Annotated in this window: 92 protein-coding genes, 3 tRNA genes, 1 other RNA gene and 3 pseudogenes (1 of these 99 running past the window's edge); 34 read left to right on the top strand and 65 right to left on the bottom strand. The window is 57.7% G+C overall.

Features of this window, described 5'->3' with window-relative positions; all coding sequences use genetic code 11:
- Positions 1 to 333 precede the first annotated feature (333 nt).
- Positions 334 to 1,497 (top strand): type III PLP-dependent enzyme, encoded by a 1,164-nt coding sequence (locus BMS17_RS10360; RefSeq protein WP_027924486.1) that lies wholly within the window; start codon positions 334 to 336, stop codon positions 1,495 to 1,497.
- A gap of 58 nt (positions 1,498 to 1,555) precedes the next feature.
- On the opposite strand, the gene BMS17_RS10365 is transcribed toward BMS17_RS10360, so the two are convergent.
- Both BMS17_RS10365 and BMS17_RS10370 read right to left on the bottom strand, forming a co-directional pair.
- Entirely contained in the window at positions 1,556 to 2,323 is a 768-nt protein-coding gene (locus BMS17_RS10365) for a tetratricopeptide repeat protein (RefSeq protein ID WP_077430886.1), read from the bottom strand.
- Entirely contained in the window at positions 2,320 to 3,000 is a 681-nt protein-coding gene (locus BMS17_RS10370; protein ID WP_046031946.1) for a Fe2+-dependent dioxygenase, read from the bottom strand. The genes BMS17_RS10365 and BMS17_RS10370 overlap by 4 nt, the downstream gene beginning before the upstream one ends.
- A gap of 207 nt (positions 3,001 to 3,207) precedes the next feature.
- Here BMS17_RS10370 and BMS17_RS10375 point away from each other — a divergent pair, with 207 nt between their 5' ends.
- The gene (locus BMS17_RS10375) at positions 3,208 to 5,526 is read left to right on the top strand and encodes a TonB-dependent siderophore receptor (protein ID WP_077430887.1); all 2,319 of its coding nucleotides are present in this window, start codon (positions 3,208 to 3,210) and stop codon (positions 5,524 to 5,526) included.
- 130 nt (positions 5,527 to 5,656) lie between these two features.
- A complete protein-coding gene (locus BMS17_RS10380; RefSeq protein ID WP_077430888.1) occupies positions 5,657 to 8,182 on the top strand; it encodes a sulfite reductase flavoprotein subunit alpha in 2,526 nt (841 codons plus the stop codon).
- A gap of 127 nt (positions 8,183 to 8,309) precedes the next feature.
- Here the strand turns inward: BMS17_RS10380 and BMS17_RS10385 are convergent, their stop codons facing one another.
- The 4 genes from BMS17_RS10385 to ptsP all read right to left on the bottom strand — a co-directional run bounded on the left by BMS17_RS10385 (position 8,310) and on the right by ptsP (position 15,556).
- Positions 8,310 to 9,851: an alkaline phosphatase gene (locus BMS17_RS10385; RefSeq protein WP_077430889.1), complete on the bottom strand. Its 1,542-nt coding sequence runs from the start codon at positions 9,849 to 9,851 to the stop codon at positions 8,310 to 8,312.
- A 151-nt stretch (positions 9,852 to 10,002) separates the two neighbouring features.
- Complete coding sequence (locus BMS17_RS10390) at positions 10,003 to 11,742, bottom strand: PTS fructose-like transporter subunit IIB (protein ID WP_077430890.1); 1,740 nt, start codon at positions 11,740 to 11,742, stop codon at positions 10,003 to 10,005.
- Between the two features lie 11 nt (positions 11,743 to 11,753).
- A complete protein-coding gene (pfkB, locus tag BMS17_RS10395) occupies positions 11,754 to 12,695 on the bottom strand; it encodes a 1-phosphofructokinase (RefSeq protein ID WP_077430891.1) in 942 nt (313 codons plus the stop codon).
- Positions 12,695 to 15,556, bottom strand: coding sequence for a phosphoenolpyruvate--protein phosphotransferase (gene ptsP, locus BMS17_RS10400; RefSeq protein ID WP_077430892.1), 2,862 nt, complete (start codon positions 15,554 to 15,556; stop codon positions 12,695 to 12,697). The genes pfkB and ptsP overlap by 1 nt, the downstream gene beginning before the upstream one ends.
- A 290-nt stretch (positions 15,557 to 15,846) precedes the next feature.
- Here ptsP and cra point away from each other — a divergent pair, with 290 nt between their 5' ends.
- Both cra and BMS17_RS10410 read left to right on the top strand, forming a co-directional pair.
- Positions 15,847 to 16,842 carry a catabolite repressor/activator gene (gene cra / locus BMS17_RS10405; protein WP_046031939.1) on the top strand — a complete coding sequence of 332 codons (996 nt, stop codon included), beginning with the start codon at positions 15,847 to 15,849 and terminating at the stop codon, positions 16,840 to 16,842.
- Between the two features lie 3 nt (positions 16,843 to 16,845).
- Complete coding sequence (locus BMS17_RS10410) at positions 16,846 to 17,622, top strand: TatD family hydrolase (RefSeq protein WP_046031938.1); 777 nt, start codon at positions 16,846 to 16,848, stop codon at positions 17,620 to 17,622.
- Here the strand turns inward: BMS17_RS10410 and BMS17_RS10415 are convergent, their stop codons facing one another.
- From BMS17_RS10415 to ampD, 4 genes are all read right to left on the bottom strand, one after another.
- Positions 17,623 to 18,012: a hypothetical protein gene (locus tag BMS17_RS10415; RefSeq protein WP_046031937.1), complete on the bottom strand. Its 390-nt coding sequence runs from the start codon at positions 18,010 to 18,012 to the stop codon at positions 17,623 to 17,625.
- 167 nt (positions 18,013 to 18,179) lie between these two features.
- Positions 18,180 to 20,210, bottom strand: a complete 2,031-nt coding sequence (locus BMS17_RS10420; RefSeq protein ID WP_046031936.1) for a methyl-accepting chemotaxis protein — start codon at positions 20,208 to 20,210, stop codon at positions 18,180 to 18,182.
- 264 nt (positions 20,211 to 20,474) lie between these two features.
- Complete coding sequence (ampE, locus tag BMS17_RS10425) at positions 20,475 to 21,311, bottom strand: regulatory signaling modulator protein AmpE (RefSeq protein ID WP_046031935.1); 837 nt, start codon at positions 21,309 to 21,311, stop codon at positions 20,475 to 20,477.
- Complete coding sequence (gene ampD / locus BMS17_RS10430; protein ID WP_046031934.1) at positions 21,308 to 21,868, bottom strand: 1,6-anhydro-N-acetylmuramyl-L-alanine amidase AmpD; 561 nt, start codon at positions 21,866 to 21,868, stop codon at positions 21,308 to 21,310. The genes ampE and ampD overlap by 4 nt, the downstream gene beginning before the upstream one ends.
- 239 nt (positions 21,869 to 22,107) lie before the next feature.
- On the opposite strand from ampD, the gene nadC reads away from it, so the two are divergent.
- Complete coding sequence (gene nadC, locus BMS17_RS10435; RefSeq protein ID WP_046031933.1) at positions 22,108 to 22,956, top strand: carboxylating nicotinate-nucleotide diphosphorylase; 849 nt, start codon at positions 22,108 to 22,110, stop codon at positions 22,954 to 22,956.
- Positions 22,957 to 23,007: 51 nt separating this feature from the next.
- Here nadC and BMS17_RS10440 read toward each other — a convergent pair whose 3' ends face one another.
- Positions 23,008 to 23,313, bottom strand: coding sequence for a DUF6388 family protein (locus tag BMS17_RS10440; protein WP_046031932.1), 306 nt, complete (start codon positions 23,311 to 23,313; stop codon positions 23,008 to 23,010).
- A gap of 316 nt (positions 23,314 to 23,629) precedes the next feature.
- Between BMS17_RS10440 and BMS17_RS10445 the strand changes: the two genes are divergently transcribed.
- A complete protein-coding gene (locus tag BMS17_RS10445) occupies positions 23,630 to 24,670 on the top strand; it encodes a hypothetical protein (RefSeq protein ID WP_077430893.1) in 1,041 nt (346 codons plus the stop codon).
- A gap of 9 nt (positions 24,671 to 24,679) precedes the next feature.
- Here BMS17_RS10445 and BMS17_RS10450 read toward each other — a convergent pair.
- The 16 genes from BMS17_RS10450 to rlmE all read right to left on the bottom strand — a co-directional run bounded on the left by BMS17_RS10450 (position 24,680) and on the right by rlmE (position 40,196).
- Positions 24,680 to 24,755 (bottom strand) — tRNA-Thr (locus BMS17_RS10450).
- Positions 24,756 to 24,886: 131 nt separating this feature from the next.
- Complete coding sequence (pnp, locus tag BMS17_RS10455) at positions 24,887 to 26,992, bottom strand: polyribonucleotide nucleotidyltransferase (RefSeq protein ID WP_007942868.1); 2,106 nt, start codon at positions 26,990 to 26,992, stop codon at positions 24,887 to 24,889.
- Between the two features lie 198 nt (positions 26,993 to 27,190).
- Positions 27,191 to 27,460 carry a 30S ribosomal protein S15 gene (gene rpsO / locus BMS17_RS10460; RefSeq protein WP_003177875.1) on the bottom strand — a complete coding sequence of 90 codons (270 nt, stop codon included), beginning with the start codon at positions 27,458 to 27,460 and terminating at the stop codon, positions 27,191 to 27,193.
- Positions 27,461 to 27,577: 117 nt separating this feature from the next.
- On the bottom strand, positions 27,578 to 28,495 hold the full coding sequence (truB, locus tag BMS17_RS10465; RefSeq protein WP_027924464.1) for a tRNA pseudouridine(55) synthase TruB: 918 nt from the start codon (positions 28,493 to 28,495) through the stop codon (positions 27,578 to 27,580).
- A gap of 3 nt (positions 28,496 to 28,498) precedes the next feature.
- Entirely contained in the window at positions 28,499 to 28,900 is a 402-nt protein-coding gene (gene rbfA / locus BMS17_RS10470) for a 30S ribosome-binding factor RbfA (protein ID WP_008149016.1), read from the bottom strand.
- Between the two features lie 159 nt (positions 28,901 to 29,059).
- A complete protein-coding gene (gene infB / locus BMS17_RS10475; RefSeq protein ID WP_046031930.1) occupies positions 29,060 to 31,594 on the bottom strand; it encodes a translation initiation factor IF-2 in 2,535 nt (844 codons plus the stop codon).
- 27 nt (positions 31,595 to 31,621) lie between these two features.
- A complete protein-coding gene (gene nusA / locus BMS17_RS10480; RefSeq protein WP_007900474.1) occupies positions 31,622 to 33,103 on the bottom strand; it encodes a transcription termination factor NusA in 1,482 nt (493 codons plus the stop codon).
- A 47-nt stretch (positions 33,104 to 33,150) separates the two neighbouring features.
- Positions 33,151 to 33,609, bottom strand: coding sequence for a ribosome maturation factor RimP (gene rimP, locus BMS17_RS10485; RefSeq protein ID WP_010463487.1), 459 nt, complete (start codon positions 33,607 to 33,609; stop codon positions 33,151 to 33,153).
- A 138-nt stretch (positions 33,610 to 33,747) separates the two neighbouring features.
- Positions 33,748 to 33,824: transfer RNA gene (locus BMS17_RS10490), tRNA-Met, on the bottom strand.
- 97 nt (positions 33,825 to 33,921) lie between these two features.
- Positions 33,922 to 34,007: transfer RNA gene (locus BMS17_RS10495), tRNA-Leu, on the bottom strand.
- Positions 34,008 to 34,029: 22 nt separating this feature from the next.
- The gene (secG, locus tag BMS17_RS10500) at positions 34,030 to 34,413 is read right to left on the bottom strand and encodes a preprotein translocase subunit SecG (RefSeq protein ID WP_017336473.1); all 384 of its coding nucleotides are present in this window, start codon (positions 34,411 to 34,413) and stop codon (positions 34,030 to 34,032) included.
- A 4-nt stretch (positions 34,414 to 34,417) separates the two neighbouring features.
- The gene (gene tpiA, locus BMS17_RS10505; RefSeq protein WP_046031929.1) at positions 34,418 to 35,173 is read right to left on the bottom strand and encodes a triose-phosphate isomerase; all 756 of its coding nucleotides are present in this window, start codon (positions 35,171 to 35,173) and stop codon (positions 34,418 to 34,420) included.
- 66 nt (positions 35,174 to 35,239) lie between these two features.
- The gene (gene glmM, locus BMS17_RS10510; RefSeq protein WP_046031928.1) at positions 35,240 to 36,577 is read right to left on the bottom strand and encodes a phosphoglucosamine mutase; all 1,338 of its coding nucleotides are present in this window, start codon (positions 36,575 to 36,577) and stop codon (positions 35,240 to 35,242) included.
- Between the two features lie 16 nt (positions 36,578 to 36,593).
- Positions 36,594 to 37,445, bottom strand: a complete 852-nt coding sequence (gene folP, locus BMS17_RS10515) for a dihydropteroate synthase (protein WP_046031927.1) — start codon at positions 37,443 to 37,445, stop codon at positions 36,594 to 36,596.
- 8 nt (positions 37,446 to 37,453) lie between these two features.
- Entirely contained in the window at positions 37,454 to 39,364 is a 1,911-nt protein-coding gene (gene ftsH, locus BMS17_RS10520; RefSeq protein ID WP_046031926.1) for an ATP-dependent zinc metalloprotease FtsH, read from the bottom strand.
- 202 nt (positions 39,365 to 39,566) lie between these two features.
- The gene (rlmE, locus tag BMS17_RS10525) at positions 39,567 to 40,196 is read right to left on the bottom strand and encodes a 23S rRNA (uridine(2552)-2'-O)-methyltransferase RlmE (RefSeq protein ID WP_046031925.1); all 630 of its coding nucleotides are present in this window, start codon (positions 40,194 to 40,196) and stop codon (positions 39,567 to 39,569) included.
- Positions 40,197 to 40,297: 101 nt separating this feature from the next.
- Between rlmE and BMS17_RS10530 the strand changes: the two genes are divergently transcribed.
- A complete protein-coding gene (locus BMS17_RS10530; RefSeq protein WP_046031924.1) occupies positions 40,298 to 40,606 on the top strand; it encodes a YhbY family RNA-binding protein in 309 nt (102 codons plus the stop codon).
- A 9-nt stretch (positions 40,607 to 40,615) separates the two neighbouring features.
- Here the strand turns inward: BMS17_RS10530 and BMS17_RS10535 are convergent, their stop codons facing one another.
- From BMS17_RS10535 to grpE, 8 genes are all read right to left on the bottom strand, one after another.
- A complete protein-coding gene (locus BMS17_RS10535; protein ID WP_046031923.1) occupies positions 40,616 to 41,020 on the bottom strand; it encodes a hypothetical protein in 405 nt (134 codons plus the stop codon).
- Between the two features lie 28 nt (positions 41,021 to 41,048).
- Complete coding sequence (gene greA, locus BMS17_RS10540) at positions 41,049 to 41,525, bottom strand: transcription elongation factor GreA (protein WP_046031963.1); 477 nt, start codon at positions 41,523 to 41,525, stop codon at positions 41,049 to 41,051.
- 2 nt (positions 41,526 to 41,527) lie between these two features.
- Positions 41,528 to 44,749 (bottom strand): carbamoyl-phosphate synthase large subunit, encoded by a 3,222-nt coding sequence (gene carB, locus BMS17_RS10545; protein ID WP_046031922.1) that lies wholly within the window; start codon positions 44,747 to 44,749, stop codon positions 41,528 to 41,530.
- A 119-nt stretch (positions 44,750 to 44,868) separates the two neighbouring features.
- Positions 44,869 to 46,005, bottom strand: coding sequence for a glutamine-hydrolyzing carbamoyl-phosphate synthase small subunit (gene carA / locus BMS17_RS10550; protein WP_046031921.1), 1,137 nt, complete (start codon positions 46,003 to 46,005; stop codon positions 44,869 to 44,871).
- A gap of 259 nt (positions 46,006 to 46,264) precedes the next feature.
- Positions 46,265 to 47,071 carry a 4-hydroxy-tetrahydrodipicolinate reductase gene (gene dapB / locus BMS17_RS10555; protein ID WP_046031920.1) on the bottom strand — a complete coding sequence of 269 codons (807 nt, stop codon included), beginning with the start codon at positions 47,069 to 47,071 and terminating at the stop codon, positions 46,265 to 46,267.
- A 9-nt stretch (positions 47,072 to 47,080) separates the two neighbouring features.
- Positions 47,081 to 48,205, bottom strand: a complete 1,125-nt coding sequence (dnaJ, locus tag BMS17_RS10560; protein WP_046031919.1) for a molecular chaperone DnaJ — start codon at positions 48,203 to 48,205, stop codon at positions 47,081 to 47,083.
- Positions 48,206 to 48,502: 297 nt separating this feature from the next.
- The gene (gene dnaK, locus BMS17_RS10565; RefSeq protein ID WP_007942898.1) at positions 48,503 to 50,419 is read right to left on the bottom strand and encodes a molecular chaperone DnaK; all 1,917 of its coding nucleotides are present in this window, start codon (positions 50,417 to 50,419) and stop codon (positions 48,503 to 48,505) included.
- 102 nt (positions 50,420 to 50,521) lie between these two features.
- A complete protein-coding gene (grpE, locus tag BMS17_RS10570; RefSeq protein ID WP_046031918.1) occupies positions 50,522 to 51,088 on the bottom strand; it encodes a nucleotide exchange factor GrpE in 567 nt (188 codons plus the stop codon).
- 240 nt (positions 51,089 to 51,328) lie between these two features.
- Here grpE and recN point away from each other — a divergent pair, with 240 nt between their 5' ends.
- The gene (gene recN / locus BMS17_RS10580; RefSeq protein ID WP_046031917.1) at positions 51,329 to 53,002 is read left to right on the top strand and encodes a DNA repair protein RecN; all 1,674 of its coding nucleotides are present in this window, start codon (positions 51,329 to 51,331) and stop codon (positions 53,000 to 53,002) included.
- A gap of 75 nt (positions 53,003 to 53,077) precedes the next feature.
- Here the strand turns inward: recN and fur are convergent, their stop codons facing one another.
- Positions 53,078 to 53,482, bottom strand: coding sequence for a ferric iron uptake transcriptional regulator (fur, locus tag BMS17_RS10585; RefSeq protein WP_003197684.1), 405 nt, complete (start codon positions 53,480 to 53,482; stop codon positions 53,078 to 53,080).
- A 97-nt stretch (positions 53,483 to 53,579) separates the two neighbouring features.
- On the opposite strand from fur, the gene BMS17_RS10590 reads away from it, so the two are divergent.
- Positions 53,580 to 54,107 carry an outer membrane protein assembly factor BamE gene (locus BMS17_RS10590; RefSeq protein WP_046031916.1) on the top strand — a complete coding sequence of 176 codons (528 nt, stop codon included), beginning with the start codon at positions 53,580 to 53,582 and terminating at the stop codon, positions 54,105 to 54,107.
- A 61-nt stretch (positions 54,108 to 54,168) separates the two neighbouring features.
- Here the strand turns inward: BMS17_RS10590 and BMS17_RS10595 are convergent, their stop codons facing one another.
- Genes BMS17_RS10595 through BMS17_RS10605 form a run of 3 tightly spaced genes read right to left on the bottom strand, consistent with a single transcriptional unit; the run spans position 54,169 to position 56,321 of the window.
- A complete protein-coding gene (locus tag BMS17_RS10595; protein WP_046031915.1) occupies positions 54,169 to 54,483 on the bottom strand; it encodes an RnfH family protein in 315 nt (104 codons plus the stop codon).
- Entirely contained in the window at positions 54,476 to 54,910 is a 435-nt protein-coding gene (locus BMS17_RS10600) for a type II toxin-antitoxin system RatA family toxin (RefSeq protein WP_046031914.1), read from the bottom strand. The genes BMS17_RS10595 and BMS17_RS10600 overlap by 8 nt, the downstream gene beginning before the upstream one ends.
- Positions 54,911 to 54,917: 7 nt before the next feature.
- Complete coding sequence (locus BMS17_RS10605; protein WP_046031913.1) at positions 54,918 to 56,321, bottom strand: sodium-dependent transporter; 1,404 nt, start codon at positions 56,319 to 56,321, stop codon at positions 54,918 to 54,920.
- A gap of 118 nt (positions 56,322 to 56,439) precedes the next feature.
- On the opposite strand from BMS17_RS10605, the gene smpB reads away from it, so the two are divergent.
- Positions 56,440 to 56,922, top strand: a complete 483-nt coding sequence (gene smpB / locus BMS17_RS10610) for an SsrA-binding protein SmpB (RefSeq protein ID WP_028623113.1) — start codon at positions 56,440 to 56,442, stop codon at positions 56,920 to 56,922.
- 131 nt (positions 56,923 to 57,053) lie between these two features.
- Here the strand turns inward: smpB and BMS17_RS10615 are convergent, their stop codons facing one another.
- Entirely contained in the window at positions 57,054 to 57,821 is a 768-nt protein-coding gene (locus BMS17_RS10615; protein WP_046031912.1) for a GntR family transcriptional regulator, read from the bottom strand.
- 263 nt (positions 57,822 to 58,084) lie between these two features.
- Here BMS17_RS10615 and BMS17_RS10620 point away from each other — a divergent pair, with 263 nt between their 5' ends.
- The 12 genes and pseudogenes from BMS17_RS10620 to BMS17_RS30650 all read left to right on the top strand — a co-directional run.
- Positions 58,085 to 59,779 (top strand): lactate permease LctP family transporter, encoded by a 1,695-nt coding sequence (locus BMS17_RS10620; protein ID WP_046031911.1) that lies wholly within the window; start codon positions 58,085 to 58,087, stop codon positions 59,777 to 59,779.
- Between the two features lie 151 nt (positions 59,780 to 59,930).
- Positions 59,931 to 60,755 (top strand): (Fe-S)-binding protein, encoded by an 825-nt coding sequence (locus tag BMS17_RS10625; protein ID WP_046031910.1) that lies wholly within the window; start codon positions 59,931 to 59,933, stop codon positions 60,753 to 60,755.
- Positions 60,752 to 62,206 (top strand): LutB/LldF family L-lactate oxidation iron-sulfur protein, encoded by a 1,455-nt coding sequence (locus BMS17_RS10630; RefSeq protein WP_046031909.1) that lies wholly within the window; start codon positions 60,752 to 60,754, stop codon positions 62,204 to 62,206. Before BMS17_RS10625 ends, BMS17_RS10630 begins: the two co-directional genes overlap by 4 nt.
- On the top strand, positions 62,206 to 62,877 hold the full coding sequence (locus BMS17_RS10635) for a lactate utilization protein (protein ID WP_077430895.1): 672 nt from the start codon (positions 62,206 to 62,208) through the stop codon (positions 62,875 to 62,877). The genes BMS17_RS10630 and BMS17_RS10635 overlap by 1 nt, the downstream gene beginning before the upstream one ends.
- The gene (locus tag BMS17_RS10640) at positions 62,874 to 65,684 is read left to right on the top strand and encodes an FAD-binding and (Fe-S)-binding domain-containing protein (RefSeq protein WP_077430896.1); all 2,811 of its coding nucleotides are present in this window, start codon (positions 62,874 to 62,876) and stop codon (positions 65,682 to 65,684) included. The genes BMS17_RS10635 and BMS17_RS10640 overlap by 4 nt, the downstream gene beginning before the upstream one ends.
- Before the next feature lie 200 nt (positions 65,685 to 65,884).
- Entirely contained in the window at positions 65,885 to 66,160 is a 276-nt protein-coding gene (locus BMS17_RS10645) for a hypothetical protein (RefSeq protein WP_046031906.1), read from the top strand.
- Between the two features lie 301 nt (positions 66,161 to 66,461).
- Positions 66,462 to 66,713 carry a hypothetical protein gene (locus BMS17_RS10650; RefSeq protein ID WP_077430897.1) on the top strand — a complete coding sequence of 84 codons (252 nt, stop codon included), beginning with the start codon at positions 66,462 to 66,464 and terminating at the stop codon, positions 66,711 to 66,713.
- 114 nt (positions 66,714 to 66,827) lie between these two features.
- Positions 66,828 to 67,225, top strand: a transfer-messenger RNA (tmRNA) gene (gene ssrA, locus BMS17_RS10655).
- A 187-nt stretch (positions 67,226 to 67,412) separates the two neighbouring features.
- A pseudogene (locus BMS17_RS10660) lies at positions 67,413 to 67,784 on the top strand (integrase arm-type DNA-binding domain-containing protein); the annotation flags it as partial.
- Between the two features lie 557 nt (positions 67,785 to 68,341).
- On the top strand, positions 68,342 to 71,587 hold the full coding sequence (locus BMS17_RS10665) for a DUF726 domain-containing protein (RefSeq protein WP_077430898.1): 3,246 nt from the start codon (positions 68,342 to 68,344) through the stop codon (positions 71,585 to 71,587).
- A complete protein-coding gene (locus BMS17_RS10670; RefSeq protein ID WP_077430899.1) occupies positions 71,587 to 73,290 on the top strand; it encodes a LeoA/HP0731 family dynamin-like GTPase in 1,704 nt (567 codons plus the stop codon). The genes BMS17_RS10665 and BMS17_RS10670 overlap by 1 nt, the downstream gene beginning before the upstream one ends.
- Positions 73,291 to 73,381: 91 nt before the next feature.
- Positions 73,382 to 73,516, top strand: a pseudogene (locus tag BMS17_RS30650) (integrase); the annotation flags it as partial.
- A gap of 50 nt (positions 73,517 to 73,566) precedes the next feature.
- Here the strand turns inward: BMS17_RS30650 and BMS17_RS10675 are convergent.
- Together BMS17_RS10675 and BMS17_RS10680 are read right to left on the bottom strand one after the other, a co-directional pair.
- Complete coding sequence (locus BMS17_RS10675) at positions 73,567 to 74,619, bottom strand: ADP-ribosylglycohydrolase family protein (protein WP_077432176.1); 1,053 nt, start codon at positions 74,617 to 74,619, stop codon at positions 73,567 to 73,569.
- A 10-nt stretch (positions 74,620 to 74,629) separates the two neighbouring features.
- On the bottom strand, positions 74,630 to 74,887 hold the full coding sequence (locus tag BMS17_RS10680; protein WP_077430900.1) for a hypothetical protein: 258 nt from the start codon (positions 74,885 to 74,887) through the stop codon (positions 74,630 to 74,632).
- A gap of 120 nt (positions 74,888 to 75,007) precedes the next feature.
- Between BMS17_RS10680 and BMS17_RS10685 the strand changes: the two genes are divergently transcribed.
- The gene (locus BMS17_RS10685) at positions 75,008 to 75,883 is read left to right on the top strand and encodes a WYL domain-containing protein (protein WP_019582650.1); all 876 of its coding nucleotides are present in this window, start codon (positions 75,008 to 75,010) and stop codon (positions 75,881 to 75,883) included.
- A gap of 140 nt (positions 75,884 to 76,023) precedes the next feature.
- Here BMS17_RS10685 and BMS17_RS30460 read toward each other — a convergent pair whose 3' ends face one another.
- The 10 genes from BMS17_RS30460 to BMS17_RS10735 form a co-directional block, all read right to left on the bottom strand.
- Positions 76,024 to 76,296 carry an AAA domain-containing protein gene (locus BMS17_RS30460; RefSeq protein WP_218191584.1) on the bottom strand — a complete coding sequence of 91 codons (273 nt, stop codon included), beginning with the start codon at positions 76,294 to 76,296 and terminating at the stop codon, positions 76,024 to 76,026.
- Positions 76,297 to 76,326: 30 nt separating this feature from the next.
- Entirely contained in the window at positions 76,327 to 76,461 is a 135-nt protein-coding gene (locus BMS17_RS30655) for a hypothetical protein (protein WP_256577166.1), read from the bottom strand.
- A gap of 616 nt (positions 76,462 to 77,077) precedes the next feature.
- Positions 77,078 to 79,051, bottom strand: coding sequence for a DUF262 domain-containing protein (locus BMS17_RS10700; RefSeq protein ID WP_077430902.1), 1,974 nt, complete (start codon positions 79,049 to 79,051; stop codon positions 77,078 to 77,080).
- Positions 79,044 to 80,453 carry a DUF262 domain-containing protein gene (locus BMS17_RS10705; protein ID WP_077430903.1) on the bottom strand — a complete coding sequence of 470 codons (1,410 nt, stop codon included), beginning with the start codon at positions 80,451 to 80,453 and terminating at the stop codon, positions 79,044 to 79,046. Before BMS17_RS10705 ends, BMS17_RS10700 begins: the two co-directional genes overlap by 8 nt.
- Before the next feature lie 270 nt (positions 80,454 to 80,723).
- A complete protein-coding gene (gene zorD, locus BMS17_RS10710; protein ID WP_077430904.1) occupies positions 80,724 to 83,972 on the bottom strand; it encodes a type I Zorya anti-phage system protein ZorD in 3,249 nt (1,082 codons plus the stop codon).
- On the bottom strand, positions 83,972 to 85,600 hold the full coding sequence (gene zorC, locus BMS17_RS10715) for a type I Zorya anti-phage system protein ZorC (RefSeq protein WP_077430905.1): 1,629 nt from the start codon (positions 85,598 to 85,600) through the stop codon (positions 83,972 to 83,974). The genes zorD and zorC overlap by 1 nt, the downstream gene beginning before the upstream one ends.
- A complete protein-coding gene (zorB1, locus tag BMS17_RS10720) occupies positions 85,597 to 86,340 on the bottom strand; it encodes a type I Zorya anti-phage system protein ZorB1 (protein ID WP_056741006.1) in 744 nt (247 codons plus the stop codon). The genes zorC and zorB1 overlap by 4 nt, the downstream gene beginning before the upstream one ends.
- Positions 86,341 to 86,353: 13 nt before the next feature.
- Positions 86,354 to 88,546, bottom strand: a complete 2,193-nt coding sequence (gene zorA1 / locus BMS17_RS10725; protein ID WP_077430906.1) for a type I Zorya anti-phage system protein ZorA1 — start codon at positions 88,544 to 88,546, stop codon at positions 86,354 to 86,356.
- A gap of 354 nt (positions 88,547 to 88,900) precedes the next feature.
- Positions 88,901 to 89,728, bottom strand: a complete 828-nt coding sequence (locus BMS17_RS10730; protein WP_077430907.1) for an NUDIX hydrolase — start codon at positions 89,726 to 89,728, stop codon at positions 88,901 to 88,903.
- 798 nt (positions 89,729 to 90,526) lie between these two features.
- Positions 90,527 to 90,790 (bottom strand): hypothetical protein, encoded by a 264-nt coding sequence (locus tag BMS17_RS10735; protein ID WP_046031887.1) that lies wholly within the window; start codon positions 90,788 to 90,790, stop codon positions 90,527 to 90,529.
- A gap of 216 nt (positions 90,791 to 91,006) precedes the next feature.
- Here BMS17_RS10735 and BMS17_RS29760 point away from each other — a divergent pair.
- From BMS17_RS29760 to BMS17_RS10745, 3 genes and pseudogenes are all read left to right on the top strand, one after another.
- Positions 91,007 to 91,081 (top strand): annotated as a pseudogene (locus BMS17_RS29760) (hydrolase); the annotation flags it as partial.
- Between the two features lie 51 nt (positions 91,082 to 91,132).
- The gene (locus BMS17_RS10740) at positions 91,133 to 91,336 is read left to right on the top strand and encodes a hypothetical protein (protein ID WP_046031886.1); all 204 of its coding nucleotides are present in this window, start codon (positions 91,133 to 91,135) and stop codon (positions 91,334 to 91,336) included.
- A 329-nt stretch (positions 91,337 to 91,665) separates the two neighbouring features.
- Positions 91,666 to 91,992: a DUF6124 family protein gene (locus BMS17_RS10745; protein ID WP_077432177.1), complete on the top strand. Its 327-nt coding sequence runs from the start codon at positions 91,666 to 91,668 to the stop codon at positions 91,990 to 91,992.
- A 130-nt stretch (positions 91,993 to 92,122) separates the two neighbouring features.
- Here the strand turns inward: BMS17_RS10745 and BMS17_RS10750 are convergent, their stop codons facing one another.
- From BMS17_RS10750 to BMS17_RS10790, 9 genes are all read right to left on the bottom strand, one after another.
- On the bottom strand, positions 92,123 to 92,545 hold the full coding sequence (locus tag BMS17_RS10750) for an organic hydroperoxide resistance protein (protein ID WP_046031885.1): 423 nt from the start codon (positions 92,543 to 92,545) through the stop codon (positions 92,123 to 92,125).
- 137 nt (positions 92,546 to 92,682) lie between these two features.
- A complete protein-coding gene (gene pelG / locus BMS17_RS10755) occupies positions 92,683 to 94,053 on the bottom strand; it encodes an exopolysaccharide Pel transporter PelG (RefSeq protein WP_077430908.1) in 1,371 nt (456 codons plus the stop codon).
- Entirely contained in the window at positions 94,054 to 95,568 is a 1,515-nt protein-coding gene (pelF, locus tag BMS17_RS10760; protein WP_077430909.1) for a GT4 family glycosyltransferase PelF, read from the bottom strand.
- Positions 95,565 to 96,554 (bottom strand): hypothetical protein, encoded by a 990-nt coding sequence (locus tag BMS17_RS10765; protein ID WP_046031882.1) that lies wholly within the window; start codon positions 96,552 to 96,554, stop codon positions 95,565 to 95,567. Before BMS17_RS10765 ends, pelF begins: the two co-directional genes overlap by 4 nt.
- Positions 96,532 to 97,899 (bottom strand): PelD GGDEF domain-containing protein, encoded by a 1,368-nt coding sequence (locus tag BMS17_RS10770; protein WP_077430910.1) that lies wholly within the window; start codon positions 97,897 to 97,899, stop codon positions 96,532 to 96,534. The genes BMS17_RS10765 and BMS17_RS10770 overlap by 23 nt, the downstream gene beginning before the upstream one ends.
- A 5-nt stretch (positions 97,900 to 97,904) precedes the next feature.
- Positions 97,905 to 98,423 carry a hypothetical protein gene (locus BMS17_RS10775; protein ID WP_046031880.1) on the bottom strand — a complete coding sequence of 173 codons (519 nt, stop codon included), beginning with the start codon at positions 98,421 to 98,423 and terminating at the stop codon, positions 97,905 to 97,907.
- 28 nt (positions 98,424 to 98,451) lie between these two features.
- The gene (locus tag BMS17_RS10780; RefSeq protein WP_077430911.1) at positions 98,452 to 102,045 is read right to left on the bottom strand and encodes a tetratricopeptide repeat protein; all 3,594 of its coding nucleotides are present in this window, start codon (positions 102,043 to 102,045) and stop codon (positions 98,452 to 98,454) included.
- On the bottom strand, positions 102,023 to 104,836 hold the full coding sequence (locus BMS17_RS10785; protein WP_077430912.1) for a bifunctional glycoside hydrolase 114/ polysaccharide deacetylase family protein: 2,814 nt from the start codon (positions 104,834 to 104,836) through the stop codon (positions 102,023 to 102,025). Before BMS17_RS10785 ends, BMS17_RS10780 begins: the two co-directional genes overlap by 23 nt.
- A gap of 63 nt (positions 104,837 to 104,899) precedes the next feature.
- Positions 104,900 to 105,832 carry an NAD-dependent epimerase/dehydratase family protein gene (locus BMS17_RS10790; protein ID WP_046031877.1) on the bottom strand — a complete coding sequence of 311 codons (933 nt, stop codon included), beginning with the start codon at positions 105,830 to 105,832 and terminating at the stop codon, positions 104,900 to 104,902.
- A gap of 448 nt (positions 105,833 to 106,280) precedes the next feature.
- On the opposite strand from BMS17_RS10790, the gene BMS17_RS10795 reads away from it, so the two are divergent.
- The 5 genes from BMS17_RS10795 to BMS17_RS10810 all read left to right on the top strand — a co-directional run bounded on the left by BMS17_RS10795 (position 106,281) and on the right by BMS17_RS10810 (position 109,434).
- Positions 106,281 to 107,198, top strand: a complete 918-nt coding sequence (locus BMS17_RS10795) for a hypothetical protein (protein WP_046031961.1) — start codon at positions 106,281 to 106,283, stop codon at positions 107,196 to 107,198.
- A gap of 178 nt (positions 107,199 to 107,376) precedes the next feature.
- Positions 107,377 to 108,102, top strand: coding sequence for a zeta toxin family protein (locus BMS17_RS10800; RefSeq protein WP_046031876.1), 726 nt, complete (start codon positions 107,377 to 107,379; stop codon positions 108,100 to 108,102).
- A complete protein-coding gene (locus tag BMS17_RS30355; RefSeq protein ID WP_175648960.1) occupies positions 108,099 to 108,266 on the top strand; it encodes a hypothetical protein in 168 nt (55 codons plus the stop codon). Before BMS17_RS10800 ends, BMS17_RS30355 begins: the two co-directional genes overlap by 4 nt.
- A 494-nt stretch (positions 108,267 to 108,760) precedes the next feature.
- Complete coding sequence (locus tag BMS17_RS10805) at positions 108,761 to 109,141, top strand: DUF6124 family protein (RefSeq protein ID WP_077430913.1); 381 nt, start codon at positions 108,761 to 108,763, stop codon at positions 109,139 to 109,141.
- A gap of 35 nt (positions 109,142 to 109,176) precedes the next feature.
- The gene (locus BMS17_RS10810) at positions 109,177 to 109,434 is read left to right on the top strand and encodes a hypothetical protein (RefSeq protein ID WP_046031874.1); all 258 of its coding nucleotides are present in this window, start codon (positions 109,177 to 109,179) and stop codon (positions 109,432 to 109,434) included.
- 188 nt (positions 109,435 to 109,622) lie between these two features.
- Here the strand turns inward: BMS17_RS10810 and BMS17_RS10815 are convergent, their stop codons facing one another.
- The 3 genes from BMS17_RS10815 to BMS17_RS10825 form a co-directional block, all read right to left on the bottom strand.
- Positions 109,623 to 110,822 (bottom strand): type II toxin-antitoxin system HipA family toxin, encoded by a 1,200-nt coding sequence (locus tag BMS17_RS10815; protein WP_077430914.1) that lies wholly within the window; start codon positions 110,820 to 110,822, stop codon positions 109,623 to 109,625.
- On the bottom strand, positions 110,819 to 111,070 hold the full coding sequence (locus BMS17_RS10820) for a helix-turn-helix domain-containing protein (protein WP_077430915.1): 252 nt from the start codon (positions 111,068 to 111,070) through the stop codon (positions 110,819 to 110,821). The genes BMS17_RS10815 and BMS17_RS10820 overlap by 4 nt, the downstream gene beginning before the upstream one ends.
- Before the next feature lie 74 nt (positions 111,071 to 111,144).
- Positions 111,145 to 112,059 (bottom strand): YeeE/YedE thiosulfate transporter family protein, encoded by a 915-nt coding sequence (locus BMS17_RS10825; RefSeq protein ID WP_077430916.1) that lies wholly within the window; start codon positions 112,057 to 112,059, stop codon positions 111,145 to 111,147.
- A 144-nt stretch (positions 112,060 to 112,203) separates the two neighbouring features.
- Here BMS17_RS10825 and BMS17_RS10830 point away from each other — a divergent pair, with 144 nt between their 5' ends.
- Complete coding sequence (locus BMS17_RS10830) at positions 112,204 to 113,610, top strand: DUF2252 domain-containing protein (protein ID WP_046031870.1); 1,407 nt, start codon at positions 112,204 to 112,206, stop codon at positions 113,608 to 113,610.
- A gap of 221 nt (positions 113,611 to 113,831) precedes the next feature.
- A complete protein-coding gene (locus BMS17_RS10835; protein WP_046031869.1) occupies positions 113,832 to 115,283 on the top strand; it encodes a glycosyltransferase family 39 protein in 1,452 nt (483 codons plus the stop codon).
- Here the strand turns inward: BMS17_RS10835 and BMS17_RS10840 are convergent.
- Positions 115,234 to 115,343: the 3' portion of a phosphatase PAP2 family protein gene (locus tag BMS17_RS10840; protein ID WP_077430917.1), read on the bottom strand. The gene runs 754 nt beyond the window's last position; only the last 110 of its 864 coding nucleotides appear in the window; the start codon falls outside the window, past its right edge; it ends in the stop codon at positions 115,234 to 115,236. The two genes, BMS17_RS10835 and BMS17_RS10840, sit on opposite strands and share 50 nt — an antisense overlap.

The following is a 115,343-nucleotide window of genomic DNA, read 5'->3' on the forward strand; positions in this document are numbered from 1 at the left end:
CTTCACAATTCCTCGGGAACATCCGACTGTCATCTGAGTCGGTTACAAAGAGTGATGCTCGTAACGCGCGTCAGAAGAGTGCAAAAACGCGACATTTTTTGTTGATCTCAAGCCCCTCACGCCCTAAAGTTCGCGCCGAACGTCCATGCTGGAAACGATCCATCCGGCTCAAGTACTGACGACGAGACAGCAAGGCCAAGGGAAAGCTGCACTTCCCATGGCCTTTTTGCTTTCGGCGACATGCCTTGGGAAGTAGGCGAACCAAAGTGGGGATACGGAGGACGTTCATTTGCACCCATTGATTACTAATGTTTGCCACTAGGAGTCCCAAGTATGTCGATCAATGTCGAAGACTATTTCGCGCGCGATACTTTCAACAAAATGAAGGCCTTCGCCGACAAACAGGAAACCCCGTTCGTGGTGATCGACACCGCGATGATCAGCCAGGCCTATGACGACCTGCGCGCCGGTTTCGAATTCGCCAAGGTCTACTACGCCGTCAAGGCCAACCCGGCCGTCGAAATCATCGACCTGCTCAAAGAGAAAGGTTCGAACTTCGACATCGCCTCGATCTACGAGCTCGATAAAGTGATGAACCAGGGCGTCGGCCCGGATCGCATCAGCTACGGCAACACCATCAAGAAATCCAAGGACATTCGCTACTTCTACGAGAAGGGCGTGCGTCTGTATGCCACCGACTCCGAAGCCGACCTGCGCAACATCGCCAAGGCAGCACCAGGTTCGAAAGTCTACGTGCGCATCCTCACCGAAGGCTCGACCACGGCTGACTGGCCTTTGTCGCGCAAATTCGGCTGCCAGACCGACATGGCCATGGACCTGCTGATCCTCGCTCGCGACCTGGGCCTGGTGCCGTACGGCATCTCGTTCCACGTCGGCTCGCAACAGCGCGACATCAGCGTCTGGGACGCGGCGATCGCCAAGGTCAAAGTGATCTTCGAACGCCTGAAAGAAGAAGACGGCATCCACCTGAAGCTGATCAACATGGGCGGTGGCTTCCCGGCCAACTACATCACCCGCACCAACAGCCTGGAAACCTACGCTGAAGAAATCATCCGTTTCCTCAAGGAAGACTTCGGTGACGACCTGCCGGAAATCATCCTCGAGCCGGGCCGTTCATTGATCGCCAACGCCGGCATCCTGGTCAGCGAAGTGGTGCTGGTGGCACGTAAATCCCGCACCGCCGTCGAGCGTTGGGTGTACACGGATGTGGGCAAGTTCTCCGGCCTGATCGAAACCATGGACGAAGCCATCAAGTTCCCGATCTGGACCGAGAAGAAAGGCGAGATGGAAGAAGTGGTCATCGCCGGCCCAACCTGCGACAGCGCCGACATCATGTACGAAAACTACAAGTACGGCCTGCCGCTGAACCTGGCCATTGGTGATCGTTTGTACTGGTTGTCGACCGGTGCCTACACCACCAGTTACAGCGCTGTTGAATTCAATGGCTTCCCGCCGCTGAAATCGTTTTACGTTTAAGCGCTACGCGTAGAAATGAAAAAGCCCATGACGAGTCATGGGCTTTTTTGTGCCTGCGCTACAGAGGCGCCAGCTGTCGTTCAAGCTCGTCAATGCGTCGGTTATACGCCGGTGCCAACTCGCGAAACTTTGGGTTCACGGCGCTCATCAATGCCTTGCTCGCCACTCGCAGGAAATTCAGATTGCCGCCGGCTAATGCCTTGTGCAACCAGGTCATTGCCTCTTCGACGCCCCCCTCCTCGGCCAGTACCGCGGCATAACTGAACTGCCCGCGAAAATCCCCGCCGACCGCCGAACGGCGATACCAGTCACGCGCCAATGCCGCGTCTGCCGGGCACACTTGTCCTTGCTCCAGATAACGCCCCAGCAGGTTCATCGATTTCGCGTGACCCAATTCAGCCGCTCGGCGATAGAAGCTGAACGCCTGTGCCTGGTCTTCGATCACACCTCGCCCGGTGGCCAGCAAATTGGCGTAGTTGTACATCGCCCAATCCAGCCCGCCCTGTGCCGCGACCTGGTAATGCCGAGCGGCAATCGAGGCATCCGCCACGCAGCCCCAACCGTGCTCATGACAACGACCCAGCATGTTGCGCGCCATCAAGTGCCCACCTTGAGCCGCAATCGCGAACCAGCGCGTGGCCAGCGGCTGGTCCTGTGCGATGCCATTGCCGTCCAGCAGGATTTGCCCGAGCAGTGCCTGAGCATCGAGTACGCCTTCTCGGGCGGCGATCAAAATGGCTTGAGCCGCTCGCGCCGGACTTTCCTCGAGCATGGATTTGAGTCGGTCACCGTCGAGGACTTCCTCACGGCGCAGTTGATAACTCATACCTCGACCCAACGGCGCAGCAGGTTGTGATAAGTGCCGGTGAGTCGAATCAGCGACGGGTGATCCGGCATGTCCAGCGTCAATTGCTGGATCGCCCCATCCATCTCGAACAGCAAGGCGCGCTGACTGTCTTCACGCACCAGGCTTTGGGTCCAGAAAAACGACGCGTAACGCGTGCCGCGGGTGACGGCGTTGACCTTGTGCAAGCTGGTGCCGGGATACAAAACCATGTCGCCGGCAGGCAGCTTGACGCGCTGAGTGCCGAAGGTGTCCTGGATTTCCAGTTCACCGCCGTCGTAGTCCTCGGGTTCACTGAAGAACAGCGTCGCCGACAGATCGGTGCGCACCCGCTCGATGCTGCCCTTGGGCTGGCGCACGGCGTTATCAATATGAAAATCGAAACTGCCGCCGGCGGTGTAGCAGTTCACCAACGGCGGGAAGACCTTGTGCGGTAAAGCGGCTGACATGAACTGCGGATTTTTCCACAGCCGCTCGAGCATCGCCGCACCGACCTCCTTGGCCAGCGGATGACCTTCAGGCAGTTGCAGGTTGTGCTTGGCTTTAGCCGACTGATAGCCGGCAGTGATTTTGCCATCCGCCCAATCGGCCTGCTCCAGAGCCTCGCGGATACGCTGCACTTCTTCTTTCGAGAACAAGCCTGGAATGTGCAGCAGCATGGCAGGGACACCTGAAACCAAAGGGGCGCTAATGGTATTGATTCTTATTGTCCGTGTAAAACCCTCACGACGAACGAAACAGCAAAAAGCGTAAGGTTAAATTGTAAAGAATGTAAATTCCTCGCGAATAGTAACGTTTCGCAATTGATACAAATACGCGTCTACCCTATATTCCGCCGCCTCAAATCCTTGGGGAGGGGAATTCAAATGTCGCGTCAACAAACACAAGTACCGGTCAGTTCACCACGTTTGCTCGCATCGGCCATTGGCATGGCGATTACCGCCGGCTCGGCGGGGCACATGGTTTTCGCGGCGGAAAAGGCTGACGAAAAAGCACCGAGTAATGTGATTTCGCTGGGCGCTACCGCCATCACTGGCGAGGCTCAGGACGAGACTTCCTACAACGTCGAAAAAGCGTCCTCGCCCAAGTACACCGCACCACTGGTGGACACACCGCGTTCGATTACCGTCATCCCGCAACAAGTCCTGAAGGACACCGGCGCGATGAACATGCAAGACGCACTGCGCACCGTTCCGGGCATCACCTTTGGTGCCGGTGAAGGTGGCAACCCACAGGGTGACCGTCCGTTCATTCGCGGCTTCGATGCCCAGGGCGACACTTACCTGGACGGCGTGCGCGACACCGGTTCGCAGAGCCGCGAGATCTTCGCCGTTGAATCGATTGAAGTCAGCAAAGGCCCGAACTCGGCCATTGGCGGCCGTGGCGCCGCTGGCGGCAGCATCAACCTGGTGAGCAAGAAAGCGCACCTGGGAGATTCGCTCGACGGTGGCTTTACCTGGGGCTCCGACCAGACCCAGCGCTACACCTTCGACGGCAACTACCAGTTCTCCGACACCGCCGCCGGCCGTCTGAACCTGCTGACCCACGAAAGCAACGTCGCCGGCCGCCAGAGCATCGATTACGATCGTTGGGGTATCGCACCGTCCCTGGCTTTCGGCCTGGGCACCGAGACCCGAATCAACCTCGACTACTACCACCTCGAAAGCAACGACACGCCAGACTCGGGCATTCCGTACTCCATCCCGGTCGCTGGCTCGGCTGCGCGTACCAAGGCCAATCCTGACAAGCCTAATGACGGTGGCAACAGCAGCAACTGGTATGGCCTGAACGACCGCGATTTCCGCAAGACCCGTACCGACACCGCGACCTTCTCCATCGAGCACGATCTGAACGATGCGCTGACCGTCAAGAACACCCTGCGCCACGGCACCAGCATGCAGGATTACATCCTGACCCAGCCGGACGACAGCAAGGGCAACGTCAACAATGGCAGCCTCTGGCGGCGGGCGAATACCCGTGTCAGCAACACCGAGACCACCACTAACCAGACCGATCTGTTTGGTGACGTGTACATCGCCGGGTTCAAGAACAGCTTCGCCACGGGTGTCGAGTTCACTCACGAGGAAAACGAAAAATCCTCGTACAACGTCAACACCGATACCACCCCGCGCACCGCAGCGGTGACCACTAACTGCTCTCCGGCCTTGATCGGCGCGCCAAGCGGTTTCAACTGCACCTCGCTGTCCAACCCGAACCAGAACGATCCATGGAACGGTGCAATCTCGCGTAACTACGCCGGTACCGACACCAAGGCCAACACGTACGCGCTGTATGTGTTCGACACCCTGGAATTGTCTGAGCAGTGGCTGGTGAACATGGGTCTGCGTTATGACCATTTCGACACCGACTACAAGACTTTCAACAGTTCCAGCGTGACCACGTCCAAGGGCGATGACACCAGCGAATTCGTCACCGGTCAGTTCGGCGTGGTGTACAAACCTGCTGAAAACGGCAGCATCTATGCGTCCTACGCGACGTCCGCCACGCCACCGGGCAACACCCTGGGCGAAGGTTCGGAAGGCAACCCATTGGGTGGCACACCTGATCGCAACGGCAACCTGCTGAAAAGCGATATGGAACCGGAAACCACCAAGAACTACGAAATCGGCACCAAGTGGGACCTGATGAACGATCGTCTGTCCTTGACCGCCGATATCTTCCGCACCGAGAAAGAAAACGCTCGTGTGCAAACCAACACCACGACATACGAAAACGTCGGCAAGACTCGCGTTCAAGGTGTCGAACTGTCGGCCACCGGCAAGCTCACCGATAAATGGCAGGTCTTCGCCGGTTACGCCTACATGGACAGTGAGCAAGTCGATGGTGGCCCACTGGGTGCGGCCAACGACGGTAACGAGCTGCCTAACACGCCGAAAAACAGCGCCAGCCTGTGGACGACTTATCAAGTCACGCCGAAGCTGACCATCGGTGGCGGTGCGTTCTACGTCGACGATGTGTTTGGCAGCGCTGCCAACACCACCATGGTTGATTCCTACGTTCGTTACGACGCAATGGCGGCCTACAAGCTGAGCAAAAACGTCGACCTGCAACTGAACGTGCAGAACCTGACCGACGAAACGTACTACGACAAAGCGTTCTCGACTCACTTCGCCAACCAGGCGGCCGGTCGTACTGCCTTGCTGAGCACCAACTTCCACTTCTAATAAAAGTGTGAGGAAAAAAGCCCTGCTCATTCGTGAGTGGGGCTTTTGTGTGTAAAAAAGAATGCTTCTCGACAACCCACGGCATAATGCGCGCCGTGAAGATTATTTTTGAACGAACAAGGCGAGCGACGTGTTGAAGAAAACCCTGTTCCAGTTGCACTGGTTTTTCGGCATCAGTGCCGGACTGGTCCTGGCCCTGATGGGCATCACCGGGGCCATGGTGTCGTTTCAGGATGAAATCCTGAGCGTACTGAACCCTTCTGTGTTGCAGGTCCAGAAGCAGGTCGCTGGCGTCCTGCCGCCCGCTGAGCTGGTCGAGCGCATCGAAGCCGCATCCGGCAAAAAGGTCTCGATGCTCAACGTCGAAACCGACAGCGGCCGTGCCGCCAAAGTGTTCTTCACCCCGCCGCCGGGTGAACGCCGTGGCGAAATGCGTTACTTCGACCCGTACACCGCCGACTTCATGGGCGATGCCACCGGCCAGGACTTCTTCGGCTTCATGTTGCAACTGCACCGTTTCCTCGCCATGGGCGATACCGGGCGGCAGATTACCGGGGCCTGTACGCTGATCCTGGTGTTCTTCTGCCTGTCCGGTCTTTACCTGCGCTGGCCGCGCCAGTGGAAAAGCTGGCGTGCCTGGCTGACCCTGGACTGGAAGAAAAAGGGTCGTAGCTTCAACTGGGACTTGCACTCCGTGGCCGGCACCTGGTGCCTGGTGTTTTATCTCCTGGCAGCACTGACCGGGTTGTCCTGGTCGTATGAGTGGTACAACAAGGGCCTGACCCGATTGCTGTCCGACGCGCCACAAAACGAGCGCGTGCGCAATCGCGGCCCGGCCCCCAGTGGTCCGGCGCCGACTGCCGATTACTCGGCCATCTGGAGCAGCGTCTACAGCGCCGCCGGCCCGGCACTGAGCGCTTACAACATCCGAATGCCACCCGTGGCCGGCCAGCCGGCGACCGTGTATTACCTGCTGAAAACCTCACCCCACGACCGCGCCCAGAACCAGATCACCCTCGATCCGGCGACCGGCATCGTCAAACAGCACGACCGTTACAGCGACAAGAGCCTCAAGGCGCAACTGCTGACCAGCATTTACGCACTGCACGTTGGCAGCTACTTCGGCATTGTCGGGCGGATCATCCTGACGATTGCCTCGCTGACGATGCCGTTGTTTTTCGTCACGGGCTGGTTGCTGTACCTCGATCGTCGGCGCAAGAAAAAGCAGATCAAGGACGCGCGCAAAGGTCTCGATCATCCCGACAGCGATGCGCCGGCCTGGCTGATCGGTTTCGCCAGCCAGAGCGGTTTCGCCGAGCAATTGGCGTGGCAAACGGCCGGGCAGCTGCAAGCCGCCGGGTTGCCGGTTAAGGTGCGGCCACTGGCCAGTGTCAGTGAACAGGATTTGCTCGACTCCACTAATGCGTTGTTCGTGGTCAGCACGTTCGGCGACGGCGAAGCGCCGGACAGCGCGCGCGGCTTCGAACGCAAGATGCTGGGCCGGGCGTCGAGCCTGCAGAGCCTGAACTATGCGGTACTTGGACTCGGTGATCGCCAGTATCAACACTTCTGCGGTTTCGCCCGACGCTTGCACGCCTGGCTGGGCGAGCATGGCGGCAAGACCCTGTTCGCGCCGGTGGAAGTCGACAGCGGTGACCCGTACGCCTTGCGTCACTGGCAGCAACAACTGGGCCTGCTGACCGGGCAAGCACCGGTCGACACCTGGCAAGCGCCGAGCTACGACAACTGGACACTGACCCACCGCGAATTGATGAACCCGGACAGCAGCGGCTCGCCGGTGTACTTGCTGGGCCTTACCGCCCCGTCCACCAGCAGTTGGCTGGCGGGAGATTTGGTGGAGGTGTTGCCGCGTAACTGCCCGTGGGCGATCGAGCACTTCCTCGACGGCCTGGGCATCGACGGGCGCGCCGCGGTGGTGTTCGATGGTTTGTCACAACCTTTGGAGCAAGCGCTCGCCACGCGCCAGCTACCTGAAAACAGAGCCCATCTGGTCGGCCTGCACGCTCAGGCATTGGCTGATGCGCTGGTGCCGTTGGCCATGCGCGAATACTCCATCGCCTCGATTGCTGCTGATGGCTTGCTGGAGTTGATCGTGCGCCAGGAACAGCATCCCGACGGCAGCCTGGGCATTGGCTCCGGCTGGCTGACCGAACACGTGCCAGTGGGTGGCAACGTCAGCCTGCGGGTGCGACGCAACAGCGGGTTCCATCTGCCGGCCGAGCCGGTGCCGATGATTCTGCTGGGTAACGGCACCGGCCTTGCCGGGTTGCGCAGTTTGCTCAAGGCGCGCATTGCCGACGGCCAGCAACGCCATTGGCTGCTGTTTGGCGAGCGTCATCGGGAACACGATTACCTGTGCCGCAATGAACTGGAAGAGTGGCTGATCTCAGGCGACCTGGAGCGGCTCGACCTGGCGTTCTCGCGGGATCAGGCCGAGAAGATCTATGTGCAGGATCGCCTGCGGGAGTCGGCGGATGAGCTGAAGAAATGGCTCGCCGACGGAGCCGTGATTTACATCTGCGGCAGCTTGCAGGGGATGGCATCAGGGGTCGATCACGTACTCAACGAAGTGCTCGGGATTGCAGAGGTCGATCGCCTGATCGAACAAGGCCGCTACCGCCGCGACGTTTACTGACACACCCCACTCCGTGTAGGAGCTGAGCTTGCTCGCGATGACGGTTTAACAGTCAACAATGAGGGTGACTGACAGGCCGCCATCGCGAGCAAGCTCAGCTCCTACAGGGGGGGCAGGTGTACAAACATTAGACCGGCGTCACCTTCTGCTCAAACACACTCACCCCATCCAGATCCCGCAACACCACACTCATCTCCCCCGTCTGCCCATCAATATTCACCTCGCCAAAAAACTGAAAACCGGCAAACGGTGACGCGTTCTGCACGGGCGGTGCCTTTTCGAACACCACTTCAGGGCCAAAGGTTTTATCCAGTTGATCAGGGCCGAAACTCCCCGCATTCAAAGGCCCGGCGACGAACTCCCAAAACGGTTCAAAATCCTGAAACGCGGCACGATCCGGGTGGTAGTGATGCGCCGCACAGTAGTGCACGTCCGCCGTCAAAAATACGAAGTTACGCACCTGCTGTGCTCGCAGGAAACCCAGCAACTCAGCGATTTCCAGCTCACGCCCCTGAGCCGGCCCCGGGTCACCATTGGCCACCGCTTCCCAGCGCGTCACACCGGGGCTGATCTCGCCGTCGGGCGCGCCAAGGCCTATCGACATGTCGGCGGCTATGACTTTCCACTGGGCGGTCGAGCCTTTCAATTCGCGCTTGAGCCAGTCCAGTTGCTCGCGCCCGAGAAAGGGTTTTGCGGCGCCGAGGTTGTCATCATTGGCACCGCGATAACTGCGCATGTCGAGTACAAATATATCGAGCATCGGCCCATAGCCGAGCTTGCGATAAATCCGCCCACCATTGTCGGCGTCTTGCCAACGCATCGGTGCATATTCGAGCCAGGCCTGCCGCCCGTGGCTCACCAGGCTGTGGATATCTTTCTCCTGATAACGCGCGTCGAGTTGCTTGCCCGGCGACCAGTTGTTCACCACTTCGTGGTCGTCCCATTGCCAGATCTGCGGCACCTCGGCATTGAAGCGACGGATGTTTTCGTCCATCAGGTTGTAGCGGTAATTGCCCCGAAAATCGTCGAGATTTTGTGCGACCTTGCTCTTGGCTTCGCTGGTGATGTTGCGCCACACCCGACCGTTTTCGGTGGTCAGTTGCACAGGGATGGGGTTGTCGGCGTAGATCGTGTCGCCGCTGTGGATAAAGAAGTCCGGCAAGCGCAAACGCATGGCTTCATAAATGCGCATACCGCCGATGTCCGGGTTGATACCGAAGCCTTGGCCGGCGGTGTCGCCACTCCAGACAAAACGAATGTCGCGGCGGGTTTGCGGCACGCTGCGCAAATGGCCGAACCAGGGTTCGCTGGCGACACCGCTTTGAGCGTCCTCGAAGGTCACGCGATAGAGAATCGCCTGATCGGCGGGCAACCCGGTGAGCTCGACACGCGCGGTGAAATCGGTGCGGGCATCGGCCAGCGGCGAGACAAATCGGCGCGGGTTGCTGAACAGGCTGCGCGTGTCCCATTCCACGACCATACGGGCCGGGCGATCGCTGCGACTCCAGACCATCGCCCGGTCACCCAGCACATCACCGGACTGCACGCCGTCGCTGAGTTGCGGACGATCCTTGACCGAAGCGATCACCGCCGGTGCCAGGCTTGGTAACAACAGCCCGGCCCCCACCGCTTGGATGACACGACGACGACCGAGGTCGAATTCGCTCATGGTGTTCTCCCTGAAACGGAAAAACATAAATGACTGTGTCACGCTCCCCTGTAGGAGCTGAGCTTGCTCGCGATGTCGGTTTAACATTCAACGAAAATGCTGGCTGTTACACCGTCATCGCGAGCAAGCTCGGCGCCTACAGAAAAGGGTGTCAGGCGTTGGCGGGTTCCAGTGCCAACTCCACTGCTTCAGGCCGTTTGACCAGCGCATACGCCACCGCCGTCAACAAACTCCCGGCCACAATCGCCAGCAAGTAAAGCAGCGCATGGTTGATTGCATTCGGGATCGCCAGCACAAACAAACCACCATGCGGCGCCATCAGCTTGCAGCCGAAATACATCGACAACGCCCCGGTCAGCGCACCACCGGCAATGCTCGCCGGGATCACCCGCAACGGGTCTTTCGCGGCAAACGGAATCGCCCCTTCCGAGATGAAGCATAGCCCCAGCACCAGCGCCGCTTTACCGGCCTCGCGCTCGGTCTGGGCAAATTTGCGCCGGGCAATGAACGTGGCGATGCCCAGGCCAATCGGCGGCACCATGCCGGCGGCCATGGTCGCGGCCATCGGCGCATAACTTTGCGAGGCCAGCAGCCCCACCGAGAACGCGTAAGCCGCTTTGTTGATCGGCCCGCCCAAGTCGACGCACATCATGCCGCCCAGCAGTACACCGAGCAGAATCGCGTTGGTGGTGCCCATGCTGTCGAGGAAATGCGTCAGCCCTTCGAGCATCCCGGCCACGGGTTTGCCCACCACGTAAATCATCACCAGTCCGGTGAACAGGCTCGCCAGCAACGGGATGATCAGGATCGGTTTCAGCGCCTCAAGGCTCTGCGGCAAACGCGCATAACGATTGATCGCCTGCGCCGCATAACCGGCGATGAAACCGGCGATGATCCCGCCAATAAAACCGGCACCCAGGGTGCTCGCCAACAGACCACCGATCATTCCTGGCGCCAGGCCTGGCCGGTCGGCAATCGAGTAGGCGATGTAACCCGCCAGCAGCGGCACCATCAGTTTGAACGCGGTGTCGCCGCCGATCTGCATCAAGGCTGCCGCCAACGTGCCGGGCTCCTTGAACGCGGTGATGCCGAACACGAAGGACAGCGCGATCATCAAGCCGCCCGCCACCACCATCGGCAGCATGAACGACACGCCGGTCAGCAAGTGTTTATAGACGCCGGTTTTCTCTTGCTTGGCCGGGCCTTTGGAGCCGCTGGCGGCGCTTTCCTGCTGACCTTCGACCAACGCTTTGTTCAGCGTCGCTTCGGCTTGCTTGAGGGCAATGCCGGTGCCGCAACGGTAAATCTTCTTGCCGGCGAAACGCTCGGTGGCGACTTCAATATCACACGCCAACAGCACCACATCGGCCTCGGCAATCGCGGCGGCGCTCAATGGATTGCGCGCGCCGACCGAGCCCTGGGTTTCCACTTGCAGGTCATAGCCCAGACGCTTGGCCGCTTGCTGCAAGGCTTCGGCGGCCATGAACGTATGGGCGACCCCGGTGGGACACGCGGTGATCGCAACCAGTCGTGGCGCGTTTTTAGTGATAGCGACAGGCTCGACAACCGTTTCGGGGGCCACGTACACCTGAGCTTCTTCAGCGCCGCGCCGCAGCACCGCTTCAACATCTTGCAGGGCTTGCGCCGGGGTGCTCTGGAACACGCGTTTGCCGACAAATCGCGTCATATCCACAGGCGCGCTGGTCACCAGCAGGACCCACTCAGCGGCGTCGAGAGTGGCCGCCGACAATTGCCGCTCAGGATGCGTGGCATCCACCACTTCAACGCAGGTCATCCAGCCCTGACGCTGGGCCGCTGCATCGAGCAAACGGGCGCACAGCACACTGGTGACCATGCCGTTCGGGCAGGCCGTAACAATGGCTAACTTCATGACAAACCCTCTTATTGTTCTGTCAGGGGACGCACGCGTACACCCTGTTCGAGCTGCGCCAATTGCGCGGTATCGCCGATGCCGAAACCGATTTGAGTGACCGCCATCGCAGCAATCGCCGTGGCGGTGCGCAGGGTCTGCTCTGGCGTATCGGGCTTGAGCAAACCATGGAGCATGCCGGCCAACAACGAATCGCCCGCGCCCACGGTGCTGGCAACGCTGACCTTGGGGGGTGTGGCATGCAGCGCCGAGCCGACACTGAACCAGTTCACGCCCTCGGCACCGTGGGAAATCACCACGTGCTCGATGCCTTGCGCGTGCAAGCGGCTCGCGGCGTCGGCTTGTGCCGCGACCGACACAACCTCGCAGCCCAGCGCTTCCGCCAGCTCTTCGGTGTTGGGTTTGATCAGCCACGGACCGGCCTTGAGCGCCGCGCGCAATGCCTCGCCGCTGGTGTCGAGGGCGACGTTCAAGCCGAGTTCTTTCAAACGCACGATCAGTGCCTGCAACCACTGCGCGCTGACGCCCAGCGGCAAACTCCCTGCAACGACGACGGCGTCATGACCGGGTGCAATCTGCTCCAGGCGATCCAGCAGCGCTTGCTGCGCGGCGTCACTCACCCTCGGCCCCGGACCGTTGACGTCGGTGATGCGCCCGTCGCTTTCCGCCAGCTTGATGTTGCTGCGAATCTCGCCGGGAACGCGGATAAACGCGTCGACAAAACCGCGTTTGGCAAACAGCGTTTCGAACGCCTGCAGATTGTCTTCCCCGAGAAACCCGCTGACGGTCAACTGATGCCCAAGGTCGGCCAGCACCTGCGCCACGTTTATGCCTTTGCCAGCGGCGTGGGTGTGCATGGCGTCGCTGCGGTTGACCTGGCCGGGTTCAAGGCGCGGCAACTGGACGGTCAGGTCCAGCGCCGGGTTGAGGGTCAGGGTAAAAATCCGGGCCATTACAGAGCCTCCACTAATGCGCGCACTTCATTGGCGCTGCCCACGGCCAGGGCCTGTCGGGCGAGAATTTGCGTCTGGGCGAGGCTGAGTTCGCGAATCCGCGCCTTGACCTCGGCAATGCTGCGACCCGACACACTGAGTTCGTCCACACCCAGGCCGACCAATACCGGCACCGCCAGCGGGTCCGCCGCCAACTCGCCGCACACCCCGACCCATTTGCCATGGGCATGCGCCGCGCGCACGGTGATGTCGATCAATTGCAGCACCGCCGGGTGCAAGCCGTCGGCCTGAGCGGACAAGGTCGGATGACCACGGTCGATGGCCAGTGTGTACTGGGTCAGGTCGTTGGTGCCGACGCTGAAGAAGTCGACTTCCCTGGCCAACACCGGCGCCAGCAAGGCGGCCGACGGCACCTCGATCATGATCCCTAGTTGCAAGTCGGCGACCGGGATTTCCAGACGCAAGCGTTCGGTCATGTCCCGTGCCTGACGCCATTCATCGACGCTGCCCACCATCGGAAACATGATCCGCAGCGGACGGTTATCGGCGGCCCGTAGCAAGGCGCGCAACTGCGCCTCCATGATCTTCGGGCGTTGCAGGGTCAGGCGAATGCCGCGCACGCCAAGGAACGGGTTTTCTTCTTTGGTGATGGGCCAATACGGCAGCGGTTTGTCGCCACCGACATCGAGGGTGCGCACCACCAGCGGCCGACCGGCCAGGCCGTCGAGCACGCGACGGTATTCAACTTCCTGGGTGGCCTCGTCCGGCGCCTGCGGGTGGGCCATGAAAATCAGTTCGGTGCGCAACAGGCCAATGCCTTCGGCACCCTGCTCCACCGCGCTGGTGACTCCGGCGCTCTCGCCGATATTGGCGAATACTTCGACCGCATGCCCGTCGATGGTCAGCGCCGGTTGATGACGTTGTTCAGCGGCCACTTTCAGGCGCTGTTCGCGGGTGTCGCGTTCTTCGGTGGCGCGTTGCAAGGTCAACGCATCAGCGTCTACGTGCAGGCGACCGCGCTGGCCATCGATCAGCAACGGCGTGCCCGGCGCCAGCAGCAACACCGCCGCACCGGCACCGACCAGCGCCGGAATACCCAAGGCTCGGGCCACGATGGCGCTGTGCGCCGTGGCGCCACCGCGCGCCGTGAGAATGCCGGCGACACGCGCCGGATCGAGACGTGCGACGTCGGACGGACCGACTTCGTCCATCACCAGAATGTAAGGTTGGTCAGGCTCTTTCGGCGTTTCAACGCCGCTCAGTTGCGCCAACACGCGCCGACCGATGTCACGCAAGTCCGCCGCGCGCTCGGCGAGCAAGGCGTCCTGCAACGACTCCTGTTGCCGGGCCGCCGCTTCGATCACCGCCATCCACGCCGCTTCAGCGCTTTCACCTTGCTTGAGGCGGGTGTCGACTTCATCGCTCAGTTCCGGGTCGTCGAGCATTTCCTGGTGAGTAATGAAAATTTCGCGGATGGCCTTGGACGTGCTGCGTTCAATCAAGCCTTCGATGTCTTGGCGCACCTGCGCCAGTGCCTGTTTGAGGCGCTCGCGTTCAGTTGCGGCGGACTCACCGCGCAGCGGGTAATCGATGGTTTGCAGCACTTGAATATGGGCCGGGCCAATGGCAATTCCGGGCGCCGCGGCGATGGCTTGTATCAGGCTGCCGGACGCCGGGGCGAGCAGTACTTCGGCCATCTCTGCGATTTCTTCGCGCTGTTGGCTCACGGCTGGCAAAGGCTCGATTTCTTCGCCGAGGCCTTCTTCGATGGCGGCCAACAAGGCCGGCAAGGCATCGGCGGCGATGCTCGGTTCGGCAATGAATTCCAGCACCTGACCCCGATGGGCGCCGAGGCTGAGCAGTTTGCTCAAGCTTTTTACCGACACCGCGCTGTCTTGGCCGTCGACGATGCGTACGCGAATTTCACCTTCAAAACTTTTCGCCAGTTGCGCGAGGATCTTCGCCGGGCGCGCATGCAAACCATGGGCGTTGGCCAGGGCGATGCGCGCGCTCGGCCAATCCGCCGGCAGTTCGCCGCCGAGGACTTCGAGCACTTTGCGACTGCTGGTGGCGCGGCCCAGTTCGTGGCCGCGACCCTCAATCAGCAACGCACACAGACGTTCGAGCAAGGCCTGATGGGCTTCACCGAGGCTGGCCAGGCAGAACAGCCCGCTGAGCGGCTGGCCGAGGTAGCGTATCGGTTTGTCCGGGGTGACGAAGGCCAGGCCCGGACGCTTGACCGTTTGTTCGCTGTGCAACCACCACAAGCCGTCGCCCAGCGGCAACGCTTCGACCTGTTGCAACACGGCGGAGAAGCCGTTGCTCACGCAATCGGCCTGGCGCAACAAGCGCGCACCGCGCCAGACCAGTTCTTCGAAGTCATCGGCGGATACACCAAGACCGATCATCTGTGCATCCAGCGCCAATTCCTGCGGCGCGCCTTGCAGCAGTTTCAACAAGGCCTCGGCGGAACTCGCACGGCGCAAGGCCTGGCCCAGATCGGTTTCGCCGAGGGCGCGGGTCAACAGTTGCAACAAACGCAAATGCTCATCGGACTTGGCCGCGATACCGATCGCCAGGTAAACAATCTGGCCGTCCCCCCAATCCACGCCCTCGGGGAACTGCATCAGCCGCACGCCGGTGGAAAACACCAGGTCGCGGGTTTGCGGTGTACCGTGGGGGATGGCAATACCTTGTCCGAGAAAGGTCGAGCCCTGAGCTTCACGCGCCTGCAAACCGGCCAGATACCCCTCGGCAACCAGGCCATCGGCGACCAGATGCTCGGCCAATAGCTGTAACGCAGCGGACTTATCCACAGCCGACTGGCCCATGGAAATCTGCTCTAGGGTGAGCTCGAGCATGCTTTCTCCTTTTTGGCGTCTGATGGCGCCAGGTATTGTTTTGAATGAATCAGCTTAGGCGCTTAGCCTTCACTTTTGGCGGTATCACGGCAGAACCGGCCAAAGGTGTTTATAACGCTGAAAATACGCCTGCTGAAACGTTTAATCTAGAATACTTGGCACGTTACTCGATAATGTCCCATCCTTGAAGCCCAACTTGTCGGATGTGGTTGGACAATAGTCGTCTGCCTGATTCGGGTAGGATTGGCGAAAATGTCGGGGCAAGCTCGAAAAAACAAGGAAATCCCGAGTTGAAACTCAGTGATATCGCACAGTTGGCCGGTGTGTCCGTAACCACCGCCAGTTATGTCATCAATGGCAAGGCTGAACAGCAACGCATCAGCAGTGCTACCGTCGAACGCGTGCGCGCGGTCGTCGAACAACATGGCTTTACGCCCAATCCTCAAGCGGCCGGTCTGCGCAGTCGGCACACCCGCACCCTGGGTTTTATTCTGCCGGACCTGGAAAACCCCAGTTACGCACGAATCGCCAAATTGCTGGAACAAGGCGCCCGGGCACGCGGCTATCAATTACTGATCGCCAGTTCCGACGATGCGCCAGACAGCGAACGACAATTGCTGCAACTGTTCCGCGCCCGGCGCTGCGATGCACTGATCGTTGCCAGTTGCCTGCCGGCCGGTGACGACAGCTACCGCCAGTTGCAGGCCAAAGGCATCCCGATCATCGCCATCGACCGGGTCATGGAGCCTGAGCATTTCTGTTCGGTGATCAGTGATGACCGCGAGGCCAGCCTGCAATTGACCCGCAGTCTACTGGACCCGCAGCCCAAGCAGATCGCCTTGATCGGCGCGCGCCCCGAGTTGAGTATCAGCCAGGAGCGCTCGGCCGGCTTCAAAGAGGCACTCGAGGGGTTCAAAGGCCAAGTATTGATCGAGCATGGCGAGTCGTTCAGCCGCGAATGCGGCAAGCAGTTGATGGAAGAAATGTTGCAGCGCCTGGGGCATCTGCCTGATGCGCTGGTCACCACTTCCTACGTGCTGCTCCAGGGTGTGTTCGACGCCTTGCACGACTTCCCGTTGAAAACCCGTCCGTTGCGCCTCGGTACGTTTGGCGACACGCAGTTGCTGGACTTCCTGCCGCTGCCAGTCAACGCCATGGCACAACAACATCAACTGATTGCCGATAAAGCCCTGGCACTGGCACTGGCCGCCATCGAGCAGTCCGATTACCAACCTGGCGTGCAAGCCATCGCACGGACCTTCAAGCAGCGCATTCACCGGGACTGAACCGTGGAGCTGATCGACAGCCACACTCATCTGGATTTTTCCGATTTCGACGAGGATCGTCAGGCGCTGCTTGCCGAAAGCCGGGCCTTGGGCGTGCGACGGATGGTCGTGCTGGGGGTGTATCAGGCCAATTGGCAGCGGGTCTGGGACCTTGTGCAAAGCGATCCCGACCTGCATGCAGCATTCGGTTTGCACCCGGTGTACCTGGAAGATCACCGGCCTGAAGATCTGCGTGAACTGGCTGACTGGCTGACGCGTCTGGCTGGCCATCGACAGGTGTGCGCCGTGGGCGAGATCGGTCTGGATTACTTCATCGAAACCCTGGATCGCGAGCGCCAGCAGGCGCTGTTCGAGGCGCAACTGCAACTGGCGGCGGACTTCCATCTTCCGGCACTGATCCACGTTCGACGCAGCCATGCGGCGGTGATTGCCACGCTTAAGCGCTTTCGGTTGAAACGTGCCGGGATCATCCATGCCTTTGCGGGCAGCAAGGAAGAAGCTCGCGAATACATCAAGCTCGGGTTCAAACTGGGTCTGGGGGGCGCCGCGACCTGGCCGCAGGCGCTGCGCATGCACCGTGTGCTCGCCGAGTTGCCACTTGACTGCGTGGTGCTGGAAACCGACTCACCGGACATGGCCCCGGTCATGTTTCCCGGTCAACGCAACAGCCCGGCGCACCTGCCCGCAATCTGTGGCGCATTGGCGCAAATCATGGCAATCAGCCCCGAGCAGTTGGCCGCCGTCAGCACGGCCAATGCCTGCGAGCTGTTCAACTGGTAATCAATCGGCGTGGGCTTTGGCGGCTTCCAGAATCAGCGTGATGTGTTGCCGGCGCCGAGCAAATTGAATGACCAGAAAGTAAGCCAGAATCGCGATCAGTGAAAAATTCAGCTGTTCGACCACGCTGAGCATCCCGATCCATTCCATAACCAATGCCACCAGAATCGCCGAACACACCGTCACCCGCGTGCTTGCCCGCAGCATGGAAAGTGAGTCCAGCGACTTGAAGCGCTTGATCTGTTTCGGATCACGCAACTGCAAGGCTTTATGGCAGTGAGTACAGGTAAACGATTCGTTGATAGCAATAGCGTTGAGTTGCCAGGCCTCGAGCACACGCGTGCTCCCGCAATGGGCGCAATGCCCCTGGACTCCAATTGTTGCGGCCGACATAACCGGGCCTCCTCAGGGCAGGTCAGAGTGATTGATCTTCCTCCATTGAAGACGAAAAATCTGAACACGCAGGAAATCAGGACCTTACCTACTCACAAAGGTAAAAGTTACTACAGATTATGCGCAAAAACTGTGGGAGCGAGCGTGCTCGCTCCCACAACTTTTACTCAAACCCTGAACGCGCTGATCAGGTGTTTGAGCTCCACCACCTGAGCGGACAATGCGCGGCTGGCATCTTCGGTCTGGTGCGCACCTTCGGCGGTCCGTTCCCCGGCCCGGTTGATCTCGACGATGTTCTGATCAATGTCGTGGGCGACGGCAGTCTGCTGCTCGACAGCGGCGGCGATCTGCTGGTTCTGGTCAACGATCATGCCGACAGCACCGAGGATGTTTTCCAGCGCCTGCTGGACCTTCTCCGACTGCCCGACCGTGCCATCGGCCACCTGATGGCTGATGCCCATGGCTTTCACCGCCGCGCCGACGCCGCTGTGAAGCTTGCTGATCATCTGCTCGATTTCTTCGGTCGATTGCTGGGTGCGCTTGGCCAGCGTGCGGACCTCATCGGCCACCACCGCAAAACCACGCCCCTGTTCCCCGGCCCGAGCGGCTTCGATGGCGGCGTTAAGGGCCAACAGATTGGTCTGCTCGGCGATGCTTTTGATCACTTCCAGTACGCGGCTGATGGACTGGCTGTCGCTGGCCAGTTGATTGATCACCAGCACCGACTGATCGATCTCGCTGGCCAATTGCGCGATGCTGCCCTGCTGGGACGCCACCAGCCCGCGACCGCTGATGGTCTCGTCGTTGACACTGTGGGCACTGCTGACTGCAGCGGCGGCACTGCGCGCCACCTCAAGGGAGGTCGCCGACATTTGGTTCATGGCAGTGGCGACCTGTTCGATCTGACTACGTTGCCCGGCCACCGCCTGGTTGCTCTGGGTAGAAACGCTTTGCACCTGCCCGGCCTGGCGCTCGACCTCGTTGACGGTCTGCCCGACGCGTTCGATCAGGTCATGGATTTTCTTCACGGTGCCGTTGAACACCTCGCCCAACTCACCGAGTTCATCACGACTTTCGGCGCGGAAGGTCACCGTCATGTCGCCTGCAGCGACCGTGTCCATCATGGCGCCAAGTCGTTTGAGGGTGGTGCGGGTGGACGCGTAAAAGCCGCCGTAAAGGTAAAAAATCAATACAAACACCACTGACAACGCCACGGCCTGCAAGACCATGTGAGTGCGGTTCTGCTCCAGTCGCTGCTGCAACTGGGAACCCAGGAACTTCAGCGTGGCTTCGTTGAGTTGGTAGGTCTGGTCCATCAGGGCAGTGACTTGATCGTAAAAACCCTGCCAGGGTGCATCGAGGGTGTCTGCCATCACCACTTTTTCTTCGAACAGCTCACTGGCTTTTTTCAGGGAGGCTTTGCTGCTATCGGCTTGAGCGGCCAGGGTTTCATGCGCCGCTTTGCTGGAGCCCAGTGCATCCTGCAATTTCAGGCTGTATTCGCCCTGGAGTTTTTCGATCTGCGCCAACAACTCATCGAACCGAGTGCTGGATGCCGAGTTGAGAAAGCCCTGCCCCAGGGAATAGGAACCCATCGCCCGGCCATCGCCCAACAGTTGGGTCACAGGCGGGGTGACGTTGGTGATCAGTTCGCTCAGTTGACGCATGTCGCTTTGGCTGTCACGGCTGAGGCCAGCCTGAGTGGCGATGATCTGGCTGAAAATCTGCGCGTTGCCCAGCAGCTTGCCGATCATTCCACTTTTGCTTTGCAGGGAGGTTTCCGATTGCTGGGCCTTGAACGCAGCGATCATTTCATCGCGCTTGCCGTCGAAAACGGTGATCTGCTCCGGATCTGTGGTCATCGCCGTCAGTCCTTGCAGGCGCGCCAGGATACTTTGCTCCAGCGTGCCGATCTTCGACTCGATATTGCCGGCCTTGCCAGACTGCCCGAGTGTGACGTTGATCTGCACCAGATTGTTCAGGGTTTCCAGGTCTCGCCGCAGCGTCAGGCCGCTGCCCAGCAGGTCGAGGCTCTGCAGTTCAACTTGTGTGCCCTGAAACTCACGATAGGAATCGCGCACCAGATAGAAGTTGGTGACTAGCATCGGCACCAAAAACAGCACACTGATCAGGCTGAACTTCATGCCGAAGCTCAGTCGATTCATCAGCGCGACGGCGGGATAGAGCAAGCTCTTCACTGGAAGTCTCCCTTTGCATTCTTATTTTTATTTGGCAGGCGCAGCTCAGCGGCAGATAGCCACTATTCAGCGCTATCCCTGTATATCTTAAATCGGCAGGTGGTTTTGTAACTTAAGGTTAACGGGAGGAGGCACAGGCCCGCAGCAGCCTGCGTGCGGCTGCGAAGCATGCACCGTGGTTTGGCAGGTTGAACGCGTCGTTTGGATACATGGTGGCTGTCCAGCCGGACGCAGGCTGCGCCAGCTGCTACAGGCATCGGTGGGTTACGGCAGGACAGTCCACAGCGCGAAACCGGCGTACCAGAGCACCGCCGCGCGCAATAGCAACTCCCAGATCCGGTCCAGATTGTTGATGCCATCCGGCCCGACGACCGGTGCAGGAATTTCACCGGCCACCAGCCCAACCTTCTCGATCAACTGGGCGGCGCTGATGTTCCAGTTCAGCAACTCATGCAACATCACCCGACTAACGGCGACAAAATTGCCGACCAGCGAAAAACTCGCCGCCAGCAACCGCACCGGCACCCAATCAAAGGCATGACGCAATTGTGCCGCGCGTTCGACCACGCCCGGGTTCTGCCCATGCTCTTCGGCCAGCGCCAACAGGCGATAACTCAGGGCCGCGACCGGTCCGAGCAGGAAGTACCAGAAAATCACCGCAAAGAAACTCTGGTAGGCCTCCCACAGCAAGTGCGCTTCGACCCGCTCCAGCAATTGCTCGCCGCTGTCGGCGCAAATATCCAGGTCCCGTTTGGCCACATGCGCGGCAGCTTGCAGGTCTTCGCGGCGCCAGGCATCGCGAAACGGACCGAGACCGGCCAGCAAGTCACCGCGTCCCAAGCTGTAAATCACCACCAGCAAATGCACCGGTAATGCCAGCAGACCGTAAGCCACCGGATCCAGCACCACCAGCAGCAAGCCCAGCAGCGCGACCGGCAACAACACCAGGATGACCAATATCAACCATGGCCGGTCGATCAGACGTGGCGTGACCTCAAGCTTGTTCAGCTCGCGCACCCAACCGCCATCACGCTGGACCCGATGACGCAGGGCCGAGAATTTCTCGATCCATACCGCCAACAGCAACACCAAAAAACTCATTGTCCTTCCTCTTTTGCCAGGGCTGCGCGATAGCGTGCCCAGTCGAACGCGGGTCCTGGATCGGTCTTGCGCCCCGGTGCAATGTCGCTATGTCCGCAAATACGCTGCGCGGTGATGCCGGGATAGGCACTTTGCAGTTGGCGGGTCAAAGCTGTCAGCGCGTGATACTGAGCATCAGTGAACGGCAGATCATCCGTGCCTTCGAGCTCGATGCCCACGGAAAAATCGTTACAGGTTTCCCGGCCCTCGAAACTTGAAACACCAGCATGCCAAGCCCGATCAAGACAAGAGACAAACTGAGTGACAGTACCGTCACGCTCAATCAGAAAGTGGGCCGACACCCGCAAGTCAGCAATGCCTTCAAAATAAGGATGCTCCGTGACATCCAGACGATTCTGGAAGAATTCCTGCACTTTGCCAGTGGCGAACTGCGCTGGCGGCAAGCTGATGTTGTGGATCACCAGCAGGGAAATCTCGCCCGAGGGGCGCGCATTGTGGTTGGGTGAGAGGCATACATGCACGTCCTGACACCAACCGCTCGCGAGGTCCAACTGCATACAGGTTCCTTCAACGAAGTCTGTGTTGGCGCTCAGTATGCCGCGATAGCCCCTCGGGACGCGATCATTTGCCGCCATTGAGTCGGCGCTTCGCACTGAAATAGACGCTGCAGGCGGGCATCGACTTAGCCAGCGAATCGACCAATTGCAGCCCTCAGCGTCAACGGAGCACCTCGGACACCTTGGGTTGATTCGTGCCATGGCCCTATAATCGGGGCACTTTGTTTGTGGAGTCCGTTATGCCGAATCTACGCCTCGCCGATTTGACTGCCGAAATCGAAGCCAACGTACGCCGTGCGTTGCGTGAAGACATCGGCAGCGGCGATATCACCGCGCAGTTGATCCCGGCCGAGCGCCTGGCAAAAGCCACCATCATCACCCGTGATGCCGCCGTCATTGCCGGCACGGCGTGGGTCGATGCTGTGTTCCGGCAACTGGACCCGCGGGTTGCGGTGCATTGGCAGGTCAAGGATGGCGAGCGGGTAATACCCAATCAGATTCTGTTCCACCTGGAAGGTCCGGCGCGCTCACTGCTCACCGGCGAACGCAGTGCGCTGAACTTCCTGCAAATGCTGTCGGGCGTGGCCACGCGTGCGCAATACCTGGCGGACTTTGTCGCCAAGACTCAAGTGAAGCTGCTCGACACCCGCAAAACCCTGCCTGGCTTGCGTCTGGCGCAAAAGTACGCAGTCACCTGCGGCGGTTGCCATAACCATCGTATCGGCCTTTACGACGCCTTCCTGATCAAGGAAAACCATATCGCTGCCAGCGGTGGCATCCCGGAAGCCATTAACGCCGCCCACAAGATTGCCCCGGGTAAACCGGTGGAGATCGAAGTGGAAAGCCTGGATGAGCTCAAAGAAGCGCTGGCGGCGGGTGCCGACATCATCATGCTCGATGAATTGAGCCTGGATGACATGCGCGAAGCCGTGCGTCTGAACGCAGGCAAGGCAAAACTGGAAGCCAGTGGCGGGATCAACGAAAGCACGCTGCTGCCCATCGCCGAAACCGGGGTGGATTACATCTCGATTGGCGCGATGACCAAGGACGTGAAGGCTGTCGATCTGTCGATGCGGTTAAGCCTCTGATCGAGCCTTGTAGAACGAAAAACGCCAGCCTTGTTCAGGCTGGCGTTTTTGTCAGACCACCAGATTGTTCATCTCGCAGTACTCTTCCCACTCAACGCCCAACACCTCGGCCGCCTCCTTGTGCAGTGCCAGGCGTGCAGCCTCGTACTCTTCCGGGGTCGAGGTGTACTTGAGCGTCAATTCCCACGGCTGCAAGCCCTGGGCCTCGGCCTCGTCTTCGAACGCCCACTGGATCTGGTCTTTCTGATCATCGGCGGGCAGGTCTTTGATTTCGTCCATCAATTCAGGCGCGTCCAGCACGTACTTCTTCAGCGCTTCTGCGTGCCTGGCTTCCTGGGTCAACTCTTTAACGGTCATGTCGTTCTCGCTGATCTGGGGAATGGAAGATGGATCTGGATCATCAAGGATCTCTCTGACGCAAAAAACCGGTTGAAGCCCGGTTTATCTGGCCTTCAGAACCATTCGGGGATCATCTGAAAACTGCAAAGCGGTGCTTGTGCAAGCTTCGAATATAGGACGTTTGCTTGCCGATTTATATGGACTTTTACATCAAATCTACAAAAAAAGACTGGAGGGGCCTTTCTGAAAATTATGTCTCACGTCGCAGGAACAACACGTAAAAGGTAAAGTCATAGCGATGTGCCATATAAGCACTTCACAAGGAACCCTAGTGATGTCCAGTCTTACCAAATGTTCGTCTGCCCTTCTCTCTGCTGGCACGGCCGCCCTTCTTCTTGGCAGCCTGGCGCTGTCAAATACCGCTCAAGCCTTGGAGTACAACACCGACAGCGCTTCGACTTCCGATAAATTTCTCGCTTTCCACAACTATTACGGCAAAGACGTGATGGTCAGATCCAGCGTCAGTACCGAGGATGTGGAGAAATTACAAAGAACCATAAAAACCAATACGGCTGATCTGGAAGAGCTGAAGAAAACCGTCAGTGAACAAGCGCGCCTCATCGAAGAGCTCAAGCGTAACAACGGCTCCAGTTCCAGCTCCAACGCCAGCGAAGTGACCAACCTCAAGCGTACCCTCGGCGAACACGAAACCGGCCTGAAAAATCTCGCCAAGGCAATGGACGAACTCAAACGCAACAGCGGTTCGAGCTCCAGCACCAACACCAGCGAAATGACGGACCTCAAGCGTACGGCCAGCGAACAGGAAAATGGTCTGAAAAACCTCGTGAAGACGGTGGACGACCTAAAGCGCAACAGCGGCTTAAGCACCAGTTCCAATTCCAGCGAAGTGACCGACCTCAAGCGTACCGTCAGCGAACAGCAGAACGGCCTGGTCGCCATGGCCAAGCAGTTGGACGAGCTCAAGCGCAACAGTGGCCAGAGTTCCAGCTCTAGCTCCAGCGAAGTTTCTGATCTCAAACGCAACGTCAGCGAGCAGGATAACAACCTGAAAAAGCTCGCCAGTCAGATGGACGACCTCAAACGCAGCAGCAGTTCGAGCTCGGGCTCCAGCTCCAGCTCCAGCTCCAGCTCCAGCTCCAGCGAAGTGGCCAGTCTCAAGCGCTCAGTCGACGAACAGGATAATGACCTCAAGAGACTCGCCAGCCAGGTCGAAGACCTCAAGCGCAGTGCTGGATCGAGTTCCAGCTCAAGCTCCAGCGACCTGTCCAGCCTGAAGCGGGAAGTCAGCGATCAAGACAATCAACTGAATCAGCTCAAACGCGAGGTGGATGATCTGAGCAGAAAGGTGAAATAAACGGGGGAATGGTGCCCGAGACAGGAATCGAACCTGCGACCTTCGCGTTACGAGTGCGCTGCTCTACCGGCTGAGCTACACGGGCGGTGGGCTAAACCTAGCACCGGTCGCAAGGTCCGGCAACTTGAGGCTCGCCACAGTCATTTCAACAGACAAAAAAAATGCCCCGCCGTTTGCACGGCGGGGCATTTTTATTGCGCTAAGGAATTGGGCTGATTAAACGCCCGAAGCCTTGGCTGCTGCTACGTCTTTGATGGACAGCTTGATACGGCCGCGGTTGTCCACGTCCAGTACCAGTACTTCCACTTCCTGGCCTTCTTTCAGGATGTCGGTCACTTTCTCAACGCGAGCGTCGCTCAGCATCGAGATGTGAACCAGACCGTCCTTGCCTGGCAGGATGTTGACGAATGCGCCGAAGTCGACGATGCGCTCAACCTTACCTACGTAGATCTTGCCGATTTCAGCTTCAGCGGTGATACCCAGAACGCGCTGGCGTGCCGCCTCAGCCGCTTCCTTGGTTTCGCCGAAGATCTTGATCGAGCCGTCGTCTTCGATATCGATCGAAGCCTTGGTCTCTTCACAGATCGCACGAATGGTCGCGCCGCCTTTACCGATGACATCACGGATTTTGTCGGTGTCGATTTTCATCGCGATCATGGTCGGAGCGTTTTCCGACAGTTCGGTACGCGACTGGCCAATGATCTGGTTCATCTGACCGAGGATGTTCAGGCGCGCTTCCAGGGCTTGGCCCAGAGCGATCTCCATGATTTCTTCGGTGATGCCTTTGATCTTGATGTCCATCTGCAGCGCGGTAACACCCTTGGCGGTACCGGCTACTTTGAAGTCCATGTCGCCGAGGTGGTCTTCGTCACCCAGGATGTCGGTCAGGATGGCGAATTTCTCGCCTTCTTTAACCAGACCCATCGCGATACCGGCAACCGGTGCCTTCATCGGAACGCCAGCGTCCATCAGGGCCAGGGAAGCGCCGCAAACGGAAGCCATCGAGCTCGAACCGTTGGACTCGGTGATTTCCGACACAACACGAATGGTGTACGGGAACACGTCAGCGGCAGGCAGCATGGCTGCAATCGAACGACGGGCCAGACGGCCGTGACCGATTTCGCGACGACCAGCGCCACCCATGCGACCACACTCACCTACCGAGAACGGAGGGAAGTTGTAGTGCAGCATGAACGGGTCTTTTTTCTCGCCTTCCAAGGTATCCAGCAGTTGTGCGTCACGGGCGGTGCCCAGTGTTGCAACAACCAGAGCCTGGGTTTCGCCACGGGTGAACAAAGCCGAACCGTGGGTCTTAGGCAGAACACCGACTTCGATGTTCAACGGACGTACGGTCTTGGTGTCGCGGCCGTCGATACGTGGCTTGCCGTTAACGATGTTTTCGCGAACGGTGCGGTATTCGATTTCGCCGAAAGCCGCTTTGACTTCGCTGGACGAAGGTTGGCCTTCTTCACCGGACAGCTTGGCAACAACCTGGTCTTTCAGCTCACCCAGGCGAGCGTAACGGTCGGCCTTGATGGTGATGGTGTAAGCCTGGGAGATCGCGTCGCCGAACTCGGCACGGATAGCGCCCAGCAGAGCAGTGGCTTCTGGCTGTGGAGCCCAGGTCCAGGTCGGCTTGGCAGCTTCGGCAGCCAGTTCTTTAACGGCGTTGATCACAACCTGGAACTCGTCGTGAGCAAACAGTACCGCGCCCAGCATCTGGTCTTCGGTCAGCTCTTTGGCTTCCGATTCAACCATCAACACGGCTTCCGAAGTACCGGCAACGACCATGTCCAGGCTCGAAGCTTTCTGTTGCTCGTAAGTCGGGTTCAGCAGGTAGCCGGTGCTTTCGTGGAACGCAACGCGGGCAGCGCCGATCGGGCCATCGAAAGGAATGCCGGAGATGGCCAGGGCAGCCGAGGTACCGATCATCGCAGCGATGTCCGGATCGGTCTTCTTGCTGGTGGAAACGACGGTGCAGACAACCTGCACTTCGTTCATGAAGCCTTCTGGGAACAGAGGACGGATCGGACGGTCGATCAGTCGGGAAGTCAGGGTTTCTTTCTCGGAAGGACGGCCTTCGCGCTTGAAGAAACCGCCAGGGATCTTACCGGCAGCGTAAGTTTTTTCCTGGTAGTGAACGGACAGAGGGAAGAAGCCTTTGCCTGGATCGGCTTGCTTGGCACCGACTACGGTCACCAATACGCTGACGTCGTCGTCAACGGTGACCAATACTGCGCCGGAGGCCTGACGGGCGATACGGCCAGTCTCGAGGGTAACGGTCGACTGACCGAACTGGAATTTTTTGATTACCGGGTTCACGGTGTCCTACCTTCTTTTGTGGCTCTTGGGGAACTTGTCTTCTTGCGAAATTCTTGGGCAACGCCGGGAATCGGCCCGACAGTGATTGTCCAGGGTAAAGCAGGTATCCAGATAAAACTTGAGGCTGGGAGCCTGCCATGCGCCAGCAGGAAACCCACTGACGAACGACAGACAACCAACCTCTAGCGCAATCGCTTATTAGCGACGCAGACCCAGGCGACCGATCAGAGTCTGATAGCGACCCAGATCCTTGCCTTTCAGGTAGTCCAGCAGCTTACGACGCTGGTTTACCATGCGGATCAGACCACGACGGGAGTGGTGATCTTTACCGTTGGCCTTGAAGTGACCTTGCAGCTTGTTGATGTTGTGGGTCAGCAGTGCAACTTGCACTTCTGGCGAACCAGTGTCACCAACAGCTTGCTGGTAGTCAGCTACGATTTGAGCTTTTTCTTGAACGTCGAGAGCCATGAGGCAATCCTTTTATCAGGAAACTGTTTCAGAAAAACAGTTTCAACAGGCCAGGGACAAATCCCTGTATCTAAAAATGAGTAGTGACCGTGCCTGTTAACAGCCACCCTCGTCCGGTCATTCTGACCGAATCAGTCGACGCGGCGCGATGCGCCCGTCTTCGCTCACTTCACCGATACCGATGAAACGACCGTTGTGATCCTGTACCCGCACCATGCCGAACTTCGGTGCATCCGGGGCTCGTACCGGTTGGCCGTTAAGCCAGTAGAACGAGCTGTGCTCCGAGAACTGCAACAGCGGCCAATCCAGCAAGCCACTGTCCGATGGCATCAGGAAGCGATCAACCGCTTCATTGCCGCCTTCGGCATGTACTGCTTCCAACTCTTCGAGCGTGACCGTCTGCGCCAGCGTGAAAGGCCCGGCCTGGGTACGTCGCAATTCAGCAACGTAAGCGCCACAACCGAGTTTCTCACCGATATCCTCCACCAGGGTGCGGATATAGGTGCCTTTGCTGCAATCCACCGCAAGCCGCGCAGTATCACCCTCAAAGGCCAGCAATTCCAAGCGCGCAATAGTAACAGAACGCGGTTCGCGCTCCACTACTTCGCCTGCACGGGCCAGCTTGTACAGCGGCTGCCCATCACGCTTGAGCGCCGAGTACATCGGCGGTATCTGACTGATTTGCCCACGAAAACCGGGTAAAACAGCTTCGACATCGGCGCGACCAACGGTCACCGGACGCTCCTGCAAAACTTCACCCTCGGCATCGGCCGTGGTGGTGGTCTTGCCTAATTGCGCCAGGGTTTCGTAACCCTTGTCGGAATCGAGCAGGTACTGCGAGAACTTGGTCGCCTCACCAAAGCACAACGGCAAAACACCGGTGGCCAGCGGATCGAGACTGCCGGTGTGCCCGGCCTTCTCGGCATTGAGCAACCAGCGAACCTTTTGCAGCGCCGCGTTGGAGGTGAACCCCAGCGGTTTGTCGAGCAGAATAATACCGCTGACGTTACGACGGATACGTTTGACCTGAGCCACCGATTACTCCTTGGTGTCTTCGGCTTCAGCCGCTACCGGGTGCTGATTGTCTTCAGCGACCGCACGCTCGATCAGGGCCGACAGGTGCGCGCCACGCACGACGCTTTCGTCGTAGTGGAAATGCAACTGCGGAACGCTGCGCAACTTCATTTCGCGAGCCAACTGCATGCGCAGGAAACCGGCAGCAGAGTTGAGCACCTTGATGCTTTGCGCGATGTCTTCCGCGTTGTCCTGGCCCATCACGGTGATGAAGATCTTGGCGTGACCGACGTCACGGCTGACTTCAACAGCGGTAATGGTGACCAGACCGACGCGCGGGTCTTTGACTTCACGACGGATCAGTTGTGCCAGCTCACGCTGCATCTGATCGCCGATACGTTGGGTACGGCTGTATTCTTTTGCCATGTCTTGTTACCTGTTACTGCCCCACGGTGAAACCCGAGGGGTCTGAAAGCGGCAAACGCCCGGCCTGACAAAAGCCAGACCGGGCGTTGCGTTTAGAGTCCTGACGCTGCGCCGCGCATCTGCATGCGGCGGCTCGACGTGGCCCTTGAAGTGCGCGAGTTAGAGGCTGCGAGCAACCTGAACCTTCTCGAAGACTTCGATCTTGTCACCGACTTTGACGTCGTTGTAGCTCTTCACGCCGATACCGCATTCCATGCCGGCACGTACTTCGGAAGCGTCATCCTTGAAGCGGCGCAGGGATTCCAGCTCGCCTTCGAAGATAACGATGTCTTCACGCAGTACACGGATTGGACGGTTACGGTGAACAACACCTTCGATAACCATGCAACCGGCGATCGCGCCAAACTTCGGCGAACGGAACACGTCACGCACTTCAGCAGTACCCAGGATGTTCTCGCGAACATCGCTGCCCAGCATACCGGTCAGGGCTTTCTTGACGTCTTCGATGATGTCGTAGATCACGTTGTAGTAACGCATATCCAGACCTTCCTGCTCGACGATCTTGCGAGCGCCAGCATCGGCACGCACGTTGAAGCCGAACAGTACAGCGTTGGAGGCCAGTGCCAGGTTAGCGTCGGACTCGGTGATACCACCCACGCCGCCACCCACAACACGCACTTGCACTTCGTCGTTACCCAGGCCGTTCAAGGCACCGTTCAACGCTTCCAGCGAACCACGGACGTCGGATTTGAGGACGATGTTGAGCGTCTTCTTCTCTGCCTGACCCATGTTTTCGAAGATGTTTTCAAGCTTGCCGGCGTGAGCACGGGCCAGCTTGACTTCGCGGAACTTGCCTTGACGGAACAGAGCCACTTCACGGGCTTTCTTCTCGTCCGACAGCACGCTCATCTCATCGCCAGCGTCCGGGGTACCGTCCAGGCCGAGGATCTCGACAGGGATGGAAGGACCGGCTTCTTTGATCGGCTTGCCGTTCTCGTCGAGCATGGCACGTACACGGCCGTAGTTCGAACCGACCAGCACCATGTCGCCTTGGCGCAGGGTACCGTCTTGAACCAGAACGGTTGCAACCGGGCCACGACCTTTGTCGAGACGCGATTCAACCACGACGCCGCGGCCAGGAGCCGATGGAGTCGCTTTCAGTTCCAGAACTTCAGCTTGCAGCAGAACAGCTTCGAGCAACTCGTCCACACCAGTACCGACTTTCGCCGAAACCGATACGAACGGGGTGTCGCCGCCCCACTCTTCCGAGGTCACGCCGTGAACCGACAGCTCGCTACGGATGCGATCGAGATCAGCGCCCGGCTTGTCGATTTTGTTCACTGCAACAACCAGTGGAACACCGGCAGCCTTGGCGTGCTGAACGGCTTCAATGGTCTGCGGCATCACGCCGTCGTCCGCTGCAACCACCAGGATCACGATGTCGGTCGCCTTGGCACCACGGGCACGCATTGCGGTAAACGCGGCGTGACCCGGGGTGTCGAGGAAAGTGACCATGCCGCGATCAGTTTCAACGTGGTACGCACCGATGTGCTGGGTGATACCGCCGGCTTCGCCAGCAGCTACCTTCGCACGACGGATGTAGTCGAGCAGCGAGGTTTTACCGTGGTCAACGTGGCCCATGACGGTCACAACCGGTGCACGGGAGAACGTCTCACCTTCAAACTTCAGGGACTCGGCCAGGGAATCTTCCAGGGCGGTGTCGCTGACCAGGGTCACTTTGTGGCCCAGTTCTTCGGCTACCAGCTGAGCAGTTTCCTGATCAAGCACCTGGTTGATGGTCGCTGGAGTACCCAGTTTGAACATGAACTTGATGATTTCAGCAGCCTTGACCGACATCTGATTGGCGAGATCGCCAACAGTGATGGTCTCGCCAATCTGCACATCACGCACGACAGGGCCGGTTGGGCTCTGGAAACCGTGGGCGTTGCGTTTCTTCAGCTTGGCCTTGCCGCGACCACCACGACGGAAGCCATCGCTTTCTTCGTCGGTAGTACGTGGCGCAACACGTGGCGCAGGCGCTTTCTCTTTGACCGAAGCACGATGCGGAGCGTTTTTGCGCTCGCCATCACCACCGCCGCTGCGACGATTGTTATCGTCGGCACGTGGTTTGTCCGGACGGCGCTGTTCGTTCTGCTTGTTGCGAACGTCAGCAGACGGTGCTGGTGCAGCCGCTACAACCGGCGCGCTTTCACGCACAGGTTCAGCAACTGCAGCAGGCGCTGCAACAGCGTCAGTCGAACCGTTTTGCGCAGCAGCAGCAGGCTGGCGACGCGCTTCTTCTTCGGCGCGACGCTTGGCTTCTTCTTCAGCCTTCTGACGAGCAGCATTTTCTACTGCGCGACGTTCATCCAGTTCGCGTTTGCGCTCGGCTTCGATTTCTTCCGGGCTGCGTTGTACGAAAACTTTCTTTTTACGGACTTCAACGCTGATGCTCTTGCTGCCAGCAACACGCAGGGTGCTGGTGGTTTTACGCTGCAGCGTGATCTTGCGTGGTTCTTCCACTTTCGCCTTGTGGCTGCTTTTCAAGTGAGTCAGCAAAGATTGCTTCTCACTGTCAGTCACACTTTCTTCGGCGGCGGTGTGCGGCAGACCTGCCTCACGCATCTGCTGCAACAGGCGCTCTACCGGTGTTTTGACCTCATCGGCCAGTTGTTTCACCGTGACTTGCGTCATGCACTTCTCTCCTCAGGCCGCGCCTAATTACTCGAACCAGTGGGCTCGGGCGGCCATGATCAACTTGCCGGCACGATCATCGTCAATGCCGTCGATGTCGAGCAGGTCGTCAATAGACTGCTCGGCCAGGTCTTCGCGGGTAATTACGCCGCGCACCGCCAGTTCCATCGCCAAATCCTTGTCCATACCCTCAAGCGAGAGCAGGTCTTCGGCCGGATGGGCGTCTGCCAGCTTTTCCTCAGTAGCGATGGCTTTGGTCAACAAACGATCCTTGGCACGAGCGCGAAGCTCGTTGACGGTTTCTTCGTCAAAGCCGTCGATGTTGAGCATTTCTTCCAACGGTACGTAGGCAATCTCTTCCAGGCTGGTGAAGCCTTCATCTACCAGCACCTGCGCCAGGTCTTCGTCGACTTCCAGCTCGTCGATGAAGTTGCGCAGGATGTCGCCGGTTTCTGCTTGCTGCTTAGCCTGGATGTCCGATTCGGTCATCACGTTCAGGGTCCAGCCAGTCAATTGGCTAGCCAGACGCACGTTCTGACCACCACGACCGATGGCCTGAGCCAGATTGTCTGCGCCAACGGCGATGTCCATTGCATGGGCATCTTCGTCAACGATAATTGCCGCAACTTCAGCCGGGGACATGGCGTTGATTACGAACTGAGCCGGGTTGTCGTCCCACAGGACGATGTCCACACGCTCACCGCCCAACTCACCCGACACTGCCTGGACGCGCGAACCGCGCATACCGATGCAAGCGCCCTGCGGGTCGATGCGTTTGTCCTTGGAGCGGACCGCGATCTTGGCGCGCGAACCCGGATCACGGGATGCAGCCATTACTTCGATCAGGCCTTCAGCAATTTCCGGCACTTCGATGCGGAACAACTCGATCAGCATTTCCGGCGCGGTGCGCGACAGGATCAACTGCGGGCCGCGGTTCTCGGTGCGGATTTCCTTGAGCAGCGCACGCAGACGTACGCCAACACGGAAAGTTTCGCGAGAAATGATGTCTTCACGAGCCAGCAGCGCTTCAGCGTTGTTACCCAGGTCGACAATCACATTGTCGCGGGTCACTTTCTTCACGGTGCCGGAGATGATTTCCCCCAGGCGCTCGCGATAGGCATCAACGACTTGAGCACGCTCGGCTTCGCGAACTTTCTGCACAATGACTTGCTTGGCAGTCTGTGCAGCGATGCGACCGAACTCGATGGACTCGATCTTTTCTTCGACTACATCACCAACCTTGGCACCAGGATGCGTTTCCGCAACCTTGCTCGGCCAGGTTTCGATGGCCGGATCGTCCAGATCTGCTTCTTCGACGACCGTCCAACGACGGAATGTCTCATAAGCACCGGTGTGGCGATTGATTTCCACACGCAGATCGACTTCGTCCTCGAAACGCTTTTTGGTAGCAGTGGCCAGGGCCAGCTCCAGCGCTTCAAAAATTACGTTTGCCGGTACGCCCTTTTCATTGGATACCGACTCAACAACCAGCAGTACTTCTTTGCTCATCGTACGCCTCGCCTTTCGCAAGCCATTGGATCCGCGGGATCCGCGTCTCAGTCAAAACTGGGAATAATGTTGGCCTTGTCGATCATATCGATCGGCAACAGGAACTCATGGTCTTCCACCTGCACCACGACGTCCTGTTCTTCTACACCGCGCAGAAGGCCCTGAAAGTTGCGTCGTCCTTCAAAAGGCGAGCGCAGCTTGATCTTCACTTGTTCACCGGCAAATTTTGCAAACTGCTCAATAGTGAACAGAGGGCGTTCCATGCCAGGCGAGGAAACTTCAAGGGTGTATTCAACGGCGATGGGATCTTCAACATCCAGGACACCGCTGATCTGACGGCTGACAATGGCGCAATCGTCCACCAGCACGCCGCCCTCTTTATCAATATAAACGCGCAACATCGAGTGACGACCCTGAGCCGAAAACTCGATACCCCAGCATTCATAGCCCAGGGCCACGACCACCGGGGCCAACAAGGCCTGCAACTCTTCTAGCTTGCTCGACACCTGAACCCCCTCGTGCATGTATGTGCATGCTATGCAAAATAAAAAAATGGGCGAAACGCCCATCCTTGAAACGCCGTCGAACAGCGGCGTTGAAAGTGTCCAGCTAACAAAAAGCCCCTTAAAAGGGGCTCCTTAAACTGGTTGCGGGGGCCGGATTTGAACCGACGACCTTCGGGTTATGAGCCCGACGAGCTACCAGACTGCTCCACCCCGCGACAAAGCTGGGGCGGAAGTATACGACCGATCCCCTACAGGGTCAATGTAACCTTCCACCTGCAAGAAAGCCCGCAACAGCGGGCTCTCCTGACTAATTGGTACCGAGAAGGGGACTCGAACCCCTACACCCTATGGGCACAACCACCTCAAGGTTGCGTGTCTACCAATTCCACCACCTCGGCGATACTACGTTTGAAACCCTTCTTACTTCTGCTCTTGAGCTGGAGGCACATCAGTCGCTGGAGTAGCCGACTTTTGCTCTTGAAGCACCGGGACATCATCAGAAGCCGGTTGTTGCTTTGGAACTTCCAACACCGCTGGGTTTGGCAAACCTACTTGAGTCAGCTGGTGAGCTTTCTCTTTAGCAAAGTAACCTAACCCTAAGCTGGTTATGAAGAAACCTGCGGCAAGTATAGCAGTAAACTTACTAAGAAAGGTAGAGGAACCTTGGCTTCCGAACACAGTATTTGAAGCACCTGCTCCGAAAGACGCACCAGCATCCGCACCTTTACCCTGCTGCAGCAATACCAGAGCAACTACGCCCAATGCACCCAGCAGATGAAAAACGACTACGACTGTTTCCAGCATTTTTTCAGTTTCCCGCGGCGCGACAGATCGCACCGAACTCATCTGCATTCAGGGAAGCCCCACCAATGAGACCCCCATCGATATCCGGCATGCCGAACAGTTCGACCGCATTGGCCGCCTTCACGCTGCCGCCGTATAGAAGCCGCACACCTTGTGCGATTTCAGAATTCTTTTCCGCCAACTGCGCCCGAATGGCTGCATGCACATCCTGCGCCTGTTGCGGCGAAGCCGTCAGCCCGGTGCCAATGGCCCAGACCGGCTCGTAAGCGATCACAGCCTTTGCAAACACACCAACACCCAGCTCGTCGATAATGCTGTTCAGCTGAGCCGAGACAACTTCGATCGTTTTCCCGGCTTCACGCTGCTCAAGGGTCTCCCCTATGCACAACACCGGAATCAAGCCAGATGCCTGTGCCGCTGCGAACTTGCGAATCAGCACTGCATCCTGCTCGCCCATTATCTGGCGGCGCTCGGAGTGCCCGACAAGCACCAGGGAACAACCTGCATCCACCAACTGACTCGGCGCAACCTCACCGGTCAACGCACCTTGCTCGGATTCCACCGCAGAGTCCTGCGCGCCGACCGAGATCGACTTTCCTTGCAAGCCATCAATCACTTGATTGATATGCAGGCAGGACGGGAATACCGCTACATCAACACCGCTCGGCAAGGCCAAGTCACGAAGGCCGTTGATCAGCTCAGCGACGCTGGCGCGGGTACCGTGCATCTTCCAGTTACCAGCTACCATAGGGCGACGCATGCTGTACCTCGTCGGTCAAAGTGGGCGCAGATGTTACCCAACACAATCAAGGCTGGCAAGCCGAATTCAGGCAGAAACTTCAGTAACCAGTTTTGCCAGCTCTTCTGCGTAACCACGAACCTGCGTTTCGTCTTCGCCTTCGACCATGACACGTACCAATGGCTCTGTACCGGACTTGCGCAAGAGCACACGACCACGACCCGCCATAGCCTTGGTGACACGGTCGCTGGCTTCCTTGACCGCCGGATGATCGAGCGGGCTGGCACCACCGCCAAACCGGACATTGATCAACACCTGAGGGCACTTGCGAAGCGCTTGACGAGCCTGGGCCAGGCCCTCGGAGCGCCTTTTAAGCGCCATCAGCACCTGCAAGGCAGCAATGATCGCGTCACCTGTAGTGGTGTGATTGAAGCAGACGATATGACCCGAGTTTTCACCACCCACCAGCCAGTTACGCTCCAGCAAGTCCGCGATGACATAACGGTCACCAACATTGGCGCGAACAAAAGGAATCGACAAGTCCGCCAAGGCCAATTCCAGCCCGAGGTTACTCATCAGCGTACCAACCACGCCACCTTGCAGCTTGTCGCGCCCATGCAAATCGCGGGCGATGATGTACAGCAGCTCGTCACCATCAACAATGGCACCGGTGTGATCGACCATCAGGACACGATCACCATCACCATCAAAGGCGATACCCAGATCGGCATGCTCGGCCAATACCGCTGCCTGCAGTTGCCCCATATGAGTTGAGCCACAGTTGTCATTGATGTTCAGGCCATTGGGCTGGGCGGAAAGCACAACGACTTCAGCACCAAGCTCACGGAATACGCTAGGTGCAACCTTGTAGGTCGCGCCATGGGCACAGTCGATCACGATCTTCAGCCCAGTGAAGCTGGTGCCGGTCGGAACGCTGCTCTTGCAAAATTCGATGTAGCGACCCGATGCGTCGTTGATTCGCGAGACCTTACCGATCTTGCTCGACTCAACCACGGTCATCGGAGTATCGAGCAACTCTTCGATCATCAACTCGATTTCGTCAGGAAGCTTGGTACCTTTTCCGGAGAAGAACTTGATGCCGTTGTCGTCGTGAGGGTTGTGCGAGGCACTGATCACGATACCGGCTTCAGCATGAAATGTGCGCGTCAGGTACGCGATCGCCGGAGTTGGCATCGGCCCCAGGAGCATCACGTCAGCACCCGCCGACGTCAGGCCGGCCTCAAGCGCGGATTCAAACATGTAACCCGAGATCCGGGTGTCCTTGCCAACCAACACCTTGCAGGCGCCCATTTTGCGGAACGCCATACCAGCAGCCCAGCCTAGCTTGAGCATGAAGTCAGGAGTAATCGGGTATTCACCAACACGGCCACGAATACCGTCAGTACCAAAATATTTTTTGCTCATAAGTGCTCCATCATTCTTATTCGGCTGATTCCACTGCGGCGATCATCCGCACCACGTCCACTGTTTCGGCTACATCATGGACGCGCAATATACGCGCCCCCTTGGCCGAAGCCAGCGCCGCAAGCGCCAGACCACCGTACAGACGCTCTCCAACCGGACGATTCAAGGCTTGACCAATCATGCTCTTTCGCGAAACCCCGACCAACAGGGGCCGCCCCAAGGCATGCAAGGCTTGCATATGCTTAAACAAGCTTAGATTGTGCTGCAAGGTTTTCGCGAAGCCAAAACCCGGATCCAGAATAATTCGCTCTGGCGGGATACCCACCGATGCACACTGCTCCATGCGCCCGACGAGAAATTCGCCTACTTCTCTGGTTACGTCCTGATAATGCGGATTATCCTGCATGTCGCCCGGCTCGCCGAGCATGTGCATCAGACACACCGGCAGCCCGGTAGCCGCCGCTGCATCCAGGGCACCGTCCCGACGCAACGAACGCACATCATTGATCAACCCCGCACCCAACCGCGCAGTCTCGCGCATGACCGCTGGCGTGGAGGTATCGACAGAAATAATCACATCGAGCTCGCGATTGATTCGCTCAACGATAGGCGCTACGCGCTCCAGCTCCTCAAGCGGTGAAACCGCACGGGCACCAGGGCGGGTCGATTCGCCACCGACATCAATCAGCGTCGCACCCGCCGCCACCATCGACTCGGCATGACGCAGCGCAGCATCGAGCTGACTGTATCGACCACCATCAGAAAAGGAATCGGGTGTGACATTGAGGATACCCATGACATGCGTCTGGGCCAAATCAAGAACCCGGTTGCCGCAAGGCAACCGGGTCGAAGACGGAACTAAAGTCATTTCAAACCTTATACGTCAGCAGCCGGACCGCCGATCGGTGTTTCCGGACGCTCATCCTGCACCACCGGAGGTGTACCGGAAGTACCGGTGCCACCCGACCAGTCACGAGGCTCGCGAGGCGCACGACCCGCCATGATGTCATCGATCTGATCGGCATCGATCGTCTCGTACTTCATCAAGGCATCGGCCATTGCATCAAGCTTGTCACGGTTGTCCGTGAGGATCTGTTTGGCCGTACCGTAGCACTGGTCAATGATGCTGCGCACTTCGGAGTCAATCAGCTTGGCTGTCTCACCAGAGAAACTTGCACTCTGGCCGCCACCGCCGCGACCGAGGAATACTTCACCCTCTTCTTCGGCATACATCAATGGACCGAGTTTTTCCGACAAGCCCCACTTGGTGACCATGTTCCGCGCGATCTGGCTGGCACGCATGATGTCGTTGGACGCACCTGTGGTGACACCATCGAAACCCAAGGTCATTTCTTCAGCGATACGACCACCGTACAGCGAGCAGATCTGGCTGATCAGCGCGCGCTTGGACAGGCTGTATCGGTCTTCTTCAGGCAGGAACATGGTCACACCCAGCGCACGACCGCGCGGGATGATCGAGACTTTATAGACCGGATCATGCTCAGGCACGACACGACCAACAATTGCGTGGCCAGCTTCGTGATAAGCGGTGTTCTGCTTTTCCTTCTCGGACATGACCATGGATTTGCGCTCGGCACCCATCATGATCTTGTCTTTCGCCAGCTCGAACTCTTTCATTTCAACAATGCGCTTGCCGGCACGTGCAGCGAACAACGAAGCTTCGTTCACCAGGTTAGCCAAGTCAGCACCGGAAAAACCTGGTGTACCACGCGCGATCACCGCTGGAGCAACATCGTCACCCATCGGCACTTTACGCATGTGCACCTTGAGAATCTGTTCGCGACCACGAATATCCGGCAGACCGACCACAACCTGACGGTCGAAGCGGCCTGGACGCAGCAACGCAGGGTCCAATACGTCCGGACGGTTAGTTGCCGCAATAACGATGATGCCGTCATTCATTTCAAAGCCGTCCATCTCCACCAGCAACTGGTTGAGAGTCTGCTCGCGCTCATCGTGACCGCCGCCCATGCCGGCGCCACGATGGCGACCGACGGCGTCGATTTCGTCGATGAAGATGATGCATGGCGCATGTTTCTTGGCCTGCTCGAACATATCGCGAACACGGCTGGCACCGACACCAACAAACATTTCAACGAAGTCGGAACCGGAAATGGTGAAGAACGGTACTTTCGCTTCGCCGGCAATCGCCTTGGCCAGCAAGGTTTTACCGGTACCCGGAGGGCCGACCATCAGCACACCACGAGGAATACGGCCGCCCAGGCGCTGGAATTTGCCCGGATCACGGAGAAACTCGACCAGTTCGCCGACTTCTTCCTTGGCTTCGTCACAACCGGCAACGTCAGCCAGAGTGGTTTTCACCTGATCTTCAGAGAGCAGGCGCGCCTTGCTCTTGCCGAAGCTCATCGGCCCACCCTTGCCACCGGCTCCGCCCTGCATCTGCCGCATGAAGAACATGAACACGGCGATGATCACCAGGATCGGGAAGCTTGCGACCAGGAGTTGAGTCCAGATGCTTTGCTGTTCAGGCTGCTTGCCCTCGACCACGACGTGGTTGTCCACGAGGTCGCCGATCAGACCGTTGTCCTGGATTGCCGGACGAATGGTCTTGAAGCTGTCGCCATCGGTGCGTTTACCGGTAATCACGTAGCCGTCAACCGCTACGCGCTCGACCTTGCCATCCTTGACCTGCTGGATGAAGTCGGAATAGTTGAGGGTCTGCGGCTCGTTAGGGCTGGAGAAGTTGTTCATCACTGTCACCAGGACAGCCGCGATGATCAACCACAGGATCAGATTCTTTGCCATATCGTTCAATTAACTACCCTCTGAAGCAAGCTCCGCTAATGGCGCGCGCTTCGCATGATATTCACCGGCCTAACTTACTACATTACCTACGGCTCTGGCAGGCGCCGTCTGTAACCCTTTGTGAAACACTTTCTACACAATATTCGCTAATGCTCACGGGGCGAAATACGAAAAACCTATCGCCCCGCCAAAAAACCTCGTTTTACTCACTACGCCCGCGGTAACCCCAAGCCAGCATGTATTGCTCGCGGGAACTGCCACGAGAAGAGTCTGGCTTGATCATCTGGATCTTGTCGAATTTCCGACGAGCATCCTTCAGGTAAACATCAAACCCTTCGCCCTGAAAAATCTTGATCACGAAATTACCACCCGGCTTGAGTATCCGTTCCGCCAAATCAAGCGCCAGCTCGCAAAGAAACATGGCTTTTGGCATGTCCACTTCAGGCGTACCACTCATATTGGGGGCCATATCGGAAATCACAAGGTCCACCTGCGAATTACCCACGGCTTCAAGGATCCGCGCGAGCACTTTGTCCTCGGTGAAGTCGCCCTGGATGAAAGTCACGTCCGGAATGCTGTCCATTTCCAGAATGTCCGAGGCGATCAGGCGCCCCTGACCACCGATCAGACGGCTAGTCACCTGCGACCAACCCCCGGGCGCCGCACCCAGGTCGACAACGCTCATGCCGGGACGGATCAGATTGTATTTCTCCTGGACCTCCAGAAGTTTGTAACTCGCACGCGAGCGGTAGCCATCCTTCTGCGCCTGCTTCACATAGGGATCGTTGACATGTCTTTTCAGCCAACCAAGGCTTGTCTTGGAACGCGCCATTGGGCACCTCGATGATAAGGGTCGTGATTAATTGGGCGGATCCACGAGCCCTCGGGTAAAATGGCCGCCATTTTACAGAATCCAGACGAAAGGGTCAGATTATGCCGCTCACTCAAGAGCAGAAGAAACAGTACAAATCCATTGGCCACCATCTGAAACCAGTTTTGATTGTGGCTGACAACGGTTTGACTGAAGGTGTGTTAGCCGAATTTGAACGCGCTTTGGCGGATCACGAGCTGATCAAAATCAAGCTCAACATCCTCGATCGCGAATCGCGCCTGGCGACCATTGCAGAACTCTGCAAGGTTGGCAAAGGGGATCTGGTTCAAGTCATCGGCAAGATGGCACTGATTTACCGCAAGAACTTCAGCGTCAACAAGCAGCTGTCGAACGTCCATCGCTTCAAGTGATGACAAGGGTCAAGGGTGTGCCTCGCGCACCCTGCCACTCCCTCCTGGCACCGGTTGTAACACCAGCAGCAGCCCGGAAAACCCCAACACCAGATAGCTGAACACCTGCCAACGCACCGCATCCGGCCAAGCAAAGCGCACCGCGAAAAACATCGCACACGCATACAGCGCCACCAGCAGCAGTTGCCCGCGAATATCGCGCCATAGACTGGCAAGGCCCTCGGTCTGAACCAGCACCAAAGCCTGAAAAATCACACACGCTGCGGCAAATCCCACCATCAGCGCATTCAGCATGCCTGCAATTTCGTCGATCAGCAGCGGCGCCAGGCCTATTTGACCCAGCGCCGGCGCCAGACCGATGTGTAACAGCCACAGGCCGCCAACCCACAACATCTGAGTCAGCTGCCAAACCATCGCGCCCGCACGTAGCGGGCGCAGGTCTTTAGATGTGGCGAACTTCGACAATCTCGTACTCGATGACGCCGCTTGGCGTTTTCACCGCCACCACATCACCCTCTTCCTTGGCAATCAAGGCGCGGGCCAGTGGCGATCCAACCGAAATCTTGCCCAGTTTGAAATCAGCCTCGTCTTCACCAACGATGTGGTAAGTCACGCGCTCATCCGTCTCAACGTTGGCAATCTCAACGGTGGTACCGAAAATCACTTTGCCTGTGTGAGGAATGCTCGTAACGTCGATGATGACCTGATTCTGAATCCGGCCTTCGATGTCACGAATACGCGCCTCGACCATACCCTGCTGCTCACGAGCAGCGTGGTATTCGGCGTTTTCCTTCAAGTCACCCAACTCGCGGGCCGTACCGATGTCCTGGCTGAGCTTCGGACGGACGACCTTGGTCAGGTGAGTATGTTCTTCTTCCAGGGCGCGAGCGCCCTGAACAGTCATTGGGTACTTGGTTATGCTCATGCCTTCAATCCTGCGTGTAGATCCTGCAAGCGGCGCACGGTCTTCTCGGGACCGAACTTCAGCGCTTCGCAGATAGCTTCGCCAGCAGCAATAGTCGTGGTGCAGTAGATCTTGTGCTGCAAGGCATTACGACGAATGGAGTACGAATCAGCGATCGACTGACGGCCTTCGGTGGTGTTGATGATCAGGGTGACTTCGTCATTCTTGATCATGTCGACCACGTGCGGACGACCCTCGGTCACCTTGTTCACACGACGCACTTTCAGGCCTGCGGCTTCGATCAGCTTGGCAGTACCGGCGGTGGCAACCACTTCGAAGCCCAAGTTGATCAGATCACGAGCCACGCCTGCAACCAGTGGCTTGTCGTCATCACGCACGCTGATGAATGCGGTACCGCCGGTCGGCAGCACTTCGCTGGCGCCCATCTGGGCCTTGGCGAATGCTTCGCCGAAGGTATCGCCCACGCCCATCACTTCACCGGTGGACTTCATCTCTGGGCCCAGGATCGGGTCCACGCCAGGGAATTTGGCGAATGGGAACACCGCCTCTTTCACGCTGTAGAAGTTCGGAATGATTTCTTTGGTGAAACCGATTTCTTTCAGGGTTTTACCAGCCATCACGCGAGCGGCGATCATGGCCAGGGACACACCGATGCACTTGGACACGAACGGTACGGTACGGGAAGCGCGCGGGTTGACTTCGATGACGTAGATGTCTTCGCCTTGCAGCGCCAACTGAACGTTCATCAGGCCGACAACGCCGAGTTCCAGGGCCATTTTCTTGACCTGTTCGCGCATCTCGTCCTGGATGTGAGCAGGCAGCGAGTACGGCGGCAGGGAGCACGCGGAGTCACCGGAGTGAACGCCAGCCTGCTCAATGTGCTGCATGATCGCGCCGATCACCACGTCGGTGCCGTCGCAAACCGCATCCACGTCCATTTCGATGGCGCAGTTGAGGAAGTGGTCGAGCAGCACAGGGCTGTCGTTCGACACTTTCACCGCATCACGCAGGTAGCGCTTGAGCTCTTCTTCTTCGTAGACGATTTCCATCGCGCGACCGCCCAGTACGTAGGACGGACGAACCACTAGCGGGTAACCGATCTTGGTGGCAGCACGAATCGCTTCGTCTTCGCTGCGCACGGTGGCGTTTGGCGGCTGACGCAGGTTCAGACGCTCGACCATTTGCTGGAAGCGCTCACGGTCTTCGGCGCGGTCGATGGCATCAGGGCTGGTACCGATGATTGGTACGCCGGCTTCTTCCAGGGCACGCGCCAGTTTCAGCGGGGTTTGGCCGCCATACTGGACGATCACGCCTTTGGGCTTCTCGACGCGAACGATTTCCAGCACGTCTTCCAGGGTAACCGGTTCGAAGTACAGGCGATCGGAAGTGTCGTAGTCGGTGGAAACGGTTTCCGGGTTGCAGTTGACCATGATGGTCTCGTAACCGTCTTCACGCAGGGCCAGTGCCGCGTGTACGCAGCAGTAGTCGAACTCGATACCCTGGCCGATACGGTTTGGACCGCCGCCCAGGATCATGATCTTGTCGCGGCCCGACGGCGCGGCTTCGCACTCTTCCTCGTAAGTCGAGTACATGTAGGCGGTGTCGGTGGCGAACTCGGCCGCGCAGGTGTCAACGCGCTTGTAGACCGGGTAGATTTCCAGCTTGTGACGGTGACGACGCAGCGCCTTCTCGGTCACGCCCAGCAGCTTGGCCAGACGCATGTCGGAGAAGCCTTTGCGCTTGAGGCGGAACATCAAGTCGCGATCGATGCTAGTCAGACCGAGGGTCTTGACCTTCTCTTCTTCCTTGATCAGATCTTCGATCTGTACCAGGAACCACGGATCGATCATGTTCATGCCGAAGATGTCTTCGACCGACAGGCCGGCACGGAAGGCATCAGCCACGTACCAGATGCGCTCGGCGCCCGGCACGGTCAGTTCGCGCTTGAGCACGCTCATGCTTTCCGGGTTGCCCAGGTCGAGCTTCTCGTCCAGACCGCAAACGCCAACTTCCAGCCCGCGCAGGGCTTTCTGCAGGGATTCCTGGAAAGTCCGGCCGATGGCCATGACTTCACCGACCGACTTCATTTGAGTGGTCAGGCGGGCGTCGGCTTTCGGGAATTTCTCGAAGGCAAAACGTGGCAGCTTGGTCACGACGTAGTCGATGGACGGCTCGAAGGACGCAGGCGTAGCGCCGCCGGTAATTTCGTTCGACAGTTCGTCGAGGGTGTAGCCGATCGCCAGCTTGGCAGCGATACGCGCAATCGGGAAACCAGTGGCTTTCGAGGCCAGTGCCGAAGAGCGGGATACACGCGGGTTCATCTCGATCACGACCATACGGCCAGTGTCCGGGCAGATGCCGAACTGAACGTTGGAGCCGCCGGTTTCCACGCCGATCTCACGCAGTACCGCCAACGAGGCGTTACGCATGATCTGGTATTCCTTGTCCGTCAGGGTCTGTGCTGGCGCAACAGTGATCGAGTCACCGGTGTGCACGCCCATCGGGTCAAAGTTTTCGATCGAGCAGACGATGATGCAGTTGTCCTTCTTATCGCGGACAACCTCCATCTCGTACTCTTTCCAGCCGATCAGGGATTCGTCGATCAGCAGCTCTTTGGTCGGAGACAGGTCCAGACCACGGGCGCAGATTTCTTCGAACTCTTCACGGTTGTAAGCGATACCGCCACCGGTGCCGCCCATGGTGAAGGAAGGACGAATGATGCACGGGAAGCCCAGGCGCTCGAGAACGGCGTTGGCTTCTTCCATGCTGTGGGCGATACCCGAACGCGGGCAGTCCAGGCCGATGGACTTCATCGCCTTGTCGAAGCGCGAACGGTCTTCAGCCTTGTCGATGGTGTCCGCGTTGGCGCCGATCATCTCTACGCCGAACTTCTCCAGGACGCCTTCGCGCTCCAGGTCCAGTGCGCAGTTCAGAGCGGTCTGGCCGCCCATGGTTGGCAGCAGCGCATCCGGACGCTCTTTCTCGATGATCTTGGCAACGGTCTGCCACTTGATCGGCTCGATGTAAGTCGCGTCGGCCATGTCCGGGTCGGTCATGATGGTCGCCGGGTTGGAGTTCACCAGGATGACGCGGTAACCCTCTTCGCGCAGGGCCTTACAGGCCTGGGCGCCGGAGTAGTCGAATTCGCAGGCCTGGCCGATAACGATCGGGCCAGCGCCGAGAATCAGGATGCTTTTAATGTCTGTACGTTTTGGCATGGGTTTGTCACTCAAATCCGCAGGTCAGTCGGCAAGCCGTCTTGTTCAATCTTTGAAGCCTTGAGGGGGCCGCCGGTGTCGGGACCGCCCTCAAGCCTTGCACCAATAAAGGTGAGCGATCAGCGTCGCTTGGCCATCTCATTGATGAAGCGATCAAACAATGGCGCTACGTCGTTCGGGCCAGGGCTGGCTTCCGGGTGACCCTGGAAGCTGAAGGCGCTCTTGTCGGTACGCTCGATCCCTTGCAGGGTGCCGTCGAACAGCGATTTGTGGATCGCACGGACGTTGGCTGGCAGGGTCGCTTCGTCTACCGCAAAACCGTGGTTTTGGCTGGTGATCATCACCACACCGCTGTCCAGGTCCTGGACCGGGTGGTTGGCACCGTGGTGGCCGTGACCCATTTTCAGAGTCTTGGCGCCAGAGGCCAGGGCCAGCAGTTGGTGACCAAGGCAGATACCGAAGACCGGAATCTCGGTTTCCAGCACATCCTTGATCGCCTGAATCGCGTAGTCGCACGGCTCAGGGTCACCAGGACCGTTGGACAGGAACACGCCGTCCGGCTTCATCGCCAGAACGTCTGCGGCCGGAGTTTGTGCTGGCACCACGGTCACGCGGCAACCGCGCTCGACCAGCATGCGCAGGATGTTCAGCTTGACGCCGTAGTCGTAGGCGACCACGTGGTACGGCAGCTCGGAGGCTTCGATCGTCGCGTGGCTGTCGGTTTTCAGATCCCAGACCGTCGAGCGCCACTCGTATTGCTCTTTGGTGCTGACGACTTTGGCCAGGTCCATGCCCTTGAGGCCAGGGAAACCCTGTGCAGCGGCGATGGCGGCGGCTTCGGAAATGTTGTCACCGGCCATGATGCAGCCGTTCTGTGCGCCTTTCTCACGCAGGATGCGCGTCAGGCGGCGGGTGTCGATACCGGCGATAGCCACAACGTTGTTGGCTTTCAGGTAATCGGACAGGGACATCGTGTTACGCCAGTTGCTCGCAACCAGTGGCAGGTCACGGATGACCAGGCCAGCGGACCAGACGCGGTCGGATTCGGCGTCTTCCGGCGTGGTGCCGGTGTTGCCGATGTGCGGATAGGTCAGGGTAACGATCTGTTGGGCGTAGGAAGGATCGGTAAGGATTTCCTGATAGCCGGTCATTGCGGTGTTGAACACCACCTCACCAACGGTTTGACCGTCGGCTCCAATGGCTTCGCCGCGAAAAATGCTGCCATCAGCAAGGGCGAGTATGGCTGGCTTAGTCAAGAAGACCTCCCGTAAATAAAGCCTGAAAGGGCGATCGCAGGTTGTAAAAAAGCGGAGTGACGTATGGACACGTCACCCCGCTTCTTCACTGAATTATTCTGCGCGCTTTTAGTGGACACACTAAAGCTGTAGCTTACAGAAAAAGGCATTTTTGGTCTACCGCCAATGAGCCCGAAAGGCTGGAGAATGCGACAGGACGTCGCTTGGCGGTGTAAAACCGGGCTCAAACACTGTGCTTGAACCCGATTTCGGGCACATCTTAACGCAGATCGAGCACGTCTTGCATGTCGTAAAGGCCTGGCTCACGACCATCCAGCCACAACGCCGCTCGCACCGCGCCTTTGGCGAAGGTCATGCGACTGGACGCTTTATGCGTGATTTCCAGACGCTCGCCCTCACAGGCGAACAGCACCGTGTGATCGCCAACCACGTCACCACCGCGAACAGTGGCAAAGCCGATCGTTTCACGCTCACGCGCACCGGTATGACCTTCGCGACCATAGACCGCGACCTTTTGCAGATCACGATCCAGGGCGCTGGCGATCACTTCACCCATGCGCAACGCGGTGCCTGAAGGCGCGTCGATCTTGTGTCGGTGATGCGCTTCGATGATTTCGATATCCGCCTCATCACCCAGCACGCGTGCGGCCATGTCGAGCAACTTCAGCGACAGGTTGACGCCGACACTGAAATTGGCCGCGAACACGATCGGAATCTCCTTGCCCGCCTCAGCCAGCAACTGCTTCTGCGCCACATCCAGCCCGGTAGTGCCGATTACCATGGCCTTGCCGGTCTTGCGGCAGAACGCGAGGTTTTTCAGCATGACTTCCGGGAGCGTGAAGTCGATCAACACATCGAACTCGTCAGCGACCGCGTCCAGATTGCCGGACAACGGCACACCGATACGCCCCAGCGAGGCCAGCTCACCGGCATCTACGCCAATCAGCGTGCTACCAGGACGAACGATGGCCGCCGTCAAGCCGGTCAGCGGCGCGCGCTGCTGCACGGCCTCGACCAGAATTTTGCCCATGCGCCCGGCAGCGCCCATCACAGCTATACGTCGCATGCCGACTCCTTACAAATCGCCGAAGAAGCGCTTCACACCTTCAAACCAACCGGTGGTTTTGGGCGAATGGCTGTTGTCGTCTGCCAGAGAGCTACGGAACTCTTCCAGCAATTCACGCTGACGACGACCCAGATTGACAGGGGTTTCGACCGCGACACGGCACATCAGGTCACCCGCACCGCCGCCACGCACCGGCGCGACGCCTTTGCCGCGAACGCGGAACTGCTTGCCGGTCTGGGTCCCCTCAGGGATCTTCAGTTTGACTCGACCATCAAGGGTCGGAATCTCCAGCTCACCGCCCAACGCCGCATCGACAAAACTGATCGGCACTTCGCAGAACAGGTGTTTGCCATCACGCTGGAAGATCGCGTGCTCGCGCACATTGATCACCACGTACAGGTCGCCAGTCGGCCCACCCTGAGCGCCCGCCTCGCCTTCGCCGGACAGACGAATGCGGTCACCGGTATCGACACCGGCCGGCACTTTCACGGAAAGGGTTTTGTACTCTTCAACACGGCCTTCGCCGTTGCAGGAGTTGCACGGGTCGGAAATGATCTTGCCCTGGCCATGGCAACGCGGGCAGGTCTGCTGCACCGAGAAGAAGCCCTGCTGCATGCGGACCTGGCCAATACCGCCGCAGGTCGGACAGGTGACTGGCGAGGAGCCTTTCTTGGCACCCGAGCCGTCGCACGGCTTGCAGTTGACCAGCGTCGGAACGCGGATATTCACGGTGGTACCGCGCACCGCCTCCTCCAGGTTCAGTTCCAGGGTGTAACGCAGGTCGCTGCCGCGCTGGGCACCGCCACGGGAACCGCCGCGACCGCCACCGAAGAAGTCACTGAAGACATCGCCAAAGATGTCGGAGAAGTTCTGACCGCCAAAACCGGCACCGCCGCCACCCATGCTCGGGTCGACACCGGCATGACCGTACTGGTCGTAGGCCGCGCGCTTGCTGGAATCTGACAACACTTCGTAGGCTTCGTTAGCCTCTTTGAACATTTCTTCCGACGCTTTGTCATCGGGATTACGGTCCGGGTGATGCTTCATCGCCAAGCGGCGGTAGGCCTTCTTCAGGTCTGCTTCGCTTGAGCCACGCTCAACACCCAATACTTCGTAATAGTCACGCTTTGTCATAAGTCTTTGCACTCTTGAGGACGTTCGGCAAACCTCTCCTGAGCCTTGCCAAACTCGTTGAGCCCCAATACAGGCCCGGACCCAACTCACGTCAATTCAACGATCCTGGTCTTTGATTCATTGCGGTACTTGCGGCTCGAAAAGCAGGAGCATTCCCGGCCATACCAGCAGCACGCGAACGCTGTCGCATGCTGTAAAAATTCGCGTATTCCAGACACGCCAACGCGGGAGCAAGCTCCCGCGCGGCGACATCCTACCAGTCACCGCCTAAAGGCAGTCAACCGGGCGACCAACAACTTACTTGTGGTCTTTGACTTCTTCGAACTCGGCATCGACAACGTCGTCAGCCTTTTCAGCTTTTTCGTCGTGCGGTGCCGCGCCTTCAGCAGGCTGAGCCTGTTCGGCGTACATCTTCTGCGCCACTGGAGCAGAGACTTTCGACAGTTCTTCAACCTTGGCTTCGATTGCAGCTTTGTCGTCGCCTTTGACAGCGGCTTCCAGAGCAACAACAGCAGCTTCGATCGCAGTCTTCTCTTCGGCAGTCACTTTATCGCCAGCGTCAGCGACCATTTTGCGAGTCGAGTGAACCAGCGCATCGCCCTGGTTGCGAGCGGTTGCCAGCTCTTCGAACTGGCGGTCTGCGTCGACGTTGGCTTCAGCATCGCGAATCATCTGCTGAATTTCTTCCTCGGACAGACCGGAGTTGGCCTTGATCACGATCGACTGAGTCTTGCCGGTGGCCTTGTCTTTGGCGCCTACGTGCAGAATGCCGTTGGCGTCGATGTCGAAGGTCACTTCAATTTGTGGCACGCCACGTGGTGCTGGTGGAATGTCGGCCAGGTCGAACTTGCCCAAGGACTTGTTCTGAGCCGCTTGCTTACGCTCACCTTGCAGCACGTGAATGGTCACAGCGCCCTGGTTGTCATCGGCAGTCGAGAACACTTGCGATTTCTTGGTAGGAATCGTGGTGTTTTTCTCGATCAGCGCGGTCATCACGCCGCCCATGGTTTCGATACCCAGGGTCAGCGGGCTGACGTCCAACAGCAGAACGTCTTTGACGTCACCGGCCAATACCGCGCCCTGGATAGCAGCACCCATGGCAACAGCTTCGTCCGGGTTCACGTCTTTACGAGCTTCTTTACCGAAGAACTCGGTTACCAGTTTCTGAACCAGTGGCATACGGGTCTGACCGCCTACCAGGATCACGTCGTTGATTGCGCCAACGTCGATACCGGAGTCTTTCAGAGCGATGCGGCAAGGCTCGATGGTGCGCTGAACCAGGTCTTCAACCAGTGCTTCCAACTTGGCGCGAGAAATCTTCACGTTCAAGTGCTTCGGACCGGTGGCGTCTGCAGTGATGTACGGCAGGTTCACGTCGGTCGACAGAGCAGAGGACAGCTCGATCTTGGCTTTTTCAGCGGCTTCTTTCAGGCGCTGCATGGCCAGCGGGTCACCTTTGAGGTTCATGCCGCTTTCTTTCTTGAATTCGTCAACGAGGTAGTCGATCAGACGAATGTCAAAGTCTTCACCGCCCAGGAACGTGTCACCGTTGGTGGCCAATACTTCGAACTGGTGCTCGCCATCAACTTCAGCGATTTCGATCACGGAAACGTCGAAAGTACCGCCGCCCAAGTCGTAAACGATCACGGTGTGATCGCCCTTCGCCTTGTCCATACCGTAAGCCAGTGCGGCTGCGGTTGGTTCGTTGATGATACGTTTTACGTCCAGACCCGCGATGCGGCCGGCGTCTTTGGTGGCTTGACGCTGGCTGTCGTTGAAGTAGGCCGGAACGGTGATGACCGCTTCAGTCACTGGCTCGCCGAGGTAGTCTTCGGCGGTCTTCTTCATTTTCTTCAGAATTTCAGCCGAGATTTGTGGCGGCGACATTTTCTGGCCGTTCACTTCTACCCACGCGTCGCCATTGTCAGCCTTGGCGATTTTGTAAGGGACCATCTTGATGTCTTTCTGTACGACTTCTTCGTCGAACTTACGACCGATCAGACGCTTCACCGCATACAAGGTGTTGTGCGGATTGGTCACAGCCTGACGCTTGGCCGACTGGCCAACGAGGATTTCGCCATCGTTGGCGTAAGCGATGATCGACGGCGTGGTACGCGCGCCTTCAGCGTTTTCAATAACTTTGGCTACGCCGTTTTCAAGTACGGAGACGCAGGAGTTGGTGGTCCCCAGGTCGATACCGATAATTTTGCCCATGTTCACTCTCCCGAAACTTTGGATTTGGTTGCCGCAGCAGTGGTGGCTAACTGCGGTAGCACTTAAACGCTTGACTTATAAATGGGGGCCTTGCGGCCATTTTCAAGCCTGCTCATCAATCGAAGGCGAAACTGGCGCAGGCGCCTTGCTGACCACGACCATGGCCGGGCGCAGCAGGCGGCCATTGAGCTGATAGCCCTTCTGGAACACCTTGAGCACGCTGTTCGGCTCGACATCGGCGCTTTCCTGCATGGCCATTGCCTGATGCTGAACGGCGTTGAACGGTTCGCCATGCGGATCGATCACTTCCAGCTGATAACGCTTCAGGGTGTCCTGGAACATTTTCAGGGTCAGCTCGATGCCTTCGCGCATTGGACGGATGCTTTCGTCGTCCGGGTTGGACAACTCCAGACCGCGCTCAAGGCTGTCGATGATCGGCAGCAAATCGCCCGCGAATTTCTCCAGGGCAAATTTGTGAGCCTTTTCTACATCCTGCTCGGCGCGACGGCGGACGTTCTGCAGATCGGCGGCTACACGCAAAGCCTGATCCTGCGCGCCTGCCAGTTGCTCTTCGAGCACTTGTACACGAGCCGTCAGGTCATCGCCCGAAGCTTGTGGAGCCTGATCGGCGTCTAGATTTTGCGTATCCACTGTCTGTTCGTCAGCCATAGATTTCTCCTTTCAATATCGTCCGCGAGCTCAACTCGCGCTTCTGTCCCGGTATATGGGGCCGCAAAATCCAGCTTCAAGGGGATTCGTGCGATTACCCTTACAAAAAGCGCTGCATTGCGATTACCCGATGCACCGGGCATTTCGTCAGGCCAAGCAAATCGAGCCAAGCGAGGCCATTGTCAGGCACAAATAAAACACTGTATAAATAACCAGACCTAAAGCCTGGGAGCGGCCTTTATGCTGGTGCACCTGTCCGTACATAACTACGCCATCGTTGAACATCTCGATCTCGAACTCGATCGCGGGATGAGCGTGATCACCGGGGAAACCGGCGCTGGCAAGTCGATCATGCTCGACGCCCTGGGCCTGACTCTGGGTGACCGCGCCGACAGCGGCGTGGTCCGCCCAGGCGCAGACAAGGCTGACATCCTGGCCACCTTCGACCTTGTTGATATTCCGGAAGCCAGTGCCTGGCTCGCCGAGCGCGACCTCGAAAGCGATGGTCCCTGCATCCTGCGTCGGGTCATCACTGCCGAAGGCCGCTCCCGCGGCTACATCAACGGTACGCCCTGCCCTCTCGGCGACCTCAAGGCCCTGGGCGAGTTGCTGATCGACATCCATAGCCAGCACGAACACCAATCGCTACTCAAGACCGACACCCACCGCCGCCTCCTCGACGAGTACGCCGGAGCCACGGACCTTGCCCGCCAGGTACAACTGGCTGCCCAGCGCTGGCGCCAGACGCGCCAGGAGCTCGAACGCCTTTCCAACTCCGGCGACGAGCAGCGCGCTCGCCATCAATTGCTCAGCTATCAACTCGAAGAACTCGAAAACCTCGGCCTCGGCGAAAACGAGCTGGAACAACTGGAGCAGGAACACAAGAACCTCACCAACGCCGAAACCCTGCTGGGCATCTGCCGACAAGTCGTCGAGCAATGCAGCGAAAGTGATTCCGGCAACGTCCTGAACGCCCTGACCGCCAGCCTCAACCGTCTTTCGAGCGTGAACAATTCAATCGGCGCCCTGGGCGAAGCCAGCAGCCTGCTGACCAGCGCACAAATCCAGGTAGAAGAAGCCGTGGGTGAGCTGAACCGCTTCCTCGATAACTTCGACGCCGACCCCGCGCGACTGCAATACCTTGAAGAACGCCTGGATGCGATCTACACCATGGCACGCAAGCACCGCATCCAGCCGACTGAAGTCGCGGAGATGCAGCAGCGGCTGCTGGATGAAATCGAAACCCTGAATGCCAACGACGAATCCATCGAGCGGCTCAGCGATGAGCTGGCCTCCTATGCCCGTCATTATCAGGAGCGCGCGCGTGAACTGAGTGACTTGCGCCATCAGGCGTCGAGCAGCCTGGCCAGCGCCGTGGAGCAGGAAATCCAGCGACTGGGCATGCCGGGGGGCCGCTTCACCATCGAACTACGACCCAACAGCAGCGATGAGCTGTTACCCAACGGGCTCGAACAGGTAGAACTGCTGGTGAGCGCCAACCCTGGACAGCCATTGAAAGCCTTGGCCAAAGTAGCTTCGGGTGGCGAACTGTCGCGGATCAGTCTCGCTATTCAGGTGATCACCGCACAAACCTCACGCGTACCAACACTGGTGTTCGACGAAGTGGACGTGGGTATCGGTGGTCCGACCGCCGAAATCGTCGGCCAACTGCTGCGTCGACTTGGGGAGCGGGGGCAGGTGCTGACAGTGACTCACTTGCCGCAAGTGGCAGCGCAGGGTCACCAACACCTGTTCGTACACAAGGTGCGGGGCGAGGATGCAACTCATACGGCTGTCTCCAAGCTGAGCAAAAATGATCGCATCGAAGAAGTGGCGCGGATGCTGGGAGGCATCGACCTCACCAAGGAATCTCTGGCACACGCGAAAAAAATGGTCGTTACCGCAAAAATTTAGGAACAGCAGACAGCACGAAGGCGACCCTGGGGTCGCCTTCGTTCGTTTCGCGAATCTGAAATTCGCGCGACATGCTTACTTTTTCTTGCGTACGTACAGCACCAGATTGTGATCAACCATCTCGAAACCATACTTGTCGACGATGGCTTTCTGCAGGCGCTCGATTTCTTCGTCGAAGAATTCGATCACTTCGCTGGTTTCGACGTTGACCATATGGTCGTGATGCTTGCCGTCATCCAGCTCAAAGACCGCGTGGCCTCCGTCGAAGTTGTGCCGCACCACAAGGCCAGCTGCCTCGAACTGAGTCAGTACACGGTAAACCGTGGCCAGACCGACGTCCTCACCAGCCTCCATCAGCGCCTTGTAAACATCTTCGGCACTCATGTGGCGTTGCTCGGCGGAATCGAGCATTTGCAGAATTTTGACCCGTGGCAGGGTCACTTTGAGGCCGGCTTTGCGTAGTTCGCTATTTTCAACCATGGTCAGCTTTCTCGCGATGCTGCTTCGCAGCTTCTCTTAATGCGGGTATGATCGGCGTTTACGTTGTCCCAGCCAAGATAGTGGAAGTCGCCCACCGATGCAAAACACCAAGCTCTTGCTAACCAGTTTCACCTTTGTGGGACTGCTCGCACTCGCCGGTTGTTCATTCCCCGGGGTTTACAAAATCGACATCCAGCAGGGCAATGTCGTCACGCAGGACATGATAGACCAGTTACGCCCGGGAATGACCCGCAAGCAAGTACGGTTTATCATGGGCAACCCTCTGTTGACTGACACGTTCCATGCCGATCGCTGGGATTATCTGTACAGCCTGCAACCGGGTGGCGGTGAACGCCAACAGGAACGCATTAGCGTTATCTTCAACCCAAATGACCAGCTTGTCAGCCTCTCTGGTGATTTCATGCCAGGCGTGAGCCGCGACGAAGCCATTCTCGGCAAGGACAGCGGCACCACAGTCGCTGCGCCAGTGGAAAACGTCGAGAAACCGAAACCAGAAAAACCGGCCAAGCCTGGTTCGTTGCTGGATCAGATCCAGAAGGACGTCGACGGTGTAGAAACCGTTCCAGTCCCGACGCCAGAACCGCTGGACACCACGCCGCAATAATTTGCGACGCAATAAAAAACCCGGAATGTCCGGGTTTTTTATTGTCTGGAATTTGATCGAATCACTGATTCCGTGCTTTGGCCTCGGCAGCCTTGGCTGCGCGCAACCGGCGAACCTCCTTCGGGTCGGCCAGCAAAGGTCTGTAAATCTCGATGCGATCCCCAGCCCGAACCCGTCGACTGTCCGGGTCAGCGATAACCTTGCCGAAAATCCCTACAGGACAAGCCGCCAGATCCAGCTCCGGAAACTCTGCACCAATGCCTGAGCATTGCACGGCGGCTCGCACCGTCGATGTTGCTGGCATCGTTACGCAGAGCAATACCTGGCGATCCACGGCGGCATACACCACTTCGACCTCAATCACCGACTCAACCATGTATCTGCTTGGCGCGCTGGCAGAACGCGTCCACCAGCGTGTTGGCCGCCTGATTGAACAAAGGCCCCAACGTTGCGCGAACAATCGGCCCGGCGTAGTCGAACGACAGGTCCAGACTGATCTTGCAGGCCTTCTCAGTCAGCGACTTGAACACCCACACGCCGTGCAATTGGGTGAAAGGACCTTCCTCGAGGTTCATTTCGATCGATTGCCCCGGCACCAGAGTATTTCTGGTGACGAAATGCTGGCTGAGGCCGCCCTTGGCCACACCCACGCTGGCACGCATGTACTCAGGCGAAATTTCCAGCACTTCGGCGGCCGAACACCACGGCAGAAACTCGGGGTAACGCGCTACGTCGTTGACCAGGTCATACAGCGCTTGTGCCGGATACGGCAGCAAGGCCGAACGTTGAATATGCGTCGTCATGTCAGCGTCACTTCCACAGCTGGGCGGCAAACACTACGAGAATGCCGATGGGCGCCACATAGCGCATCAAGAACAGGGACAGACCAAACAGCATCGGGCTGCGGATCGACAACTCGTCGCGCACCGCTTCACGCCCCATGATCCAGCCCGCAAACACCACGAAACACAAACCACCGAGTGGCAACATGATCCGTGAGGTAAAGAAATCGATCACACCAAAGAAGTCCAGACCACCGGTCGCCCCCCATTGGTAGAGGTGGAACATCCCGCCATCGTTCACGAAAAACTTGGCTTGCTTCCAGATATTGAAGGAAAACACGGTACCCAGACCGACGAACCAGCAGGAGAAAGCCAACCAGAACGTCACCCAGGCGCGGCGGATTTTGGTGCGTTCAACCAGGTAAGCCACCATGGGCTCAAGCAGCGAAATCGCCGAACTCCAGGCAGCCACCGCAACCAGCACGAAGAACACTACGCCCATCAACTGACCAAACGCTACGTTGCCGAAAGCAAATGGCAGGCTGACGAACATCAAGCCAGGGCCTTCGCTCGGGTTCAAGCCCGCTGCGAACACAAGCGGAAACAACGCCAGACCAGCCACCAGCGAAACGAACGTATCCAGCAGCGCCACGCCCACGACGGTCCCGGAAATCGACGAATGCTTTGGCATGTAGGCGCCATAGATCATGATCGAACCGACACCGACGCTCAGCGAGAAGAACGCGTGCCCCATGGCAGGCAGCAAACCGTCGAGTACTTTTTCCGGGTGGAAGTCGAACATGAAATGCACGCCTTCCATGAAGTGGCCGGTGGTCATGCTGTAACCCAGCAGCACGATGACCATCACAAACAGCAGCGGCATCATGATCCGCAAGCTGCGCTCAAGCCCGGCGACCACGCCTTTGGCGATCACCACGGCAGACAACAGCATGAAAATCGTGTGCCAAAGTGTCAGGCGCCACGGATCGGCGATCACATTGCCGAAGTACGCGCCGACCTGGTCAGCCGTCACGCCCTGGAAGTCGCCTCGCCCCATGTCGATGATGTAATCCAGCGACCAGCCACCGACCACACTGTAGAACGACAGGATCAGCAACGCCGTGATCATCCCGGCAAATGCGCCCCACGACCATTTGGCCGAATGCCCCGCTTCAAGCGCCAACACCTTCAAGGCGTTGGCCGGACTTTGCCGGGCACGACGGCCTATCAGGGTTTCGGCCAGCATGACCGGCACACCGATCAGCGCGATACAGGCCAGAAACATCAGCACGAAAGCGCCGCCGCCATAGACGCCGACCATGTAGGGGAATTTCCAGATACTACCCAGGCCCACGGCCGAACCGGTCGCGGCGAGTATGAAGACCCAGCGGCTAGCCCAACTGCCGTGGACAGAAACCTTGTCTGTCGACATCGTTATCACGCCCAAGCGTTCAAAAAAGAGGCCGCATTGTCCGGGATTCAATCAACCTGCTCAAGCACGTAGCGATACCGTAGCCGACTCGCGCGCAACTCCCTATAATGCCGCCCCTATGGCTAAACAGAAGAAACACCCAACAGGGACCATCGCGCAGAACAAAAAGGCGCGACACGATTACTTCATCGAACATCGGTTCGAGGCTGGTCTGGTCCTGGCCGGCTGGGAAGTAAAAAGTCTGCGGGCAAGCAAGCTGCAACTGGTCGACAGTTACGTGCTGCTCAAGGATGGCGAAGCCTGGCTGCTTGGCAGCCACATTACGCCCCTGATGACCGCCAGCACCCACGTCATCGCTGACCCGACCCGCACCCGAAAGTTGCTGCTCAACCGCCGCGAGCTGGAAAAGCTCGCCGCGGCCGTGCAACAGAAAGGTTATGCCTGCGTATGCTTGTCCTGGTACTGGAGCAAGCACATGGTCAAGTGCGAGATCGCACTGGGCAAGGGCAAGAAGGAATACGACAAGCGTGATACCGAACGCGAGCGCGACGCCGGTCGCGAGTTGCAGCGTGCGGTGCGCAACAAGGGCAAGGAAGATTAATTCTCTTTCTGCCTGAGACCGCTTTCGCGAGCAAGCCCGCTCCCACATTGGATTTGTGAACGACACAAAACAAATGTGGGAGCGGGCTTGCTCGCGAAGGCGATAGCACAAGCACCACAAAGCCCCACTGACTACATCCCCTTGCGCCGCTCCGCCCGAGCCATGCGCTGCACTTCCTGACGCACTTCCTCCAGCACTTCCTGCACATACAAAATGTGCCGGCTGGAGACTTCCCGCGCCTGCTCCGCCCGCCCCTCGATAATCGCCAGGTACAACTCCCGGTGCTGCGTGATCAGCATGTCGCGGGTTTCGGTGCGCTGCTTGTACATGCCGCCAATATTGGTCACCACGTTGCGCTTGAGCAGATCGAACAGCCCGCGAATGGTGTGCAGCAACACCGCGTTATGACTGGCCTCAGCAATCGCCAGGTGAAATTTCGCATCTGCCGCACCCTCTTCAGCCCGACTGACGTCATCGTGACGCGAATAACAGTCCTGCAACTCATCAAACGCGGCCGTCAGCCGCTCACGGTCCACATCGGTGGCACGCAAGGCCGCGTAGTAAGCGCAGGACGCTTCCAGCGTGTGGCGAAACTCCAATAGATCGCGTTGCGCCTCAGGGTTATTTTCCAACAGCTGCAGCAATGGATCGCTGAAGGTCGACCCCAACGAATCGACGACGTAATTGCCACCGCCCTGGCGACTGACCAGCAAACCCTTGGCCGCCAGCTTCTGAATCGCCTCGCGCAATGAAGGGCGTGACACACCGAACTGCTCAGCCAGCGTGCGCTCGGCCGGCAAGCGCTCACCAGGCTTCAGCGTGCCTTCCAGGATCATCCCTTCGAGCCGCTCGACAATATCGTCAGACAAACGGCGCTGACGAATCTGATCAAACCCCATAACTCAATTCTCCACGATCCCGACAGCTTGCCGGGATCTCTATTCTGGCCTATTGGCGCGACGCCAGCATCTGGCAAGACGACGCTCGATCAAACCGATCCGATGCGCTGCACACGGCTTATTCGACAAAAGTTTTAGGGCGGCAAATTGACACGCCGCGCATAAGGCTTTTACCCTAGCCAACAGCGATTGTAAATTGGTATTACCAATTAACCAAAAACGCTGCCCAGTGCCTGACCAACAACAATTAGGGGCCACCCCATATGCAAACCTGGCAACAGCTCTACACCCCGCTCGGCAGTCTCGGCGTCTCCGCCCTCGCAGCCGTCATCCCTATCGTGTTTTTCTTCCTGGCGTTGGCGGTGTTCCGCCTCAAAGGTCATGTGGCCGGCAGCATCACCCTGGCGTTATCCATCGCCGTGGCGATTTTTGCCTTCCAGATGCCGGTCGACATGGCGTTCGCCGCCGCCGGTTATGGTTTCGCCTACGGTCTCTGGCCCATCGCCTGGATCATTGTGGCGGCGGTGTTCCTCTACAAACTGACGGTCAAGAGCGGTCAGTTTGAAGTCATCCGCAGCTCGGTACTGTCGATCACCGACGACCAGCGCTTGCAGGTTTTGCTGATCGGCTTCTGCTTCGGCGCTTTCCTGGAAGGTGCAGCCGGTTTCGGCGCGCCGGTAGCGATTACCGCCGCACTGCTCGTTGGCCTGGGCTTCAATCCGCTGTATGCCGCGGGCCTGTGCCTGATTGCCAACACCGCGCCGGTAGCCTTCGGCGCCCTGGGCATCCCGATCATCGTCGCCGGGCAAGTGACCGGCATCGACGCGTTCAAGATCGGCGCCATGACCGGTCGCCAACTGCCGCTGTTGTCGCTGTTCGTGCCGTTCTGGCTGGTGTTCATGATGGACGGCCTGCGCGGCGTTCGGGAAACTTGGCCTGCTGCCCTGGTGGCTGGACTGAGCTTCGCCATCACCCAATACTTCACGTCCAACTTCATTGGACCGGAACTGCCGGACATCACCTCGGCCCTGGCCAGCCTGATTTCGCTGACCCTGTTCCTGAAAGTCTGGCAGCCGAAACGCGCCGCGGGCCAACACATTGTCGGTGCCGTCTCCGCGTCCGTGGTGACCGCCAGCGCCGGCGGCTTCGGTCAACCGCGCACCACCGTGGCCTCGCCTTACAGCCTCGGTGAAATTTTCAAAGCCTGGTCACCGTTCCTGATCCTCACCGTACTGGTCACCATCTGGACCCTGAAACCGTTCAAAGCCATGTTCGCTGCTGGCGGCTCGATGTACAGCTTCGTATTCAACTTCGCCATTCCGCACCTGGACCAAATGGTGATCAAGGTTGCTCCGATCGTGGCGGCGCCGACTGCCATTCCGGCGGTGTTCAAACTTGACCCGATTTCCGCGACCGGCACGGCGATTTTCTTCTCTGCGCTGATCTCGATGCTGGTTCTGAAGATCAACATCAAAACTGGTCTGACCACTTTGAAAGAGACCTTCTACGAACTGCGCTGGCCGATCCTGTCCATCGGTATGGTGCTGGCGTTCGCTTTCGTCACCAACTACTCGGGCATGTCTTCGACCATGGCTCTGGTGCTGGCGGCGACGGGTGCAGCGTTCCCGTTCTTCTCGCCGTTCCTCGGCTGGCTGGGCGTGTTCCTGACCGGTTCCGACACCTCCTCCAACGCACTCTTCAGTTCGTTGCAAGCAACCACCGCGCACCAGATCGGCGTCAACGATGTGTTGCTGGTGGCGGCAAACACCAGTGGCGGCGTGACCGGCAAGATGATCTCGCCACAATCGATCGCCGTGGCCTGCGCCGCGACCGGTCTGGTGGGCAAGGAATCGGATCTGTTCCGCTTCACCCTCAAGCACAGCCTATTCTTTGCAACGATAGTCGGCTTGATCACCCTGGCCCAGGCCTACTGGTTCACCGGCATGCTGGTGCACTAAGTACTACACGTTAAAAAGCAAAAACCGACGCCGGACCACGATTCCGGCGTCAGCAATTCACAACCCGGTCTGCAAGGCTGCTGAAAGCTTCCCTCTCTATATTCAGCAGCCTCAGCGGACGGATAACCGGGACCACCCGGAGACACGCCTGATGAGCGAGCTTTTTTACAACGCCGTGCCGAATGCGACCCGCGTCGCCCCGCCACTGCACGAGCCTCGGCAATACCCTAGCGAGAAACCGTCACGGGTTTACCTGTTCGGAACCTGCGTGGTGGACTTGTTCTACCCCGAAGCCGGAATGGACGCGATTCACTTGCTGGAACGCGAAGGCATTCGTGTCGAGTACCCGCAAGGGCAAAGCTGCTGCGGACAACCGGCCTACACCTCGGGTTACACCGAGCAGGCAAGGACGGTGGCGCGCTCGCAACTGGCGCTGTTTGCCGGGGATTATCCGGTGGTGGTGCCGTCGGGATCGTGTGCCGGGATGTTGCGCGAACACTACGCCGACTTGTTCAAGGACGAGCCGCAGACGTTGAAACAGGTTCGGGCCTTGGCGGCCAGGACGTATGAGCTGGCCGAGTTCCTGCTGTTTGTCTGCAAGGTGCAGCTCAAGGACAGCGGCGAGCCGGTCAAAGTGGCGCTGCACACGTCGTGCTCGGCACGCCGCGAAATGAACACCCACCTGCACGGTCGCGAGTTGTTGGCGCAATTGAGCAACGTAGAGCGGGTCAATCACGATCACGAAAGTGAATGTTGTGGCTTTGGCGGGACGTTCAGCGTCCGTATGCCAGACATTTCCGGTGCGATGGTGGTGGACAAGACCCGGTCGTTGAAGGAGTCCGGCGCGCACAAGGTACTCAGTGCCGACTGCGGTTGCCTGATGAACATCAACGGCTCGCTGGAGAAACAAAAGGAAGCGCTGCGCGGCCAACACCTGGCCAGTTTTCTCTGGCAGCGAACCGGAGGTGCCCAATGAGCACTTCCTCGATTATTCCTACGGTTGCCGTAGAAGAGGATTTTCGCGCCCGGGCTCACAAGGCTTTGGACGACAAGCAACTGCGAAACAACTTTCGCACTGCGATGGATTCACTGATGACAAAACGGGCAGCGTCCTTCAGCGATGCCCACGAAAGAGAACATTTGCGAGCGCTGGGCAATACTGTCCGCGCCCGTGCGTTATCCAAGTTGCCCGACCTGCTCGAGCAGCTTGAACAGAACCTGACCCGCAACGGTGTGACAGTGCACTGGGCGGAAACGGTGGACGAAGCCAATGGCATCGTCCTCTCGATCATCCGCGCTCACGAGGGGCGGCAAGTGATCAAGGGCAAATCGATGGTCAGCGAAGAGATGGAGATGAACCATGTCCTCGAGGCTCAAGGCATTGAATGCCTGGAGTCGGACATGGGTGAGTACATCGTCCAGCTCGACCACGAGAAGCCTTCACACATTATTATGCCGGCGATCCACAAGAATGCCGGTCAGGTCGCGTCCTTGTTCCACGACAAACTTGGCGTGGAATACACCAAGGACGTTGACCAACTCATTCAGATCGGTCGCAGAGTCTTGCGGCAGAAATTCTTCGAAGCGGACATCGGCGTCTCCGGCGTCAACTTCGCCGTGGCCGAAACCGGCACCCTGTTGCTGGTGGAAAACGAAGGCAACGGGCGCATGACCACCGCTGTCCCACCCGTGCATATCGCCGTGACCGGCATCGAAAAAGTCGTGGAAAACCTGCGTGACGTGGTGCCACTGCTGTCGCTGCTGACCCGCTCGGCGCTGGGCATTCCGATCACCACCTACGTCAACATGATCTCCGGCCCACGCCAGGAGCATGAACTCGACGGCCCCCGGGAAGTGCACCTGGTATTGCTCGACAACGGTCGCAGCCAGGCGTTTGCCGACAGCGAATTGCGCCAGACCCTGAACTGCATCCGCTGCGGTGCCTGTATGAATCATTGCCCGGTCTACACCCGAATCGGCGGCCACGCCTATGGGGAGGTTTACCCTGGGCCTATCGGAAAAATCATCACGCCGCATATGGTCGGCCTGGCGAAAGTACCGGACCACCCCAGCGCTTCATCCCTGTGCGGCGCTTGCGGCGAAGTCTGCCCGGTAAAAATTCCTATCCCTGCATTGCTGCGTCGCCTGCGGGAAGAGAACGTCAAAGCCCCGGACAGCCCGAATCAGGTCATGCGCGGTCAAGGCAGCAAGTATTCGCGCAAGGAGCGGTTCATCTGGAACGCCTGGGCCAGGCTCAACAGTTCGCCGACGCTTTATCGCCTGTTCGGTTTTTTCGCCACTCGCCTGCGTGCCCTCACGCCGAACAATGTCGGCCCCTGGACGCAAAACCACAGCGCGCCAAAGCCCGCCGCCCGCTCACTGCACGACATGGCCCGCGAACACCTGGCCAAACAGGGAGACCGTTGATGAGCGCCAAGCAAAACATCCTTGCCAAGTTACGGAAAAGTCTGACCGGCACTACGCCCGTGCCTGACGAATTCGACGTCGAACTGGTGACCGCGCCCTACACCTACACACCTGAACAACGCATTCCACAACTGCGCAAACTGATGGAAGCGGTGCACACCGAAATCCATCTGACCTCCAGCGAAGCCTGGCCTGCATTGCTCGCCCAACTGCTGCGTGATCGCCAGTTGCCAAGCCTGCTGATCGCCCCGACGACGCCCCACGGTCAACGCATCACTGCGCACTGGACGAATCATCCTGAGCTGCCGGCGCTCAAAGCCTACGACCGTCCAGTTGAAGAGTGGAAAGCCGAGCTGTTCAACGACACCCCGGCCAGCCTCACCGGCACCCTTGGCGCCATTGCCGCAACCGGCAGCCTGATTCTCTGGCCGACGCGTGAAGAACCGCGCTTGATGAGCCTGGTACCGCCGGTGCATTTCGCGCTGCTCAAGGCCAGTGAAATCCGCGACAACTTCTATCAGGTGCAGCAGGAATTCAATTGGGCCCAAGGCATGCCGACCAACGCTTTGCTGGTATCCGGCCCGTCGAAAACTGCGGACATCGAACAAGTCCTGGCCTACGGCGCGCATGGACCGAAAGACCTCGTGGTTCTGATCCTGGAGGACCAATGAGTCTACCGACGGCGTTCCTCAGAGATGCAGAAAAACTGATCCCCCACGAGCGACGTTTCGACGACCCGCTATCGACCCTGGCCTTTGGCACTGACGCCAGTTTCTATCGGCTGATTCCGAAGCTGGTGATTCGCGTCGAGTCGGAAGACGAAGTGGTCTCGCTACTCAAGTTGGCGCAACGGGATCATGTCCCGGTAACGTTCCGCGCCGCCGGCACCAGCCTGTCTGGTCAAGCCATCAGCGATTCGGTGCTGATCGTGTTGGGGGAGAACTGGAATGGTCGCGAGATCCGCGGCCAAGGCACGCAAATCCGTCTGCAACCGGGCGTGATCGGCGCGCAGGCCAACGCCTGGCTGGCACCGTTCGGCCGCAAGATCGGCCCGGACCCGGCCTCGATCAACGCCTGCAAAATCGGCGGTATCGTCGCCAACAATGCCAGCGGCATGTGCTGCGGCACGGCGCAGAACACCTATCACACCCTGGCCGGCATTCGGCTGGTGCTGGCCGATGGCAGTCGCCTCGATACCGAAGATTCGGCCAGTGTCGCGGCGTTTCGCCAAAGCCACGCCTCGTTGCTCGAACGCCTGGCGACCTTGGGCCGCGAGACCCGCGCCAATGCCGAATTGGCTGCGCGAATCCGCCACAAATACCGTCTGAAAAATACCACCGGCCTGTCACTCAATGCGCTGGTGGATTTCGACGAGCCTGTGGATATCTTGAGCCACTTGCTGGTGGGTTCCGAAGGCACCCTCGGTTTTATCAGTGCCGTAACGTACGACACGGTGATCGATCACCCGAACAAGGCGTCCGCGCTGATCGTATTCCCGGATGTGGAAACCTGCTGCAACGCCGTCAGCGTACTGAAAAGCCAGCCGGTGTCGGCCGTGGAACTGCTCGATCGCCGCAGCCTGCGCTCGGTGCAAGACAAACCCGGCATGCCGTCTTTCGTACAACACCTGTCGAACAATGCCTGCGCGCTGCTGATCGAATCCCGCGCCGCATCGTCCACATTGCTGCAGGAACAACTGGCGCAGATCATGGCGTCGCTGTCTTCGTTCCCGGTGGAGAAACAGGTCGACTTCACCGAAGACCCGGTGGAAAACGCCCGTCTCTGGGCGATCCGCAAAGACACCTTCCCCGCCGTCGGCGCCGTGCGCAAAACCGGCACCACGGTGATCATCGAGGACGTGACGTTCCCGGTGGAACAACTGGCCATCGGCGTCAATCGCCTGATCGAGTTGTTTGACAAACATCACTACGACGAAGCGATCCTTTTCGGACACGCACTGGAAGGCAATCTGCACTTTGTCTTCACCCAAGGCTTCAACAACCCGGAAGAAGTCGCACGCTATCAAGCGTTCATGGACGACGTGGCGCAGTTGGTGGCGGTGGAATTCGGCGGCTCGTTGAAGGCCGAACACGGCACCGGTCGCAACATGGCGCCGTTCGTTGAGCTGGAATGGGGCAGCGATGCCTACCAATTGATGTGGCAGCTCAAACGCCTGCTCGACCCCAACGGCATTCTCAACCCGGACGTGGTGCTCAGCGAAGACCCGCAGATCCACCTCAAGCACCTCAAACCATTGCCGGCCGCCGACGAGATTGTGGATAAGTGCATCGAGTGCGGTTTCTGTGAGCCGGTCTGCCCCTCGAAAGGCCTGACCCTGAGCCCGCGCCAGCGCATCGTGATCTGGCGGGATATTCAGGCGAAAAAGCGGGCGGGCGCTGATACCACCGAACTCGAAGCGGCCTACGAATACCAAGGCATCGACACTTGCGCGGCCACCGGTCTTTGCGCTCAACGTTGCCCTGTCGGCATCAATACCGGCGAGCTGGTGAAAAAGCTGCGCAGCCGTCACGCAACACGTACGAAAACTGCCAACTGGCTGGAAGGCAATTTCGCCACGGCGCTGCAAGGTGCACGTTTCACTCTGCACGTCGCCAATGGCGCACGGATGCTGCTGGGAGCACCACGCCTGGCGAAACTTTCGGCGACGCTGACGAAGCTGTCCAAAGGTCAGGTCCCGCAATGGACCAACGCCATGCCGCAGCCGGAAAAAGCCATTCGCTTCAGCCCCACCGTATCGGACGAACGCCCTCGCGTGGTGTACCTGGCGGCGTGCGTGTCGCGGGTCATGGGCCCGGCGGCGGCGGATAAAGAGCAGATGTCGCTGTACGACAAAACCCGTGGGCTGCTGGAAAAAGCCGGTTACCAAGTGGTCTTCCCGGACAACCTGGACAACCTCTGCTGCGGGCAGCCATTCGCCTCCAAAGGCTACGCCGAACAGGCCGAACACAAGCGCCAGGAGCTGATCGGTGCATTACTGCACGCCAGTCGCGGCGGGCTTGATCCGATTTATTGCGACACCAGCCCGTGTACGTTACGGCTGGTTCAAGACCTGGGGGAAGTTCGACTCGACCTGTACGACCCGGTGCGTTTCATCCGTACGCATTTGATGGATCGCCTCGACTTCACACCGCAGGAAGCGCCGATTGCAGTGCACGTCACGTGCAGCACTCAGCACCTTGGGGAAAGTCAGGCGCTGATCGAACTGGCGCGCAAATGCAGTAAAAACGTGGTGATTCCTGAAGGTATTCACTGCTGCGGGTTTGCCGGTGACAAAGGTTTCACGACGCCCGAACTGAACGCCCACTCGCTGCGCACGCTCAAGGACGCGGTTCAGCAGTGCAGCGAAGGGATCTCTACCAGCCGCACTTGTGAGATTGGTTTGACGCAACATGGCGGCATTGACTACCACGGACTAGTCTATCTGGTGGACCGCGTTACCCAGGCTAGGGTGCCCTGATAGCAGGATCTAAAGGAAGAAGCATAGGCATGCCGTGCTTATGCTTCTTGCTGGAAACGACAGATTTAAAGCAAAAAAAAGAACCCTGACGTGCCGCCGCAGTCCACTGACCAAGTCCCGCTAATGCGGGACCTCCTAAAAAATCGGTAGACCGTTTTGATGGCCAGCAATGCCTGGTCCTTCAGTCCAAGGAGAAACACATGAATCGTTCTGTGCTTTTAGGTTTGTTCGTTACTGCTTCCATGATGGCTTCCACTTCGTTTGCGGCCGAAAAAACCCAATGCGATGTCAACCTGCAAACCATTGAAAACGGCAAGGCACAGGTTCCTCAGGAAATGGCGGACCAGGTGGAGGCCTCCGTCAAGCAGGCCAAAGCCGACCAGGCAAAAGGCACCAAGGAAGGTATTGATGATTGCATCGCCGAGACCAACGACATCATCAAGACCATCACCGACGCGCACAAAGGCGGGAAGTAACTCAGCTCCGGGCCAACCTTCGGGTTGGCCTTCTGGGCCGTGTTGGCGTGCTGCCTCCAGCAAATACGAAGCAAACCAAAACCCGTCAATTGCGGGTTTTGTTGCATCTGGGGGTTTGGTAATCCGTTTTAGTGCCATAGCTCCTGTCACACAGTTTTTTCATCGCTTTTCTGCAAAAACCGAATTCCTGTGCCGCTCCGTAGTCTTTTGGATAAGCCCATCAATCGTGGCTGATTTTTCAGACTCGGCCGAGCCGCCCGCCCATAGGCAGCACCGAGACCATCAGTTCGAGGAGATACCCATGAAACGTACCGCACTCGCTGGTCTGTTCATTTCTGCTGCAATGCTGGCCTCTCCCGTATTTGCTGCGGACAACAACCTGTGTACGAGCAAGCTGCAAGAGCTCGAAGCCAAAGTGAATTCGCTGCCAGCGACCTCCAGCAATGCGCCGGAGATCAAAAGACTGTTGGCCAGCGCCAAGGCTTCACAAGCCGCCAACGATGAAAAAAAATGCGCCACCGAGGCCAGCCAGGCATTGTCGATGGCAAATTGAACAAGGAACCACCCCATGATCAATCGAGGCCAACCTTGCGGGTGGCCTTCTGAGGCGTGTTGGCGTACACTGCAGAGGCTTGTTGCTCACTTTGATTCACGGAGCAACAGGCTCGGGGCCGTTTAGGATTCGACGCCGGTTGCGAAACTTTAGGTGCATGCCGAGTTGGTAACAGAACTCGTAAATCCACTGTTGCAACTACTTATAGTTGCCAATGACGAAACCTACGGCCAGGAATTCTCTCTCGCTGCGTAAGCAGCTTTAGATCCTGAGCTTCTGGTACCTTCGGGTCCAGCAATCACCAGGGGATGTCTGTAAACCCAAAGTGATTGTCATATAGAACAGAATCGCCGTGCAGTACGTTGTGGACGAAGCGGCTAAAACTTACACAACTCGCCCAAAGCACCCTGCCCTTCGGGTCGCTGAGGGTTAACTTAATAGAAACGGCTACGCATGTAGTACCGACAGCGGAGTACTGGCGGACGGGGGTTCAAATCCCCCCGGCTCCACCACTTCAACATCTAAAGACGTCCAAGGACGTCTTTTTTTGTGCCTGAAATCCAGTTAATACGGGGGGTTCAGGGCTGAGGGAGGCTTTCCAGTTTTTTTGAGTTCCAGGCGGTTTGGTATTCCCAATGGTATTCCCGGCTACCCGGCGCTAATCTTGGGAATACCAAAAGGTGTCATGGAGTACCTCTCATATGCGCTCAAACCACCCGCCTCTCCGACCGCCAGCTCAAGGCGGTCAAACCGAAAGACAAGGATTACGTCCTCACCGATGGCGACGGGCTCCAGCTGCGAGTCAGGGTCAATCGCTCGATGCAGTGGAATTTCAACTACCGGCATCCAGTAACCAAGAACCGAATCAACATGGCACTCGGCTCCTATCCCGAGGTTTCTCTTGCGCAAGCGAGGAAGAAAACCGTTGAGGCCAGAGAGCTGCTTGCACAGGGCATCGACCCAAAAGCTCAGCGCAATGAGATGCAGGAAGCCAAACGAGCGGAAACGGAACACACCTTCGAAAACGTGGCTACCGCCTGGTTCGAGCTGAAGAAGGATTCCGTCCCACCATTTCATCATCTAAAGTCGTCCACGCACGTCTTTTTTTGCGAAAAAAATCCGTTAAAATCAATGATTTACAATGCCTGTGTGGGCAAGAGAGATCTTGGAAGTTCCAGATAGCTTGGTATCCCAGAAGGCATCCCGCCTACTCAAGCATCTGAATAGCGCAGCTTCATCGCGACCCCAACCGTGACTGCCAGCTTCATCCGTATGAAGAGCACACAATAAGAACACTTCGGTTACAACCCTCAGCGCCGCCCACAAGCCCCAAAATGCGCCACGCAACTCGCCAAGCGAGCTTCAGATCCAATGCCACTCATTTGGGTAATGACAGTTGCCAGTCGCAAGCATGGCAAATTGCTACCGAATCACGGTAAATTTGCCATATAAGTGCTGTCAGTAAACGTCACTACGGCTCAATACGACAAGGAAGAAGCTATGCCCGAAGCCAAGGACTCTCTCCTCAGGCAACTGCTCCTGTTGCACCTGCTTCTAGCGTCCTCGCACTACACCTATTCACAGACGCTGCTCGAAAAGCGGCATGACCGTGGATAGGGAGAACTCACATGCCCCAACCATTTCATTTCCAGACTTCACCATCTGCCAGCCCCAACACGACAGAAGCCAACATATTTATCCACGGGTACAGCGCTGGGCATAGTGACCAGGAAAAAAAGCTCTTACTCGAAAAAATTCCCGATCAATTCAGCAACTACACCAACATCTTCGCGTTCTGGCCTTCAAATCACTATCTCCACTTCGACAAATCGTCGCTCTGGGCGCTAGGCACAGCAGGCCTTTCCTCTGGGGTAGGAAGCACTGCTGGGCCCGTCGGTTACTGGGGCCTTGCGGGCTCTTTCGCCAAGGACCGGCTGAAGAATTTCACCGATGCCCGCTCACGGGCGGAAAGAATGGGAGTGGTTTTACTAGAGCAGTTGAAAGAGTACCTGCGCTGCAACCACCCACAGATCGAGACCATCAACCTTATCGGCCACTCGCTCGGCAGCAGGGTGGTCGTCAGTAGCCTGAGAAACTTCACGAACAGGCAACAGTTGGCCATCAACGATGTGCTGCTGATGGCTGCCGCAGTCGAGGTAACGGCCATCGAAGCGCGCCAGCTGCGCGGCCTGCTCCAAGGGCGACTGATCAATGCCTATTCAAAGGCAGACAAAACCCTGCTGCTGAACTGGGGTGAAACCTGCTTGGGACGTAACAAGGTCGAGCACTTCGAAAGCATCGAGATGAACGACTTTGGCCACACCGATTACTGGGAGCGGCTACCCGAAGTGCTGGCCGCAACTCGCTTCAAAGCGTGCACGCCCAGCTCGCCTGAGCCTGCTCAAACACCTGTTGACACACTCATGCCAACTCTGGCGCCCGAACAACCCGCCGAAGAGCGCGACATGACACTCGAACTGAACAGCCCACGTGAGGTTTACCAGCAAATCAACGACGAGCTGGCACTCATCATAGGTGAACTGAGACATCCCTCGGACGACGAAGCCTTGAACCAGGCCCGAGAAGAGGCACTCCGGCGGCTTACCGAGCATCGGACAGCACTGTTCGAGCGGCTCGCCGAACTAGAGAAAAACGCCGAGTGGAACACGTTTACCATTGCCTTCTACGGCGAAACCGGCGCAGGCAAATCGACCCTCATCGAGACCTTGCGCATCCTGCTCCAGGAGCCTGGAAAGCGAGCCAGTCAGCAGGCGTTCCGCAAGCTGCGCGAGCAGTATGGGTTGACTGAAGAAACCCTGCAGCGGTTGCAACAGAACATCGAGCAAGCTGAAGCTCGGCTTGGCGAATTGACGCAGCAGCTGAGTGTCACATTGCAGCAATTCGAACAGCCTTTCAGGGAAGCCCAGAGCGCCCTCGACCAAGCCAACGCCCAATTCAGTGAGTTGACGCAACGGCTTGGCAGCGCACTTGAAAAACGCGAGCAATCGCACAAGCACACCCTTGCAGCCGTCACCCGCCTGCACACCCTTCTCGCCACGCGTAAAAGCACCGCCTCACTCTGGCAGACTCTGTTGAACCTGTTCAGAAAAATGCCGGAAGAGGTCGAGTTGAATAAGGCCATCGCGTCACTGACAGAGACCACTGCGGCACGCGACAGCGCTGCCGCGACCCTGGACGCCGAACAGCAGAACGCCGGGCAGGAGCGCCTTGTTCTGGAGCGGCAGCTGGGCGTGATCGCAACGTCGCGCGACGATACCTGTGCGGCGCTTGCCGCCCAGCAGGCAGAGGCAGCACACCATCAGCGAACTCTTGTCCAGCAGCGCCTGGAAAATGAAACCCAGCTGGCACACTTGCTGGCGGAACTGCAGGTTCATGCCGATGGTGAAATCATCGGTGACGGCAGGGCCGACTTTACCCGAGAGACACAGCGCTATGAACTCGAGCTGGACGGCCAGCCCTTCGCTCTGTTGGATGTACCCGGTATCGAAGGCAAGGAAGGCCTGGTACTCGATCAGATAGAACGTGCCGTCCAGACAGCTCATGCGGTGTTCTATGTCACCAACCAGCCCGCACCGCCACAAACGGGCGACGGCCAGCACCAAGGCACACTGGAAAAAATCAAACAGCACCTGGGAGCTCAAACAGAGGTATGGACCATCTTCAACAAGAAGATCACCAGCCCCAAGCACTCGCTGACTGACCGCCCACTGATCTCCAACGACGAAAATACCAGCCTTGCTGGGCTTGACGAGAAGATGGTCGAGCAGCTTGGCAAGCACTATCAGGAGGTGTTCCCGCTAAGCGCGCTGCCTGCATTCCTTGCCTCGACCGACCACCTCGCGCCGGGGTCGCAGGATGCCAAACGCCGCAGCAAGGTGCTCGCGGACTTCGGTGCCGACGAGTTACTGGAAAAGTCCCGCCTGCGCGCCTTCCTGCAGCTGCTAAACAGTCGGTTGATCCATAATGGCAAGGCCAAGATCATTCGGGCCAACTTTAACAAGGCCAATGAGGCGCTCAACCAGACCACCGAAACACTCTCAAGCGTTCAGCAAACCCTGATCGGCCTGTCGAACAAGCTCTCCCAGGAAGAGCAAAGCGCCAAAAGTCAGTTGAACAGCAGCTTCCAGGCGCTGAAAAAACGTCTGGAGGCTTGCGGCGAAACCTTGATTGACGACTTCGCCAGCAACGTGCGTAACAGTGTCTACGCACGCATTGAAGACGATATCAGCAACGATGCCTTCAAGAATGCCCTGAGTGACCACCTCGATACCCAACAGCGACAGCTGGGCAGGCAACTGCCCAAGGAAGTGATCGCAGAGGTCGGCAAATTCCAGAACGCGGCCGAGGATATTCTTGCGCGCTTCGAAAAACATGCCCAAGAGCTGACCGCAAGCTACGCAAAGCTCGGCAGCATGCGATTTAACGAGCATTTCAACCTCAACATAAAGATCGACAACGGCATCAAGGTTGCGGGACTGCTGGCCAGCCTTGTCGGTATTGCCGCGGCACCGTTCACAGGCGGGGCCAGCCTGTGGCTTGTTGGGGCCTCTGTACTTACCGCACTGGTCTCGATCGGCAAAGCATTATGGAGCGCGCTCAGCACGGACTACAAAAAATCCCAGCAACGCCAAGCCCTTGATAAAAACCTGCGCAGCGCCACCGAGCAATTGCGCGACACGCTGCGTGTTAGCCTGGAAAATGCCCTGAGGGAAATGCAGGGGACTATCGACCAGCTCGACCTCGCATTGGAAGCGCCTGGTAAACAAGCCGCTAATCAGGTGCATACGCTGGCTCGCTCGACCAACCGCCTAAAAATCCTCTCCCGCCAAATCGAAATCGCAGGAAATCTGTAATGGAAAACACTCTCAAGACGTTCAAAGCCCAACAGACAAGCGCGCTGACGCTGCTCGACAGGCTGAAAGATTTTCTCGGCCATGGCGCGCAGGCCGGAGTACCGATTGACCCTACTTTGAGCAGCAAATTGCAGAATGTCATCAACAGCGTGTCTGGTGAAAAACTCAAGGTCGCGCTGATTGGCGGGTTCTCTGAAGGCAAGACTTCGATTGCGGCGGCCTGGATGGAGAAGCTGGACAGATCCAGCATGAAGATCAGTCACCAGGAGTCTTCCAATGAGGTGAAAGTTTACGAAGTCGACGAAGACTTTGTGCTGATCGACACCCCAGGGCTGTTCGGCTTCAAGCAACAGGAAAATGCCGAAACTCACACCATCGAGAAGTACAAGGACATCACAAAAAAGTATGTGAGCGAATCTCACCTGGTGCTCTACGTGATGAACTCGACCAACCCCGTCAAGGAAAGCCACAAGGATGACCTGACTTGGTTGTTCCGCACACTGGACCTGCTACCGCGCACAGTTTTCGTCCTCAGTCGCTTCGATGAAGTGGCCGACGTGGATGACGAGCAGGACTACCAGGCCAACCTGCAGGTTAAGCGCGACAACGTGACAGGCCGGCTTCGCGAACAGATCGGCCTGAGCGACCAGGAAGCGGCCGAACTGTCCATTGTCGCTGTGGCTGCCAACCCCTTCGACATGGGTGTGGAGCACTGGCTGGACAATCTCGAGCAGTTCAAGGCTCTGTCGCATATCACCATGTTGCAGACGGCCACCACAGGAAAGATGCAGCAGAACGGTGGAAGCGTCGCGCTGGTCAACGAAATGCGCGCCAGCGTTATCCGTGACGTGCTCAGCAACCAACTACCCGTTGCCATCGAGAACGATCAGAAGGTTTCCCTGGAGGTCGATAAGCTCGACGAGCTCAATGCTCGCCTGGGCAAACAGTTGACAATTACCGGGCAGCAAATCGAACACGCACGCATCAGCTTGCGCGAGTTTGCCACTCGCTACTTCTCCGACCTGATCCTGCAAGCCAAAGGTTGCAGCCTGGAAACCTTCGCTGACTTCTTCGAGCGAGAGGTCGGTGCCGAAGGCATTATCTTGTCTACCCGCCTGCAGAATGAATTCAGCCGCCAGACCCAGTCGATCACGCTTGAGGTCGAAAAGATGCAGGTTGGCTTCGATAGCGAGGTCAACCACTTCAACACCACCGTCAAAGCCTTGGGCAAACAAGGCATCAACCACGTGCTCAAAGGCAACCTGATCAACAACACCACGGTACTGGCCGCACGTGATGGCCTCACTACGATTGCCAAGACGGTGGGTATGGATATCGGCAAGTACCTGAAGTTCAAACCATGGGGCGCCGTGAAGTTTGCCAAAGGCGCCAACGGGGCACTGGCCTTGGTCGGTGTGGCCCTTGAGGCTTGGGACAGCTGGGAGCAATACAAGCGCGAAGAAGCATTCAAGAAGACCATTGCAACAATGGTCGACAACTTCGAACAGCAGCGTCAGGACTTTCTCGCTCTTGTGAACTCCGAGCGCTTCAAGGAGGAGTTCTTCCCCGACTACCTGCTGCTCAATACACGCCGACAAGAACTGCAAATCAATCTGGATGAAAGCCGTGTACGTCAGCAGCGCTTTCAAGCATGGCGCGTTGAAGCTGAGGCCATCGACGCAGAATTCAGAAGATTGAACTGACTCTGCTCAGGTGCCCGGAGCAGGATGCAACGGGCGCCTGAACGGCCAGAGCTAATCCACTATCGAATATCAGGTATTTGCGAACGGAGTTGTAAGTTACGACATGCGAGAAATGGCGAGCGCCATCCTCAATGAACAAGGTCGGTATCCCGAGTTAATCGAGATTTCGCTAGCCCACGTCGATAAAGATGAGGTACACAGTACCTACAACCGGGCCGACTACATTTAGCGCAGATGCCCGATGATGGCTTAGTGGGATTTTATTGGCACAGCCCCTCAACTTCCGGGATATGCCAGCTCGATCTGCTGATCGAACTCCCCGTCATACCCGCAATACTCACGCGGAATGCGCTCGACATCCTCCGCAATTTGCACAATAACCTGACGCAATTCCAGTCGATCAAACCATCGAGCAGGAATCGCTGCAGCACCATACTGTGCCCCCAACAAGTGCCCGGCGATGAGCCCGGTACTGTCACTATCACCGCCGTGATTCACCGCTCTGATCACGCCCTCTTCAAACGAGGAGACTGCCAGGGCGCACCACAATCCGATAGCCAGCGTTTCTTCGGCGACCCAGCCACTACCGAGCTCGCCTATTCGTTGCGCGGTAGGCTGGTAGCCCTCGTAAAAGAAGAAGAGAACACGCTCAATGAGGGCTCGTGTTTCTTCCATACCGGGAACTTGACCGTATTGGGCCAGGCTCTGAGTGATCGCGTGTTCCAGGCTGTCTTGTCTATCGACAATGCGCTGGAGAATATCGGCGAAAAGCCCGGCCGCCAGATAGCCTGTAGGATTTCCGTGGGTCAGGCGCCCTGACTGGGCAGCGTAGTCAAAGGCGTTTGCAAAGAAGGCGCAAGGTGCGGCTCGCATCAGGGCACCACAGCCTTTGCTGTTGTTCTCGGCCACTGCGCCCAGCCGGGGACTGGCCTTGAGTGCAGTGAGACAGGTAGTACCAGGCCCGCGACGAGACCAGAGCACCGGTTGCTCGATCAACCATCCGTCCCGATCAACCGGTATCACAGCAGCATGGCCCTGGGTTATCAGCCAGCGCAGTAATGAATGATGGATAACGCCAGGGACGTGGCAAACCCCTCGTGAGCTACCGCGCACGTAGGCCCGTATCAAGCCTTCCGCGGTAAAGAGCATCATCTGAGTGTCATCGGTGATGGCGCCGGTGATTCCGTAAGCCGGAACAAAATCGATGATTCCCTGTGGACCGAACCTAGCTTCGATTACCGACCACTCGAGAAACTCCACTGGGGCGCCTAACGCGTCGCCAACAGCGCCTCCCAGCAGGCAGCCTTTGATCCGTTCAAGTCTGTTCATGTCCATTCCCTTATCCCTCAGCCGGGATCAATTCCTGCAAAATCACCAGCTTTCTTTGCAACTGCTCGATGTGCGCTTTTTCAGCGCGTAGCGCCGAACGCAACTCCCGGTTCTCTGCCTCCCAAATCCGCGCCCAGCGCGCATTCTTTTGGCATTCCAAGGCCATCTGCCAGAGCTCACGCACCCTTAGGTACTGCAGCAGAAGTACCAACAGGATTGCCCCCATCATCAACAAAGCCCCTGTCGAAAACACTTCCGACATATTCATGTCCACTTCCTTTCGTGACTTCAATTCATTGCGAATACCAGACACACGATATGTAGTGATTTATGACAGGTCTAGAATGTAGACTTATACAGGTAAAGTATTCGCGCACATGGAGAGGGTATGAAACGCAAGCAATCTATCGAGCAGGTACGCTGGGATCTGGCACTACGCTATCGCTTAATTGAGACCGTTGCCTGGTGGGAGGGCCGGTTGACCACGGGACACTTGATGCAGAGCTTCGGTATCAGCCGCCAGCAGGCGTCCAAGGACATCAACACCTACATCACGGAACATGCGCCTAAAAACCTTACATATGACAAAAAAATAAAAGGCTACGTGCCCGGCAAGGCGTTCACGCCGCTGTTCATCGACGACAGTGCAAGCGCCTATTTGCACCTGCTCTACCAGAACAACGAACGCGCTCCTCACATTGATGGGCTCGCCCTGGCTTACGCTCACACCAAGGTGCTGGAAGTCCCGGATCGCCCGATCCGGCCGGAGGTCCTGCGCCCATTGCTCAAGGCCTGTCGCGATGGTTTGCGCCTGGAAACCGAGTACGTATCGCTCAATACACCGAACGTGGAAATTCGACTGATCGCCCCTCACACACTGGTCTACACCGGTATGCGCTGGCATGTGCGGGCTTACTGCGAGAAGAACGGCCAGTACCGCGACTTTGTACTCAGCCGCCTGCGGGGCCAGCCGGATTTGCTCGACGAATCGCAGAACACTCGTGAGCTGGATGAAGACTGGAATACCGAGATACCCGTCATTTTTGCAGCCGATGGGCGGCTGAACGCAGCGCAGAAGTCAATCATCGAAACCGACTTTGGCATGACTGATGGCCAGCTGGTGGTGCCCAGTCGTAGAGCGCTGGTGAAGTATGTATTGCAACGCTATCAGATCGACCCGAGAAATCAGGCCACTAACCCCGAGGCACAGCAAATCGTAGCAACCAACCTCAAGGAGTTGCGTCCCTGGCTCATGAATGACTGACGCGCATCTCCCTTTTCCAATGTGCTTCGTTCATGGTCGAGTGTGGGCTAGCGGTCATTGTGGCCAGTCCACGTTCTGCCAGGCCAGGAGCACACTTCGAGCCAGGTTTACCTGATAGATGTAAAAGCCCCTTGGGATTGCTATGCACGACGAACAGGGGCGCTGGCAACCGTTCCATACCTGACAGCCATGCACAATCCGTTAACCAGGCTCATGTCGTGCGGAGTCAGACAACGAATGGCTGTCAGATCAGGGCTGGCGACAATACATGCCAGTGACTTCGCCCGACTGACGGCCACATTCAAGCGGTTCTTCGAGTACAGAAAACCAATGTCTCGGGGCAGATAATCTTCATTCGAGGTCGCCATCGACACGATGACGATCTCTGCTTCCTGCCCCTGAAACTTATCCACAGTACCGACTCGAGCACCCGCTGGCAGCACTTATTTCAACAATTGCACTTGCAGGTTATAGGGGGCTACTACCAGGATGTTTTCGATGCAGATCTCGTGCTCGACGCCCTTGTTATCCACATAACGCTGGCGCAAGAAGTAACCTTCAGCTTGATCTTTACACATCGCAATCCTCGCACTGAATGAGACTTTAGCTAAACGGTCGCGCCAGCTTGGCCTTGAAGATTTCCAGCCCCGTCGCAGGCCGGACATCCAGGTCGACATGCTGGCATGCAGGGCAAGCTGAAAACCAGTCTTTGCCCTCACGCAGCGCATCGCTGGGTGGCACAGTTGTTTTATGCCAATGGCATTGGGGGCAGGTAAATGTGAAGGGATGTGGTGGCCAGGGCATTAGAGAAGAACCTGTTGGTGGTGGAAAAAACGCGGTCGACAGTACCGCAGTTGTCAGGCCGATTCAGCCGCTCGTTTTTCCAGCGCCTGTTTCATCTCCATGTATTCACGGAAGAACTCGTAGCCTTTCTTGGCTACGACGATGAAGCCAACAATTGCGAACAGATTTTTCATGGTGCAGCCTCTCGGGGTTACAGATCTCAGTAGCTCGGGTCGATGAAAACCATCGCTTTGCCTGTTGATGAGAGAAGCATGAGGGGGCTTCGCGACAAGGAGTGTCGTGATCGGCCGAGTCGACAGTTTTCGCTGAGAACCGCATCCTGGGCCCGAGCGCCATTCCGGATGCGGTGTTCAGAGCGAGGTTGTTGAGTTACCAGATGCACCTGCATCGTTACTCGGTTTCGTGTTTACTGGCGAGGCTCTGGAGCAACACGGTTTTCATTTGTTCGCAATGCGTACGTATAGCGTCGACATCCCAAGATGTTGTTTCCATCATCAGATACTGCTTGACACTATCGATGCTGTTGTTCTGATAAAACTCTTTCTTCGCCATAGGCATGAAATTGCTCAAACGAGAGTTCTTGCTGTGGCTGATCAGGCATAGATTACCGAATGAATTAAGCGTGTCAGCGTCGAGCTGAACTTGTCCGTCTAATGGGTGCTGCGGGTAGTAATGCTCTACCGAACTACGGAAGGTGAATTCATAGGATTTAACCGGCTCGCTTGCGCCGTGCTCAAGCCAAAGCAGGTAGTCCAGAAAGTTGAACACCAGGTTGTTTTCAATGTTGCCAAACGTCAATCTGGACTCAAATTTCTCCGCCGTAATGCTTTCGCGGCGTGTCTGACATCCACCCTTGTTCTGATAGATGATCGCGTAGTACTCCAGGCCAGCCTCTGGAGCGAGAAAGCGGTCAAAGACAAACGCCTTGACGACCGACTCCATGTGTTGAAGATAAGCTTGAGCGTCAATCTGATCAGCATGAAACAGGTGATGCAGCGCCGCATTCAGCCAGTGTTTGTAGACCAGCGTTGGCGTAGAAACATGAAATGCCGACAGCAGCATCAGAATGCGACGGTTGATGCCTTCATTACCGTCCTCTTCGCCGAAGGTATTCACATAACTTCCTCGACCAGCGCGGCTGCGCTCACCGCCCTCATTCCACTTGAAGCGTTTGAGGCTCCAGCCATCAGCGCCCTTGATGAACTCGCGCTTGATTACATACTGGTCAAACAGATACTTGCAGCGCAACAGGCTGAAGGTAAAACGCTTCACCGCGGCCACTGGGTCGGGTTGTTTTAATACGTACTCTTCAAAGGTGTCGAGCAGGCGTTTGTCATCCAGAGGGATGTCCGCTTGGATATCGACGCGCAGCACATGCAACAGGAAGTTCGGGAAGTTGATAATCGTGTTGAAACGCTCTGGCGAGTCCTCACTTGGCTCATCCTGCTTCGCAGCGACCGGTGCCTTGGCAATGATCTGATCAAGGGTCAAGCGAGTGTCCTGCTGGGCAGCCACCTCTTGCGTACTGTGCAACGCAGCCCGAAGCGAATCGAAGTCAGCGAGTTCAAACCGTCCCCAGTTCTTTTCGCCAAAAATGCTGCCACGCTGGCCAGGCGTGAAGCCCATTTGCACATAGCGCTCCATGTTGGCACAGGCTTCCCACACTGCGTGCAAGCAATTCTGACTCCGCTCGCAGCCCTGCAACTTCTCCATCATCCGCGCCTTGAGCACTTCGTGCTTTTCCAGCTGCTCACCGCGGTTGTTCATAATCTCGAAGTAATGGTTCAGGTCCGTATCAGCCGGTACCTTAACCCGCATGATTTGTACGAAGTCAAACAAGTAGTCGGCGAATTGCTGAGGCGAAATTCCCTTCTCCTTCAGCTTCTGAGGCAAGACTTTCTGGATCAGCCGATAGCCATTGAGGATTCCGGTATTGATCTGCCTCTCGACCAATACCTCGGCAGGATCGTCGTTGAACTTCCCCTCGAAGATGGCCTCAAAGGTCGCGCGCGAATGTTCGCGGCTGTCAAAGTGAATGCTCAAAGTCGAATACCAGGCGAGATCCACCAACCGGGTGTTTTTCAGATACGACGTCAACAACGACAGGGTCGTCAGCCGCTGTTGGCCGTCAATGGTTTCAAACACCGGGGTTTTGCTATCCGGGCGCTCATACACCACCAGAGTGCCAATGTAGTAATTGCGCGCTTTATCAGAGGTCATTGGCAGGTAGTCGATCACGTCCTGAATCAGCTGAGTGATCTCACCCTCCTCCCAGGCGTAATTACGCTGATACATCGGGATAACATACTCAACGCTACCGCTCAGCAGCGCTTTGATGGAAAGCTGGCTGATTTCATTACTCATAATATTTCATCGCCTTGAACAGAGCCTCGATCTCACCGGTCCTGGTTGACTTCGTACCGCTCATCACCGCCAGGCTGCAGTTGGTAAAGTCGGCAGGACGTGTGGCGTCTTTGATCAACCTGAACAAATTGTTCTCCAGCACGTGGTTATCCATGCTTGCCAGCTGCACTACCTGCATCTTCAGGCGCAGGCTATAGGCCCAGATGAAAACCTTTTCGATGGCGCGGGAGATATCCGCGTGACCAAACTTGTCGATGTAATAGATCAACAGGCAATCGAACATCGCCCGTACATAACAATCGCCGGTTCGGGTTCTTGCCGGGTAAGTGTTGAGGGTATCCATGATAGTTTTCGCATAGCCATCGAGCCCTTCAGCCCCCACCAGTTCATGCCCGTTCCAGGACTCGGCGCTGATCCGCGCCACTTTGCTCTGGTAGTGACTGATCAGCTCAAAAAAGCGCCGACCATTGATGATGAGCTGGTCCAGATGGAAGGGAAAACCGAGCTCGCGCGAGTCGATCTTGCGCTCGTACTGCCCGTTGTAGTTATCGACAAAATGGTGGGCGATGCGCAGTTGCTCCACATAGGGATAGCTGGCCACCGTGTCGATGTTCACGCCCTTGAACAAGTCGCTGTCATCTTTGCTGAAGTAACGAGCAGAAACCCCTTTCGACCAGTTGCGGATGCGGTACAGGTACTGGGAGAACAGTGTGGCCAACTCCTTGGAGTCGCTGTTCTCCCAACGCGCTACAGTTGCCGCCTTCAATGGCTCGTCATGCGGGCCGAACTCACGCAGATGATAAGCCTTGAGCAAATCATGGGGCTCCAGGTCCCGGCCCCGCGCATTCTGCGAGTCGAAGAATTGGAAGGCTTCCGACACATCGTTCAAGGCCACGGCCACGACCTGGCACTTGTTCAGGAAGAAGTCGATATGCACCTCGGTGAAGTCCGCACGGGAAACGATGCGGGCCACCTCAAGGTAATTGCTGTGGATGTTCTTCTGCGAGATCTCGCTGCTAAAGCTTGGGTTCACCATCGCTTGCTCAAGTTTAAGCAGGCGCTCTTGCAGGTCTTTGCGTTCGAGCTTTTTTTCTTTGTTACGCTGAATCAACGCACGGGCCGCCAGCAGCAGGCTGACAGTCCGCTGCTGGCCGTCGACGATGTTCCTTGTCCCACCCTCTTGATGAAAAACGATAGTGCCCAAGCGGTAGGCGGACTTGTCCTTGTGGATGGCGATATCGGAGAACAGTTGGTTGATATTCTTCCCGGTCCACTTGTAGGGACGCTGGTACTGGGGAACATCCAGCGCAGAATCCATAAGCAGTTCATAGACACTGACGATCTTGCTGGATAGTTCAGTGGGTTGCGGCAGGTGAATCGCTTCCGTGCTCAGATTGGTCATAGCAGTCGGGTTCTTCCGGTTAGGAGTTCTTGCATCATGCCTTGCTCAGGAGAGCGGGTTAAGGTGGGCAGCAGACTCGGATGCTGCGCACAGTAAGCCGCTGAGCTTTCGGCGCCAATACTGGACGTGTGCACAGGTAAGCAATCCACTCACAGGTTGTACCAGACAAGCGCCACTTGGCTGGTTTTTGCCTATTTGCAAATCCGAGCAGGAACTTACCTGTACTTATATTTGACATATCGCCAAGCAACGTTTTCCTGCAAGTCGGGCTCAGCGTGTTTTCAGCAGCGCCTCAAAGTCCGAAGCCTGAATATCCGAAGCCCCACTCAACATGTCCCGCGCCAACGCTCGTCGTTTACTCAGCAACTCATCCAGCGTCGCTTCAAACGTCGGCATCTGCGCATCCCGAACCGTCGGGTAGTACACATACACATCCTTCTCCTGCCCAATCCGGTAGGCCCGATCCGTCGCTTGATCCTCCTTGGCCGGGTTCCAGCAACGGGTGAAGTGAATGACGTGGTTGGCTGCCTGCACGTTCACCCCAAACCCGACAGCGATGGTCGATAGAATGATGACTGCGAATCCCGGCAGCTCCTGGAATTGGTCGATCAGCCGCTGCCGGCTATTCGCACTCTGGCTGCAGGTACTGGTATCGCCGTTGATGACGGTTGCCCGAAACCCGAAATGCTCCTGGATCGAGTGCTGCAACTCCCGCTGAATATCACGCAACTCGGTAAAGACAATGACCTTGTCGCCATTTCCAGTTCTTTTGATCGATTCAAGGGTCTGCATCAACCATTGCAGCTTCGGCGAGTTGTCGCGCAATCGCTTGTCTGGCTGAACGCTGTAAGGATGAGCACAAATGAGCTTGAGCTTGTGCAGCAACCCGAGCATGCCGGAAGTCTTTTGATCGAGCTGTTCTTCAATCTGCTGCTTCTGGCTGTACGCGGATATTTCGGACAGGTACAGATTGCGTTGCAAGGCATGCATGCTAAGTGAACGGCATGCTGTGTCTTCGATTTTGGCGGGCAGGTCTTTGGCAATGTCCTGCTTGGTTCGGCGCAAAGTCTGCGGATCGATAAGCCCTCGAAGGCGCTCCAGGGCAACCGTGTCACGCTCCAACGCGGCTTCGATTGGGCGCTGATACTCGCGACCGAACTGGTTCAAACCACCTAGAAAACCTGGTTGAATGAAGTCGAACAGACACCAGAGATCGATCAGGGTGTTCTCGACAGGCGTACCGGTACACGCCACTCGAAATCTCGCAGGAATGGCTTTGATCGCTTGAGTCACCAGTGCCGCGGGGTTCTTCAGCTTCTGCGCTTCATCGCACACGACGATCGACCACTGCTGGCGCGCTAGGGAAAACTCCTGATCGCGAAGTGTCTCGTAAGTCGTCAGGACGATTCGGGCGCCGCCCATCCAACCCGGGCGCAGAAGATTCTTGATGCCTTTTGCTTTCAAGTCGGCGGGAATTTCTTCCTTCTTGAACTTAACTGCGCTCAAGGCTGAGCCATACAACTTCAGCACTGGCAGCGCATCAGCGAAGAAGAACCGATGAAGCTCTCGCTCCCAGTTATCAAGCAATGAAACTGGGGCGACGATCAGTGTCGGTTTGTCTTGTGGATACTTTTCCAGGTACCAGACAAGGAAGGTGAGCAACTGGATCGTTTTTCCAAGCCCCATGTCATCAGCGAGCAAACAACCTGACACGTCCGAGGGGGACAAGCGGAACAAATGCTGCAACCACGCGACGCCTTGAAGCTGGTGCTCACGCAAGACGACCTCAGGCTTGAGCAAACTGGGCAACTCTGGCGTTGCGTCCAAAGCGGCGCGTAATGCTGCCTGGCGAATCTGAACGTAGGTCGGTTCATCAATGTTGTGGCCGATTTGCAGTACGGCGCGGCCAACCTTTTCTTGTGGCCGGACAAGGCTGGTCTCGACAGGGGAGATCTTCTTGGACCAGGCAGCAAACAGTTGCTCGGCGGCGGCAATCGAGAGCGGTGTTTCGGACTCTGGCAAACAGACTGTTTCATCACCGGCAGCGCGAGCTTCGTCCAATCGCTGCTCAAACGCTTCAAATTGAGCGCGGTCGGATGGATCCCAACGTCCGAGGATTTCTGCGTCAATACCCAGCGCGGCCACATCCTTCGGTAACCAGTTCTCGGTCGCCTCTTTGACCAGGAAAGGCGAAGTAATTTTTTCCGCTTCCCCGATGCCAGTCACACGGTCGCCATAAAGAGACAGGTCCAGGACGGAGTCGAACTCAATACCGGCCGCTTCGTTTTGCCAACGCTTAAGCAGATCGCTGATGCCTGCCAACTGGCGCAAATCAAAATCGCTGAGTTCCAGCTCATAGCCCTGCCAGAAACCAGCTGGCATTCCAGCGGCTAACTTCAGTTGCAATTCATGCACGAACGGCGCGAGCTCATAGGCCGCTTTGAATTCAACTTCGATGGGCGCTTGCGGCGTTGGAGAGATCGGTTCGAGAGTCAGATTTACCTGCTCGATGCGCTGTCCCGCTTCATCCAGTTTGGGCTCCAGATGAAAGCGATGAAAGAAAATCCCAGCCTCGGCCAGGTCGTCTTCATAAGTCTCAGCATCCAACACTTGCGCGGCACTTTCGCCGAGTGCGCTGTAAGGGTTGCGGACGAAAGAAAGAGCATCGTCGCCAGCGACCCGACGCCCGGGCAACGAACGTACGTAGTCCAATACAGATTTGACTTCGGGATCAATCAGGACGTGTGTCAGCGATCCATCATCACTAGTCACCCGATATCGATCCTGAACCTGATTGGCACCGTCGAAACTTTCAAGCCAGTTTGCCGGCTGGCCTTCGAAGCTTGGTTCCAGCTCGATAACAGGCGTATTACCTACTGTCGATTTTCGCGGATTGAGTCGCAAGCTTTCAGGTTTGATAACGACGGTCTTATCCAAGAAGCCATCCATACCGGCACCAGCCTTGCGCGCCAACTTCCTGATGCTAGCCCAGCCAATCTGGTTAGTTACTTCACCCGGCTCATTTTGTTGAGCCAGGTAAAGTTGCCGCACCGCACCGGTCAGTTTCCACGACGATTTGGGCAGAATTTCCACTGTTTCGTGGTACTGGATGATGGCACCCGTACGCTGCACCTGTACATTTGCGTTGGACTGCGGGTCACGCCATCCACTGATAGCGACCTTGAAGTCGTCGGAGGCAAGACTGCCCTGGCTGCTCAGTTGAGGGATGAGAGTTGTCTGTGGTGGTAACCCCAAAAGCGGCAGACTTGATAAATGCTCCGGCTCATCAAGCAGCCGATAGAGTTCATCCCACGTCAGAAGCCAGCGATCGCTCAGTTGGGAGACGAACTCCTCCTCTTCCAACTGATCCAGATAGCTTGCCAGCGGCCAGGACTCTACGTTTTCCGCCAAGCTCAAGGAATAACAAATGCCCTGCTCTTCAATTGAAAAAGCAGGTTCAGTATTTTCTACCGGCGAACTCGGCTGCAGGCCAATCCCCTTTAGGAAACGCTTGAGCATTACTGCCTCCAGAACCGGAGTGGCTGGTGATTGACGGGCTTGAAGCCCAGGCGTTGGAGCGCAGCAACGGCGGCCAGGTCGTTGTTGTCAAGCTGGACCTGAAACGCACCGCCGCGCGCGCGCTGGTCATAGACTTTGTGTTTGACTGACTTCAGGGCGTCACGGACTTGGTCTTCAAAAGCCATGGGTTTGGATGCCCCTAGAGTGCCGGCCTGACTCTGCACGCGAATGCCCAGTTTTCCGAGAGAGTCGTCAAACTTGAGAAGCCACCCTTCTATTCGAGTTGGTTTACTAGGCGCCGGCGTATGCAGCATTCGAGCCTTCGCGCGATGAGGCTGCTTCAACTCAGAGGTCAGCTCAAGTTGAAACTTATCCGGATCGAAGGGCGATTTGTCGGATTCGTACACAAAACAAGCATTGCCCGTCCCGGAAAACTCAACAAAGAAATAGTTTCCGATCTGCATGACAACAGCGTTGTTGCGGCTGGAACCCCCTACCAAACGACTCAAGCGCCCTTTGTTCTTCTCACGGAAATGAACGAAGTCCCGTCCGCCGTCATTCCACGCATCCGCCCCCATAACAATTCGGGTGTAGCTCATTTGGTTGGCAAATCGCAGCCAATAGTGCAGACGCGATTGATCAACCTCGGAGTCTCCCTTCAACAGGTTGAAGAAGTGCTCCAGATCCTCCTTCGCGAACCACGCCACGACCATCGCACAGACGTCTTTTTCAACATACTGCAGCCAGCTGTTTTGCCTGGAGCGGATCTGAGGGCTGCCCCAATTGTCGAGTGCAACCTGTTTGAGCAGCGACGACGGCTTTTCTCGATAGGCGGCTATGTGATAACGCGACAGACATGCACTCAGAATGTCGTTCATGTACCGCGGATGCTGCCGACCGATATCGACAAGGTCCGCTAAGCGCTGAGAAAACTCGGCGTCATCCAACAGGAAAATACGAGAGATCAATACGTTAAAGATTCTGCGCCACAGCCAACTGCTGTCAGGGATCTGCGCGATCGTCTGCAATGCTGAAAGGTCGCTGATTTCCCCCTTGAACATCTGGTCACCCAGCCTGGCACCTGCCTGCTCGGAAAAAAGCTCCTGGTGCTGCTGGACGATATGCACCCATTCCTTCTCGCGTTTTTGCTGGCCTCTGACGCAGTCGAAGCCAAGCTGAACGTCTTCACGCAACAGACACCAATTGGCGTTCTTGTCAGGCGTGGCGGCCTCGTACCCGAAGTAACTGAAACACAGCGCCAACCAATCCCGACGACTCAGCCTTCGTTTTTCAATACGTTGATGGATTTCTTCGTGCACTCGGGCATAAAGCTGGTCATCGTCCAGTATCGGCCCGACTCGCTCACTCTTGTCCGAGAGGCCGGCGAAGACCAAGCGCCATTCAGAGGCGTTGAGCGGGAGTACATTACGGAATTTGCTTATCGCAGCACGGCGCTTTTCCTGAGGTGGCGGTAAGGCCTTTTCAGCGCGCTCGAATCGCTCATAAAGATCAATTCCCGCAGCACCCAGACGGGGGAATCGCGCCAACGGTTCTGGCGCCGGCCCCGTTCGATGCGTGGAAAGACTCAGGTTAATAGCGGCGGAAAGCCTCGCGATTGGGCTAGTCATCGGCTCATCGCCAACTGACACTTTTCCATATCGGTGTTGTTGAACACCGGTACCTCTGGCTTGAGGTTGTCCTCCTTTTCCTTCAAGCCAAAGAACTGCATGCGCAACTCCACTCGCCGGCTTTCTTCTTTGGTGTCCTTTGCATTGTTGAACGACACACCGCCCGCCAGGAAAATCGATCTGATTTGCTGTTGGTGCTCCGGCGACAATCCGACTTGGAGCGGGCTGCGGCTATCGAGCAGGCTGCACATCACCCACTCTGAACGCTGCAGTGAAAGGTGCAGGTTATAAAGATAAGAGCCGTCGGTGTCTGTCGATCCCTCGATAACAACCTGTTTGAACCATTTTCGGCCTTCTTCACTGTTAGCCGCGTCCAGAATCATCGGCACAACCTCCTGAAGTGCCGACTGGCCATCGTTGCTCAGCGCGTACTGGTTATGCCCAAATCGGCCAGCATCGCCGAAGCTAATCCGGTTGTCCTTACAGTCCACAACGATGGTTTTACTGGCAGTCTTCGCCTTAAGGCTCAGGTGCTCGCAGATCTGACTGATGTCCCTATTACGTTGCTTCTCTCCTTGCTCCGCTTGGTTAATACGCTGCGTCACAGAACTCAAAGCCGCCACCATGACCACGAGAAAGAGAATCATCATCGCGGTCATTAAATCAGCGAAGGATATCCAGAACGGTTTCTCTCCCTCGTCTTTTGAACGGACAACCGAAGGCATTTGCTTACCAAACATCGACTAGCCTCCGTTACTGCCTGATTCGTTCCATGATGTCGCCGAAGTCTTCGAGACTTTCCTTGACCCCTTCTACACCGCCAGCGAGGCTCTTGACTGCTTTATCGAGCTCGGCATCCAGACTACCCAGGGTTTGTCTCAATACCCGATCCATACCATCACCGAACTCTTTGAAGCCGTTACCCAGCACACCACTGATGTTTTCCAGGTACTCATACACTTCACGGTTAAGCGCCTGCATCCGCTCGCTTTGAACCTTCAGGTCCTGGAGATATTGGCTGCGGCCGCTGGCCTCCCCTTGTGCACTTGCGACAACCCCTTCGATGACCGCGAGAGTTTTCGCCAGCGCTTCACGATTGTTTCGATAATCCGCGACCACGGTGTTCAACTCACGTGATGCCTGTGCAAGCTCAGTACCTGCGCCCTGAACTGTGCCCATCAGCCCCGCAGTCGACTCACTGGCTCGCGCAACGCTTTGTCCGGCCGTTTCAAACCGCTCAGCCGCCGCCCGCATCTTGTCTGCCCCTAGCTGCATGCTCTGCAAATGCTGCTCTGTTTGGGCACTCAATGCCTTAACGGTGTCCTGTGCAGACTTCTGTTGCTCTGACACTGTTTGCAGCAACGCCTTGACCTGTTCGTCAAGGCCGCCCACCAGGTCGCGGGTGCCTTTATGCAGGTCAGCCTGTGCAGCGCGGGTGGTTTGATCCATCTGCTGCTGGCCGTGCTCCAGTTGCTTGAAGACTGCCGAGAGTTGCTCACCCAGCACCTCAACGGAACCCGCAATTTTCGCCATGGTTTCCTGTTGACCTTGCCCGATGTTCTGCTTGATCGACTCAACAAAAGCCTGGAGATTCTCAGCCATTGCCTGTTGGCGAGCCTCGCTTTGAGCAAACAACTTCTCCAACTGCTCGGCCATTCGAGCACCTGCCCCCTCCCCTTCGTTGCCGATACGGGCAACCGAAGCCTGGAGATTCGCGAGCATCTCGTTCATCCCCACTTGCATGGCGTTCTGTCCGGCCTGCATATCGGAGAGTAACTGGGCAATCATGGTCGAGCTGTTTTGAGTCGATGACTCGCTAGCCGAACGCATATCTTGGATCAGCGTCGAAAAGCCCTGCTGCATCGACTGCATGGCGGCAACGGACTGACCCATCAGTTCGTGTAGACCGTTGAACTGTTGGCCGAACGTACCTTCCAGCTTGTTCATGAAGGCAACTAGAACATCCTGAAGAAGGTTCTGTACTTGCCCTGACTGATCGCCACTGGCGGCCTGAACCGCACCCGCGATAGCTTCAAGGGGGGATTTGAGACTGTCCTCAATCGCACTGCTTACCTGATCGGCCAACAATTGCCCAGAGTCACGGTAAGTCGTTGACAAGGTATCCGCTAATTTGAGGCTTTCGCGGACTTGGGTATCAACGAGGTTCTGCAGCATTTCCCGCAGATCGGTTACCAGGCTGTCCTTGAGCTGACGGGTTTGCACGGAGCTTTCAGCACTCGAGCGCACAAGCTCCGCTAGATATTCCTCACCGACACCGCTGTCGAAAAGCCCGTCGATGGTTTCGTTGAACGCTTCAAGGAGCCTGTAGCATTGGCCCAGACGCCACTTTTCAGTAATCGTGACGGCTATAGAGGCCATGATTGAAATAAAGGAGCCGATGAACGCAAACAACACGTCCTTGAGCAGCTTATCGACGCTGGCATTTACCTGCTCAGGGGTGCTTGGATCAAAATGCTGTAGGCCTAGCATCAAGCCGAAGAAGGTTCCGACAATACCGATGCCGGTCAAAATACCAGGCAGGTGTTTATAAAACTCGGTTCCCAGCGGGGTATCAACCACGCTTTGAGGTGAGAAAAAATGCGCGGCTCCGGCGGTGGCGCGCGACCGGACAAGAACCTGTTCGCCTTCTTGAAACTCAAACTGGTCGTGCAGCGTTTCAGCGTATTCGTGCCAGGAGTGCTCCAGCTTGCTTCCATTGAACAGTTGCTCCAATTCAGAGCGCCGTTGAGACGGGGCGAGCGCTTTCACACCGTGCACACGTTTAGTCAGTTTTTTCAGCTGACTGCTAAGTTTGAAGGATGGACAAAAATAACGGACAAAGTACCAAGCGCACAAAATGAAAACGAAGCCAACTACCGTTATTGGCGCGATCAGCTGCTCGGAGCTTGCTGCACCCCATAGATGCAACAGCGTCGAAAAATCCATACTTTCCGCCTTCAATTAAGCAATTTTTTGATGTTCAAGACGCCTGCGAAACCCACATTGATGCGTCAATAGCCAATCCCGCTGGCGATCGATGACAACACCTTGCTCGGCACGCGTTTTTCAGGGCACAACAAATTCGGAAAGGAAGGGCGGTAGTTTCACTACGGCTAATCAGAAACCTTCCGTGGACGAATGTTATAAAATAATGTCCTTATGCCAGCACCTTAGCCTGAGCCTTGATCATCGTAAAGCTGGACGCGATCAATGGATCCCTGATCTGAGAGATCCGATAGGCTTATCGGTGTGTGCTCTTCGACTACTGTACAAATCCCCTCCAGCCCCTCTGCGATTTGATCAGTGTCGAAAACTTTGATTCTGCTCAGCCAATTTGCGAACCATCAGTTCAATCCGAGCGACATCTTCTGCATCGTCTGCTTGTGAGTACTGCTCGCGCTGCCTATTCACATCCGCCTGCACCGCGCGCAATCCCCCCCGTTCCTCGACAAAACTGATGCTATCAATCAAGAAGCCTGTCCAGCTCCGGTGCTGGTAAAGCTTGTTGTCCACAAAATAGCTAAACCATTTCTCTTCCATTGCAGACGGAATGTAACCTTTGCGGATCGCCTCAGCGTCCTTAGGCCCAAGATAGAAATCCAAGGGCAAGGTCACAAAACGGTCCGGCATTTCCTCGGTCATCCAGTCTCCTTTGATGGCCCACCCGCTTGAGCCTCTTTGCTCAAACGCAATCACACCTTTGTAATTGACCTCCAGCCACCGCTGAGTGGCCTCGAGTATCTGCAGGTCACGCTGCCGGCCTACGTGGTTGGTGGTCATTTTTATCAACACCCGTGCTTCTTCGTAGCTTGCCCAGCGAATGCTTTGGGTCTCTTGACTGGCCGAACCATGCCCATGGTCGGAAATCATCAAGAAATATGCGTTGGTCGTGGTCCCACCCTTATAGACACCTGGTAGCACGCCAACGACCTTTGCATCGTGCCCAATTTCCCCTCGCACTCCGCGACGAGCAGTATGCTCCGGAGTCTCATCGCCCTGGGGCCGCGTTTTGGCGAATGTCCAGACATACCCATCGTAATGATTGGCTGGCTCGCGCAGGAGAACCTGACCACCGGAGTTCAAGAGGATGCCACCGTAAGCGGTGGCCTCAGGGATGACCCATGTCATGATTGCTCCTCGAGTTCTTTGAAGGTTTCATACAATTTGCTGGATCCTTCTATGTCGCATTGGCATCAATCGCCCAGAGCACTTTTTACATCCAAGTTCCAGCCCTTCATTGAGCTACGGTCAGCCCCGTGTTTGCGAATTTCCGCGCACATTAAGCCCCTGAGCCGCCGTCGCCAAGGCTGGACGTGCGCACAGGTAAACAATTCAAGCAGGCGTCCCTGACGACTCTGCGTCAGAATCGTAGGCTCGCTTACGCCGAGGCGTCTCCCGATGGCGAGGATTGGGTTGAGGAGTTGGAGCACGAGCGCATTTGCCGTACGCGACAGCAATAAGGCACGCGCCGACTCGCCAGAGCGAGTGAAGGAATGAACCAAGCGCCAGCAATCGCTATCAGTAGCCGTTGGTTCCGCTCAAAGGCGAAATCCGAAGTACAGCTGTGGAATTGAGCTTTGGTCGACGTAAAGGCAGGAATTTAAGAAGATTCGCGAATGGTATTCCATAAGGTATTCCAATAGAAAATCTAACCGAAAATAATCAATAAAAATCAATACGATACAGAATCAATTCAGATTACCCCGGCCCACCAAATACGAAGCAAGACAAAACCCGCCAAGTGCGGGTTTTGTTGCATCTGGGGTTTGGAAAATTGCGGAGGATTGTTGTGGCGTCCTGTCGACTCACGCCCACATCGGCGACTTATCAGCGGCATCCTCTCCGGCACTCTGCCGACCGCTCGAAATCCCTGATCGCTTGACCGACGCGTGGAGCGATTGACCCACTGGCAGACCACGTTCACGATCAGTACTTGATGTCCCGAGCTGTGCGACGGGTATCTTGCTTGGTACTGCGCTTGTCCTGGCGACACTCTACGTTGCTCTTGTCATTGCCCTTTCTACACTCATCCTTGGTTTGCCGGGCATCGGAACGCCCTTCCTGCCTGGTATCGCGAGCATCACGCCGTTGTTCACCCTGCTCGGTCGCGTAGGCGGGTAGCGTCACCCACTGCACGCCGGCGGCGATGAGCAGCGTCGCCAAGGCTTTCAAGTAGTGCTTGCGAATCATGATTTTTCTCCCATTTTTTATCGCTCAGTCGCTTCGTTTGCTCACCGAAGAACTCAGCGAAAACGTGTGTTACAGCGTGCGCTCACAACTCTCAAAGCACTTTGCGGTATGTGAAATCTGACGATATGGACAGACAGGCAGTGGCGCAAGGCTGTTATCTGCATGATTGCAAGATGGACATCGGTAACGACTCAGTTTGTTCTATGAAAACCCCAAGATGCGGGGTTACAGCCAACGTTGATTACGGATTTGACCGTGGGCTCATCACTGGATCGAACCGGCAGGCTGGGCAGCCCAACACAATCGGGCCTATGCTGGCGTTCTATTCGCAAGGAAGCCGCCATGAAATTCAAAATGCTGCTTGTCGCGTTAACCCTCTCCCTGACGTCTGGTTGCGCGTACTACAACGACCGCACCACGGACACCAACAAGAACGGGCGGATTGCCTGTGATGCCGAGCCGGCCAATCAGCCGGGCTGTTATACGAAGCAGTCGAAGGATTGGAATTGGGGTGGGTTGAAGTTTGGGGTCGGGGCTTCGAATTAGTTTCAGGTCCTACAGACGCCGGGGTTTTTGGAGAGATTTCCGACAGGTTTTGACGGTTGTAGGGTGGGAAGTGGAGTGGATAGGCTTTGTCGGTCGCTGCGCATCAGCGATCGGGTGTGGAATCCCGAGATAAACAAACTTGCCCCCATGGCATACTGCGGCGCTTTTTCAGCCGCAGTTTTAAGTTATGGCGGCTGTGCGTGGGAGGCCTTCGGGCCTGCCGGGTTTTGTCCGTTTATCTCGGTTATTCCACCCCGCGCACAGTTGCCACCCATTCGAGTGGAATCGGAGCAGTGGCAGCGCCTATGACTCAACGGACGATATTTGCCATGATTAAAGTAACCCCAAATCCGCCTACTGCGGACGACGCGCCCCCCTGCTCCATCCTCAAATCCCCCGCATCCCGCAAACCCAGCACGATGTTTTTCGTTTCGCCGGATATCAACGACGAAGACCTGTTGGCGCATGCCTGTGAGTCATTGGCTTCGGCGAGTGTGATGACGAGTAATTTTGCGGGGTATCTGGAAGGGCCGCATCGGCACACGGCGATGGCGATGGCGATGGCGATGGCGATTCAGCAGATTGTGATGCTGGCGGAACTGGCGGTGAACCGGATGCTGGATAACGTTGAGTTGCCAAAATCACCACACTGCTAGTCCCCTGTGGGAGTGAGCTGCTCACGATGGCGGTGTGTCATTCGATATCCATATTGAATGAACCATTGTCATCGCGGGCAAGCCCGCTCCCACATGGGTCAGGTGTATGACTGAAATTTCTTCATCACACCTAAACCACCTTCAACTCCACCTCAACATGCCCACGGGTCATCCGCGAGTACGGGCACATCTGATGCGCCGCCTCAGCCAGTTCACGCTTCACCCCCGCCTCCAGCCCGGGAATGTTGACGTTCAGCCGGACCGCCAACTGAAAGTCCCCGGCACTGGTTTTACCCAGATCCACCTCTGCATCCACCGAGGTATCTTCTGGCAATTTGATTTTCATCTTGCCCGCTGCCACCTGTATCGCGCCGATGAAACAGGCTGAATAACCCAGTGCAAACAGTTGCTCCGGGTTGGTGCCGGGCTTACCCGAGCCGGGGGAGCTGAAGGTGACGTCCAGCTCGCCGTCGCTGGATTTGCCAGTGCCGGTGCGGCCGCCGACGGTGTGGGTTTTTGCGGTGTACAGAACGGTTTCCAGTGCAGTACTCATGGCCGTGACTCCTGAAGGGAAGCGACAGAGTAGGCAAGCCTAGCAGTGCAATCCCTGTTCACAGGTGACGTTGGTCGGATGAAAAAAAAGGCACTGGGCGATCATCGCCAGTGCCTTTTTTGTGCCTGAATAATCCGTCAGCGCGACAACATAAACGTGTCGTACTCCAGATCTTCCAGTGCAGTGGTCAACCTGTGTAAACCCAGCAATACACAAATCAGCAACGACAAGGTAAAGCCATAACCGAAGAAGCTTGGCCCCAGGTACATGCTGAACAGGGTCAACATGGCGTTCAACACCGCGAACAGCACGCACAACTCCAGCACCACGGTGCGTTTGTCCAAGTAGAAGAACACGTTGAGCAAGGCCATGAACACCACCTGGATGCTCACACCGATCAAGTCGATGTAGAACAGCGGCAGGTAATAACTGGAAATGCCCAGCCACTCCAGCAAGCGCGGTGCGAACAGGAACAACAGCACCGCCGTCAGCCCCTGCACCTTGCAGATTTCCACCAGGCCCTGACGGATCGACAAGGTCATTTCGGTTTTCAGCTGACCGATGTGCTGCAGCGTTTCACCTTCGCGGATCGCCCGAAAAAGTCGGTCGTACCACTCGGCGAAATCGGTCTCGATGCGCACCAGAAACACCGCCATGCCGGGGATGATCGCCAGGTATGCGAGGAAGATCGGCAAGTCGTACAGGATCGAAGCGCGCAGCGGGCCGACAATTGCGCTGGAGGTGCCGGGGTTGAACCAGAACATGAATTTGTCGATCCAGATGCCCAGGTTGTAGAAGAAACCGGTGGCCAGCAGGCTGAGGAAAACGTTGCGCCGTGCGAGGAAATCGAAGGCGATCAGTTTCTCGGCGCGGTACTCGCGCAGGATGTCGTAGAGGAACAGGAACAGCAGCGTGCTGTGCCCGATCAACAGCGCCAGCAACAAGCCCGGCATTTGCAGAAAGCTGAGTGCGTAAGCACTCGCGACCATCAGCGAGTACCCCACCAGCATCACCAGCAGAATGCGGTTATAGGCCTTCATCCCCGAGAGAAAAATGATCACCAGCCACAAGTTGCACAGCACCACAAAGTTGGCCAGGACCAACACGCGGTAAATCAGCGGCTGGTCGAACAGCAAGCCCAGCACGACAATCCCCAGCAGCCCGGCGCCCAGCGTCACCAGCAACAACACGCCCAGCAGGTTGGGCAGAATCTGATCGTACTTGTGTTCAAACAAGCGGTCGGACACAAACCGGGTGAAGAACAGCTGCAAGCCGCCCGTGAGGATCAACGAGCTGGCCATCAGGTACGTCACCGTCACCAGAAACTGCCCGACCAATGCGTTGGGCAGCAACAAGCCGAGACTGATGATCCCCACCAACATCACGCTGATGATCGACAACACCCACGGGCCGGAGCTGATCAGGCCGGCGTACACATAGGCGTGCAAGGTGGCGGTGTAGGAGTCACGCGAAAGGATTTTTCGCAGTTCGAAGCCAATCCCGGCCATTTAACTGTTCTCCATGGCAGCTTGATACAAGTCGCGATAACGCTGCAGCATCAAGGCTTCGGTGTAGTAACGAGTAACCCGCAACAAGCCGCTGGCCTGCGCGGCCTCCCAGCGTTGCGGGCTGCGCAGCAGTTCGAGGATCGCCGCGCAGGTGGCTTGCGGGTCGGCGATGGCCACCACTTTGCCCGCGTGTCCGAGGTCACGGTCTTCGGCGCTGCCGCCTTCGATCAACTCGCGGCACGAACCCACGTCGCTGCTGACCACCGGTGTACCGGCGGCCCAGGCTTCGAGGATCACCAGCGGTTGCGCCTCACTGATCGAGGTCAGCACCATCAGGCCGAGTTTGGGCAGGATGTCCTGAATGCGCTGGAAGCCGAGAAAATGCACTTTGCCTTCCAGCCCGAGACTGGCCATCAGGCTGCGGCATTCGCTGACGTATTCCGGGTCTTCCTCTTCCGGGCCGACGATCCAGCCTTCGGCCTGCGGCATGGCGCTGATCACGCCACGCATCGCCCGCAGAAAGGTTTTTACGTCTTTGATCGGCACTACTCGCCCGATCAGCCCCACCACCGGTGCAATACCCTGCGCACGGGATTCCAGCGCGGCCGTCCAGACCGGCAGGTCGATACCATTGGGAATCACCTGCGTGCGGGCCCCGATGGCGCCGTCCTTGATTTGCCGCTGACGATTACCGTCATAGAGCGCGATGATGTTGTCGGCGCTGTTGTAAGTCAGCTGACCGATGCGCTCGAAAAACCGCACCCACAACGTGCGGATGTACCCCGAACCGGCGTCGAGACTGCGGTTCAACGCCTGACCGGAGCTCTCGGCGATCCAGCTGGCCTGCGCCAGGTCGATCTTGCGTTCCTTGGTGTAGATGCCGTGTTCGCTGAGCAAATAGGTGCAGTTCCAGCGCTGCTTGAGGATGCACCCCAGAAAGCCCGCATAGCCGGTGGAAATCGAGTGCAGCACCCGCGCTTTCGGCATCCGGCGCGAGGCTTCGGCGAGCATCAGCAGGGGCGACTGCATCGAGCGCAGGGTCCAGAAATAATTGACGAAAGAAGGGTCGGCGCAATGCTGACGGTAGCCTTCGCTCAATGCCGACCAACTGGCGCGGCTGCGCAAGACGTCGTCGAGGGTCAAGCGGCCCTGTGCGATGCAGTCGAGCAAGCGTTCACCCAGCTCCGCTTCTGGCGCATCCGGGTGATGCAGGAAACGATACAAATCCTGCAATTGCTGCTCGTCGGCCTCTCGCGGATCGCCAAGGGTGTCGGTCGGATGCGTCGCATCTTCGAGAAACACCTCTTCAATGTGCAGCACGTTCGCCGGCACTTCGTAGCGTCGCGCCGAATACGCCTGACGCTGTCCACCGATGAACATCACCGAGAAGGTCAGCTCCGGCAGCCCCAGAATCATCTGGTGAATCCAGCTGGAAACGCCGCCGCGCACATAAGGCCAGGTGCCTTCGAGCAGCAGGCAAATGTCGGCAACGGGTGCCTGTTCCTTTTGAGTCATGTCCAGCTCCTGACCAATGCGGCGAACGGCGGACGCTGACGGGTTTCCTCGGGAAGGCGCGCCAGCAATCCGGGAATTTCGTGATAGCGACCGGCCTCGAATGCCAGCTCGGCGTGAAAGGGCAGCACCTGCGCCGCGCCCATCCCGTTCTCCTGGGCCTGACGGAGCAGCACTTCGGCGCGCTCGATATCGCCACGTTCCAGGGCGATGCGTCCGGCCAGCAGAAACAGCTCTCCGCCCTCGCCGGCGGCGAGGCCAAGCTCGGCGTGCTCACCCGCTTGGGTCAGCACGTGTTCGAGCACACTGCCTTGCGCCAGCCCCAGATACGCAAGTTCCCAGTACCAGCGCGCCAACCTGCCGTGCAGCGAACCCGCCGCTTTGGCATTGGCGTCGGCCAGTTCGCCGAGCGCGATCTGGATGTGCAGGTTGATGTCGCTTTCCTGCTTGTCGAGCATCGAATACGCCAGCAGTCGCACATCGTCACTCGGGTCGGCGAGCGCCAGTTTGAGGATCGGCACGGCTTCTTTGCCGGGCATGCGCCGGGTGGCCAGCAACGCGGCCAGACGCTGATCCGGATCGGGCGCATGACGCAACACGTCCTGCAAACCGCCATCGGCGAAGATCGGCTTATGCAGTTGCAACTGCGCGCGGTACGGCAGGCTCGGAATACCCACGGCTTTCCAGGCCTGCTTATCGCGTTTGCGCGGCAGGTACAGCGCCGGGAAAATCGCCGCGACCACGCCCACCGCCCCCAGCACCGGCACAAAAAACGCCAGGCTGAAGATGAACAGCGGGCTCCACGGCAACGGCGAACGGTAACGCGCCGGCAGCAAAAGCCACACCGCCGCGCACAGCATCACGCAGGCCAGACCGTGGCTGAGGGTGAACACCAGCAATTGTTGTAACTCGGGCGCCGCGAGCCACAAACTGGCCCAACTGCCCGCCTCTAACAACAAGGCTCCGCTAAACAGCCACTTGCTGATCATTCAGGCCACACTCGTTGAACAGGAAATTACGCAGCCCGTTGCGTTCGCAGCCAGGCTCCAGGTTGAACGTCAGCACGCGTACGCCAAGGCTTTCCAGGCTACTTTCGACGCCAAAGTGCTCGTGCAGCATCAGGTTGATCCGAGCCAGATAGCCTTCAGTACCTTGCGGGCTGGTCAACGGCAGCAGCACCAGCAGCAATTGATGATCGAGGTTGTTACGCAGCGACAAATGCAGATCGAGGCCGCGCTGACTACGTTCAAGCAGACGCGTCAGCTCATCGTTGTGACGAGTGATTTCGAAGGCAAACAGCCCGGCCGCCAGTTGATGCTGCTCGACATCCACCAGCGATCGCTTGAGTTGCAACGTGAACTGCTGCGCGTCGGCGTCGGCCAATTGCAAGACTTGCGGGTCGCGGCGCAACAGGTCGGCGATGTGCCCGGCGAGCAACGCCAGCAGGCTCAGGGTGCGATCCTGGAAGGCGAAGAACGGCATCTGCCGCACGGCCAGAATCGCCAGCAGTCGACCTTCGGCATCGATCAGCGGAATGCACGCCTGTAGCGACGAGAATTGCGCCGAGCTGCCGGCATCGATCAGCTCCTGACGCACGCTGACCAGTTCACCGCGCTCCAGGCACAGCTTGACCAGACCGTCCTCGGTGCCCAACGGCCCCATGACGCCGATGGTCGCCAAGGCTTCGGGCAACACATTTTCTTCACGCTCGTCGACGCGGTACAAACCGGCCACGCGCAACGCACCGTACTGGCCGAGCATGGTCACGATCGGATCGGCCAGCGCGAGCAGCGCATCACCTTCGTTCGGCATCACCCGCAGCTTGTCGCGCAAGCCCAGCAGGGAACTGCGCAAACTCTGATCGCTGCCGGCCACGCGCTGTTCCAGCAGGTCGTGAGAGACCCGCAGAATCTGGTGTGCCCGGGTGAATTCATCGAGGCGATACTGACGGTAATCGTTGGCCATCTGCAGGCGCTGCAATCGCCGCTCCCACAGATCGCGCACCTCGCCCACCAGCATGCCGCTGACCAGCACGCCAACAATGAACGACGGATCCAGCTCTTTGTAGCCTTCATGCCCGACGTAGCGCAGGGCGAACAGCGCCATCACCAGCAGACTGGCGCTGACCAGGCCGCGCACAAAACCGTAACGCACACCCAGCAGCAACGGCGCCAGCACCGGCCAGGGGAAACCGCTGTGCATTTGCAACGGGTCTTGCGGGGTCAGCCACAAGCCCAGGCCGATGGCCGCACCGGTCACCAACAGCGTTTCCAGCCAAGACACCGGGCCGCTGGCACGCGGCGCGAGGCTGTAATCCATATGGGGAGAATTCATTGCATTCACTCGAACTTGAGGGCGCCAACAAGTGTGTCGAGCACCGTTTGCGCGGTGCCGGCCAGGCTTTCACGGGACCAGCCGGCGCGGGCGCCGCTTTTGCTCCAAAGCACACGACCGCTGCTGGCTTCGAGCACGCGCAGGCTGATGCCCACCGCTGGCTCGCCGTCCAGACCGTTCTTGTACTGCCACTCTTCAACGCTGCCGGACAGGACGTAATCGAGCTTCTGATCGCGTGCCCAATCGAGCGCGCCGGCCAGGCGTTCGGTGTCATCCATCAGGGCTTGTTCGCCTTGGGTGCTGACCGGGTAAACCCGGGGTTGCAGACCGTGGCTGCTGAGCACGCTGAGCAGAATTTGCTCACTGCGCTCGCCGGCCTGCGGGGTCTGCGAATAGTTGACCATCGGCACCACGCCCCACTTCGCGTTACGCGGCAGATTGGGGCTGGTGTCGCCGGTGAAACTGGCGCAACCGGCGACGAACAGGACGGCCAGAGCCAGGCTCAGATTACGAATTGCTTGCATCGGTATTACTCCTGTAAACAGTTGATGATCAGCGTCCGAAACGCACGCCGTAGCTCACACCCAGTGTTCCGCCCGCCTGACCATCCCCGCCCTGTGGCGCAGATTGGTAACCGAAGGTCAGGGCCAATTCGTCATTGCCCAGCACTTCGACGCCGATCCCGGTGTTGATGCCGTAGTTGAAGGTTTGATCGAACCATTGCCAGCCCGCCGTCACGTCCACCAGCCAGGTGTATTGCGGGCGGGTGCGCACCAATGCGCCCGGCAAACCGCGACGCCAGGAGCTGCCGACATACAGTTGGCCGTAGCGGCTTTGCAGCAGATCGCTGGCCGTGACGACTGAGGGATCATCCGAGTTATCAACGTTTTTCACCGGGCCGCCGTTGGCGCTGGACAAGTCATTGAGCGTGCGGTCATCCACGTTGTTGTGCTGGTAATCGACGCCGCTGCGCAGGGTCCAGTTAGGTCCGGCGAATTCCAGCGTGTGGTTGTATTCCATCTTCAGTGCCTGGCCGTTGCCCAGGGAATCGCCTTCACGGGTGGAGAACGATTTCTGTGCCACTTCCCAACTGAGCTGGTCTCGCGCCGACAACCCGTGACGACCGCCGAGCCATACGCTGTCGTGCTGACCGAAAGCGCGCATCAAACCGCTGTCTTCGCTTTTGCGATGCCAGTCCAGGCCGCTCTCGATTTGATCACTGGCGCCCAACTGCCAGGTCCGGGACAGGCCCAGGCCATTGCGGTCGTCGTCCTTGCGCTGGCTGGTGTCGGCGAACAGTTTGTAGCTGCCGTCCTCGACGAAACGCTGCAAGGTCAGGCCGGCGTTGTTCTCATCGCCCATGCGCGATTCAATCAACTGATCGCTGTTGTACGTGCCCTGCTCCAGCTCAACGTTGGCGTACCACTGATCGCCAATGTTGTGTCCGACCTGCAAGCGCGGGCCGTTGATTTCCAGGCCGCCGAAATCCTGTTGATGCCAGGACAGCAGCGCGCCTTGCGGGGTGAGCTCCTGGAGTTCCACTGCCTGGCGACGCAGTTGCTCGCGCACGGCGGCCGGTTGATCGTCACCCAGTGCGGACTGGCTGAGGTCCAGGGCCTCGCCGAAACGGCCGAGACGACTGAGGGCCTGCGCGCGTTGCGCCGGGTTCAGGTCGTTGCTGGCCAACAGCGTTTCGACGTGCTGCTTGTTGCGGCTGCGCAAGGCCTGCTGAATCTGCTCATAACGCTCGACCTTCAAGCCCTGGCTGCGCGCCCAATCCAGCCATTGGTCTTTCTGCGATTCCTGGTTGGTCGCGTCGAGACGCGCCAGCAACCGTTCGAACCACAATTGCAGCATCGCCGGCGAGCCGTCTTTCCACTGCGACACTTCCTGCGACGCCTTGCCGGGCGAATAACTGCTGGCCATCAGGCGCAACCAGACCGCGTAACGCTGGGACGACGGCTTGATTTCTTCACCCTCGGGGCTGCGCAGTAACTTCAGACGCAAGCGTTGAGCTGCGTCCGTATAACCGGCGCTTTCCAACGCATCGGCATAGGCTGCGCGCACCAGCCAATCCTGCGGGCTGGTCTTGAGGTACAGGCGATACCAGGCCAGGGCCTCGCTTTCACGACCGAGCAACTGGCTGGCACTGGCGAACGGCAACCACAGAATCCGGTCTTCCCGCGCCTGCTTGCGCCACTCGGTCAGCAGCGGTTTCAGAGCCGTTGTGTTGCCCTGATCGATGTAGAGCCACATCAGGCGCTCGCGGAACTGGTTGTCATCCGGGTAACGCGACAAGCCCAACAAGTACAAGCGCTGCGCTTCTTCGGGCTGCCCTTGCTGCACCGCCAAGGCGCCCCGAATCGACAGTACCTGAGCCTGCTCGTAGGCGTCCGGGTTTTGCTCGGCGCTCTTGAGCAACGCGGCCACTTGCGGCCAGTCCTGCAAATCCTGGGCTTGCTGCAAGGCTTCGACCAGACGCTGCGGGTCTTGCAGACGATTCCAACTGCCGACCATCATGGTCAGCGCACGCTGGGGATTGCTGGTGCGGTACATCGTGATCAGCTGACTTTCGTCGCCACTGTTGAGCGAGCCTCGCAGCGTGAGCAGTTTTTCCAGCGACACCTGCAACTCGTTGTCGAGTTCCAGATCCCAGGCCAGCGCCGAGCGCAGGCGCCAATATTCCTCATCGGCGATCTTGCGGTTATCGACCTGCATCACGCCCCACGCCGACTGATTGTCGAACAGCTTCAGGTAGGTGTTGGCCCAATCGACACGCTCGGCAGTGGTCAGTGCAAAACGTTTGGAGTAAGTCTGGTAGACCTCGGCCTTATGCGCGTACTGCCCGGTGTTCTCCAGGTTTTGCACCAGCCGCGTCCAGGCCAGACGATGCGCCGGGTACTTTTTCAGGTAAGCGCGCAACCACGCTTCGGCTTGCGTCGGTGTACCGCGCGATTCGTGACCGTAGATCAACGCATCGAGTTCGACGTCGGTCAGCGCACGCTGCTCCATGATCTGGGCAAGCAACGGGATGGCTTGATCAAAGTCAAACTGCTGACTCGCCAGACGCCAGGCGTGCTCGCGTGTTTGCGGGTCTTCGTGCAATGCCAGCACGCGAATCCAGTAGGCCAGCGCCGCCTGACCATCACCACGCCATTCACCCAGGTGCGCCATTTGTTCCAGCAAGGCCGGCTCATCCGGGTGTTCGGCCACGAGCTGTTGACCGCTCTCCCAGGCACCGGCCAGGTCACCGAGGGCCAGGCGCATGCCAAATTCTTTCCTGAGTATTTGCGGGTTGTCCGGCTGCAAAACACGCCATTGATCAAGGAAGCGCTGCGCCAGATCAAAGCGCTGACTGCCGACGGCGACATCGACGCCCTGCTCCAGCCACGGTGCGTCGGTTTGCGGATCCTTGAGCTGATCCAGTTCATCGGCGAGCACACGCGACGCCTGGTCACCACGACCAGCGGCCAACAGGCTGTTGAACGCCAGTTGTGCATATTCACGACGCTCTGAGGCTTGCTGGCTGTCCTGTTTGAGCAGCAGATAAATGTCGGCTGCGCGCCCTGGCTGCTCACCACCCAGGTACCACTGCGCGGCGGACTTGAGCGCCTCGATGCGCTGCGCCGGATCACGATCGGCAATTTCTTCGTAGACGCTGGCGGCGAAGGCCGGCGCCTGCAACGTCAGGGCAAGCTTGGCCAGGTTCTGCAATTGCGGCAGCGGCAGCATCCGGTGATCGAAGCTTTGCAAGCGCTCGATCAAGGTTTTCTGCGCAACCGGATCCTGCGCCTTCGCCGCTTCCAGTGCGTCCAGTTCAAGCCGGTAATACGCCTGCAACTCCGGCATCGGTGTCGGCCAGTTTTCGAGGTGCTGGCGTGCCTTGGTGTAGTCGCCGAGACGGATCAACAGGTCGACCAATTGCAGTCGCAAGTGATCGTCGTCCGGGTGCGCCGACAACAGCAGTTCGGCGTAATTGGCCGACACCGCGTCCGGCTCGCGACCGTCGGGCTGGAACACTTCTTCGCGCTGGAACGTCAGCCAAAGGATGCCACCCACCGCCACTGCCACCACCGCCAATGTCCACGGATTGAGCAGGCGGCTGCTTTTAGTTGCTGAGGAGTTAGTTGCAGAAGAGCTGACCATGACTCACCTGCTTCATTGGTAATTGAAAAGTCCACAGGCCGGCAGATGCCTTGCCTGCAAAACGTTGTCCATCCACTTCAACCCGGCAGGTGCCCGCCGAGCGTACGGAGAAGGTCAGGTCGACCTGCCCCGCAAACGAAAAGTCCACCTGGTGCTCATCCACATAGCGCCAGTCCACCAACGGCAGATTGGCCTCCTCCAGTGCCGGTCGGTCATCCCGATCAGGGCGCAACACCAGCAACGCATGGTCGCTGCTCAAGGCCACGTAACGGCCTTGCGGCAAGTCGCGAACACCGGCCACGCCTTGCGAACGCATCAGGTCCGGCCAGCCCATTTGCGGGTCCAGTCGCAGGGTGCGCAGTGCGTCCAGCCCACGAATTTGCCAGACGCCGTCGGCGGTCCGCGCCAGACTGACCTGATACAAGCCGTGCAAACGATCCAGGTAATCGCTCATCCACAGCGACATCGGCTGCTGCGTCTTCATGTAGCCGTAGATGTCGTCCATGGCCTTGATCGAGGCCTGCTTGGTGCTCGAATAGAAGTGGTAATAGAGGTGCAGCCCACGCAAGCGCCGTGGGCTGTCGGTGAGCTCGAAGGTGTCGATCACATCGCGGAAACCGTAATACGGTCCCTTCCACAAATTGGTGTAGAGGTTCTCGTTGATGATCGGTGCGTAGTACTGCAAACCCCCTTCGGTCGGGCGCAGCAGCGGGTTCAAACCGGTCAGCGACGGGTTGGCCTTGGTCAGCATGGTCTCGGCGCCGTTGACGTTTTTCAGACCGGCGTCGTACGCCAGTTTGATCGTGGCGGCAGACGGCAATGCGTCGCCCGGCCAGAACACCATCTTCACCGGTTTTTCCGGGGTGGTGAGGTGCTGGTTGATGTAGTCGCGCGAGCCAAAAATCTCGCGGCGAAAATCGATTTTGTCGTAGCCCGGTATGGCCATTTTCAGGCCGTATTCAGGGTTGAAATTTTCACGCTTCTTGGCCAGTTCAGGTTGCAGAAAAAACGGGTGGCTGAAGGTGTGAGTGGCGACTTCGACTTTCGGGTCGGCGAACAAATCACGGGCAATCGGTTCCAGTTCGCGGGCGAGAAACGGGAACATACCGCGCGGTGAAATCTCACCTTCGATCACCGACACCGAGGTCAGAAACGGATTGGGCCGAATGAAATCGTCGAGCACCTGTTTGCCGGCATACGGCGTGCCGCGCACTTCAGCCCGGGACGGGAAACCATCGCCATCGATGTGCACTGTAGCGATGCGCCGACCGTTTTCGGTGGTGGTGTCCGGACGTGGTTGCACCGGCAGGCGCAAGCTGGCCTGAAGGAAAGCGAACGGATCGAGAATCCAGCGGCTGCGCTCGTTGTTGGTTTCGAGAATGTACGGCGCGAGGGCCAGACCACCCCACTCGCCCACCGCCACCGGCGCAAAGGTCTGGCCATCAGCAGCGGTCAACAGCAGCGCGGCTTTTGGACCTTTGGGTAACAGGGAGATCGCAGTCAGGTCACGGGATCGGGGCTGCACCGGTGCTTCGAACGCTCCAATCAGCGCCTTGTCCTGATAGGTGATGCTCAACGCTTGCGTGCCGATCGGCGCTGCACGATTCAAGCCCAGACGCTTGAGCAGCAGCGGGTCTTGAATCGGCAGGCCGGAAAAAAACACCACCGGCACTTGCTCGTCCAGACGCTTGCCGATCCAGCTGTTGAATGCCGGGGCATCCTGCGGCGGGCCGCTGGTCATCCAGGTAATGACGCCAGCGTACAAACCGCTGAAGCGATATTCCGGCAAGGTGTTGTCGACCGGCAGGTAATCCACGCGATAACCAAGGTATTCGAGCAAGCCACCGAGCAAAGTGTGCCCGGCGTTGCGAATCAGGTCGCCTTCACGCGGGTCGTACAGCAGCGCGACCCGGCGCGGCTGGACTTCGATGTTGCTGACGCCCATCGAGTCCAGTTCAGGCGTGCCGATGTAGGGAATAAACCCCTCTTCGCGCAGACGCGCGGCCAGTTTGCGCGCTTCATCGCGACGCTCCGGCGGCAAGTAGTCGATCGCCACCAGCGGGATGCCTTTGGCACGCAAGGGCTGGATCTGGGTTTCCAGCCATGCTCGGTCGGCTTCAGGCACCGGGCGATAACGCTTGGCGGTCGCATCCCAACCAGCGTGAATCGATTCGACAGCCACTGCCGCTGCGACGCCATCAAGCTCGGGCAGCACTTCAAAACCACGATTGAAAAACAGCTTCAGTGTTGGCTGGCGCTGGTGCAATTCGCGCAGGAAACTGGCGAGCGCCAGACGCTGTGTTTCTCGGTCTGCCTCGGGCTGCAACTGGAAACTGTCGAGGGTGTCGAGGAACAACCCGGCATAGCCCTCGGCCTGCAACGCCTTGGCGCGACCGAACAAATGCTCACGCCAGGCCGGCGCGGCAAGGTTCATCACCTGACTGTCCCAGGCGCCGTTACGCACCGGGCTGATCGCGCCGGCGAGGTGGGCTTTTTCGATGTCGGCCTTGTTGCCGCTGAACTCGCCAATCGACAGATAGGCGAATGGCTGGCTGCCCAAGTCGCGCAGGGTTTTGACGTCGCCTTGGGTCATGTGCCCGGGCTCCACCACCGACCAGTCGAACTGTGCGAGCTCCGGGATCGGCGGCTGATCGGCGTACCAAAACGTCACACTAGAGGGTTGTGGCAAGGCAGCAGCCTGGGCTGCCGGGCCACTCACGATAAGCGCGATGGCAGCCAGCAGCCGTTTAGCGGCCGAGCGGACACGCGTCCTGCGAAAAACGATTTCCATAACGCACTCTTGAATTGACTGAATCGATACCGCGTCAACGTCGAGCCGAGTGACTCGGCCGAATTACAGACTGCGGATAAGCTGCGCTAAACCCTTGCCGATGGTGGTCGGCTCAGGGAGCGTGAAACGCTCGAGCAGGCGAGCGTTGTTGGCGCGCGAGTGGCGAATGTCGCCTTGTCGTGGCGCGTGATGAACCACCTTCAGTGGCGTGCCGACCACACTCCCCAACTCAGTGATCAGGTCGTTGAGACTGGTGGAGCGGCTGAGACCGACGTTGACCGCACCGGGGCTCGGTTCGCTCACTTCCAGGGCCTGGACGAGAATACTCACCAGGTCCTTAACAAACACGAAATCGCGGGTCTGCCCACCGTCACCGAAAATCGCCACCGACTGTTCGGCCATGGCCAGTTTGGTGAAAATGCTGATCACGCCGGAGTACGGCGAAGACGGGTCTTGGCGTGGCCCGAAAATATTGAAGAAGCGAAAGATCATCGGCTCCAGGCCGTGCTCGCGACGATAGAAATCGAGGTAATACTCGCTGGCCAGTTTGTCGGCAGCGTAGGGTGTGAGCGGGGATTTTGGCGTGTCTTCGTGGATCGCCGTGCCTTCGCCGTTATTGCCGTAAATGGCCGCGCTGGAGGCAAACACCACACGCTTGATCCCGGCTCTCGACATGCTTTCGCAGACGTTGAGGGTGCTGACGAAATTGCTTTGATGCGTGCTGACCGGATCATCCACCGAGGCTTGCACTGAAGCCACTGCCGCCAGGTGCACCACGGCGCTGCAATCGCGCATGGCCTGCTCAACGACAGCGCCATCCGCCGCATCACCGATGACCAGGTTGAGATGGGCATTGTCCATTGGCAAATTATCGACTTTGCCGGTCGACAGATTATCCAGCACGCGAACTTTGTAGCCCTTGCCAAGCAACGCTTCGACAAGGTGCGAACCAATAAATCCCGCCCCGCCAGTCACCAGTATTCGCTCGACAAACATCACATTTCTCCCTGAACAGTAGAGCGGGTTCCGCCGACTTTATGGCGCAAGGCCACCAAAACGCGGCCGATAATGGGAGTTCAGGAGCGCACTGTCAATAGTTTGTCTAATCTGATCAGGCATGAAAAAACGCAGTCGAACACGTCATTAATTTGGCGGCATTTAATAGATTCAAGATGTCATGCTACTGCCAAGAAAGAACGACAGACTCGTCTGGAACGGGGCTCTGCGCCGGTTTCGCGGGGCACATAGGCGACGGCTAGTCCACCCCGACCGCATCACCGCTTATCGACGCAAGCCACTGGACGATGACGGCGTGATTGAGGCTGATCGCTGCGTATCAAGTACCAGAGTCGAACGGCTGATCGAGCCAGTGGCGAATCGATTTCAACGTCGAATGGACTCCCTGATCTATCCTTTCGTCGTCGGTGTACTCAGGAAAATAAATATGAATTTTTGGCTGGGCGCCATTCTGTTGACCGTGATTTTCACGTCTGCACAGGCCGCCACTGAAGTTGCACCTCGGGTCGAGCAAGTGCCTTTCGACAAGGGGACCGATAGCGTCAGGTTCAATGAGTCCATCAAAGGCCGGCTCACCGCGCAGTACCGCACCACCGCCAAGGCAGGCCAGATACTGACCGTCGACCTCAAGACATCCAAAACATCTGTCTATTTCAATATCAGCGCCAAAGGCGCGGACGCTGCGCTGTTCAACGGCTCGATCATGGGCAACCACTTCATGGGCCCGTTGCCCGTGGATGGCGAATACACGGTTCAGGTGTACCTCATGCGCAACGCCGCACGGCGCAACGAAGTGGCGAATTACAGCCTGTCCATGAACCTCAGCCCCTCCTCGGACAGCGCCCAGCCGTTTGATCAAACACTTGAACTGCAAGGCATTCGATTTCAGGTGAAGGGCGAATGGGTCGATGGCAATCCGGTGGTGCGCATCTCGCCGCAAGGGCTGGAAATCGACAACTCGGCTATCACCCGACCGCTGACCGGCAACATCGCCCGCGCAGAAGTCGCCGACCTTGACCAGGACGGCTCGCCGGAGATTTACGTCTTCGCCCGATCACCTGGTCGCGGCATGCCGGGGGAGTTGGTGGCGTACGCGGCTAACCGTAAGAAGTCGCTGAGTGAGATTTACCTTCCGCCGGTTAGTGAGGATGCGAAATTGGCGGAGGGGTATCAGGGGGAGGATGAATTTTCGGTGGTGGAGAATGCGTTGGTGCGGCGGTTTCCGGTTTATGAGAGTGCGGATGCTGGAGCGGGGAGGACGGGAAAGATGCGGCAGGTTCGGTATCGGTTGGAGGCTGGGGAGGCTGGGTGGGTTTTTAGGGGGGGTGAGGTTAGTGAGTATTGAGGATTTGAGAAGGCACGATCTCGACAACTTTCGTTCTCAGTCCTAGGAAAATTCCCTCAAGTTGTGGCGGCAACCATGAACTGGAGTGTGGAAAGCAAATCGGTATTCTTTCGTTCAAACAGATTTGTTGCCTTTTTCTGTTCCACCTTGATGAATTTCATAGCACAGGAATGGACGAATGACTTCTGCTGAACAGCTAATGCGAGACGAGGCGATTTGCTTTGCACGATCAAACAAGAAAGCCATAGCCAAGCGCCGGACCGACACAGCGTTGTACCCTCCGGAGCAAGATCCTGTATCAGTTTTTATGGCGGGCTCGCCAGGAGCTGGAAAAACGGAGGCATCAATTGCTCTGATAAATCTCTTTGCCGATACAGCGATCCTAAGAATTGATCCTGATGAACTTCGTAGCGAGTTCGCTGATTACGAGGGAGGAAACGCATGGATTTTTCAGAGCGGAGTGTCAATTCTGGTCGAAAAAATTCTAGATTGTGCTTTCGATCAGAGACAATCTTTTGTGCTAGATGGAACGCTGTCAAATATTGATGTGGCTAGAAGGAACGTAGATCGGTCCCTGCGAAAAGGTCGATTCGTGCAAATCCTTTACGTCTACCAAAATCCACTCTTGGCATGGGATTTTGTCAAAGCCCGTGAAGAGGCCGAAGGAAGAAGAATCCGCCCAGAGCATTTCGTCGATCAGTATTTTGCCGCACGTGACGTCGTAAATGCTCTTAAGCTAGAGTATGACGGAAACGTCCATGTGGATTTGCTCCTCAAGCATATCGACAATTCAGGACGCCTTTACAAAGCTGGGGTCGATAAAATTGACTACCATATCCCTGAGCGACACACGCGGGCTGATTTAATGGCTCAGCTCGGCTTAGGATCAGGAGCACATTCATGATGTCGATCAAGCTAGGTTTTACTAAAGGTGCGAAAAGCCCCTTCGCGGACTTTATTCGTAACGCCAAGTCAGAGCAGAAAAAGCGTGTCTACAGCGAAGTGCTGACTGAAGCCACAAAACAGCAAAATCTTGTGATGATGGAAGCTGAAGCCAAACGTGGCTAGCCCGCCGCTCTGATAAGAAGCCCGACCAAGTGTCGGGCTTTTTTTATTTATTCGCTGACGTCTTGGATAGGCAAATGGCAAGTCGCTACTCCATCTCATCGACCTGAATATGGCTAGCCCATCCCCTCTAAGAAGTAGTCTTACCCTGCTTGGTTAACCATCCAAAAGGACGTAGTCCACGTCCTAGGAAACTTCCCGCAACTCGTATCGACTTTCATGAACTGGCGGAAGCGGTTCTGCGTCGATAGCCTTCAGATGTCGCTACAAATCAGCGATCGGCTTTGACAGGCTGAAAAGTGTAACCTGCACCCCTCCTCAACTGGCGGCATGCTCACGCGCATGTAGTCTCGTTATGGCGGCTGTGCGCGGGGCATCTCTCCGGGATGCACCGGATTCTCACACTTCCGGTCTGTCAACCCGCGTACAGCTGCCACCCAATCCTGTTTGACAGCAGGGGATTGGTAGTTTCTATCAACAGTGTGAGGAACTTCATCATGAAAAAGATCACTCCAAATCCGCCCGAATCTGCTGCAAGTTCAGATGCGGACGCTCTCGATTTAACCCAACTTTCTCAAACCACCGAACGCACCATCAGCACCCGCCTCCGCAACCCAAAACGCCCCGACCCCATCAGCCACATCTTCACCCTCCTCCCCGACGTCGACACTCCCACCCTGCTGGCCCACGCCTGCGAAACCCTCGCTTCCCTCAACGTCATGACCACCGACCTCGCTTGTGAACTCGAAGGCTCTCGTCGCAACGTGGCACTGGCCATTCAGCAACTGAGCGTACTCGCCGAGCTGCTGGTAAACCGCGCACTGGACAACCTCGACCCGCCCGACGGGTTGCCCGAGGTTGCATCCGCCAATCACTGAGTGGTCGTGTTTTTTTACACAATGGAGGGTTTGTCATGGATCGATACATGCCTGTCACCGGCATCGACTGCACCATCGCGTCGTTGCTGATCGACACCCAGGCACCGCTGGACGTGTTGCACGAAACTGCGGCTTACCGCATCCGCACCGCGACTCAATTGCTGGAGAGCATCGCCGTTGGCGAGGGTGTTCACAGTGAACTGGCGCGGGTGTTGGTGACGTCGCTGCGCGATGGCTGCGATTTGCTGGATGTCGTCGGTCGGCGATTGCAGGCGCAGGTTTCGACGATGTAACAGAATGGCTATTGAGTCTGCCTCATGAAAAAAAGCACCTGACGAAAACATCGCAGGTGCTTTTTTTTCAGCAAAGTGTTTCTAGTCAACAGGCTCAGCACGCCCCCAGCCTTCTGAGGGCCCTCCCCACGCATTGGCCCGTGCACTCAATGAGCTGACTACAGTGAAAGGCCATTCGGTATTCGCGATTACCCAAACGACAGCATAAATGGCGCTGCCGCTTGTTGAATGGCAGTGACTACATGAGGCGCTCGCTCCCGATGCTGCGGGTAACGATCAAGCACCGCCTCCACCGCCGCCAGCAACTTCTGGACACGCTCCTTCGGCCGCTCGATTTCACACGTCTGTGCAAACTCCAGCACCCCTTGGCGGGAGGCAAATAATGACTTGTTACCTGCCAAATCCAGCGCCAAGACATCTTCCGGGATATAGGCCGTGGTGTTGACGATGTCATAAGCCGGCGCCAGATGCGCATCGCGCTGCGTAGGTTCGGAGTAGAGCAAGCCAAAGTTCTTCAGGTGAGCGTCACCGTTTCCGACGATGCAACTCAAGGCGACGCTATCGAACAGTTGATCAAGTGAAGACTGCATATGTTTAGCGGGACAAAACAGCCGTACCGCCTTGGCAATTGCCGCGTAGCTTTTGCTGTACTTCTGATCGGCCGAAAGCCCCATCAACGCTGCCATGTCCTCGAAGCCAATCGGATTTAACTGATCGTCCCTGTCAAAGCGCCGCATGACAAACAACTGCGCATTATCGGACAGGAAAAATTCCGGGACGGGAATGCCCGCTTCCCTGGCAATGGACATGCAAAGAAATTCATTGATCGCCAGCCCTGGAAACTCTTCCCGACCACTTTTGATTATCAAGTCAGATGTTTTCGAAGTGACTCGTGGCAAATCAGTTTCCTGCTGTTCAGGTACCAACACCTTGGGTTGAACACCGGAAATACCTGCACGCAGAATGTAGCGGTCAAGTAGATCAGCGAAGATATCTTCAGCTCCGTCCCACGTCAGAATCTCATCGAGCTTTTCACCCGGAAACTGTTGTTCTGCCAGCAAGGTATCGACAGTTTCGGAGCGCACCTGAACCCGTCCTATGGGAGAGCTGCTACCGGAAAGGGCGAGTAACAACATCGGATCGACATTGACGGTTTTAGCCAACCGATTACGTAATTGCTCCAGGACATAACCTTCCGGCAAGTTCATCTGAAAAATAGGGTGCAGGTCACGCCGACGGAACTCATCAGGTCTCACTGGCATCGACAAACTGATTGCCATGGGAGGCAATGCATCTTCGTCATAACGAAACAGGAAATCCTGGCCGCTAGTGAGGATCCTGCCGCTACGACCCTCCGGTGTACTGACGTTCAGAGAGGTCATTTTCATTCGAACATATCCCCAAGTTCTTCCAGCGTCGGCATCGCCGCGGGAATGACCGATAGTTCACAATCCAGTGCGGCTAGAATTCGCGCAAAAGCGATCATTCCGACGGAAACGGTGCCCTTTTCTACCGCGATAACTTTGTATCGTGTCAGCCCGGCGAGTTCGGCAAGCTGGGCTTGCGTCAGTCCACGATTGATACGTTTTTCGCGTATTTGATCGCCAAGGCGAGTGATGATCAGAGAATAGTCCATGTGTAGCTACCGTAACATTTATAACTCAATGTACCGTATACACAACATTCAAGCTAACCCGAATTGCTGACTTATCAAATTCGACCGCTAATCCGCCTCACTCCAACCCCCACCAATATCCCCAAAACAATCGCCCCCAACGGCACCGCCCCCACCCACGTCATCGTTGGAAACACCAACAAGATCTGCGAGTCATTCCCCCCCAGCATCATCGACGCCCCAATCCCCATCAGCACCCCCGCCAGCAAATGCTTCCCTGCGGCCATCACGTCAAACCGCTGGTAGCTGAAGGTTCGGCGATGCAGCGTGTAGCTGAGCATCCCCAGCAACAGCACGACGAACACGGCCACCCGCCGGCTGGTCAGGGAGCTGTCCCCCGAGTCCCAGAACAGTTGCGAAACGTTGTAGATGAATACGCTCGGGGTCCACAGCGGTTCGAAGGTGTAGAGGGCGCTGGTCAGGGCGCCCAGCAGCATGCTGGACAGGACCAGGTGTTTGTCACCGTGAACGCGGATCAGCAAAAGCAGCACCAGCAGGACGATGCCCAGGGTCAGCCAATAGTGGCGGCTGGTGATGGTCGGCATTTGTAGGGCTTTGTGTTCGGCGAGCATGTTCAGGTGGTACCAGAGGACGATCCCCAGCACCCAGCCGACAAGGGTGAAGGCTTTGTTGAGGTTGCCGCTGGCGAGTTTGGTGAGTGTGCCGACGCTGCAACCGTCATTGAGGACCGAGGCGAGACCAAACAACAGCCCGCCGCCGACCAGTGACAGGTAGCCGATTTCAGGAATGAACAGCGGCTGACTGACACCCAGCAGTCCGTAGAACGGCGCCAGTAACAGGCCGAACAAACCGCACGTGATCAACGCCACAAACAACGTCGGCCGCCCCTTGAGCAACTGCCTCGTGGCATTGACCAGGCACATGCCCATGCGCTGGGACACCCAGCCGATCAGGAAGGCCAGCAGCAGCGAAATCAGCAGTGAGAGCACAAACCTCCTTGTTGCCGGGCAGCGAGAAGTCATCAGGGCATGAAGGACAGATTAGTCGCTGCTCAAACACTTCAGATGAGCCTGCAAAGCCCTTCTACACTCAGTTCGAATTCGTCTTTTTATGCCGACCAGAAAAGAGCCCTCATGACGCCCCTCGAAGACCGCTTGAAGCAAGGCAAGGATGCTCGCAAAAGCTGCCCGCGCAGTTCGCAGGCGTCCACCGGGAAAGTAACGCGTGATCCGCTGCCGCTGATCAAGCGGTCCAGTGAAGGCCGGATCAAATCGCTGGTCGAGCTGCGTTATGGGCGCATGCTGGTTTCGCCCTTTACCTTTTATCGCGGCAACGCACTGCTGCAAGCCCACGACTTGGCGGGCACGTCGAACATGGGCCTGATTTCGACGATCTGTGGCGATTGCCACTTGATGAACTTCGGCGGATTTGCCACGCCCGAGCGCAACCTGTTGTTCAGCGTCAACGATTTCGACGAAGTCCATCCCGGCCCCTGGGAATGGGACCTGAAACGTCTGGTGGCGAGTTTCATGGTGGCGGCCCGCGACCTGCGCCACGGTGAGACGGTTGAAGAAACCGTCTGCCGCCAAGTGGTCGGCGCCTACCAACAAACCATGTTCGAGTGCGCCCAACAAGGCTCGCTGGAAAACTGGTACGAGTCCATCAGTTATGACGATCTGCTCAAGCAGGCGAACAAAAGCACGCTGGAGCACGTGGAACGCGCTATCGAAAAAGCCGAACGGCGTACACATGCTGAACTGCTGCCCAAAATCAGCGAGCGCGACGCTCAAGGTCGCCTGATTATTCGCGATGACCTGCCGGAAATTTTCCACCTGCACAAACACACCACACTGCTTGATGCCGAGGATGACTGGTTGCGCCTTGCGGACTGGCGGCCCCTATACGAAACCTTCATGCGTGATTACCGAAACACACTGCAAACCGACCGACGCGAATTGCTCGCTCGGTTTCATGTTCAAGACTTGGCGTTCAAAGTGGTGGGTGTCGGCAGCGTTGGCACGCGTTGCCTGGTGGCATTGCTGACGGATGACCAGGAGTTCCCGCTGTTCCTGCAATTCAAGGAAGCGCGGCGCTCAGTGCTCGCCGATTACGTGAAGGCCAAGTCACGGGTACGCCATGACGGTCAACGGGTGGTCGATGGTCAACGGCTGATGCAATCGGCCAGCGACCTGTTCCTCGGCTGGACCACCGGCCCCAGCGGTCGACACTTTTATGTGCGCCAGTTGCGCGACATGAAAATTTCCGCCGAACTCGAAACCTTCGATGCCGAGACTTTCGCGGCCTATGGACGAGTCTGCGGCCGCGCCCTCGCCCGTGCGCATGCCAAATCGTCCGGTTATGCGGCACAGATCAGCGGGTATGTCGGCAAGAGCGACGCGCTGGCCGATGCGCTGTTCAAATATGCAAAAAGCTATACCGAACAGAATGAGCGCGACTACGAACGCTTCCAGCAAGCCTGCCGCAAGGGCCGGTTAACGGCACGTTCAGAGGTGGACTTTGCAGCCGATCATTTGCCATAGGCACTCGCGTGCAGGGGCGTTCGTCTAGATGAACTTTTCTTCACCCCTACGCGCCTCGGCAATCGGTACAGTGCACACGCTCATTCAAGAAACTACGGTTTGCCCGCACTCCCGCGGGCTTTTTTTTGCCTGAAGGAAACATCCACCCAGCGTTCACATATCGTTCAGCTTTCGTTGCCTATGATCGGCTCTCCACCCTCCTTCCCGGTCACCACAAGCCCATGTCGCGCGCTGCCTCCTCACTGTTTCTGCTTGCTGCTTTGCTGTTTTTCTTCGCGCTGGGCAATTACCAATTGCAAGGTTCCACAGAGGCTCGAGTGGCCGGGATCGCCATGGAGATGCACCTGGACAACGATTGGGTGACGCCACGCTTGTTCGGCGAGCCGTTTCTGGAAAAACCACCCTTGAGCCTATGGCTCGACGCCACGGCGATCCGCGTGTTCGGTGGCACCCCGTGGGCGGTGCGGCTGGCGTCGGCCTTTGCCGGCTTGTTCAGCGTGATGGTTCTTTACGCGATGCTGCGCCGATTCGGCCGCCCCAAAGAAATCGCGTGGACGGCGGGCATCCTGCTCGCAACCATGGCCAGCTACTGGAGCAATGTGCGTAGCGTCGGCGAAGACGCCTTGCTGGCCTTGGGTGTGACCGTGGCGTTGCTGGCGTTTTTTCAGGGTGTGAGGCAACCGCAACGCCAGTCGACGCTCGGTAATGCGTTGCTGTTTGCTTCAGGAATTGCCATCGCCACCTTGAGCAAAGGCGTGCTGGGCCTGGCGATGCCGGGCGTGGTGATTTTCGCGTATCTGTTGGCCGAAACCCTGATCGACAAACGCCTGACCCTCTCGGACTGGCTGCGCCCCGGGCTGCTGACGCTGCTGGGGTTGGTGCCGTTGTTGGTCTGGCTCGCCTTGCTGTATCAGCGCGGTGGCACACAGGCGGTGACGGATGTATTGCTGACCAACAGCGTCGGGCGCTTTAGCGGTTCCTTCGTTGAAGCAGGGCATTACGAGCCGTTCTATTACTACTTGGCCAAGCTGCCGCAAGCGTTTCTGCCGTGGAATATCCTGGTCTACCTGGGGCTGTGGCATTTCCGCAAAAGCTTGATGGCCAATCGTTACTTGCTGTTTTTTACGCTGTGGCTGCTGGCGCAGTTCGCCGTGCTGACACTGGCCTCGAGCAAACGCACCGTGTACCTGATGTCGATGACACCTGCGGCAGCGGTGATTGCAGCGGAATACGCGAGTGTGTTGTACGCAAGACTGAAGGCCCGTGAAACCGCCTCGACTGTGTTGGGTTGGATCGCACGGCATCGACGTGGAGGGGTCATTGGCGTGCTCGCCGTGGTGATGGGCAGCTACCTCGCCACCGCGCAATGGTTGCTGCCCCAGGCTGATAGCAGCTTGTCCTTTGTGCCGCTGACTGCGCAGATTCAGACAATGCAGGACAACGGCCAGCACGTTGCCCTGTTCCAGGCCAATGAGCGCGTGGGTGGCGCCAGCGTGTTCTACGCCCAGCGCCTGCTCAAGGGCCTGGACACTGACGCGCAACTGCATGAGTTTCTGGCGGCATCAGCGTCCAACGTGGCGGTCATGTCCGGTGATACCGAACCTGCCGCGCCGTTGAAGGTGATCAAGACAATGATGGTGGGACGACAGGCTTACTATTTTGTAAATCTGTAAGTGCTTCAGCGTTGCGTCGCTCGGCCTTTTGCAGCACCGGCACATCCAGCCTTGCACGCC

It is taken from the genome of Pseudomonas sp. C9, from assembly GCF_002000165.1.
Classification (GTDB): domain Bacteria; phylum Pseudomonadota; class Gammaproteobacteria; order Pseudomonadales; family Pseudomonadaceae; genus Aquipseudomonas.

Bases quoted from the DNA above. Each gene is read 5' to 3' on its own strand.
- BMS17_RS10795 (WP_046031961.1), top strand. From the start codon at position 106,281: ATGAATTTTTGGCTGGGCGCCATTCTGTTGACCGTGATTTTCACGTCT.
- BMS17_RS10835 (WP_046031869.1), top strand. From the start codon at position 113,832: ATGTCGCGCGCTGCCTCCTCACTGTTTCTGCTTGCTGCTTTGCTGTTT.
- BMS17_RS10700 (WP_077430902.1), bottom strand. From the start codon at position 79,051: ATGAGTAATGAAATCAGCCAGCTTTCCATCAAAGCGCTGCTGAGCGGT.
- folP (WP_046031927.1), bottom strand. From the start codon at position 37,445: ATGACTTTAGTTCCGTCTTCGACCCGGTTGCCTTGCGGCAACCGGGTT.
- BMS17_RS10415 (WP_046031937.1), bottom strand. From the start codon at position 18,012: ATGTCGGCCGCAACAATTGGAGTCCAGGGGCATTGCGCCCATTGCGGG.
- BMS17_RS10730 (WP_077430907.1), bottom strand. From the start codon at position 89,728: ATGACATGGGTCATCCCTGAGGCCACCGCTTACGGTGGCATCCTCTTG.
- zorA1 (WP_077430906.1), bottom strand. From the start codon at position 88,546: ATGGATTTTTCGACGCTGTTGCATCTATGGGGTGCAGCAAGCTCCGAG.
- smpB (WP_028623113.1), top strand. From the start codon at position 56,440: ATGGCTAAACAGAAGAAACACCCAACAGGGACCATCGCGCAGAACAAA.
- BMS17_RS10370 (WP_046031946.1), bottom strand. From the start codon at position 3,000: ATGCTGCTGCACATTCCAGGCTTGTTCTCGAAAGAAGAAGTGCAGCGT.
- BMS17_RS10625 (WP_046031910.1), top strand. From the start codon at position 59,931: ATGAGCGAGCTTTTTTACAACGCCGTGCCGAATGCGACCCGCGTCGCC.
- BMS17_RS10765 (WP_046031882.1), bottom strand. From the start codon at position 96,554: ATGATCAGCAAGTGGCTGTTTAGCGGAGCCTTGTTGTTAGAGGCGGGC.
- BMS17_RS10810 (WP_046031874.1), top strand. From the start codon at position 109,177: ATGGATCGATACATGCCTGTCACCGGCATCGACTGCACCATCGCGTCG.
- BMS17_RS10790 (WP_046031877.1), bottom strand. From the start codon at position 105,832: ATGTTTGTCGAGCGAATACTGGTGACTGGCGGGGCGGGATTTATTGGT.
- BMS17_RS10590 (WP_046031916.1), top strand. From the start codon at position 53,580: ATGCAAAACACCAAGCTCTTGCTAACCAGTTTCACCTTTGTGGGACTG.
- ampE (WP_046031935.1), bottom strand. From the start codon at position 21,311: ATGAGTTTTTTGGTGTTGCTGTTGGCGGTATGGATCGAGAAATTCTCG.
- BMS17_RS10745 (WP_077432177.1), top strand. From the start codon at position 91,666: ATGATTAAAGTAACCCCAAATCCGCCTACTGCGGACGACGCGCCCCCC.
- rlmE (WP_046031925.1), bottom strand. From the start codon at position 40,196: ATGGCGCGTTCCAAGACAAGCCTTGGTTGGCTGAAAAGACATGTCAAC.
- BMS17_RS10440 (WP_046031932.1), bottom strand. From the start codon at position 23,313: ATGACCGTTAAAGAGTTGACCCAGGAAGCCAGGCACGCAGAAGCGCTG.
- BMS17_RS10635 (WP_077430895.1), top strand. From the start codon at position 62,206: ATGAGCGCCAAGCAAAACATCCTTGCCAAGTTACGGAAAAGTCTGACC.
- ptsP (WP_077430892.1), bottom strand. From the start codon at position 15,556: ATGCTCGAGCTCACCCTAGAGCAGATTTCCATGGGCCAGTCGGCTGTG.
- BMS17_RS10375 (WP_077430887.1), top strand. From the start codon at position 3,208: ATGTCGCGTCAACAAACACAAGTACCGGTCAGTTCACCACGTTTGCTC.
- BMS17_RS10770 (WP_077430910.1), bottom strand. From the start codon at position 97,899: ATGAATTCTCCCCATATGGATTACAGCCTCGCGCCGCGTGCCAGCGGC.
- BMS17_RS10775 (WP_046031880.1), bottom strand. From the start codon at position 98,423: ATGCAAGCAATTCGTAATCTGAGCCTGGCTCTGGCCGTCCTGTTCGTC.
- BMS17_RS10675 (WP_077432176.1), bottom strand. From the start codon at position 74,619: ATGAACAGACTTGAACGGATCAAAGGCTGCCTGCTGGGAGGCGCTGTT.
- BMS17_RS10670 (WP_077430899.1), top strand. From the start codon at position 71,587: ATGGAAAACACTCTCAAGACGTTCAAAGCCCAACAGACAAGCGCGCTG.
- BMS17_RS10785 (WP_077430912.1), bottom strand. From the start codon at position 104,836: ATGGAAATCGTTTTTCGCAGGACGCGTGTCCGCTCGGCCGCTAAACGG.
- BMS17_RS10600 (WP_046031914.1), bottom strand. From the start codon at position 54,910: ATGACGACGCATATTCAACGTTCGGCCTTGCTGCCGTATCCGGCACAA.
- nusA (WP_007900474.1), bottom strand. From the start codon at position 33,103: ATGAGCAAAGAAGTACTGCTGGTTGTTGAGTCGGTATCCAATGAAAAG.
- BMS17_RS10365 (WP_077430886.1), bottom strand. From the start codon at position 2,323: ATGAGTTATCAACTGCGCCGTGAGGAAGTCCTCGACGGTGACCGACTC.
- carB (WP_046031922.1), bottom strand. From the start codon at position 44,749: ATGCCAAAACGTACAGACATTAAAAGCATCCTGATTCTCGGCGCTGGC.
- nadC (WP_046031933.1), top strand. From the start codon at position 22,108: ATGCCGAATCTACGCCTCGCCGATTTGACTGCCGAAATCGAAGCCAAC.
- BMS17_RS10630 (WP_046031909.1), top strand. From the start codon at position 60,752: ATGAGCACTTCCTCGATTATTCCTACGGTTGCCGTAGAAGAGGATTTT.
- BMS17_RS10360 (WP_027924486.1), top strand. From the start codon at position 334: ATGTCGATCAATGTCGAAGACTATTTCGCGCGCGATACTTTCAACAAA.
- infB (WP_046031930.1), bottom strand. From the start codon at position 31,594: ATGACGCAAGTCACGGTGAAACAACTGGCCGATGAGGTCAAAACACCG.
- grpE (WP_046031918.1), bottom strand. From the start codon at position 51,088: ATGGCTGACGAACAGACAGTGGATACGCAAAATCTAGACGCCGATCAG.
- tpiA (WP_046031929.1), bottom strand. From the start codon at position 35,173: ATGCGTCGCCCTATGGTAGCTGGTAACTGGAAGATGCACGGTACCCGC.
- BMS17_RS30655 (WP_256577166.1), bottom strand. From the start codon at position 76,461: ATGTGTAAAGATCAAGCTGAAGGTTACTTCTTGCGCCAGCGTTATGTG.
- BMS17_RS10740 (WP_046031886.1), top strand. From the start codon at position 91,133: ATGAAATTCAAAATGCTGCTTGTCGCGTTAACCCTCTCCCTGACGTCT.
- zorB1 (WP_056741006.1), bottom strand. From the start codon at position 86,340: ATGTTTGGTAAGCAAATGCCTTCGGTTGTCCGTTCAAAAGACGAGGGA.
- zorD (WP_077430904.1), bottom strand. From the start codon at position 83,972: ATGCTCAAGCGTTTCCTAAAGGGGATTGGCCTGCAGCCGAGTTCGCCG.
- BMS17_RS10645 (WP_046031906.1), top strand. From the start codon at position 65,885: ATGAATCGTTCTGTGCTTTTAGGTTTGTTCGTTACTGCTTCCATGATG.
- BMS17_RS10665 (WP_077430898.1), top strand. From the start codon at position 68,342: ATGCCCCAACCATTTCATTTCCAGACTTCACCATCTGCCAGCCCCAAC.
- dapB (WP_046031920.1), bottom strand. From the start codon at position 47,071: ATGCGACGTATAGCTGTGATGGGCGCTGCCGGGCGCATGGGCAAAATT.
- BMS17_RS10805 (WP_077430913.1), top strand. From the start codon at position 108,761: ATGAAAAAGATCACTCCAAATCCGCCCGAATCTGCTGCAAGTTCAGAT.
- BMS17_RS10615 (WP_046031912.1), bottom strand. From the start codon at position 57,821: ATGGGGTTTGATCAGATTCGTCAGCGCCGTTTGTCTGACGATATTGTC.
- BMS17_RS10705 (WP_077430903.1), bottom strand. From the start codon at position 80,453: ATGACCAATCTGAGCACGGAAGCGATTCACCTGCCGCAACCCACTGAA.
- glmM (WP_046031928.1), bottom strand. From the start codon at position 36,577: ATGAGCAAAAAATATTTTGGTACTGACGGTATTCGTGGCCGTGTTGGT.
- BMS17_RS10385 (WP_077430889.1), bottom strand. From the start codon at position 9,851: ATGAGCGAATTCGACCTCGGTCGTCGTCGTGTCATCCAAGCGGTGGGG.
- BMS17_RS10815 (WP_077430914.1), bottom strand. From the start codon at position 110,822: ATGAAAATGACCTCTCTGAACGTCAGTACACCGGAGGGTCGTAGCGGC.
- BMS17_RS10650 (WP_077430897.1), top strand. From the start codon at position 66,462: ATGAAACGTACCGCACTCGCTGGTCTGTTCATTTCTGCTGCAATGCTG.
- pelF (WP_077430909.1), bottom strand. From the start codon at position 95,568: ATGACTCAAAAGGAACAGGCACCCGTTGCCGACATTTGCCTGCTGCTC.
- BMS17_RS10390 (WP_077430890.1), bottom strand. From the start codon at position 11,742: ATGAAGTTAGCCATTGTTACGGCCTGCCCGAACGGCATGGTCACCAGT.
- BMS17_RS10640 (WP_077430896.1), top strand. From the start codon at position 62,874: ATGAGTCTACCGACGGCGTTCCTCAGAGATGCAGAAAAACTGATCCCC.
- BMS17_RS10595 (WP_046031915.1), bottom strand. From the start codon at position 54,483: ATGGTTGAGTCGGTGATTGAGGTCGAAGTGGTGTATGCCGCCGTGGAT.
- BMS17_RS10830 (WP_046031870.1), top strand. From the start codon at position 112,204: ATGACGCCCCTCGAAGACCGCTTGAAGCAAGGCAAGGATGCTCGCAAA.
- BMS17_RS30355 (WP_175648960.1), top strand. From the start codon at position 108,099: ATGATGTCGATCAAGCTAGGTTTTACTAAAGGTGCGAAAAGCCCCTTC.
- BMS17_RS10750 (WP_046031885.1), bottom strand. From the start codon at position 92,545: ATGAGTACTGCACTGGAAACCGTTCTGTACACCGCAAAAACCCACACC.
- fur (WP_003197684.1), bottom strand. From the start codon at position 53,482: ATGGTTGAAAATAGCGAACTACGCAAAGCCGGCCTCAAAGTGACCCTG.
- rbfA (WP_008149016.1), bottom strand. From the start codon at position 28,900: ATGGCAAAAGAATACAGCCGTACCCAACGTATCGGCGATCAGATGCAG.
- BMS17_RS10620 (WP_046031911.1), top strand. From the start codon at position 58,085: ATGCAAACCTGGCAACAGCTCTACACCCCGCTCGGCAGTCTCGGCGTC.
- recN (WP_046031917.1), top strand. From the start codon at position 51,329: ATGCTGGTGCACCTGTCCGTACATAACTACGCCATCGTTGAACATCTC.
- BMS17_RS10685 (WP_019582650.1), top strand. From the start codon at position 75,008: ATGAAACGCAAGCAATCTATCGAGCAGGTACGCTGGGATCTGGCACTA.
- pelG (WP_077430908.1), bottom strand. From the start codon at position 94,053: ATGGCCGGGATTGGCTTCGAACTGCGAAAAATCCTTTCGCGTGACTCC.
- BMS17_RS10680 (WP_077430900.1), bottom strand. From the start codon at position 74,887: ATGAATATGTCGGAAGTGTTTTCGACAGGGGCTTTGTTGATGATGGGG.
- dnaK (WP_007942898.1), bottom strand. From the start codon at position 50,419: ATGGGCAAAATTATCGGTATCGACCTGGGGACCACCAACTCCTGCGTC.
- BMS17_RS10535 (WP_046031923.1), bottom strand. From the start codon at position 41,020: ATGGTTTGGCAGCTGACTCAGATGTTGTGGGTTGGCGGCCTGTGGCTG.
- pfkB (WP_077430891.1), bottom strand. From the start codon at position 12,695: ATGGCCCGGATTTTTACCCTGACCCTCAACCCGGCGCTGGACCTGACC.
- BMS17_RS10735 (WP_046031887.1), bottom strand. From the start codon at position 90,790: ATGATTCGCAAGCACTACTTGAAAGCCTTGGCGACGCTGCTCATCGCC.
- BMS17_RS10800 (WP_046031876.1), top strand. From the start codon at position 107,377: ATGACTTCTGCTGAACAGCTAATGCGAGACGAGGCGATTTGCTTTGCA.
- rpsO (WP_003177875.1), bottom strand. From the start codon at position 27,460: ATGGCTCTCGACGTTCAAGAAAAAGCTCAAATCGTAGCTGACTACCAG.
- BMS17_RS10530 (WP_046031924.1), top strand. From the start codon at position 40,298: ATGCCGCTCACTCAAGAGCAGAAGAAACAGTACAAATCCATTGGCCAC.
- zorC (WP_077430905.1), bottom strand. From the start codon at position 85,600: ATGACTAGCCCAATCGCGAGGCTTTCCGCCGCTATTAACCTGAGTCTT.
- ampD (WP_046031934.1), bottom strand. From the start codon at position 21,868: ATGCAGTTGGACCTCGCGAGCGGTTGGTGTCAGGACGTGCATGTATGC.
- ftsH (WP_046031926.1), bottom strand. From the start codon at position 39,364: ATGGCAAAGAATCTGATCCTGTGGTTGATCATCGCGGCTGTCCTGGTG.
- BMS17_RS10820 (WP_077430915.1), bottom strand. From the start codon at position 111,070: ATGGACTATTCTCTGATCATCACTCGCCTTGGCGATCAAATACGCGAA.
- BMS17_RS10605 (WP_046031913.1), bottom strand. From the start codon at position 56,321: ATGTCGACAGACAAGGTTTCTGTCCACGGCAGTTGGGCTAGCCGCTGG.
- secG (WP_017336473.1), bottom strand. From the start codon at position 34,413: ATGCTGGAAACAGTCGTAGTCGTTTTTCATCTGCTGGGTGCATTGGGC.
- dnaJ (WP_046031919.1), bottom strand. From the start codon at position 48,205: ATGACAAAGCGTGACTATTACGAAGTATTGGGTGTTGAGCGTGGCTCA.
- BMS17_RS10445 (WP_077430893.1), top strand. From the start codon at position 23,630: ATGTCCAGTCTTACCAAATGTTCGTCTGCCCTTCTCTCTGCTGGCACG.
- BMS17_RS10780 (WP_077430911.1), bottom strand. From the start codon at position 102,045: ATGGTCAGCTCTTCTGCAACTAACTCCTCAGCAACTAAAAGCAGCCGC.